Origin of the sequence: Streptococcus sp. HMSC065C01, assembly GCF_001813525.1 — a bacterium.
Taxonomy (GTDB): domain Bacteria; phylum Bacillota; class Bacilli; order Lactobacillales; family Streptococcaceae; genus Streptococcus; species Streptococcus parasanguinis_V.
In genome coordinates this window covers 78931-174111 of sequence record NZ_KV812856.1, presented here as the reverse complement: position 1 = coordinate 174111, position 95181 = coordinate 78931, and the positions used below count along the sequence as shown (strand labels likewise).

The following is a 95181-nucleotide window of genomic DNA, read 5'->3' as shown; positions in this document are numbered from 1 at the left end:
TGAGAGGCTAGGACTTTTGTCCCAGCCTCTTGGTTTTTTGCTTATAAGGGAACTCCAAACACCTCTAGGGACTTGAGTTCAGAAGGTTGGAGTCTCCGCCATTCTCCCAATTGAAGAGTGGGATCTAGTGTTAGAGGACCCATAGAGATCCGCTCTAAATCCACTACTTCCTTGCCACAGGCAGCGACCATGCGCTTGACCTGATGGAATTTTCCTTCTGCAATTTCAATTTCGACATAGGAACTGGCGCTTGCCTCATCCACCTCTAAGATCTGCAATCTCGCAGGCAAAGTCGTGAAGTCTTTGAGGGCAATGCCTGATTCAAAACGGGCCACATCTGCCTCAGCCATGATCCCAGCCACCTGGGCACGGTAGACCTTCGACACATGCTTCTTCGGTGAAAGCATAGCATGAGCCAACTTCCCATTGTTGGTCAAAAGTAGCAAGCCACGGGTATCGATATCTAGCCGTCCGACAGGAAAGACTTCCTTATGACGAGCTGTCTCATCCAATAGATCCAGCACAGTTAGGTGATGGTCATCCTCTGTAGCGGAGATGACCCCAGCTGGTTTATTGAGCAGATAATACACAAAGGTTTCATGGACCAGATTTTCCCCCATAAAGGTCACCTGATCCTTGTCTGGATCAATCTGTAGCTTCCCTGCTGTCTCTTTTTTCCCATTCACTGTGATTTTCTTTTGCTTGAGAAGCTGCTTGGCCTCGGTCCTACTCCCCACGCCACAATCCACTAAAAATTTATCTAGCCGCATGATTACTTCCCGCTCTTTCGCACAATCCAAAGGCCAAAAAAGGAAATCAGGATCATGAGGATACCAGAAAATCCAAAAATGAAGGCTGGAGTAGATGAGATCGTCCCTAATAGACTAAGGACAAAGGTCGTTGCGATCGAACCTGTACTACATCCCAAAACCGCCATGGACGTTGCCTGGCTCAAGACCCCTGCTGGCATCTTATCTGACAAGACATTGTAAACTGTTGTAAGAGCTACACTGTAGGCAAAACCTGCAAGGATGGTCACAATGGCGAGCATCCAGAGATTGGTAGAAACCCCGATCAACAGTTGGGTCAAACCATAGGCCACTCCCGAAACTACCAACAAGCGATCGCGAAACAGCTGGGTCAAGGGCGAGAAGGCCAAACCTGCCAAGATCCCAACAAATTGCATGGCTGCTAAAATAATCCCAGCAGTTTGGGCAGTACCATGCCCTACTTGCTCGACCACACTTGGAATCCGAACGGTGATCATGACATTGGACAAGACGATCGACGCCGCAACGACTGCTAAGCCGAGCGCTGTCCGCCATTGTTCCCCCGTCATCTTGACATCCCGGTGTTTTTCCTCCACTGCTTCCGTCATAGATCCATATGGCACAAATAAGAGATATAAAAGTAAGATTGGAATACTGATACCGTAGACGAGAAAGGCAGCCTGCCAGCCAAAGCGAATCAAGAGACTCACTCCAAAGGTCAAAACAGCTGTCCCAACAACCTCTGCAGAACCCCGAATGCCAAGGGTTTGGACACGTTCTTTTCCTTTATAGCGCTCACTGATAATGGCAATGGCAGAAACATTGAGCAAGCCAACCGCCATCCCGAAAATAATCCGAGACAAAAAGACAACTGGATAGGCTGGACTGATTAAGGGAATAAAGCCACATAGAGCGTAAGCGACTAGGCCTGTCACAATCATCTGACGCTCTGAAAATAGTCGCCCAATCCATTTATTGAAGATGAGTGAAACCATGATCCCTGCAGAAGGAAGCGAGACCAAGAGCTCAATCATGCTGTGAGGAATTCCCTTGTAATAGGCAAACATGGCCGACTGCGCACTCGAAATCGAAAACGAAGTCGTCAATATAAATGAAAGCGCGAGAATACTCACTTTCTCCATGATTCTTTTCATTATTTTTTCCTTTAAACTAATCTTTTTTTCACACTCCTCCTATAATAACACGAGCTAGTGACAGGACGCAATAGATTGAATTAAAAAAACGAAATGATTTCTCAATCATTTCGTTCGTGCTAGTAATTGTGAGGCGAAGACTCCTGTTCCAACCATCAAAACACCAATCAAGACAAAGAGCAGATGATTGGAAGGAGCTAGTGGCGTCACCAACTGGATGAAGAAAGAAGAGACGGCTGATCCAAGATTGCAGCCAATCAAGACAAGCGAGGTCGCAAGGTTCAGGAGATTGGTCGGGATTTTTTCAGATAAGTGATAAAAGATACTGGTGACCCCCGTACTGTAGGTAAATCCTGCCAAGAGGGTTCCTAGAACCAGGCTCCACAGCTGTCCGGACAAGCCAATCAAGGCTAACGCTAGACCGAAACCAAAGCACATGATCATGAGCAAGTTCTTTTTGAAAACATGTGTCAAACTAGCAAATCCCACTCCCGCTACAATCCCTGTCAATTGCATCAGACTTAGGACTGTTCCAGCTGTTGTCGCCGTTCCCATACGAGCATCAACAATGATATCCGGCACGCGCAGGCTAATGATGGAATTGAAACAAATGATGATACCAGCAATCACGGCTAGCATCAGACTAAAACGCCATTGAGGGGAGCGAAGGCGTGCGGAACCTTTCTTTTTCTCCTTCAAGCTAGCCTGTTTTTTCCCCTTAGGATAGGGGACAAAAAGGATATAGAGGAGTAAAATCAAGTAACCACCTCCATATACGGCAAAGATCGCTGGCCAGCCTAGGGGTAAGAGTTGTCCAACAATAAAAGTCAAGATGGCAGAGCCCACCACTTCAGCAGACCCCCGATAGCCCAGCATCCGAGTCTTGTCATTGCCTGAGTAGCGCTCACTGATAATCGAAATAGCCTTGGCATTGATCATTCCTGTCCCCAAACCAAAGAGAATACGACTCAGAAAGATGAGAGGATAGTCCTGCACGACCAAAGGCACAAGGCCGCTAGTTGAAAAGAGCAAAAGCCCTGCGACAATCATCTGGCGCTCACTCATCCACCGCTCGATCAGGCTATTTAAAAAGAGCATGGCCACAACCGCAAAGGCCGGCAGGGAAACCAAGAGTTCCACCTGGCCTGCTGAATATCCAAATTGGCTAAAATAGGCCTTCATAGCCGGCAAACCGGCTGTAATTGAAAATGATGAGATCAGCATGAGCGACAAGCTCAAGAGACTGATTCTTTCCATTATTTTTTTCATTTTTTTATTTCCTACACTTTACTGGTAACATTTGACTTTACTAATTTATTTAGAAAAGATTCAAACTGGTATTTTCAATAGAATCCTAGTATAATCAATTTAGAAAGAGAAAAACAGGACATTTGTCCTATTTTAGGAGATTAAGATGAAAAAAATTTCCCCATCTACGAAACTCATGGAGATCATCACTGACTACCAATTGGATCAGATCTTTCCAGGTGACTGTCTTAGTCAGCTGGACCTTGTTCTCTATCAGGCTGGAGAGTATATCTGCCGCCAGGGTTCTGACCAAGATGTCATTCCTTATTTTCTCAAAGGCCGGCTCAAGATCGTCCACAGTCTTGAAAATGGTAGCGACACCATCCTTGAAATCCAAGAAAAACCTGGACTGTTAGGAGAGATTGAGCTCCTGCTCGATCGGGTCTGTATCACATCGGTCATTGCAGACCAAGACTCACTAGTCGTCCAGCTCTCTGCTCGGCATTTCAAGGACCGCCTACTGCTGGACCCGACCTTTTTGCGTTCTACGGCCAAGACCTTGGCTGAGAAATTGCACCAGATCAACTATTTGGCTCCTGCCAACTTTCATTATTCGGTCAAGGAACGCCTCGCTACTCATTTTATGGAACATTGCGATGAAAATGGGACCCTCAAGCCCAAGATGAATCAGCTGGCCCTGCATTTTGGGATCAGCTACCGCCACCTTAGCCGCGTCATCAAGCAGATGATCGAAGAGGGCTTAGTCCAAAGAGAAGGGAGAGTCTATACGATTTTAGATGCAAAAAGGATGAATGATTTGTCCATCAAACATGCGGAAACCGTCGACAGATAACTTTAATTTTAGGCTCTTTTGTGTTATCATGGAGGGTAGAAAGAAAGTGAGAGTAAAACGATGAAAGCAATTGAAAAAGTTACAAGAGCGTCCCATTTGATCGATATGGATGACATTATCCGCGAAGGAAATCCCACACTTCGAGCTGTTGCAGAAGATGTGACCTTCCCTTTGTCTGATCAGGAAATTATCCTGGGTGAAAAAATGATGCAATTCTTGCACCATTCTCAAGACCCTGTTATGGCTGAAAAACTTGGCCTCCGTGGAGGAGTGGGACTCGCTGCCCCTCAGCTGGATATCTCAAAACGGATTATCGCTGTTTTGGTGCCCAATCCAGAAGATGCCGATGGCAACCCACCAAAAGAAGCCTATAGTCTTCAAGAAGTCATGTACAATCCAAAGGTTGTCGCCCATTCCGTTCAAGATGCGGCGCTTGGAGACGGGGAAGGCTGTCTCTCTGTAGACCGCAATGTCCCAGGCTATGTGGTCCGCCACGCGCGCGTGACGGTGGAGTATTTCACAAAAGACGGTGAAAAGAAACGCATCAAACTCAAAGGCTACAACTCCATCGTCGTCCAACACGAAATCGACCACACCAACGGCATCATGTTCTATGACCGCATCAATCCAAACAACCCATTTGAAATCAAAGAAGGACTCTTGATTTTAGAATAGCGTAAATGACAAAAATACCTAACTGAGAAAGCTCTCGGTTAGGTATTTTTCTTGTCTAAAACATTCTTTTAAGGCAAAAAAGCAGATTGATGTTACTCCTACTTCTGAGTATCACTCGACTGGATCTACTTGACTTTAGCTTTAAAAGAGTAGATTGGGGAATAAAAAATTAAATTCCCAGATGATAAAAACAGAAATGATGAGATTAATAGACCAAAATGTATTATAAAATTGGGCTCAAAGTTTATTAAAATTGCATAACATGCTGCAATGAACATTACCATAGGAATAGTTGCATATGTTAGTGGTAATATTATGTTCTTTGTGTCTGCTGGGAAACAATACACTTTTCGAGGTGTTTTATCTGCCACAATTTCATGCATCCCTTCCCCTCTACCCATCCAAATCCAAAGTCCCACTACAAAAATTAAAATCAACATCATCAAGGATAGATTAAGCAAGTGAGAGGTAAAATTTAGGTATTTTTCTATTGGAAACGCCCTTGCTAATAGCATGGAGGTTACACCTAGACCAAGCGAGGTCTTCCCAATTTTGTTATTCACTAAACTCTGATGCTTCTTGTCTCTTTCAAATACTTTTGGAGCTATGGCTCCTACTTCATCCTCTGTTAGCTGATAGGCTTTATGAGGAATAAAAAAAACAAACCATGGCAGAAAATAGGTGATAATAATCGGACGATCGACCTCCATCAAATACCACTCTCCATCGACTTTTAACAAATGATAGCGAAAGTTCATTTTCGGCAACCGTTCGATTTTTGCTGGTTTAAACATACACGTCTCTTACTTTCTATACTGTTTCATTCCTAGACGGAGAATCTGAACTAACTTTTCACCAGTCTACCACAGCCATAATTATCTTATTTATTCATAACAAAACATACCTTCCATGATACCTGATTTTACTTTGATGATCAAGTTTTGACTAAAAAAGAGGTTGGAAGATTTCCAACCACTCTATCTGTTTTAGCAAGTTAAACCTAGCTTCCTCTTTCCCAGAAGATGGCTAATAAAATCATGGCACCAAGAATCGATGGGATAATGGCTGTACCGTTTAGGCTTGGTCCCCAAGCACCAAAGAGTAATTGTCCTAAAAAGGCACCAATCCAGCCCAGAAACATTTTCCCAAAACATCCCATGCGTTCGCCACGATTGGTGATAGCTCCAGCTAGAAGTCCGATCAAAAGACCGACAAACATACTTCCAATCATAGTTTCTCCTTAAATTGCCCAATCCCCGTTGCGGAAAACTGGGACGCGGGTGCCGTCTTCTCGGATGCCGTCGATATTCATTTGGTTTGAGCCGATCATGAAGTCGACGTGGACGTCTGAGCGGTTGAGGCCGGCTGCTTCGAGTTCTTCTTCTGTGAACTCTGCGCCACCTTCTACGCTGGTTGCATAGGCTGCCCCGATGGCCAAGTGGTTAGAGGCATTTTCATCAAAGAGAGTGTTAAAGAAGGTAATGCCTGATTGGGAAATTGGGCTTGGATCTGGTACGAGGGCACATTCACCCAAGGCACGCGCTCCCTTGTTTTTGAAGACCAAATCTTTCATGACTTGATCGCCTTTTTCAGCTGTGATATCCACAATTTCTCCATTTTCAAAAGTCACTTTGATCCCTTCGATGATGTTTCCGTTGTAGCTAAGCGGTTTTGTAGAGGTGACATAACCTTCTGCGCGACGGAAGTCAGGAGCTGTGAAGACCTCTTCTGTCGGCATGTTTGGCAAGAAGCTTTCACCTTGGGCATTGATGGCTCCGGCAGATTCCCAGACGTGATTTTTCGGCAAGCCAAGAGTCAAATCGGTGCCAGGCGCTGTGTAGTGAAGGGCTGAGAATTGTTCCTTATTTAGTGTATCTGCCTTGCTCTTGAGAATAGCTGCATGCTCTTCCCAAGCCTTGACTGGATCTTCCTCATAGACCCGGCAGGTCTTGAAGATTTGATCCCACAGGAGATCCACTGCTTCTTCATCGCTCGCCGCATTTGGGAAGACCTTTTTCGCCCATTCCAGTCCTGCTGCAGCAGCAACGGTCCAGCTGACCTTGTTGGATTGAGTAGCGATGCGCATTGGTTTCATGGCCATGCCCAAAGCCTTAGCTGAGGCAGAAAGCTTCTCTGCATCAACACCATTTAAGGCACCTGGATCAGACGAGCGCACACCCAAGCGACTAGCCTTGTGGTCTAAGAGGTAGTTCATCTCCGCGATCTTATAGTCTGGCACATTGTCCAAACGATCCATCGGTGCATGGAGGAATTTTTCCCGGGTAGTGAAGTCATCGGCCCATTGGACAATCACTTCGTGCGCACCCAAAGCATAGGCTTCCTTCACAATCAAGTGGGCCAATTCTCTTTGTTCCACATCAATGTTCAAGACCAAGGTATGGCCAGGTTGCACGTTGATTCCGTTCGCCACTAACAATTTAGCGTATTTTTCGAGGTTTTCTTTAAAATTTGGTAAAACCATTGTTTTCTCCTTCATAAGTGAATAATCTCCTCCTAGTATACCATAAGTCCATATAGAATTCTTTTAGAACATAAACAACCTTTTTTAATATAAGATAGGTTAAGTGATTCTGAAAAGAAATAAAAATGAGTTCTTTTTAGAACAAATCAAGAAATACCGAAACTTTCCGCTGTGAGAAAAGTGCCTGAAACTATTCAGTTTCAGGCACTCGGAATTATTGAGACCTTAGGCTCAATAATTAGTCATGGAACTTCGTAGAAGTTCGCTGACGTCCGTACTCACCTAAGGAAAGTTTCTAAGAAGACTTTGTCTTCAACTGAAGGGATATCCTTTTTCTTGTCCCTTCTAGCTTAAGGAAGAACATAACCTTGATCATCCACGGTATGGGGTTGTTCAGAACTGCTATTCTCTCTCAAAGCTTCCAAATCTTGATCCAAAATGGAATTGTAGTCTGTACTACCTTCACGGGTTACCCGAGTTGATACTTGACGCAAGAGTTTTTCATTAAGATTGCGAACCCAGCGACCATTACTATGGTCATTAGCACGCATATAATTCCCTTTCACAATCTCTCCGTAAAGGGCTTCATTGACTTGGTAGCCTTGCTTACGCAATCCTAACAGACCGATCTCAACGATCTCATCTGGGCTGTAGTCTTCAAAATCAAATGTAGTCGGGATCCGGCTTTGTAGACCTGAATTGACCTGCAAGAAGTCGTGCATCTCTTTTGTGTAACCAGCAAAGATAATGACGATATCGCGACGGTGATCCTCCATAAATTTGAGGACTTCGTCCAAGGCTTCCTTCCCAAAATCGTCATTTAAACCGGTATAGAGCGTATAGGCCTCATCGATAAAGAGGACTCCACCCAGTGCACTTTCCAAAACTTCACGCGTCTTCAAGGCTGTTTGACCTTGGTAGCCTCCAACCAGATTGCTCCGCGAAACTTCAATGAATTTCTTCTGCTTGATAACCCCTTTTTGGAAGAGGATATTGCCCAAAATACGGGCCACGGTGGTCTTCCCTGTACCAGGATTTCCAAGAAAGAGAGAGTGCAAGGTCGTATCTTCGACGATGCCACCTTGTTCAGCCCGTTTTTGATTGAACTCAGCCATGGCTACGAATTGTTCGACTTGCTCTTTCACCTTAGCAATTCCAACCAAACGGTTGAGGGCAGCCATCCCATCTTCTTCCTTGTCGGCTCCTGCTTGATACTTACCTTGGTTAAGGACAGCATCGATATCGCTATTGAGGATGGTCTCAATATCGTCGGAACCTTGGGCCACCACCCGATCTGCCATGGTCTTGGTCAATTGCTCATCCAGGTTCCGGATCCAGCGACCATTGCTCTTATCTAGCGAGCCATCATAAGCCCGCTTAACGTGCCGCGCATAGTAATCTCGGTCTTCGAGTTTGTAGTCCCCTTTGCTTAGGATCATTTCACCTAGTTGGACAATCTCATCTCCTGTGAAATCTTCAAAGATGAAATTATTTGGCACCCGAGAACGAAGGCCTGGATTGGTTTTTAAGAACTCCTCCATTTCCTTGGTATAGCCGGCAAAGATAATCATGATGTCGTCACGATTGTCCTCCATAAATTTGAGGATGGTATTGATCGCCTCGATCCCAAAGTCCGCACCGCTGTCCTTTTTATCCAAGCTATAGGCTTCATCAATAAAGAGGATGCCTCCTCGCGCTTTTTCAAGCAGGGCTTGGGTCTGTTCAGCTGTTCCTCCAATATTCGAAGAGATCAGATCGGACTCCGTTGCTTCCACGAAACGGAATTCTTCCCCTGAGAGGACACCTGCATCAAAGAGCACTTGTCCCAATAGACGGGCCACAGTGGTTTTCCCTGTACCAGGATTTCCCATAAAGGCAGCATGAAGGGTTTGTTTTTCAGGAGCCTTGCCACTGGCGATTCGTTTCTTGTTAAATTCCACCATGTTGATCATTTTCTTGATCTCATGTTTGACTTTTTCAAGACCAATCAGGCTATTGAGTTCTTGAAGAGCATCTTGTTTCTTCTCTGGTCCAGAGTCTCTTGCGGTAGTTGGAGCCACCGTTGCATCCGTCGCTTGTCCCGTAGGAACGACTTGCGCATTGCCCTTGGCCACTTCTCTACCAACAAGATAATCACAGTCATCCTCAATTTCCTTGGTCAGATCACGCGCATCCCCTTGCTTATAGGTCATGGTGCCCACCTTCGCAAAGGCTCCACCTTGAAGCCGTATATTGGGATCCGCAATCTTATGACAAATCATATGCTCAGCCATCAGCACACCATCATCAAAAACTCCAAATGAAATGGTTTCGGCATTCTCATTCAAGAAGGTTGTTTCTCCAGTCAGGGAAGCAAAGGATTCTTCATAGACGCATAAAAATTCTGAAAATGTAGCTTGATGAGCTCGGATCATACTATTGTATGAATTGATGGAGGTCATATGATCCGAATCCGAATTGAATTGAACATTATTATCAAGACAGACCCCAGTACCAGTAGGCAACTCAATTTTACAGTTTTCAGACTCCCAGATGACATTCCTCAACCAAACTGGTGGAAAGTCCTTTTCCAGATCCCCGCCTGTAATCGTTGAATTTTTTGCGATCACTTCTGAGTCCTTGGCATGGATCGTATTATTCCCAAATATTTCAATATGGACATTTTCTAAGGCCAATTTAGATCCTTCTGACAGATCAATCTTAGAAAAGATCGTTGAATTGCGAATAGTCAATTCCGAAGCGGACATACCGATGGCACTTTGGTGTTTTTCCGGAACCTTCATCCCGACTCCTTCCAGTGTCAACTTCGAATGCGTATCCATATAGATAAAAAATTCATTATTTGTTGGAGTGGTTGCTTCAAAATAGACCTGTTTACAGGTGATATCTGAGCTATTCCATAAGAGCAAGGTAGTGTAATTCCCACCAACTTTAAACCACAGATCTTCAAATGTCACCTGAGCTCCCTCTACAAATCGGAAGGAAGCCTCAATCGTGTTGTTAAACATGCGCCCATTGCCATTTGGATTTGGGACCACATGCCCCACAAAATGAAGGTTCTTGTCGATCTCGATCACTTTATTTGTCGGCCATTGAAAGACATACCCATTTTCAAACTCGATGGTATCACCATCCTGCGCTTTTTCAAGCGCATCCATAAAGTTCCAACTATTATTGTAAGGCCCTACTAAATATCTTGCCACGCGCTTTTCCTCTGTTTCATCTTTTCTGTTTCCTTGTTATAAACACTTGTTACTAAAAATTGTAACACAATCCAGTGCCAAAGAAAACACTTATCAGATCTGAAAGGACTGAAAAACCTCTATTTTCAAAAGGAAAATAGAGGCTGTCAGTTAATCTTTCAAGGCTGAAAATAAGCTGGCTAGAGCAATCGCTCCTGAGAGCATGGCAGTGGAAAGGAGCAGCACATTGTCTGCCACTTCTAGCTTGTACTCAAAGACTTTTTCAGCTGGTTTGTCTTCTGCAAAAATTTCTACCTTCATGTTCTCCTCCTTTGTTTCTAGAACAAATCATCAAAGAGGCTCAACTGGTTGTCTTCTGGCATATTACCAAGAATGCCCATCTCATCCATCTTTTCAACCAGGGTGGACGAAACACCGCCTCGTTTCCGGAGCTCGGTCTTAGAAAGGAATTCTCCTTCTTCACGCGCCCGCACGATTTGCTTGGCAACGTTCTCTCCCAGACCATCCATAGCAACAAATGGTGGAATCAGGGTATCCCCATCGATCAAGAATTCTGTCGCCTGACTGCGATAGAGGTCTAGCTTGCCAAACTTGAAGCCCCGCTCCCACATCTCATTGACAATCTCAAGGGTGGTGTAGAGATCGATCTCTACGTTAGAAGCTTCATTGTTCTTGCGTTTCTCAGCGATTTCCTTCATCCGCGCTTTCACGGCCTCAAGGCCTGCGCCCATAGTCTTGATGTCAAAGGCCTTGGCCCGAATCGAGAAGTAAGCACAGTAGTAATAAAGTGGATGATGTACCTTAAAGTAGGCTACACGAAGGGCCATCATAACATAGGCCGCCGCATGGGCTTTGGGGAACATGTACTTGATCTTCCCACAGGACTCGATGTACCATTCAGGGACATTGTTTTCCTTCATGGCTTGGATGTAGCCATTGCGCTCTTCTTCAGAGATCTTGAGCCACATGCCTTTCCGCACGCGCTCCATGATGGTAAAGGCCATCTTAGGCTTGAGACCCGCGTGCATGAGGTACACCATGATGTCGTCCCGACACCCGATAACGGTCGATAGATCGGCAATGCCCGCCTTGATCAAGTCTTGGGCATTTCCCAACCACACGTCGGTACCGTGAGACAGACCAGAGAGCTGAAGTAACTCTGCGAAGGTCGTCGGATGGGTCTCTTCGACCATGCCCCGAACAAAGTTGGTCCCAAACTCTGGAATCCCCAACATTCCCGTCGGCGTTCCGATCTGCTCGGCTGTCACCCCTAGTACTTCCGTCCCAGAAAAGAGGGCCATGACCCCTGGATCATCCATAGGGATATCATTTGGATCAATGCCTGACAAGTCTTGAAGCTTGCGAATCATGGTCGGATCATCATGTCCCAGGACATCGAGCTTGAGGACGTTCTCATCAATATCGTGGAAGTTAAAGTGAGTGGTCTGCCATTCAGCTGTCACATCATCTGCCGGATACTGGACTGGAGTAAAGTCATAGACATCCATATAGTTTGGAATAACAACGATTCCCCCCGGGTGCTGACCGGTCGTCCGTTTGACCCCAGCTGCACCGAGAGCCAAGCGCTCGACCTCGGCATCTCGGTAGTACTTGCCAAAATCACGCTCATAGCCCTTGACAAAACCATAGGCGGTCTTAGCTGCGACCGTACCTACCGTTCCTGCCCGGAAGGCATATTCTTCCCCAAAGATATCGCGGACATCCAAGTGGGCACTTGGCTGATCTTCCCCAGAGAAGTTCAAATCGATATCGGGTACCTTGTCCCCATCGAAACCAAGGAAGGTTTCAAAGGGAATATCCTGCCCGTTTTTGCTGAGCTTGTGGCCACAGTTTGGACAATCCTTGTCCGGCATATCAAAACCAGATCCATAAGAACCATCTGTGATGAACTCACTGTACTGGCACTGGCTGCAAACATAGTGAGGCGAAAGCGGATTGACCTCAGTGATCCCGATCATGGTCGCGACAAAGCTAGATCCAACAGATCCACGCGATCCAACCAGGTAGCCCCGCTCATTAGAACGGTGCACCAGCATTTGCGATGCCAGATAAATCACGGCAAAACCATTCCCCAAGATAGAGGTCAATTCCTTTTCAATCCGCAAATCGACAATATCAGGAAGTGGATTACCATAGATCTCAAAGGCTCGCTTATAGGTCAATTCTGCAACCGTTTCTTCGGCCTTGTCGATAAATGGCGTATAGAGGTCACCCTTGACCACTTCGACCGGCTCAAAGGTCTCTGCGAGCGCATTGGTGTTTTCAATAACAATCTTGCGCGCCAGGTCTTCTCCCAAAAAGGCAAATTCATCCAACATTTCATTGGTAGTTCTGAAATGCGCTTTAGGAAGTGGCGCTGGCTGGGCATCTTCTCCGTGGCCAATGGTCCGGTTGATCATGGCCCCTTGACCGAGACTACGGACAATGATCTCCCGATAGATCTCATCTTCTGGCTCCAGATAGTGGACATTTCCTGTCGCAAGAACAGGCTTGCCGAGGCGATCTCCTACTTCAATCAAGCTCTTGATAATGGTCTGAAGCTCCTCCATGTCCTTGACTTGCTCCTTGGCAATGAGGGGCGCATAAATAGCCGGTGGCATAACCTCGATAAAGTCGTAGTACTTAGCCACTTCGACCGCCGCATCCACACCTTGCGACATGACCGCATCAAAGACTTCCCCTTCTGAGCAGGCCGATCCGAGGATCAAGCCCTCGCGGTGGGCGTCCAGCACGGTCTTGGGAATCCGTGGAACTCCTTCGAAATACTTGGTCCCAGAAAGAGAGACCAGCTTAAACATGTTCTTAAGGCCGATCTGATTCTTGACATAGAGAGTCGCATGCTTGACCCGCGCCTTCTTATAAGAATTCTCATCGATCAAATCGATATTCAAGTCCTTAAGATTGGTCACCCCATGCTTTTCAGCGACATCTTTGATGAAGATAAAGAGCAGGCGCCCCGTCGCTTCCGCATCGTAGTTGGCCATGTGGTGGTGCTCCAAGCCTACCCCAAAGCGCTTGGTCAATGGCCCCAAGCCATGCCGTTTAAAATCCGGATAGAGATTACGGGCAAATTCCAGGGTATCGATGACCGGTTGAGTGATCTTAGGAAGGCCATGGCGCTCATAGTTGGCATTCATGAAGCCCACGTCAAAGGTAGCATTGTGGGCGACAAGAACCGTTCCCTCACAGAAGGCCTGAAATTCCTTCAAAACCTGCACCAATGGCTTGGCACCCCGGACATGCTCGTTGGTGATCCCTGTCAATTGGGTCGTAAAGGCGGACAAAGGATGGCCCGGATCGATAAACTCATCAAACTCCTCAATGACATTGCCCTTGTACATCTTAGAAGCAGCGACCTGGATCAAGTCATTGTAAATGGCTGATAGTCCCGTCGTTTCCACGTCAAAGACCACATAGGTCGCTTCATTGAGGTCCAGATCCACCTCGTTATAGGTGATCGGCACCTTGTCCTCTACGATATTGGCTTCCATCCCATAGATCAGCTGGATCCCAGCTTTCTTGGCTGCTTTAAATCCATGTGGGAAACTCTGCACATTGCCATGGTCGGTGATGGCCACCGCCTTATGGCCCCACTCAGCTGCCTTGGCAACCAGCTCTTCGACTTCCGGCAGGGCATCCATAGTCGACATATTGGTATGGGCGTGGAATTCCACCCGGCGCTCACCCTCTGGCATCAGGTCCTTGCGGGCATAATGCACGACTTCCTGGATGTCTTGGACATTCATGGTCAAGTCGCGCGTGAAATTGTTCATTTCGATATTTCCCCGCACCCGGAGCCAGCTGTTCTTCTTGATCATGTCAAACTTCTGGGCTTCTTCCTCATTTTTGACCCATTTCTGAAGGGAAAAACTCGAGGTATAGTCGGTCATCTTAAAGCTGATCAAGACCCGACCGGTCCGCGTCACCTTGTGCTCCACGTCAAAGACCACACCCTCAAAGACAATCCGGTTTTCTTCTGTTGTGATCTCGATCATCGGAGTGATCTCGGCCTTGTCTAGCTTAGGTTTAGCTGCCGCCTTCTTAGATTTGAAATCAAAGGCTGGCTTTTCTTCAACCGCTGGTGGCGGAGCCATCTGGGCCAAGGATTCCATAGCCCGCAAGGTCTCTTCATTGGCCGCTTGGAAGATCTTTTCATTTTCCTGCTCAAAGCGCGCCACTTCTTGCTCTGTCAACTCTTCATCAGACTCCACTCGACAGGTGAAATGCGGAAAACCAAAGGCTTCCAACTGCTTGGCAAGATTTGGTAAATGATTCTTACGAAAATGCTCCGTATCGACCGAAGACGGCCCTGAGATGACCAATTCCTGCCCTTCCGCGCGCACCTGCAAGTCTTGGTAAAGTCCCTTAAAGCCTTGACTAGCGCAAGGGCCATCCTCAAAGACCTCACGATAGTAGGCCTGCAATAAATCAGCAGAAAAATCCGGATTGGCTACTTGGATGGTAAAGGTCGCTTGGTTTCCTGTCTTTGAAAATTCGTCCTTCAAGCGCTGGCGCAATTCCTTAAACAAAGTAATTGGCAAGACTTCCGCAAAGGCAAAGCGGAACTCCCAAACCCGGCTGACCTTGTGCACCACGACTTCTTGAATCTCCGCATGCAAAAAGGCACTGGAAGATCGCATCTCCAGCGGCATATCTAGCTGATCCATTAAAATTTCAAAGGTGTTGGACATTGTTTCTCCCTTGATCTTGATTCTTTTGCTCGCTTTTGAGTGGCCCAACTCTAAGCAAAAACAGACCATTCAAAAACATTCGTAACCCTTATTTTATCACAATTTAAGGATTAATTCGAGGGAGAAGTGAAGACAAAAAAATCACCGATAGGACGGTGATTCCTCAATGATTGGTCAACAGCAGGCAATCCTGATCATTCCCCACTTGTTGCCTCTGTTTCTGAGCTGGAACTCGGTGTCCGAAGCAGGTCCTTCATCTGTGACTGGACCGCTTCTCGTAAGCTTTATTCTTGCTTTTGGATATTCTCCATAGCAGGTTGCAACTTCTGCCGGATTTCCACTTTTTCCTCTTGCTCTTTTTGCGCTTGGAGGGTCGGACGGTACATGGCAAAGAAAGCCCCGATGAACACTAAAAAAGAGAACCAGGTGGTTCTCTCTATGTTGTAACTTTTCATCGACCTACTAAAGTTGATAAAGAGCCGATAGTTTTTCAGTATATCCTGTAAACTCATTGATTTACCGAATAGTATTTTATGAGTTCTAGTTTCTATACTTTTGATCCTTCTGCGACTAAATCGTATGGGAAGTAAGGAACCCCTTCTAGCTGTTTATAATCCAATCCCTTAATTTTACAAATAGCACCTGATTCAAAGGACCAGTATCCTACATGATTTTTTATATTCTGCTTATGTAAATCATACCACCCTGCATCTCTGCTCCCTTGATACCATTTCTTATTTAAATATTCTTTGAGCAGGTTTAGAGCTTGTTCAGAATTTTCCTCTTCAATTATTTTCCGAGTAAAACCATAGGGCCTTGGGAAATTATAGTTTATTCGAATCTTCCAATTAGGATGACGATATTGAATCAAATAGTCAATTAAATAATCTTCCGGATCATCATTTCTAATCAAATCCACTAGCTGGTCGAAAACCTCATCTTCAATTTCTAACAAAATACCAATAGATAATGCCCATAACATTTGTTCATAGCCCCACTCCTTATGCCATATTGGAATTAAAGAAGTCACAAATGAGATATATTCCTCTTTAAAATCTGACAAAGGGGCTCCAATAGAATAAGTAGATAGCAAAATATCTTTCTGATAAGACAAGATGGTAGCTAAAGTTGAATTATATACTTCTATTGTTGGTTTTTTATAGTTTTCAATTCCATTATCTAAATCAATTTGAAGTTTTATTAATTTCTCTTGAAAATATAACAGTGCCTCTTTATTGGACTTCAGTCCTTCTTTATAATTCTCCTCTGTATTTAATACATCACGTAAATCCATTTTATATCTCCTTAATTAAGGCCAAGCAGTCCCTGGCTTCACTTTAACGATCCTACCTGTAGAATCTGTAATTTCTTCAGCATAATAAGTTGAAACATTTCCACTCGTATCAACCTTACTGATGACAAACTCTACATCTCCATCATCCAACGCCTCTTTCAATTTGAATTTCTCAGCTCCATCTAGTGCATTAATTCTATCTCGAACCCACTGCTCTGACATCTGGGGACCTGATTTCGTATGTTGATTAATTTCTGAACTCCCCCACTTAGTTTCGTTAATAACATAAGATGGTGGTGGTGTTTGGTTTCTGTAGATTCCATCAATCCCCTTAACAATGGGATCATCAATCCCACCTGGTGCTGGTCTCCCAATACTCTCAAGTGTGTATGTGTTTCCGTTAGCACCTACATTTTCTCTCACTATCCGCATGTTATCATCAGCCAGTATTTCTCCAGCATTTGATTTTTGAAGAGTACTAGCCACTTCTGGGTCGAAATCTTTGATTCTAGGGTTCAGTTGTTCGAAGTGTTGTGTTACTTTTGGATTAGGAACACCTCCCCCTTGAAGAACACCATCTACATAAACTTTTTCAACACCAAGGCTATCTTTATATTTCCAAACTTGAGTCCCGTCCGACATATGCTCAATTGTAAATTCATGATTAGGTTTATTCAACCACTCCCGCGGGTGAGAAGCACCGTCTGGTTTATTAGCCTGAACAAAATCAGTAACGGTCCGATAATGTTCCGCTTTCATTTGATCCCATGTAGTATAATGTTCAACATCTTCTACATGAACTTCTTTTTGTTTGCTTCCTTTCTTCATTTCAGATTTTGTTGGGCTTATTTCAGCTTCATGTACTTTTAGTACATCACCTGCTTCAGGAACATCCAAATCAACCTTCGGCTTAGCTGTTCCAATATGATCAACAGCTTCACCTTTTATAGTAGATAAATCTTTCGGTTTTGTCAACACATCAATATCTGGTTTCTTGGATTTTGGAACTGCAGTTGCTGCTCCAGCTACTGCTTCAACTGGTTTAATTTTTGATGTTTCCACATCCACATGAGGTTTAGGAGTCGATGACAAATCTGCTTTAACAGTTGGTTCTATTTTCAGATCTAATTTAGAATTTTTCTTCTGATGAACAACTGTTGGATCAATTTTAAGCTTCTTAGAATTCAATCCCGAGCTATCAACTTCAATATGCTGTTTCGTAGAATTTGTTGGTATGTCAGGTACGTCAGGAGCATTCGTCTTACCAAATTTCCCGTTTAAGAGGCCTCCAGCTTTCTTTGCAGCGAAACCTTGTGCTTGTCCCATCACCAAATTTCCGATAGCTGCTTTGGGATCTTTATCAGTAGCAAATGCATAAACCACTTTAGATGCATCATTTACATCATCTGCATGCGAGGCAAGTTTTAATAGAGTAGATCCAGCTTTCCCAGCTTTTCTCAATTTTGTTAAATAGGATCCAGCACCTGCTGACAAAACGACTGATGCTGCATCAATTCCGGCCCATACTCTCTCTTCAGTAGACAGCCGATCTCCTGTGATCATTGTATGACCTGTTACCGCTGAGTAGCCACTATCTATAGTAAGATAGGCCGTCGAGGCATAAGTAAGAGCCAAAGAGCTTCCACCAGTAAAAGGAGAGAGCACAACTCCTCCTACAGCTCCTACCCAGGCAAGTATCTTGATACCTGTATCAACTTTTTGCAGAGTTTCTCTATGCTCCTCATAATAACGACTTGCTTTTAGTTTTTGGTAGTCCGGAATTTCTTTCGGATACATTAACTCAAGAACTTCCTCTGCACTCTTTCCTTTAATTTGCTTGAGTTGCTCATCTGTCATTTTATCCTTATGCTTCAGAGATTCTTTTACAGCTTCTAGACGTTTACTATAGACATCTTTTGCAGCCTTAATGGGAGAGGCTTTCCCATCAAGGATTTCTGATAAATTATATGGAACTTCTTTCTTATAATCATGGTACGTAGTAGGAGAGTACGCATTTACATAAACAGGCCTGTAATCATGTTCAGTCCTTGTTAAATTCTTTGTTTTATATTTTGAGTCTGATCCATTTATTTTGTTCAAACCTTCAAGTACTTTATCAATACCAAGTGTAAACTTACTATCAATATTCTGCATAATGTTTTGATGAATTTTCTGAGCACTTTTTAGTATCTTAGAGACCCGGGTCGTAGCTTTATCAAACTCATCACTATTTTTAGTAACATTTAACGCCGCCTCCCCAGTTTGTACATAAAGATCTGCCACGCCCTCACTGGTAACAGTTTTAGCAACTTCCTCGATATCGTTGATGAGCTGACTCATTGATTTGCTAGATCCACCACTAGGATAGCCACCACTGACATAATTGCTATATGCGTTAACACTGCTAGTAGATCCTCCACCACTAGATTGTAAATTCGAACCAGCTTCAGAAAAGTCGCTTTTATTTGAGTAATACTTGCTCATCTAATTCCCCTTTTCGCTTCCTTCTTTTTCCTGCTCTTTAATATTTTCTTGAATTTGTTGAACGGCTTCTTTCGGATTGCTATATATATAATCCCTATCTTCTGAAGAGGTATCTGGTGATTCTAACAGTAAGCCAGCTACATAAGTAGCCATAACCTTATCTACATCAACCATTCCATCATAGGTATTCTGAGCATGTTGCCACAACACTTCTGCTAATGTTCCAAACTCCTGTGCCTTTAAAACATAGTTTGCAAAACCATTATTTGCTGAGCGGTTTGCGACTAAATCATGAAACGCCCCTTGAGAAGATAACGATGAGATAGTTGAGCTAATATGACTCAATTTTGCAGTAATTTGACTTGAGTACTCCACTATTGTCATACAGTGATAAATTAATTGTTCCTGATCAGACAAGACTAACTTAATATCTACTCCCATAATTCTCCCTTCACTTTTAATTTCTGAATCAATTGTTTCTTAAACTGCTCACCACTAATAGATCTGCGAGTCTGGTTCTCCATATCATATTCATATAAATATTGGTCACTCCTGTAGTACAGTCTGTCTTGAACATTATGTGACGAATCATTAATTTGAATACGAAGTGCATCATCATTTGGATGATGAAGAACTAGTTTTAAATAAGCTTCTGCTTCCCATTCTGAATGCAGATAATCTTTTTTATTAGCGTCTACATTTTGTAGGATCGGATAAAGTGATATTAAAGAGGCTAAGAATATAGCTGTACCCACGCGATCAATTAAAAACTCATTTTCATCATTTTGAATGATAATAATTGCCATCCTATCATACTCATCTACATTAGGAGAATAATAAAACAATTGATTGACATTGCAATGATAATTAGCTTGTGCATACTCATCTAGATAAGCACCGTATTGTATGCATTCTTCCGTAGGTGTACCATCTACAATCAACTCCATATTCGATAGGTCTTCAAAACCCTTTTCTACTATTCTCAATAAAGCTTCTTTTCTAGTTTCACCTTCTTTGGCAGGCAAAGGAAGAAAAGCAATATCATTTGAATGATCATTAAACATATGTAGCGCATATAAAGCTTCTAACGTAAACATCATGCTCCGTCAATCTCCTTTATTACTGTTGATGAAGGAATTGAAGAGAGAAGCCCCTCAAGACCGTAAATTGTTGTTTTAAAATCTTGGATATTGTTAAAAAAATCAGTACGGTAAGTTTCAAGAAATGTTCGCAATTCTACGTACTGGTCTTTTGCTTTTCCCTTCCACTCTTTTTCAAGTCCTTTTAATGAAGTAATCTCAGCATCTATCGAATTAAATAGGTTAGCAATCTCTATCAATTCATTTTCAATTGCTGCTATATTACTATCATCATACTCAACAGTAGAACTTTCATAGGTAGTGTCTATAGAGTTAATATTGGTATCCATCTTTTCTTCCTTTCATCACCAAATCCGTTCCCAAAAAGGTTTTCCCTTATTATATTTTGATTTATTACTACTGATTGAACTATCTAATGCAGCGATTTTAGCAGTCAAAGTACTATACAAATTTTTATATGAGGTATTTGCATCTCTCACAAAATCCGTGAATTCTTTGATCTTATCTTTATCATTTTGTAGTTTTGTTTTCATAGTTGAAAGATAATGATATCCTTCATTTCCATCAATCTTTTTAATTGCATCCTTACATTCATCAATATATTTCGTAAAGTGTTTTAGTGAAATATCCTGATCTAGCCCATGGTTACTAATCGCATTTTTTACTCTTATATATTTTTTTCTTTCCGCTATATCACTATCAATTTGTGCTTTCAAACTTGCGTCACTCATTACTTACTCCTTCACTTTCAACCAATTTTGCTGTTTTGCTTTTTCTGCAATATCATGTGCTTTATTAATATCTAAGGATGATTTATCAGAGGTTGAATTTGACTCAATACTTTCTTTAATTTCTTGACCAGTTTTAAATTCTTCTTCATCTATAACTGAAGAAGGTGTTGTCGATTTCTCCTTAGGTTCCTCTACGCTCTCATCTGTTACAGATTCTACATCCCTATTATTACTTATAACCTCTGAACCTATATCTGTTTTTGGGACGGGCCTATAAAACATGAAGAAGCCTACAATGACTGTTAAAAGAGCAACAGCAGATATTATAATCCCCTTCTGCATATCTTCCACAGGTATTTCAACACCCTTAATAGATAATTCCTTCCACTCCGGATGTTCTTCCTCAGCTTCTTTCTTTGCTTTAAAAGCAGGCGTAATCAACACCTGGTTCATTAAAGTAAGTGCTCCAAGCGTCATCAGTAAAAAAGGAATATGGCGTGATTTACTGATAATAACTAGGATCCCCCCTAAAATAGAAATCAAGGCAATAATGATATTAATTGTAGTCCAAATTTGCAGTTGTTTTTTTATTTGTAAATAAATTTCTTTTGACATTTCTTTTTCCTCATTTCGTAATCTTCAACTTCGTCTGAGAAGCTGGATAGTATAGATATACTTGATCTACTGGTAGAATTAACTCACGATCAATACTTGTCCGATTATAGATAGTCTGACCCGATAGATTCAAAGGCATCAAAGCTGAATCTATTTGGGACTTCAAATACTTGGCTGTACCATTAAGCTGAAATAATGTTCTTTTGTATACTAACTCCAAAATGCAAACCTACATTTAAGTACTCCTTTCATTAACAGAGCAGTATTATTTGTCTCTGCTCCTCATTCAGCTACAAACCAATCTATCTCATGATAAAAGATACATTGTTCAAATTCACTACCATTTTGTCATGCACACTTCATTTGTTAAATATACTTTAGAAGCGAAATTCCACACGAGATAGCTATTCATGACATATCCTTCAGAAAAATGACAATAGATCAATTAAGTACTACTATTATACCGAAAATTAGTTTGATGGTCAAAATAATCACTAAATGGAGAGAGCTTAGAGATTTAAAAAGAGAGAAATCGTCGTTCTCTCTTAGTGTTAGTTTTTTACAATTTCCTATTGATTATGAAAAGGCGCTTTTCATCACCTCTAATTACTCTGGCAATTCCACCTTCAAACTCATATCTGTATCCTGCAATGCCTTCTGAACAGCGACTAGGAAAGCTAGCCCATTATCAGATGGAGAATATTGGAAAGTGATATGAATGACCTTTTTGTCAAAATTATCTCCATATCGTTCCAAATACTGTTTGCTTTCCAAAAAATAGATATAGTTGTTGAGTTTTTCTTGGAGCATCTCCAGGTGAACTCCTTCTATTTCCTCCTGCCAGTTAAGAGGATCTACAAGAAGAAGTTCTAAATGATTGTCTACCGTTCCAATTGCATCAAGTTCTGTTGGTTTCAACTCCAAAGAGAAAGCTTGTTTTACCAATGTACGAAATTCATCTACAGAGAATAATCGCTTACTGTGCTCAGGGTTTTTTAAAATTACAGATGGATTATTTTCAATGAAGAGCTTAGTAGATTCATCTCTTGTATATTGATTTTTAGATTTCCAGAAACCATAATGAGCATAATTCATCAACTCTTGACCTGTATGCTCACCTGCCAAATAACTGTCCACTGCTTCTTTCGGAATTTCTTTAACAACTTCTGGCATGGTAATATTAAACGTTGGATAGCGCAAGAAATATTTATCTCCATCTTGACAAATTTCTAACACATCCTTCTCACTTACGTGAATTGTTTCCATTCTTATCTCCTTTATCGTTTTCCCAAATTTCAATTAGGTCTAACTTATCTATTGGAACTTTATCAATAACTGCCTCAGGAACTCCTCCTGGATATGTTTTCCCTCCTGGACGCCACTGTGGGTTTACGCGTGAACCTTCTTCATTTCCGTCGGGAATTCTATAATTATGAACTTCTTGTGGCACTACCATTTTAGGAGAATCTCCTAGGCTACCAGGGTCTAATCCTAACAAAGCTTCTAACTTTCTAGCATCACCATTAGCTTCTTTGATCATAGCATCCGCTACATGTCTAGGAAAAACAAATGCTCCATCATCTCTGCCAAACTGATTGTATCTTATAATATTTTCATTATCCTTGACAAAGGCCGCTACTCCATCATCAAACAGTCGTTTATGTTGTTCTAAATACTCTTTTGAAAGATAAACTTCTGGATTAGGTCGTAAGATTCCATTTTCCGGATCTGGTTTAATAGCAGTGATAGATTTTATTTGAGCGCTACTCAAATCCGCCTTCGGAAATTCGCTTAATTTGGTCTGCCATTCAGGTGAGAACTGGGAACTACCATTGATTACATCAATTCTGGTTCCTTTTGGAATTTCAGTCCCTCCAGCAAATTTTCCTTTACCTGCACCAACAACTTCTCCACCATATTTCGATAAATTGTCAAGAATTTCTTGGCGTTCCTTCGATATACCATTTTTGGCAGTCGTATAATCTTGAATTCGAATATTTCCTTCCTCATCAACTCCAATAGCTTTCAATCGAATCTTTTGATCTTTACCATCCACGCTATGTGTTTTAACTGTAATATTCGTTTCAACATCGTTAAAGTTTAATTTAAATTCTTCAATTCTATTACCTGAAAAGGCCTCATAGGTAGAAAAATTTTGTTTGGATATGTTATGTTTTTTGAGCCACTCAGACATGGACAATGGTTCGCTGCCGCTCTTTAACTTTCTATCAACATAATTTTGATATTCCAATTCAGTATTTTTGGTGTTTAATAGATTTATTTGGTTTTGTTTGTTCAACGGGATATCATTAACTGTCGGAGAATTCACAGTTGGTATGTTGAGTTTTCCAAACCATTTTAAAATACTACCACCTTTCATTAACGAAAATTTACCTATTTCTGTTGCTGCATCCTCTTCACTCTTTGTTTGCATATCATAAAAAAGATGTGCTGTATCAACAGCATCTCCAGAGTATTCTGATGCTTCAGTAACTGTCTTTAATTTTGCACTATTTCTAATTTTAGCTAAAGGAGCCAAGAATTTACTTGTACCAAAAGTTACTAATGTCGCAGCAGTATCAGCAATTGCCCACGCACGTTCTTCAGTTGTCAGTTGTGTCCCCGAAATCAATGAATTGCCTGTTAGCCCTGAATAAGCTGTACTTGTTGCTAAATATGTAGCTGCTACTGTCCCAGCAACTGCTAAAGATGTCCCTCCACTAGGTATCGTAAGAGCTACTGCTCCGGCGACCATTGCCACACTAGTAACGACTGTTTCAATAGGCCCTAGGACTTTTTTGTTTTTCTCATGAAAATTATCAACCTTTAATCGTTGATAATCGTCAATTTTTGTCGGGAAAAATAATTCTACTAGCTCTTTCTCACTTTTTTCCTCAATATTCTTAATTTCTTCATCGGTAAAACCATCTTTATTTTTAATTCGTTCTTTCACAACAGCAAGGTGTCTATCGTAGACATCCTTTGTCGCCTGAATGGGGCTTTTCTCTGGATCTAGAAGATCGGATAGGGTATACTTAACAGGCAATGAGGCGGAAATTGTTCGATCCGACCCCCTACCATAATTTCCCTTTTGCATATAATTCAGTTTTTGAGTAGAGTATTGCTTTTTTTGACCATTTACATTATTTAAAGACTCAAAAGCTTCATCTAACCCTTTTGTAAACTTACTATCAATCGTCTCCATAATATCAGCATGTGTTTTCAAAGCATACTGAAGCATATCAGAACTACGATTGAACGCTTTCTTAAAAACATCGTAAGGCTTTTCTGCCTCACATGTGTTATTAGAATACATATGATAAAGCATTTCATTCTTCAGATCCGTTTTGACGTTTTCAATACAAATCAGAAATTCACTCATTTCAATATCATACTCTGGAATCGAAATAGGTAGCGAAAAATGATCTTGTTGAGAAAAATACTCTGTCATTCCTCTTCACCTCCTTCCATAGGTGCGTTCTCCCCTTTAATTTGTTTGATGAATTCGGCTATAGTCTCTTCAGGATGATCTCGAATTGTTTGTTTATCTTCCTCACTAGTTTCTGGATCATTTAACATCATATTCGCTATATAAATTGCCAGAATACGATCTGCATCTACCATCTCCTTATATGTATTTTGAATATGCTGAGTAAAAACTTCTGACAAGTTTAAAAATTCTCTTGCCTTCATTGAAAATAGTTCCAATCCGCCATTGCTTGAACTAGTTACAATCAACTCACAAAAAGAACCCTTAGATGATAGATTAGGAATTTTATCTATAACATTTTTAATCTTATTTACTACTTGTCCTAATAAATCAGTAACTTTAATTGATTGAAGAATCATATTTTCTAAGTCAGAAGTTTCAACTTTTATTGTTTCTGCTGCCATACTATACCTTCACTCTCATTTTTCTTACAATTGAGTGTCGAATCTTCTCTCCATCTATCGAACGTAGAAGTTGCTTACTCATATCATATTCGTATAAACTATTATGGTTTAAAAAATAAATATTATCTTGGGTTACACGATCAAACTCTTCAACGATTATTCGTAATGCTTCAGCATTTTTGTGATAAGAAAATAAATGAAACAAAGATTCCTTTTCATAGTTTGAGTGTAGATAATCCTTAACCCTGTCATCTATATGATGCAAAACCAAATGGTCTCTCATAACTATACCCAGAATTAAGACACTCGGAAGACGTTCAATTAAATATAGGCCCTCCTCATCTCGACTCAAAACCACTGTCATTCTTTTAAAATCATCAACTGCTGGGGCACAAAAATATTCTTGATCTATCTGATAATGATAAGTCGATATTTGATACTCTTTTAAATAATAACCATATTCCATACATTTTTCGGTAGGCTTCCCATCTATAATCAAGCTCATAGATTTTAAATCTTCATAACCTTTCTCTATGGTACGCTGTAAAGCTGTTTTTCTATTTTCCCCATCTAATATTGGTAAAGGTATAAAAGCTAAATCGTCTGATGAATCATTGAATAGTTGCAACATATATATAGCTTCCAAAGTAAACTTCATGCTCCATCAATCTCCTTTATAACATGTGATTCAGAAATAGAATTAAGGAGTGACTGTAGATTGGATACCGCAGATTGTAAAGTTTGGACACTTTTTTTAAAATCTGACTTATATCTCCTCATAAACACTTTTAGTTCTAGATACTGCTCTTTACTTTCTCCTTCCCATTTATAATCATTGTATTCAATATGATTAATTTCCAATGATACATCACCAAGTAGGCATATGATTTCATCCAAATCATCAAGAATGGTTTGAAGTTGACTATCGTCATATCGTATAGTTTCAGCAGTATAACTACCTTCCTTTGAATTGATATCTGCATTCATATGATTTCCTCCTGATCAATAATACTACTACAACTAGTATTGCTTATGCCAAGGTTTCCCCTTGTTATATTCTAATTTTTTATTAGAAATCTGTGTATTAGTAATACTGATATTTGTTTCTAATGTGGTGTATAGCTCAATAAATTTATTATTTGAATCTTTTGCGTAATCTCTATACTCTTTTAATGTATTCAGATCTTCTTCTAACTTAGTTCTAAAATTCGATAAATAATGATATCCTGAGTCACTATCTATATTAGTAATAGTTTTTTCACAATGAGATATATAAGTATCCAAATTTTGTAAACTTTTTGTTGTGCTAAGACCATTAAAATATATGCTATCTCTAACTTTCTCATACCTTGCTTTTTTAGCTTCGAGATTATTAATTTCATTGATTAATTCTGCATCAGTCATTTTTAGAAACCTCTTTCTCATTTTTTCGAAAAGGAGGATGAAGTTTTAATTGAACCCAAAACAAGCTCTATATCACCAATCCTTGGAACATAAACTTCGCTCTTACTCTTCTTCTCTATTTTTGTCATCCAACCGGTAATGAATATAGCATTGAGGTCGGTAGGTTACTATCCGAAGGATTATCTCTAATCATTCGTAAATTTTGATCAAATCATTAGTTTTCTAGGTGGTAAGCGAACTGTAAAAGTACATATCACAAAATTAACTTTATAAAAAATAATAATATTTTTTATAAAATAGAATGACTATACTTTTATTCTCTTTGTTGTATGATTTATTGATTTTGGATCTTGTATTTCAAAGTCTCTTTTTCCACCCAATAAGGTCTAATAAAAAACAACTACTAAACATGGTACTTTCAAAAATTTGCTATCGAGAACCAGAATAGTATATTACAAAAGATAAACTAGCTGTAGGTATTACTATAATAAGTAAAATATTAAGTTATAATAACCTTGCTTATAGATAGCCTATGCAATTGGAAAAATAATTACATCTGTCATTAATTGATTTCTGTTTATTTCGTAATCTTCAACTTCGTTTGAGACGCTTGGTAGTGTAAGTATACTTGATCTTCTGGTAGAGCTTCCTCACGCCCAATGCTTGTTCGAGTAAAGATAGTCTGATCCGACATCTTCATGGCAATCAATGCTGTATCTAGTTGGGACTTCAAATATTTAGCAGTGTCATTATAAGCGGAAATAAAGTTCTTATGCATGCTGAATACAAAGTGTAACCCTACTTTAAGTCCTTCTTCCATTAATAGACCAATATCATTTGTTTCTACTCCGCTTTCAGATACAAATTGTCCCATATCGGTGATAAAAATATAATGTTCAAAGTCGCCACCATTTTGTCGTGCATAATGAACTTGTTCTTTTAATTGTTCAATAACAGATTTAAAATCAGATGTTGACGGAACATAGTTATTAACACTCGCAACGAATGTTTTATATTCATCCGTTGGATCTAATATTGTGACCTTATGACCTGAAACAGTTTCAACAACTGTTCGAATCATATGTTTCGTAACAAGTGACAATGAACTATCTTTATCAGAGAGCAACATCAAGTGTTTCAGTTTCTTCATTGGAAGCCCAATTGTTTCAACTTCTTCTAACTCAAGACCAACTGGTAATTGATGATCCTCGATCACTTTTCTAGTAGTTGGCATACTCATAAAGTTCTGAATTGTCAACTCATCTGGCACCATTGGGATACCTGCTGGTGTTTGGCCTGTCCACATCTCTTTGAGGCTTTGGACTTGGTCGCGGAGGTTGTTGATGATTTGGATATCATTGTCTCCTGCGACTGGTAGGGCGAACTGGACGACATCGACTTCGTCACGTTTCATGAGTGCCCGTCCCTTGATATCTTCCATCGTAGCTGCTAGTGGGGTTGCTCCCACGATACCGCGGACTTCAGAGATATCATTTTGTGGCAAGGTCAGCTGGTGCTTGAAGTTTGAATAGAGCTGAGCCCGTAGGTTGTTCTGACGGCTAGCTGTGATGATCAGGTGCACACCGATGCTAAGACCTTCACGGGAGATCCGCATGAAGAGCTTGAAGAGGTCTGTCTCATAGGGCTCGTCCTTCATGGACTCATAGCTATCCATGAGGATGACCATGGTTGGCTCTTGCTTGCCGGTCACTTCACGGTAGAGGGCGATAGTGCCGACTCCATGCTCCGAGAGGAGCTTCTTGCGACGATCTAACTCGCGGTTGATGATCCGGATGAATTTCTGGATTTTCTCCGTCTGATCGAGCAGCAGGCTATCAGCCACATGTGGCAATTGCGTCAAAGGTGCCAGACCATTGGTTCCGAAATCCAGCAGGTACATGGTCAGATTTTCTGGGCTCTGCTTGCGGGCCAAATCCATTGCGGCTGTCTGTAGGAAAGTGGTCTTTCCTGTACCTGGACTTCCGTAAAGGAGGATATTCCCATCTTTTGACAGATCGATGGCGACAGCTTCTTGCTTTTGCGCTTGCGGGATATCGGCGACCCCGATCAGGACGCTTGGGGCTGTCCGTTTTTGCCAAGCCTCGATCGGCACAACCTTGTCCAACTCACCCAGCGTAATCCGCTCTTTGAGGGGTGGCAACCATGGTTGGGCCACGGCTGTGATGCCTTCTTGTTGGTGCAAGTGATTGATTTCTTTCACGATGACGTCCAGCTCTGTTGGCACTTCCTTGATTTCTTCTGCCATATCCAGACCGGAGAGGTCTTGGTTGAGGACTTCGTATTGGCCCAGTTCATTGATCAAGTAGATGGTATGGTCTTCGATCCCTAGCTGGTCCTTCTCAGGCTGGTAGTCTGCTCCTGACCAGGCGGTTTGGAAGAGTTCATAGACTTCGTTATTTCCGACTTGGAGATAAGCCCGACCGGTCTGGGTGATCTCAGCCGCATCTGCTGTCCGCAGCATCTCCATGGAGTCGCCACGGTCTGCTACCTTGAGGGCTAGCTTGAAGCGAGAGTTGGACCAAATCTGGTCATCCACGACCCCAGAAGGTTTCTGCGTCGCAAGGATCAAGTGCACCCCAAGGGAACGCCCGACACGCGCAATAGAGACCAACTCCTTGATGAAGTCTGGTTGGTTGACCTTGAGTTCGGCGAACTCATCACTGATCAAGAAGAGGTGAGGAAGCGGTTCGGTCGCTTCACCGAGTTTAAATTTCTTTTGGTATTGGTTGATATGGTTGACCCCATATTGGCCAAAGAGCCGCTCCCGACGATGGATCTCCGCATTGATAGAGGCTAGGGCCCGCATGGACTGGGCACCATCCAAGTTGGTAATGGTCCCAAGCAAGTGAGGCAGATCCTTGAAGAGGTTGGCCATTCCCCCACCCTTGTAGTCGATGAGGAGGAAAGCCACATCATGTGGGTGGAAGTTGACAGCAAGGCTCAGAATATAAGACTGAATGGTTTCAGACTTACCAGAACCAGTTGTCCCTGCGATCAAACCGTGTGGTCCATGGGCTTTTTCATGGAGATTGAGGTAGACCAAATCGTCCTTCCCGCGCAGACCGATCGGAACAGCCAAACTTTGGTAAGGGGCATGGCTCTCCCAACGGCTCAAGACCTTGAGGTCATTGAAAGTTTCCGCCTGGTACATTTCAAGGAAGGTCACCGAGTCCGGAATCGAGCTCTTGAGCTGTTGGATATGCTTAAGTGGAGCAAGACCACGCGAGATAGCTTCCTTATCATAGCCTTCAGGGAAGTGATCCAATTGGAAGTCAAGCTCACGAAGAACCCCTTCTTGCAAGAGCAATTGCCCTTGGTTACGGTCCTTGATGGAAATAACGGTTTGGATATTTTCAGAAAGAGATGAGAGCACGTCTGCCACGTAGATGATGGAGCATCCAAGCTCTGTCGGATCCTCACGGAAGAACTCCATGATGACATGGTCCAAAATCAAGGTTTCATCGGTGATGAGCACCACATAGTGAGGATGGAAGATCTTGGTATCATTGGCTTTTTCTTCCTCTTTTTGCGCCTTGCGGAGCTTGAGGATTTGGTTGAGACTGTTCAAGACCTGATCGCGTGTCCGCTGATTGTAGACAAAGCTACGGACATTCATGTCTTGCAGGGTCGCATGAGGCAACCAGCGCATCCAATCCCAGCTTTCTTTTTCCTCCTCTGGAATGATCGGAATAATGGTCAGATCATGGTAAGAGTGAAAGACAGCTAATTGAGCAACGAGGAGTTGCAACTGCTCTAGCACGATAGGACGAGGGCCGACATACCCTACAGGTCCACGATTGAGGCTGGCTACAATCGGAAGATTATCGATCTTTTGATGAGCTTGGAAAAGAGCATAGCCTTCTTCTTCCAAGGCATCTTTCTTCCCACTGCGCTCTTCCTGACCATATTTGAGCTCATAGCTGGTTGGAACCTTGCCCAAGCCCAAACGATAGGCCAAAAAGTCAAAATGAAGCGGTGTTTTTTCGTAGATTCGTGAGTCATAGCGTTTGACCATCTTGGTCAAATCTTCGATCGCTGGGAAATGGTAAAACATGCCTTCTCGTTGCTTCCGAGATAGCTGTTCCAAGTCCTTGGCCTTGTCCTTGAGATAGAGATGGTAGAGCTCCACGCGCTCTTTCTTGTCTTCTTTGTATTTCTTACGATTCTTGAAGAATCCTTGAACAGAAAAGATCACACTAACCACAGACATGGATACCGTCGCGATGATATAGAGTCCCCGCGGTTGGAAAATGGTGATCAAGAGGGTCACCCCAACCATGATGAGGGGTGGCATGATCAACTTCAAGAGTTCATCTGATGGCTTTTGAGGCTCCGCTCCCGGAGGATTGATCAAGATCTTGTCTTCCGAACTCCGGTAGATGATCCGCGGAGACCGGTGGTACTCTGGATAGTCCTTGTAGAAGTCATAGCGTGAATGCAAGCGTGGCACCAGATAAGGACTCACTTCGACAGCCCCTTCCACGCCAAATTCTTCTGGATAGAGCTTAAAGGTCACATCTCCAATGGCCAGTTCATCCCCAAAGGCCAGTGGAAAAGTCGCTTCACTGACGAGTTTGTGGTTATGGTAGAGTTTTCCGGATAAGAGCTGGCAAGTCCAGGTCTGCTCTTTTTTCACAAGGAGAAAGCGTACTGGATAGTGCAAGCGCACATCCGCACCCTCTTCATCTGCTACCAGGATCTCTTCCTTGTCGAGTAGCTCATAGGTATGGACTTCTCCTGTCGCCAAGTAGCAGACCACATCTCCAAGAATCTTGCTATTTTCAAGCACACCCTTGTCTTCACCATACTGGTAGAAGATTTCTCCTTGACTCCATTGGAAATGAAGGGGGTTTTCTTGCGAAGCCAGGGTCAACTGAGCTGTTTCTTGATTCGATACGGTCGCTGTTTTTCCCTCTTCTAGCGCTAGCTCATAGCGAAAACCTTTTTTATAGAGTATGATACGTTTTTTCATAGACTACTCCTTGTGGTCGCTAGACTCAGTCGAGCTTGCAGTTGTAGAAGACGAACTTTCTGTTGAGGAGCCTTCTGTAGATGAAGCTGTTGTTGAGCTGCTAGTGGAAGATTTGGTTTCATCTGTCTCTGCTTCCAAGAGTTTAGAGCGGGCATCCCAGTATTTCTTGTATTCACCCTCAAGCTCAGAGAGTTTCTTCTCGCGCTGTTCACCAGAGAGTTTTTCGCTATCACGTGTCGCCTTGATTTCTTTACGAAGGGCATAGATAATCAAGTCTGAATCGTCGATCCGCTTGGCTGTATCCAGCGCTTGGGTAAAGTCATGACGACCGATATAGATCCAGTAGTGGAGATAGAGGCTGTCTGACTTGAGCGTGACGTTATTGAGGATGACCTTCTTTTGGTCCTCTGAGAAATTCAAGCCTTGCAAGTAAGACGTCGCCAACTCATATTTCTGTGTCGTTGGAAGACTGCTTGGAGCCACTCCTTCCAACTCATCGATCACACCGGTGTAGTCTACCTTGAGATAGGCTGTATCCGCTTGAAGCAACTTTTCTTTAAAGGGTGCTTGGAAAAAGACTAAATAGATCAAAGGCAAGAGTAAAAGGGCCACTACAGCTGAAAGCCACACTGTTGCCAACTTAAAGATTCGGTGTTGACGACTTGAAACCAAGGTCAAGGTCTTTTCTTCCTCTTCCTTGCGTTCTTGGTAGGCTTTCTCTAAGAGAGCTTTCATCTCTTCTAAGCTAGCGGCATCACGGATTTCCACCAAGAAATCTGGTAGATCTTCTAATTCGAGCGTGCCTTGATAGAGCTCCATGAAATCCCAGTCCCCAAAAAGAGTGACCGCATAGCACTTGGCCTGACGCAAGAATTCAACCTGATCCCATTTGCGTGGCACCATCATTCCCGGAACCCCGCGGTAAGCGATCTTGACCTGCGCATCCTTGGTCACAAACAAATTGATGGGATGCAACATAAAGGTCACCGGAAGCTCCAAGGCTGGCGCCAAATCTAAGACATTGATAGCTAGACGCAGACGGTCTGAAACCGGTAATTCTTGAATTTCTTCAGCACTCAATCCTAGCGCATCTGTCTGATAGGTCAGATGAATCTGGTCTTGATCCGCTGTCATGCTTTGCTCTAAAAACAAGGGATGATGGAGATCCAAAATCCATAAATTGCGTAAATCCTGGCTATCCACTTCTGAACGCTTAAGGTCCAGCCGCCAGCTCGTTTCTTCTTTTTCAAAACGGAAGACTTGTTCTTCCAGTGTAAATTGTTCTTCTTTCACCTTACCACTCCTCAATCTCGATCAGATCACCACTCGTGATCGGATACTCCTGTACCACCTTGCCTTCATCCAGCAAGATGCCTTTATTTACCACGCGCAACTGATACTTGCTTCTAGGCTCCATGGCAGACCCAAAGATCTGATCCAATTCCCGAATCAAGCGTCGCACCTCCATCCGCGTTGGGATTCGGAGGTCATGGCTTGCACCATTCATACGGAAGGTGACATTGATATGTTGGTCCATTTAGGCCTCTTTTCTATAGATTCGATAGGAAATATAGCCAGCAATCCCAAAGAGAAGAGCACTCCAAGCCAGCATTTGCAAGGCTGGAATAAAATCCGACAAGCTGGCCGAATTGTCCTCCACATTGGACTCGAATTTAGATAATTTTTGATTTTCAGGCTGGAACAGGTCCGCTTCAGGCCCTGTTTTTTTCTTTCCCTTTATAGCAGAAAACAACTGGCCGTCAGAATCGGTCAATTGTTTCTCTTGCTTGCGTTTTTCATCTGCTAATTTTTTCTGATCCTTCTCATTGAAAAGAGACTCAGTCGCATCCAATTGGCCCCCAAGTGTCTTTTCCTGCTCTGTCTCAAGACGTGAGTTGTTGACCTGCAGACGATTATCAATAAAATCATCTGCAGAAACAACAGCTACTGGTAAGAGACTAAAGACAAAGAGAAGATACATCATTTTTTTCATAAGCTTGATTCAATTTCCTTTGTTTGAGTAAACTTCTTAGGAATGAAGATATTGGCAACTGTCAAAAGGCCGAAGAAGACCAACAATCCGAAGAAGACGCCGATACCGGCTGTTTGTCCATCAAAGTAACCCGCAAACTGTCCTTCTAAAATAGAAAGGAGGTTGACATTTTTCACCAGTGCTGGAAGGCCTGACAAGGTCGCGGTCGTTCCGATCGCACTTGATAGGTAGACATAGCTGATCAACATGAAGAAGGCCAGTCCCATTCCAATCACACGGAAGTGTTTCAAGAGAAGGTATTGCAGTTGTACCAAGACAAAGCTTGCTAGAACCGCTAAGAATACCCATGAAGGTACATATTCACGACCAACAGAGAGTTGAATACTTGAAATCATTCCGATCACCAGTCCAAGGATGAGAGAAAGTCCCACAAGAACACCGACAGACAAGAGATCTGATTCTTGCAAACGATCGAGTTTGAAACGATCCTTAACCTTGCGAATGATTGGTTGAGTCGCAAAGAGATAAGCTGTGAAGAGGCTCAAGACTTCCAACATAAAGATCCAGATAAATGGACGGTAGACGTTGATAGTCGCTTTCACAGAAGACGATTTCTCTGCAACTGGATTTGACAAAAAGTCGAGCAGGACTTCATTTGGTACTCCGTTTTCATAGGCATTGTTGAAGACTTTACGGAAGGCTTCGACGAAGTTCCCGTTTTCAGACAATTCCTTGTCGAATTCACCCATCAAGCTCTCTGCATTGCTAGACAATTTCTCTGTATTGCCTTGAGCTTTTTCCAATTCTTTATTCAATTGGCTAAAGATTTCATTGGTAGAGTTAGCAGCTTCTACATTGCTACGAGATGAGCTCTTAACGCCTTCTGTCGAGCTCAATAATGACGTGTATTCAGAACCAAGGGCTGACAAATCTGCATCGGTCTTGGTTTGAGCCTGTGTCACTGTTTCTTGTGCAGATGAGATAGCTTCTAAGCGTTTTTGAAGGTCTGCATACTGTGCCAATTGATCGTTGATATTTTGGGTTAGATCTTTGTTAGTATTTTCGATTGCTTGAAGATTGGCCTGCAATTGTGGTCCCAAGTCTTGCAACTGTTGGAGTGTACCATCTAACTGGGCTTTCACACTCTTCGTTGCATCCCCAGATTCATCCGTTTCAATACTCTTACGGTAGTCCTTCATGTTACTTGAAACGGCAGCCTTCACGACATCGACCAAAGCATTTGTCAAATCCATATCTTCGATCGGATCATAGAGCGAATGACGATCTCCCTTGTCATCTTTTGGATAGTAGGCATCGATCAATGCTCCCGCACGTTGATAATCCAGGGCGATTTCACTAGCTTTCGATGCATAGTTAGCTACAGCTGTTTTCAAATCATCTGCAGATACGGTCACACTGGTTGAAGAAACTCCATTCACAAGAACTTCAACATCAATCGCGCTTGGCATAGCTCCTCCATCTTCAACGAGGTGAATTTGAATTTGTTTGCCATCTTTCAGTTCGACTTCCTGCTCACCACCACCTGCATAAGTCTGTCCATCATAGGTCCAAGTATCAACCTTGACTCCTGCAGGGACATGAATACTAACTTTCTGTTTCCCAGATTTAGCATTAAGGACATCCGCAACTGCCGTTGATTTGGCATCCACTTCTGTAGCCAATCGTTTTAATTCATCGGCATTCCCTTTTGCCTGCCCCTTCGTACCAGCAAAAGCACTATCAAAATCAATCGCTGCGTTGAGATTCCCATACTTATTCAAATTCAGACTAGCAGGGTCTAAAGACGGAAGTTTTTCAATCGCTTGACGAATGTCATCATCCGCTTTATCTCGAGCCTTGCTGATAGTTTCGATTTTTGGCTTTCCAAGCAAGGTACGAAGAGTGACTTTGTCTCCTTCTTTTAGACCATAGTAGTCAAGGATCTTCGCTTTTACAGAAGACGCGATGTTATTTTCGTGCTCATCTAATTTGTCGCGTTCTGCCTTGATCCCTTTTTCGAGGTCTGCCACACGATCATTCACATCTTTTGTCAAGCCTGCATAAGTCTTGGTACCTGAAGCATCTCCTTCTGTTTCAGTTGATTGACTCAATTGTTTGGTAATTGCTTCTTGGTTTTGTTGTAGATTCTTATACAACTCTTGCGTCTTTTCACTGACAACAGACTGGTTCATAGACATCAGCTGGTTCATGAACTCTTCATGGCTAATTTTATCCTCAGAGCGTTGTTTGATCAATGTGTCGAAGTTTTGACCGTACTGATCCTGAGATTGGGTCAATTGATCAAAAGCCTGTGTATAAGACTCAAGGACTGTCTTCAAGGCATTGTTCGACTCAACAGATGACGTAGACAAGCTATAGAGACTTGGGAAGATATTCTTGGAATCCAAGGCTGAATCTAGCAAGTTGCTCCGGTAAGAACCAATGTTGGTCGATTGGATTTTGTTACTTGTCTCCACGTTCTTCTGAGCTGTATAAAGATTGCTCAAAATGCTGACCATATACATATCAACCAACTGGCTATTCAAGTCTGAAACGATATCTTTAGCGACTTTATTGGCCTCGTTTTCAACCTGAGAATTTCCAGCCGCATTGACCTTATACGTCACCGTGGTCTTCTCTGCATTGACCGCGTTCACTTCCAAGACCTTCTCTGAGAAGTCACTTGGAATGACAATCATCAACTGGTACTTGCCATCTGCAAGACCTGACTCAGCAGCTCCACGAGGGAGTACAGACCAGTTTTGCGAATTATCCCGCTCGATATTCTTTACATAGCTAGCCCCAAGGTTATATTCTTTATCATTCAGTTTGACCGCCTTGTCTTCATTGACAACCGCAATGTTGAGCTTAGTGTTTTCTGTCGTTTGCACGGTCTTTGCTTCGTTTTGCTTTTGGTTCTTTTGAACCGTCGTATAAAGACCCACTACAGATCCCATCAAAAGGAGCACAACCGCACTCTGACCGATGTATTTTAACCATTTTTTATTTTTAACTTCCATACCTTTTCCTTTTTCTAATTCATAGATACAAAATAGGGGTTAGGAATTAAGAATCTAACCCCTATTTTCTATATATCAAAAGACAAAAGGGTGATCTACCTACAAGAAGTAAGATCACCTCCAAGACTATCTTAGTGGATTTGTGCAGCGATATCTTGGTCAGTTTGTTCAACGATATCAGCGACTTTGATCAATTGAGCGTTGATGTCTTCCAACAATTGAGCGAATTGTTTGATTTTTGGAGACAATTCGTTGAATTGTGCTTCAAAGCTATCAAATGCAGATCCATCCCAGTTTGCGTCGATGACTTGTTGTTCATGAGTCAAAGTGTTAAGGATTTGATCGATTTCTTGAGAACCTTGTGCATAGCGTTGTGCTGATTGACGTAGTTCTTCTGGAGTTAATTTAATTTGAGCCATATGTTTCTCCTTTTGGGCTGATACCCTTATATTTTTTCCATAAACAATACATTTTAGTACGAATTAGTAAAATGCCAGATAACTGTATATTTTACCTTTTGCTCCCTTTTTGTATTATTTACTTAAAAATATCTTAATGAAATATTGCCAGAATGTCAAGTTTAGAGGGCTAACTGATAAAACATTGTAACTTTGTTACAATTGTGTAACACTTTGTCATAAACATGTAATATATTTTCTGAATTCCTTGCCCCAGTAGTCTCCAACTAGTATTATTTCCGGAAATAAAAGAAGACACTCTGTCCTTTCATATTAACTCGACACATAGATTAAAATTGTTGATTTTAGGTGTTTTTAAAAGCAAATTTTGAAGATTTTTGTATATTTTTTCATTTTTAAAACTTTTATGGTATAATGAAACCTGTTCAAAACTTGTTTCATACAAGATCGAACACCATTAACCTATAAGGAGTATTTATGAAAAAATTTCTACTTACCGCTGTCTGTCTACTTGCCCTTACTGCTTGTAGCCAAGGCCAACAAGGAAAAGGAACTACTAGCGCTTCTTCCAAGCAAGAGGCCACTCAAACCCAAAAGGAGCAAGTCCAAACCAAGACCTTTGTTAGCGACCTCGGTGATCACTACCAAAACAAAATTCAAATTGGCTACAAAAAAGATGAGATTGTTTCGATGACCATCATGGGCGTTGCACCAATACCGGAAGATATGCAAAAATCAGATGTCGCTGAATTGAAGGAAGTCTACCAAGAAGAAGCTGATAAAGCAAATTCCAAACGCGGTGTTAACGGACAAGCTGGGATCAACACAAGCATCAAAATCGATGATGATAAACAGACTTATACAAACGTTATGCATGTTGATTTTACTCAAATGAAAAAAGAAGATTTTGTGAAATTACTGGCTGATCAAGGGGAAGAAACCAACACTACCATGTTGAAATATCTTAAAGACAAACCACAAGATCTCTTTACCTATTTCAAAGATCAAGGTCTCAAAGAAGAAAAATAAAAAGAGCTTCCTGAGTTTCATCACCACACTGGTGAGGGCTCAGAAAGCTTTTTCTTATTTGTTCAAGATTGAAAGAGTTTCAAGGAGATTGTCCGCATGAACTTCAATGGTATCTCCTGTCGCTTTGATTTTCACTTCAACGATGCCTTCAGCTGCTTTTTTACCAACTGTTACGCGGATTGGAAGTCCAATCAAATCACTATCGCTGAATTTGACACCAGCGCGTTCATTTCGGTCATCCACCAAGACTTCGTAGCCTTTATTCACCAAAGCTTCTTCGATCCGATTAGTCAAAGCAAGGCTTGCTTCATCCTTAACATTGACTGGAATCAAATGCACATCAAATGGCGCCAATTCTTTAGGGAAGTTAATTCCCCAAGCGTAACGGTACTCCCCTTTTGGAGTCTTATTGACAAAGAGGCGAGCATGTTGCTCCATAACGGCTGAAAGAAGACGGCTGACACCGATTCCGTAGCATCCCATGATGATTGGAACCGCACGACCGTTTTCGTCCAAGACATCTGCTCCCATGCTAGCGGAGTAGCGTGTGCCGAGTTTGAAAATGTGACCGATTTCGATCCCTCGTGCAAAGTTCAAGACCCCTTTCCCATCTGGTGAGATTTCGCCTTCACGAACTTCACGGATATCGACGTATTCTGCAGTAAAGTCACGTCCTGGGTTGACACCAGTCAAGTGGTAGCCTGTTTCATTGGCACCGACTACTGCATTGCGGCTGTCTTGGACCTTGCGGTCTGCGATAATCTTAACATTTTCAGGAAGATCTACTGGACCGAGAGAGCCAAAATCAGCTCCTAATAATTCTTTCACTTCCACTTCGGTTGCAGGTTCAAAGAAGTCTGCGCCGAGGTGGTTTTTCAACTTCACTTCATTGAGCTGATCATTACCTACGAGAAGGGCAACAACAGGCTCACCATCTGCGATGTAAACCAAAGTCTTGATAGTAGCTTCTTCTGGAACATTCAAGAATGCAGCTACTTCATCAATCGATTTGACACCTGGTGTTTCCACGCGCTTCACTTCTTCTTCTGCTACGACACGGTTACTTGGCTTGTATTCGTTAGTAGCCATTTCCAAGTTCGCAGCATAGGTTGATTCACTTGAATAGGCAATGGTATCTTCACCAGAGACCATCCATTTGAGCAATTCTGCTTTGATTTCTTCTTGAACTTCTGCTGGGATCTCGTCAAATGATGCAACAGACTTGTCTAACACCACCCAACGGTCAAGGTCTGTACGCGAAGGTGTAATGGCCATAAACTCTTGGCTATCTTTTCCACCCATGGCACCACCATCACCGATGATGGCTTTGTAGTCGATGCCACTGCGTGTGAAGATCCGCTCATAAGCTGCCTTGTATTCATCATAAATAACGTCCAAGCTATCGTAGTTGGCATGGAAACTGTAACCATCTTTCATGATGAATTCACGGGTCCGAAGAAGACCGTTCCGTGGGCGTTTTTCATCGCGGTATTTTGGTTGAATTTGGTAGAGATTCAACGGCAATTGTTTGTAAGATTTTACGGAGTCGCGCACAATAGCGGTAAAGGTTTCTTCGTGAGTTGGACCTAAGATAAAGTCAGATCCTTCACGGTTTTTCAACTTATAGAGGTCTTCCCCGTAAGTTTCGTAACGACCAGATTCACGCCAGAGATCCGCACTCAAAAGGGCTGGAGCAAGCATTTCTACTGCTCCAATTTTTTCAAATTCTTGGCGCATGATGCCTTTTGCTTTTTCAATCACTCGATTTGCTAAGGGCAGATAAGAATAGACACCAGCTGATACTTGGCGAACATAACCTGCACGCAACATCAAAGCATGGCTAATGACTTGGGCATCGCTTGGCATTTCGCGAAGCGTTGGAATCAACATTTTACTTTGTTTCATGGACAATATCCTTTTCTATTTCAAAAATAATTTCATAATATCATTCCAGGTGACAGCAATCATCAAAATAACCATTACAGCTACACCTGCAAGCGTCATATAGGTTTCTACTTCTTGTTTCAGTGGCTTTCTCCGGACGACCTCGATCAAATTGATCAAGATTTTTCCTCCATCCAAAGCTGGAATCGGGATTAGATTGAAGATCCCAATATTAATAGAGAGCATGGCCATAAGAGATAAGACTGCCGGAATCCCTAATTGAGCAGCTTGTGAGCTGGCATTGTAAATGGCAACCGGACCACCCAATTTATTGAGACTAAAGTGGAAAATGATATCTTTCAAAGCTCCCAAAATCCGTGTCGCTGTATTCCAGGTATCTGTAAAACCAGACAAGAGTTTATCCACAAATCCTGTCTTGAGGCCGTTTGTCACACCCAGATAGTAACGATTCCCTGACTTGGTTGGCTTTACTTTAACTTCTTTTTCTTGGCCGTCTGTTTTGACTTTCAGGGTCAATTCAGGAGCCGTCTTGCTGTCCTTGGTTGCTTTCTCAACAGCGTCTGTCAACTCATCCCAGTTGCTAACGGTATCGTTGTTGACTTGAAGGATCTGAACATTGCTTTTGACACCGACCTTAGCCAGCGCCCCATCAGGTGCCACCTGAACATTGTTGCTGTAGTAGTCAATCGCACCACCACGCATAAAGGCTAAAAGTGAGTAGACGACAATACTGAGGATAAAGTTGTTCATAGGACCCGCAAAGTTGGTGATCAAGCGTCCCCAAATGCTGGCATTCTGATACTGAACATCTCTCGGCGCAATCCGCACTTCTGTCCCATCTTCCTCAACGATGGTCGCATCATGATCGACATCATAAGTCTTGGTCTCATCGAGAACCAAGCCCGTAATTTCCAGTTTGTCTTCAAAGTCAAACTGGGTCACATTCATGGGAAGGGCTGTCTGATCCAGATTCTTTCCTGAAAGATTGATCCGGACAACCTTGCCAACCTCATTTAGCGTCAAGCTGACAGGCGTTCCGGTTTTAATCTCAGTTGTATCCTCACCCCAGCCAGCCATACGAACATAGCCACCTAAAGGTAGAATGCGAATGGTATAAGCTGTTCCATCTTGACCAATATGGGCAAAGATCTTGGGACCCATCCCGATCGAGAATTCTCGCACCAGGATGCCCGATTTTTTTGCAAAATAGAAATGACCAAACTCGTGAACGAGAACGATCACTCCAAAAATAACAATAAAGGCAATAAATTGCATCGTTCTATACGTGGTTTCCTTTCTATCTCTTCTGTCTTAGAACAAGCCCAAGAAATGCATCAAGGGAAAGACAAAAATCAAACTATCAAAGCGGTCTAGAACACCACCATGTCCTGGAATAAATTTCCCAGAATCTTTCACACCGAAATGGCGTTTAATCGCGCTCTCTACCAGATCTCCAAACTGACCTGCAATACTAAAGAGGATGGTAAAGAAGATCATAGCAAGAAAACCATGTCCACCTGCCACAGAGCGATCCACGATCATATAGATCACAGTTACCGCAACTGCAGACAAGATCCCCCCAAGACTGCCTTCAATCGTTTTATTAGGAGAAACCGCAGGCATGAGCTTGCGTTTCCCAAATCGGCTTCCTACCAGATAAGCACCTGAATCTGTAGCCCAGACAATAAAGAGGGCCAATAAGACCTTATCAATACCAGCGATTCGCGCATCTACTAAGGAATGGAAACCAAGTCCAACATAAAAGCTGGACGCAATGGGGTAGACCACATCTTCATAATTGTAATTCTGAGCAAGAACAGTTGTCCCCATGAGAATCAAGACAACCAGACCATAGGCAATCATATTGCCATCTGCTGGAAGGTAAGGGAGGTAGTCCTCGATCGGCAAAGTCAGGACGAAGGCCGCTAACATGGCTAGCGCTCCTTCAAAAGTCGCTGTCTCAAGCCCCTTCATCTTGAGCAATTCATGAACCCCTAGCATGGCGATCAAGCCAATCACAATCTGGAAGAACACCCCTCCAACCATTACTGTTGGAATGAAAAAGAGCAGGGCAATTCCTCCAAAAATCACACGTTTTTGTAAATCTTTCGTCATCATCTTCTCCTAAACACCACCAAATCTCCGATGGCGATGGCTATATTCTACTATGGCACTTCGTAGTGCTTCCTCTCCAAAATCTGGCCACATCACATCTGTGAAATACAACTCACTATAGGCCGCCTGCCAAGGAAGGAAATTACTCAAACGGATCTCTCCGCTGGTACGAATAATCAAATCTGGATCCCTTAGGACGCGTGGCAAACTCTCGGTATAGAGAGAATCTGCGATCATCTCTTCTGTGATATCTTCTGGACTGAACTTCGCATCCAAGACTTCTTGGGCGATCTGCTTCACGGCCTGAGTGATCTCAGCACGTCCACCATAATTGAGTGCGAAATTCAGGATCAAGCCTGTATTGAGATGGGTCATCGCTTCTGCTCTTTCCAAAGCCTCCAGCGTTTCTTTTGGTAATTTCTTGGTATCACCGATCATTTGAATCTTGACATTGTTGCGATGCAATTCGGGGACGAAACGATCATAAAACTCGACCGGCAAGTGCATGATGAACTTGACTTCATCTTCAGGGCGTGTCCAGTTTTCGGTCGAAAAGGCATAGACAGTCAGGACCTGAACCCCCATATTTTTTGCTGCAATCGTCACTTCTTGGAGAGCTTCCATCCCCGCCTTATGACCGAAGACGCGCGGTTGCATCCGCTTTTTCGCCCAGCGACCATTGCCATCCATAATGATCCCAATGTGTTTCGGGACTTCTAAAGGTATCTCGATTTTTTCTTTTTTCTTAAAACGAAACATGTTTTTCTACCTATTTCAATATTTATCGCTTCATTATACCATAAATCCCCATAAAATAGGGACTCTGGCCTCTTTTTTGAACCAGCAAGGCTTTCCTTCATCACATCGTCCTATTTGCCCACCAAAAAAGAGGCCCTTGCCTCTTCTTTGATGATTATTCTTCGATGGCTGAATCGGCATCTGAGCTAGCACCTTCTGTAGCAGTGGCTGAGATTCCTTCTGATACAGGAAGAACTGTTTTGATCGCTCCCAATTCAAAGGTCAGGTAGACACCATCAACATCCAAGACAACGGTCTTGCGATCTGTATCGACTTCATCGATGGTTCCGTACAAGCCACCAATCGTGATGACTTCATTTCCTTTTTGAAGTTTATTCAAACTTTCCATCCGTTTTTGATACTGTTTCTTTTGGCTACGGCTCATGAAGTACATCAAACCGACCATAAGAACGAGCATAATTAGCAAACTTCCGCCTTGCATATGTTTCTCCTTTAATTTTCATATATGCTATACTATATCAAATTTCGCCCGTCTTTTCAAGTTTTCCCATCCTCTTCAAGTAAAATCAGACTCCAGTATTAGAGAGGAGGCAAGTTTTGATGAAAAAGAAAAAAACCACGAAAAGTGGGCTACTGACTAGTCAATCGTAATGCCATACTTTTCATGATTCTCATCATACCAATCAATCAAGGCCAAAGCCGTTTGATAGGTAATATTTTTGATTTTACTCGTTCCCTTCGTCAAAGTCGCTAAGCTCATTTTGCTGATGTTTGTTTCAGTTGCGACACGATAGCTCGTCAAGCGACCGTCAACCATCAGTTGAACAACGGCTTCCACTTTTCTGTATTCGGGAGTTGAGTAGATATCAATTGTATTGCTCATCTTACTTCCATTCCTCAAATTTTATTCTTGTATAGATTATATACTTATTTTCTTTATTTATTAATAATTTTGCTCAAATTGGATTAATTTCACTAATTATTGATGTTTTTTTAGCCCAAATAGGAGGATTTTGGCCTTATACGGCGAATAATTTCCCCCAGGTGGGAAGAAAAAATAAAGACTGCTATATGATAGCAGTCTCTATTTTTCACAAACTAATTCGCCTTAATCTGCTTGTTTATCAGCGTTTTCTTCCTTCTTTGTGTCTTTTTCTCTGATCACAAGGACACCATCTTCCATGTCTGCTTCGAGATGTTTGGCATCCAAGTTATCCAAGTGGAAGTCTGTGACTTTGTCACGGATTTGTTGTTCAACTACCCGACGGAGTGGACGAACACCCATCACTTCATCATAACCTTCTTCAGTCATGTATTCTTTAGCTGCATCGCTCACTGCCAAGTCGATTTCTTTCTTAGAAAGGGTCTTATTGACATCTACCAACATCAAATCAACAATCTTAGAAAGGTCTTCCTTGCTCAAGTGTGAGAATTCAATGACAGCGTTGAAACGGTTGAGGAATTCTGGACGGAAGTAAGGTTTCAAACGATCCATGAGTTCTGGTTTATCCGCATCTTCTGTCAAGTTAGCTTCGTAACCAAATCCAGCGTTTGAAGTGGCGATAATCACAGTATTTTTGAAGTTGACCGTGTTCCCTTGACCATCTGTCAAACGACCATCATCCAAAACTTGAAGGAGAAGGGTGATCACTTGAGGATCCGCCTTTTCAATTTCGTCAAGAAGGACGATAGAGTAAGGGTTACGGCGAACACGTTCTGTCAAGGTATTGCTGTTGTCATCGTAACCAACATAACCAGCTGTTGTACCAATCAATTTAGAAACGGCTGTGCGGTCGCTGTATTCTGACATATCCAAACGGATGATAGCATCTTTGGTTCCGAACATATCAAGCGCCAATTGTTTAGCCAATTCAGTCTTACCGACACCAGTAGGACCTACAAAGAGGAAGCTACCGATTGGACGGTTCCCTTCGTCAAATCCTGCACGGTTCCGACGGATAGCACGTGCCACTGCTTCAACGGCTTTATCTTGACCGATAACCTTAGTTTGCAAGCGGTGACCCATATCTTTCAAACGTTCAATATCAGTTGCACCCATTTGAGACACTGGAATACCCGTCATCCGTTCTACTGATTCAGCCACATCGTTGATTGTTGCTGTTACTTTATGGTCTTCCGTATGGTTTTCAATTTTCTTTTCAAGTTCTTCGATACGAACTTTTGCTTTCAAAGCTGCTTCGTAATCTTCTTTAGCCGCAGCTTCTTCTTGTTTGGTTTTTTCTTCTTCAATTTCATGTTCCACAGCATGAACATCTGTTACAGGATGTTGGGCTGCCAAGTGAGCAGCTGTCACATCGACCAAGTCAATGGCCTTATCAGGCAAGCTACGTTGTGGAATGTATTGGATCGAATAATCAACTGCTGCTTTCAAAACTTCATCTGGCAAGATGACATTGTGGTGTTTTTCATAAAGATCACGGATCCCTTGGAGAATCTTGAAAGTATCTTCAGCTGATGGAGCATTGACTTTCACTTCGTTGAAACGACGAGCAAGAGCCGCATTCTTCAAGATGGTGTTACGATATTCATCTTGAGTGGTTGCACCAATGACAGTCAATTCCCCACGTGAAAGAGCAGGTTTGATGATATCCGCAAGACCTTTAGATCCTTGACCATCACCTGTGCTGCCTGCACCAAGGATTTGATGGATTTCATCAAAGAAGAGAATGACATTTCCCATAGCCTTGACTTCTTGGATCAGATTTTGAATATTTTCTTCAAAGCTACCACGGTATTGCGTACCAGCTTCTAGACCAGAAATATCAATCGAGATGATTTCTTTGTTTTTGATAGCCGCTGGAACATCCCCGTTCACAATAGCTTGTGCCAAACCTTCTACAACTGCTGTTTTACCAACACCGGCATCCCCTACAAGGACAGGGTTGTTCTTGGTACGACGAGACAAGATTTCAGCAGTTTCTTGAATTTCTTTATTACGTCCGATGACCGGATCCAATTTTCCTTCACGAGCTTCTTCGGTCAAGTTACGACCAAGTTTTGCAAGGATCCCATCTTGTTTCATTCCTTTACCTTGATGGTGTTGCACTTGCTCACTTCCTTCATTTGGAAGTTGACCAGTTTGGCGGTAAATAGCGAATTCTTCTGGTGTCACTTCACGACCGTTGATCATGTAGCGACGGCTTTCAGAACGAAAACCACCCATGTTTCCCATTAGTTGATTGAAAAGATCATCCATATTGTTAAAGTTGTTATTCATATTGTATACCTCTAATTTACATAATTTTAATTCATTCTTGAAAATTAGCAGACCAATTGGCTGCTGCTTAATTGTTTACATAATTTTAATTCATTTATTTAATAATAGCCCTACAGGCTAACAGTTTCTATTTCCCCTTTTATCAATTAGTTGTCTTAATTTTGGAAATAGCATATCACCATCTCCTTTCCACTATTGATCTTGTAAACCAGTAGGTTTTTTCAACCTCTTTTTGTTTACATAAATTATTATAACGCAGACTGAATTATTTGTCAACACTTTTTTACATAATTTTTTAAATTTATTAAAAAAATCTGGAGTCACTCCAGATTCCATTTTAAATAGAAGTTCTTGGCTAGATAGATTTAAATTTCCCAGCTTTTTCTTGAATAACTGTCTGTACATTTTTAGCAAATTGCCCCACCATGGACTGATCCAGTTGTTTTCCAACTACCTGGACGTCTTCTTCGGCTACTGTTGCAATCGCAGTCAATTCCTCATTGTAACGCTTCTCAACTCCTGCCTTGCAGGTCAATAAAACAGGCGCATAGACAACACGGATTAAATCTTTTTCAAGTTTCTTTCGGCTTTCGATGATCCTCATTTTATCTTTCATATCTAAATCAAAGAAATCTTTGACTGGACTATCACCCATACTTCCTCCTCTTCTATACTATGAAACTTTATCTTGTGCAAACTCCTCTTCCAGTTGGCGTCTATCTTTCCGGTAGGATTGCCATAAATTCTCTTCCTCGATTTCGATCTGTTTTAAGGCTACTTGTGCAGCTTCTCTAGCTTCGAGATCATACTCTTCGATACAGCGATGGAGGGACTCCCATCCACAATTGACATCAACCTCCTGCTCTTGTAAGAAGGAAGCTGCCATCGCATACTCTTCTTCCAGCATCTGGGTGAAGAGCTGCTGTTTTCTTTCCACTAGGCAACGCTTTTCATCTAGCTCCAAACGCGCTTTTTGAAACTCTCTTTCCAAGTGATCTAGTTTCTTTTCCTTTTTCGAAAGAGTAGATGAAATTAATAAGCTAGTTGTTCCCACTGGTTCATTTCTCCTGCTATTTCTTGATCTTTTGTTTTTAAGAGCTCAATTCCTGCATTCACTTGCTTGTTTAAAGCATGGAATTCATTCGATAAGGACTGATATGCAGCCAAACGGTTGTCGAATCTTTCTCTTACTTGAGTGACAACTGTTTGCCTTGTTGCACCAGCCTGTGCATAGGCCTCTTCTACTTCGGCAAGATTGAGAATGAAGCCTTTCGGAACGGTCTGTAATACTTTCTCCAAAGCTTCTAAATCTGTATCCAGTCGTGCCTTAGATTTCTGAGCTTGCTCCAGCCCTTCATCCACTACTCGAATCAGCTCATCAGAAGCCAAGCGTGCCTGCAAGGCATCGAGATAGATTTGTTCACTTGAACTCAGTCCATCACCTGTTTTTTGTAATTTATCCTTTAGGCGATAGTAAACCTTCATCCGCTCTTCAATGATTTCCTTGCGAGTGATGGCTTCCGTTCCCTTTTCAAGAACCAAATTCCCATCCTTATCATAGATATAACCATGCATCATGTGCTGCAGGCCAGTATTTATCAAATTCTTAGTTTTGAGGTGCTTGACAATCCCACTGGATTCCTTGCTTCCAGAATCCTGATAGCCCAAGCTAACCAAATCTTTATGGTCAATGTGGTTGTAAATTTTGTACTTCAGCGAATCTATACGCGCTTTTTGCTCGGGTGTTAAGATGGAATAGGCATTAGGGCCATTGTATAGATGGACGGTCCCAATATGAGAAGCTTCCTCTTCCGTCAAACAGGCAAGCGCATACTGAATATTCATAGACCCCAGAGAGTGACCGTATAGATCGATCTTGGCATTAGGGTATTTTCGGATCACCTCTTTCAAATGAGCTGCAGCATCTTTAAACTGCGGAGGCGGGAAATTACCGTTTTCATCATTGTATTTTTTTAAAAAAGCAGCTCCCATTAAAGCAGGAAATTTAACCTGTTCTTCGGCTGTTCTTTCTGCAAAAAAGCCGACCGCATCTGATGCTTTTTCCTGTATGAAATTGCTGACAGGATTGTCCATCGCTTTTTGTATGAACCTACCTAAGGGAGTGGCCTCCGGTGGAAGATTAACAGATGTAGGAATAATTGCATCTTCAAAAGCTTCTACAGCATTGTTAAAACCATCTTTAGCCTTATCTCGCGCATAATTCTTCGCATATTCTGTTGCATACTCGCTTGCACCACCAGGGTTCAAAATATTGGAAGCTGCTGGCAAATCTGTCTTTACCCAATCCGTATATGTATCATGGAGTAATTTTTGTGTACTTATTTCAGTTTCAGATCCCTTCATCAAGACAGTCACGTCATGGATTTGGGCACGCGCTTCATCAGAAGCAGTATAGGGGACTGCATTTTGTTGCGCGCCTTGGCCATTATTAGTAAGAACGAAGACCTGCTCCTCATTGTCATTTACGTTATCATAAATATGGGCAACATTACCAATGTATTCGTCTTTCTTCGTCCCAATTTTAAACTTTCCATTTATTTTGACATCTTTTTCGTATTCAAGTAGAGCAGCTTTAACATTTTGTTGATCATTGAAATTTAAATTATTAGCCATTATCACTCCTTATCTAATAAATCACTTAACTCCTCTGTTTCCCCAAAATAGGTCTCTTCATATTTCCCTGTTGTAGCGTCCTCTTGTATAGTTGTGCTTAAAACTAATTTTTCATCATTATTTATAACTATTTTTACTAATAGCCCTCCCATCGGATTATAATCTAAATCATCTTTAGAGATTTTATATGATTTTATTTTTCCTTCTGGAGTAAGAGCTTTAGGATCTAATTTTTTCAACATATTTTCAATCGCCACTTTCATCTTCTTACTCTCTGCGATTTGAATCATTTCTTGTTTCTTGGCAGATTGTCCATTAAAAAAGCTACAACCTCCCAAACTTAAACCAAATAGTATCATAACTAATACAATAAATTTACTTTTTTTCATCTTCTTCCCATTCTTTCTTCAGGTTTCTTAGAATTTATTATACAAAATTCTATTCATACCTGAAATGTTACTTTTGTTAAAAAATGTTGCCAAATCGTTACAAGCACTAGCTATTAATGTAACATATTGGTTTTGATACAGAAATGTTTCTATTTACCTATATTAGGGGTATTTACCTAATTGAGTCTATTTTCCAGTCTCTTCTGCTTTACTTAACAGATCATCTAATTTTGCTGAAATACCGTAACTACCTGCTCCGAACTGTCCTGAATCTTCCATTTGAACAGTCGTATCGATCGTTAACTTTTTATCGCCATTGATCACAAGATAGACATTCATCCCTCCCATTGGATTGTATTCCAATTCACCTTTTATCAGGGTATAGGAGTGAATGACTCCTTCTGAAGTGAAAGCTTTAGGATCGATACTGATTAACAAGTGTTTTATCGCTCGCTCCATTTTCGTGCTTTCTGCAATCTGAATCATTTCCCTTCTCTCAGCAGCTTTATCCGTAAAAAGACTGCAACCTCCTAGAAACAAAGTCAGTAAGAATAGTAGTACAAATCGTTGTTTTTTATCAGTCATATTTCCCTCTCACTTATATTATTCGTAATGATTTTTAAAAAATGACCCAATTTTTAAAAATTTTTTCCAGATCCTAAAAAACACACCCTTACTGGGTGTGTCTCCTGTTAAATCATGTATTCAACGCTATAAGTGGCGTCGGATAAAATCCGTGAAAGGAATTGTTTGGTTCGCTCTTCTTTTGGACTGTTGAAGAATTCATGGGGTTCGTTTTCTTCGATGATGTGTCCGCCATCCATAAAGATGACGTGGTTGGCCACATCACGCGCAAAGCCCATCTCATGGGTTACGACAACCATGGTCACTCCTTCTTGGGCCAATTGCTTCATGACATCTAAGACGTCACCGACCAACTCTGGGTCTAGCGCTGAAGTCGGCTCGTCCAGCAAGATCACGTCTGGTTTCACTGCGATGGCACGCGCGATTCCGATCCGTTGCTGCTGGCCACCTGACAATTGAGAAGGATAGTAATCCTTATAAGCAAGAAGACCAACTTTTTCAAGGGCTGATTCTGCCCGTTGGATGGCTTCTTCTTTTGGAATCTTACGAGCTACAACCAGTCCTTCTAAGATATTTTCAAGCGCTGTTTTGTTGGCAAAGAGATTATAATGCTGGAAGACAAAGGCTGTCTTTTGGCGGATTTCTAGAATCTCTTTTTTGCTGAGTTTTGAGAGGTCGTACTCTTTTCCACCTAGGGTGAGGTGCCCTGTATCTGCCTTTTCCAAGTGGTTAAGGCAGCGAAGGAAGGTTGTTTTTCCTGATCCAGATGGACCCAAAATAACGACGACATCCCCTTGGTTGACCTTGAGATTGACATCTACCAGGACCTGGTGGTCCTTAAATTTTTTCGATACGTGTTCTACTTCTAACATCTTTTCATTTCTCCTTCTTCTATGCGAGTGTCAGGCGTTTTTCTAAGCGATTGAATCCCCATTGAATCACCCCACAAATGACAATATAAAGAATAAAAATCACTAGATAGGATTCAAAATATTGATAGCCATAAGAGGCTTCGACCTTGGCAATGGCGGTGATATCCTTGATGGTCATGACAAAGACAAGGGAGGTTCCTTTGACCAAGTTGATAACCAAGTTACACAAATTGGGAAGGGCTGAACGCAAGGCTTGTGGAAAAACAATGCGGATGTAGGCTTGGCGATTAGTCAAACCAATGGCTTGCGCTGCTTCTAGCTGGCCCTTATCCACAGTCAGAATGGCTGACCGTAGAATTTCAGCAAGACTCCCCGTTGTCATCAAGCTAAAGATGATAAAGGCATAGTAAATGGGATTGATCTCAAAGACATTAAAGTGACTACCAATACTCTTAAAAAAGCTATTTAAGAGACTGGGAAAGAGACTATAAAAGAAGAGAATCAAGAGAATCGGAGGTGTCGCGCGGATAAAAGCTAAGTAAATCACTGAGAAACTGCGAACACCTTTGACCTTATAAATCTGACCGAGTGCCAAAAAGAGGGCTGGAAAGAAACTCAAAAGAATTGATACGACCATGATCAGAAGGGTCACTGGAACACCACCCAAGGTGGCTAGAAATGCTTTACTAATAAAATTGAAATCCATAAGCTACCTTTCTGTTACACTGAGTCGTTTCTCAAGGAGTTGAGCGGAGAAGGAGATCACAAGGGCAATTCCCCAGTAGATCACTGCGACAGCTGTATATGTTTCGAGGGAATAATTCCCAAGATTGCGGCTGATCAAGTTGTTGCCTGCTCCCATGATATCGATAAAGCCAATGGTATAAGCCAAAGCGGCATCGCGCATGAGGTTCAAGATGGCAGTTGTCATATTTGGAAGAGCCACGCGAAAGGCTTGAGGAAGGACAATCCGCCAAATGGTTTGAGCCGGCGTCAAGCCAATACTCAAGCCCGCTTCCATCTGACCTTTTGGAATGGCCAAATAGGCTGCCTTGAAGACCTCAGAGATCATCGCAGCAAAGAGAAGAAACATGGCAACAAGGACAAAGACAAACTTGGACCAGTGGTCAATGTCAATGCCCAACCACCAGTTCAAAAATTGGGGCAGTCCATAAAAGACCAAAAAGAGCAAGACAATCGGAGGGGTACAACGCAAGGTAAAGACATAACCTTTTGCCAGACCTGCTCCTACCTTATCTTCTGATACTTGTGCCCAGGTCAAAACCAAGCCAAATGCAGAACCGAGAACCGTCGTTAAAACCATCAAAGCTAGGGTCGCTGGTAGAGCTTGGACCAAGGTTGGAAGAAATGACCAAACCTTGGAAATGTCGTATGAGACCATGTTTCTTTTCCTTTCTGTATCCGTATAGAAATAAGGAAGCTGGGGCTATGCGCACCCAGTTCCATCTTATTTCTCTTTATCTACATAACTGAAGACATCTTCACCGAAATATTTTTTCGACAATTTAGCAAGTGTCCCATCTTTTTCCAATTCTTTGATAGCCTTGCTGTATGCTTCCGCAAATTTTTCGTTTTTCTTATCCTTATGGATCAATGGGTAAGTTGGAATTCCTTTGTAGGCAAACCAGCTAAGTTTGTCCGCATATTGGTGGTAAGAACCATCTTTATCTGTGACAGCTTTTTCAAAGGAAAGTTTGATGTCAAAGAAGGCATCGTAACGTCCTTCAAGAACCCAAGCATAAGCATCTGCGACTTTGAAAGATTCCGCAGCTGTTAATTCGATTTGTTGGTCCTTATGCTTTTCATTGTATTCTTTAATAACATTCCATTGTGCATTTTGTGGTGAAATTGGAACCAATTTTCCTTTTTCTTTAGCGAAGTCATCGATGTTCTTGTATTTATTCGCATCTTCTTTCCGGACGGTAAATCCGATGATACTTGCACCGATTGGTTCTTTTGGAATGATAAATTTCTTGGCACGTTCTTCGGTATACCAAGCTCCTTTGGTTCCGATATCGTATTTACCAGATTCTAGACCGATCAAGAGATCGTCATCACTTGTTCCAGTGTACTCAAACTTGTAGTCTGGTAGTTTTTCGTCAATGGCTTTGAGAACGGCTACTTCATAGCCATCTGATTCTCCTTTTTCATCAACGAAATCATACGGTACATAGTTTTGAGTGTGGGCTACTTTCAAGGTTGTTACCTTGTTAGATCCTGTTGAGCCTTTGCTGTCGTTTGCATGGTTCAAGCTCCGTCCAAGAATGGTTGCACCTGCAATGGCAAGAACTGCCACCCCACCGATAATCCATGTTTTTTTACTCATACTTTGTTCTCCCTTTTTCTATTTTCCTTATTCTGCTGCAGCTTCACGAACCCATTCGATTCGTTCTTCATCAATGTCACTTGGAATCGTACAATCGGCACCAATGACCAAGCCTGTGGTTCCTGTTTCTGCGATGATGCGTTTGGTTTCTGCTTGGATCGCAGCCTTATCTCCTGTGTAAAGAAGACCATTTTTACCATTTTCAAAGCCACCAAGAACCGTGCGTCCACCGAAGATTTCGCATCCTTCTGCTAGGCTGATTCCTTCTGGTCCGACTGCCCAGTTAATGACTTGGGCTGGGTAGTCTGTGAAGAGATGGATATCATTGCGAGCTCCTTCGTAGCCACAGATATGAAGAATATTTACGCCACCGGCTTCATTGGCCGCCTCTAAGACATGGAGTTCACTCGGTGCAATAATGTTTTTATAGACTTCTTGTGTAACCCGCGCATCTTGGATACTTTGAACACTGAGGTAGATCCCGTCTGCTCCTGCTTCTTTAATAATTCGTTGGCTCAAACTTGCAATATCTTGGCCAATTGTATCCAATACTTTTTTAAGAGTTGCTGCATCTTGATCGATAAAGTTGGCGATCAAGTCATCTCCTCCTGAAACTTCTCCGACCAACCATTTGAAGTAGGTCACTGGAGCAAAGATATTGTAGATAGCCACAATGTCTTCTTCAAAACCGGCACGGATTTTTTTAACGAGCTCTACTTGCTCTGTGATCCATGGATGATCTGCTCCGAGTGGTTCAATCCCTGCTAAGTCAGAGATATTTTCAAGGCCTTTGTGAATGGCTGGATTTGGATAAGCAAAGTAACCATCACTCATGAGTTTGACAAAGTCTGGTTTGACCTTGTGAAGGAAGTTTTTATGGCCATTCAGGTTTTTTTCAATAATTTCCGGATTTGAAAATCCTTTCAACCATTCTTCTTCTGTTGTAAAATGATGCCAAAATCCAACTGGCACACGGTCAACTGCTTCTCCTTTGAAAGCTTTTAACACTAATTCTCTTTTTGATGACATGTTCTTACCTCGTTCTATCTTTTCTTGTTTGTTATCTTATCACTTCAATGATGCTTTGACTAATATATATTTTTTATCAAGCTCTTCATCTTTTTTTATCACTGATCTTCGAGAAGAAGAATTCCTGCTAGATCAGACGGGCGAAGGAGGGAGAGGCTATGGGCTGGAATTTTCTCCAGTCTTTCCATATCTGGATCTTTTTTTGCTTTCCCCTGACTGCTTGCTAGAGCAGCTTTACTAAGCCCTAAAAGCAAAAACAAAACGGTTACCAGGATACACCATACATTGATCTTTTTCATCTCCCTCTCCTTTCTTCTTACAATACAGCTGCTTGACGCACCCAATCTAAGCGTTCCAATTGGAAATCATCTGGCACGGTACAGTCTGCTCCAAGGATCAAACCACGACTTCCGGCTTCAGCCACCAAGCGGCGCGTTTCTTGCTCAATAGCTTCTCGTTCCCCTTGATAGAGCAAGCCTTTTTTGCCATTGACAAAGCCACCCAAAACGGCACGATCGCCGAAAAGTTTGCGACCTGCGGCTAGGCTAAGGCCTTCATGATGGGTTGCCCAGTTAATGACTTGAGCTGGATAATCCTTGAAGAGTTCCACTTCATTGCTGGCCCCTTCAAAACCACAGATATGAAGGATATTGATGCCTCCAGCTTCATTGGCTGCTTCTAGGACAGCGATGCTGCTAGGCTCAATGAACTTGCAGTATTCTTCATCTGTCACACGCTCGTCTTGAATTTGCTGGGTTGAAAAGTAAATCCCTTCAATACCTGCTTCTTGGATCAAGCGGCGACTTAAAGTAGCGATGTCTCCTGCAATCACGTCAAGGACATGAGCTAAAGTTTCTGGATCTTCCTTGATAAAGTCTGCAATCATTTGATCTCCACGGGATTGATCCGTACGGAACCAGCGTTTCAAATAAGAAATGGGCGAGAAGATATTGTAGAAAGAAGCAATCTCTTCATGGAAATGAGAACAAATTTCCTTGACCACTTCGATTTGTTTTTCAATCCATGGATGATGCTCTCCAATCGGTTGAATATCCTTCAATTCTCGGATCGATCTGATCTCTCTCGAATAAAGAGCACTCGGATAGCGGAAGAAGCCATCGCTCATGATCTTGACAAAATCAGGTGAAATTTCTTCAACATAGTGTTGGTGGCCCTTAATACTTTTTTCTACTACAGCCGGATTGTCTAGACCCAATTCTTTTTCTTCTTGGGTCACATAATGGAGCCAAAATCCTACAGGGATTCGCTCTACTGTTTCGCCTCGAATGGCACGAAGAACCAATTCTTTTTTACTCATACTGTACATCCTCCTCAATATTTCTCCAACAGAAAGACTGACTGCTTTCCTTCTGGAATTTGTAACCATGATATCACCTCAAAAAGTAGCTGACTAATATATTTTCCCTATCAAGGCCTTAAAATTTCTTTATTGAGAAAGGCATCAAAAAAACGCAAGTGCTTGAAAATAGGGACTTGCGAGTATCTTTCTTTATTGTTTCATTTTAGAAGAAAAGGGATGCTTTGATCTTTTCTTGATCCGGTTATAGCAGAAAACTATATCCCTTCTTTTAAAGGAAAAAATGGCGTATGTTAAAGCAAAGAAACCTTTCATAACAGCATTTTTCCTCTTTTGTTCTTTTCACCGATTCCTAGACACCTTCTCCTCTTTCTTGTCAGGCAAGATTGAAAGGAGTATAATTTTTATAGAATAATTTTAAGGAGTGTACGGTTTATGAAAACAACAAAAACCACCTTTACCATCGTTTCTGCTCTTGCTTCTGTCATTTTACTGACGAGTTGTGGAAGCAATACCACTAAAACGCAAGAGACAAAAGCAAGTAGCACTAAAAATCAGGTGACGATGACCTATGACCAGCAGCGCTCACAAGAAAATACCATGTCTGTTCTCTGGTACCAAAAGGCAGCTGAAACTAAGGCTTTGTATTTACAAGGCTACAATGTCGCTACTGACCGTTTGAAAGAGATCCTCCAAACTCCTTCTGATAAGCCTTATTCCATCGTCTTGGATTTGGACGAAACTGTTTTAGATAACAGCCCTTACCAAGTTCAAAACGTCAAAGACGGTACGGCCTTCAATCCTAAAGATTGGGATGTTTGGGTGAAAAAAGCAGCCGCAAAAGCGGTGCCAGGTGCTAAAGATTTCCTTCAATATGCGGATCAAAACGGGGTTCAAATCTACTACATTTCTGACCGTACAACCTCTCAAGTAGATGATACCATTAAGAACCTTGAAAAAGAAGGCATTCCTGTTCAAGGACGCGACCACCTCATGTTCTTAGAAGATGGCGTCAAATCAAAAGAAGGCCGTCGCCAAGCTGTACAAGAAAAGACCAATCTTGTCTTGCTATTCGGGGACAACCTGGTTGACTTTGCAGATTTTTCTAAGACCTCTGAAGCTGATCGCGATAAGAAATTGGACGAATTGCAAAAAGAATTTGGTGAAAAATTCATCATCTTCCCAAATCCAATGTACGGATCATGGGAATCTGCTGTTTACCAAGGTAAAAAACTAGATGCCAAGGGACAAACAGAGGAACGTCTTAAAGCCTTGCAAGGTTTTGATAAATAAAGCAAACATCCTCGCTAGGAAAAACCTAACGAGGATGTTTTTTCTATATTAACAAATTTATTCAACTGTTACAGACTTAGCAAGGTTCCGTGGTTTGTCGATATCGAGTCCACGATGAAGGGTTGCAAAGTAGGCAATCAATTGGGTCGGCACCACCATTGAGATTGGAGAGAGGTAAGGGTGAACCGCTGTCAAGACCAAATCATCTGTCTCTTTAGCGACATTTTCCTCTGCAATGGTTAAAACATGAGCCCCACGTGCTGCCACTTCTTGGATGTTTCCACGTGTGTGGCTGGCTAGGACTGGATCAGACAAGAGAGCGATGACCGGTGTACCCTCTTCGATCAGAGCGATGGTACCGTGTTTCAACTCACCCGCAGCGAAGCCTTCACATTGGATGTAAGAAATTTCTTTTAATTTCAGACTGGCTTCCATGGCAACATAGTAATCTTGGCCACGTCCGATATAGAAAGCATTGCGGGTTGTCTCCAACAAGCCACGAACTTTTTCGTCGATCACTTCTTTTTCTGAAAGGGTTGATTCGATCGATTGGGCAACGATAGACAATTCGTGCACCAAATCAAAGGCTTTGGCCTTCTCATTGCCATTGGCTTCCCCAACAGCTTTAGCAAGAAAGGCAAGGGCTGCGATTTGAGCCGTATAAGCCTTAGTAGAAGCTACCGCAATTTCAGGACCCGCATGGAGCAACATGGTCATGTCTGCTTCACGTGAAAGAGTTGAACCTGGAACATTGGTCACTGTCAAGCTTGGAATGCCCATTTCATTGGCCTTGACCAATACTTGGCGGCTATCAGCTGTTTCACCAGATTGGCTGATGAAGATGAAGAGTGGTTTCTTGCTGAGAAGTGGCATACCGTAGCCCCATTCAGAGGAAATACCGAGTTCTACTGGAGTATCTGTCAACTCTTCCAACATCTTCTTAGACGCAAATCCAGCATGGTAAGAGGTACCAGCCGCAAGGATATAGATGCGATCTGCTTCTTGAACAGCCTTGATAATAGCTGGGTCTACCACTACTTGACCAGATTCATCTGTATAGGCTTGGATCAACTTACGCATGACAGTTGGTTGCTCATCGATTTCTTTAAGCATGTAGTATGGGTAAGTCCCTTTTCCAATATCAGAAAGGTCAAGTTCAGCCGTGTAGCTATCCCGTTCTTTGACGTTTCCATCATAGTCTTGCACTTCAACACTATCAGCCTTGACAATGACCAACTCTTGGTCATGGATTTCCATGTATTGGTTGGTTTCACGAATCATGGCCATAGCATCAGAGCAAACCATATTGTAGCCATCGCCAAGACCGATCAAGAGTGGTGATTTATTTTTTGCCACATAGATGGTACTTGGATCTTCCGCATCCATCAAAGCAAAAGCATAGGCCCCACGGATGATGTGGAGGGCTTTTTTGAAGGCTTCAAGCGTAGACAACCCATCTTCCTCAGCGAATTTTCCGATCAAGTGGGCTGCGATTTCTGTATCTGTTTGCCCCTTGAAATGGTGACCTGCTAGGTATTCTTCCTTGATTTCAAGATAGTTTTCAATGACCCCATTGTGGACCAACACAAAGCGACCTGTTTCAGAACGGTGTGGGTGAGCATTATCCTCAGTTGGTTTTCCATGAGTGGCCCAGCGGGTATGTCCGATCCCAGCTGTCCCTTCGACACCTTCTGCCTTAGATGACAATTCTGCAATGCGGCCAACTGCCTTTACCAATTGGCTCTTGCCTTCACTAGCCAGAAAAACACCCGCAGAGTCATAGCCTCGGTATTCGAGTTTTTCAAGTCCTTGAATCAAAATATCAGTAGCATTTGTATTTCCTACAACACCAACGATTCCGCACATAGTTTTTACGATATAGCCTTGCTATACTTTCCCCTTTACTTAGTCAAATGACCTATGGTCGATTTCTCAGTTACTTTAAAATTGGTCTAGTCTAATTTGACCAAAAAGCAACCAGCGGAGTCAGTATACAATGCTTCTTCCAGTTTGTCAACTAGGAAATTCAAGAAAATTGGTCTAGTTAAGGGAGGGTTAAGAAAAACCTATCAACATCTTGGTTGATAGGTTGCTTTTTCTACTCTTCAAATCCATTCCGCTGACTCAACTTACGGAACCAATGACCAGATTTTTTGAGGGTTCGTTTTTGACTTTCGAGATCCAACTCAACTAAGCCATAGCGGTTCTTGTAGCCATTGAGCCATGACCAACAGTCAATAAAGGTCCAGATCAAATAACCTTTACAGTTAGCACCATCTTGAATAGCCCGGTGGAGCTCACGAAGATGGTCTTTGACAAAGTCAATCCGGTAGTCGTCTTGGATCACGCCATCCTTGCGGAATTTTTCCTCTCCTTCAACCCCCATCCCATTTTCGGTCAGGATCCACTCGATATTGCCATAGTTTTCCTTGATATTTTGGGCAATGTCATACAAGCCTTGCTCATAGATTTCCCAACCACGGTGGGGATTGATCTTGCGGCCTGGCATAACATAAGGTTCATAAAATTGTTCAAAGAGTAGGGGAGATGCTGGATTTGGAGCATAACGAGGAGCCGCCACACGGAGTGGTTGGTAATAGTTAACCCCTAGGTAATCCACCGTATTTTCCTCGATCAAGCGCAATTCAAAAGGATCATAATCCGGCAAGAGATCACGCTCCCGTAGGATCTCCACTAATTCTTCAGGATAATGACCAAGAACAGATGGATCTAAGAAGGATTTGGCTTGAAAGAGCTCGGCAATGCGCGCAGCTTTCACATCTTCTGGATGCTGGCTCCGAGGATAGGCCGGTGTTAGATTGAGCACAATCCCGATACGATAGTTAGGATCCACCTCGTGACAGGCCTTGACTGCTAGAGAGCTTGCCAACTGGGTGTGGTAGGCTACTTTAACTGCTGCTGCTGCGTCTACCTTATGAGGAAAATGGGCATCATAAAAATAACCAAACTCCACAGGCACAATGGGTTCATTAAAGGTGATCCACTGATCGACCAGATCCCCATAGGTCTTAAAACAAAAACGCGCATATTCCTGATAAGCATAGGCAGTTTCTTTATTTTCCCAACCATCCCCTTGCTCTTGAAGAGCCATCGGTAAATCAAAATGATAGAGGTTAACCAAGAGATGAATCCCTTTTTCTTTGATCTTTTCAAAGACACGACGGTAGAAATCAACGCCTGCTTGGTTGATCTCCCCTCGTCCTTCTGGGAAAATACGGGACCACTGGATAGAGGTCCGAAAGGCAGTATGGCCGGTTTCTAACAAGAGATCCAAATCTTCTTCCCAGTGTTCATAAAAAGTCGATGTTTTCTTTGGTCCTTGCCCTTGATAAAAGCGGTTGGGCTCGATCCTATACCAGTAATCCCAGAGATTGTCTCCCTTTCCATCCTGAGATAGACGTCCTTCCGTTTGAGGGCCCGAGGTCGAACTCCCCCATAAAAAATCCTTTGGAAATTGATACATGTCCTAATCCTCCTCATTCTACTAGCTCTATTGTAGCGCATCCTCCCCCAAAACCTAGGCACAATTTACAGTCTTTCTTACGCAGATTAAAGAAAAAGCCCCTTAGGAAAAATTCCTAAGGAAGCTGGTCCTCATTATAATTCATTCACGACATAATCAAAGAGCTTGCGATCTGCTGGACTCTTGTCAAAACGCAGTTCCGGATGCCACTGAACGCCGAGGAAACGGCTCTCATCTGTGGATTGAACGGCTTCTATGATGTCATCTTTAGGATCCCGCGCGATCACTTCTAAGCCATCTGCCAAGTCTTTAATACTTTGATGATGGAAAGAATTGATGCGACTGGTCTTACCATAGATCTCTTGCAGGACCGTCTGATCCTTGGTCACCAACTCTTGGCTAGTGTACTGACCTGGATTGTCCTGCCAATGGTGTTCAATATCTTGATGCAGAGTTCCCCCTAGAGCGACATTATAGAGCTGGGTTCCACGGCAGACGGTAAAGATCGCTTTTTTAGCCGCACGCGCTTCCTCAATCAAGGCCAACTCAAAAAGATCACGTTTTAAGAGGTAGTCATCGCTATCAATGGTGATTTCTTCTCCGTAAAACTTGGGCAAGACATTTTGTCCACCGGTGATGATGAGCTTATCAATCATCGATATGTAGTCTTTGGCCAAGGCCGCATCTCCAATTGGCAAGATCAATGGAATCCCTCCTGCCTCTTTGACCGCTTCGACAAAACCAGTCGCCGCATAACTCATGTTCGCGTCTGGATCATCCGGGAAGGGTCTTTCATTTCCTGTAATTCCAATCACTGGTTGTTTTTTCATACTTTTTCCATATACTTTCATTCATTTTCAAGGCTTATTGTAACACAATTTTAAGCCAGACTCAATGGAGATTTTTTGAAGAGAAGGTCTATCCCTCTACCCCAAAAGCTTGCTGAAAGGATATAAAATTGCTTTCTATTAAAAAATTCTCAAGTGCAAAGACTTGAGAATGGTTTGTTAATTTTTTATCAACCCTTCTTTTACCAAAAAGTCACGCGCTACTTTAGCAGCAGGCTTGCCTTCTACTCCGACTTGGTAGTTCATCTGGCTCATCTGGGCTTCCGTAATTTTACCCGCCAACTTATTGAGAACAGCTTCTAATTCGGGATGTTTCTTAAGAAGAGCTTCTTTCATGAGGGGCGCCCCTTGATAAGGTGGGAAGAGTTGCTTGTCATCTTCAAGGACCACCAGGTCATAACGAGCCAGCTCGGCATCTGTTGAGTAGGCATCCGTTATTTGAATATCCCCAGACTGGATCGCCTGGTAGCGAAGGGCTGGCTCCATGGTGGAGACTTGTAAGTTGAGACCATAGATCTTCTGCAAGCCTTTGTTTCCGTCCTCTCGGTCGTTAAACTCAAGCGTAAAGCCTGCCCTGAGTTGTCCTTCCACCTTTTTCAAATCTGAAATAGTCTTGAGTCCATACTCTTGGGCAATCTTTTTAGGGACTGCAACAGCATAGGTATTTTGATAAGCCATAGGTTTGAGCAAGGCCAGGTCGTCTTGTCGTTTGATCCCATCTCGGGCAGCTTTGTAGACTGTTTCTGGATCATGACTGACTTGTGGTGCTGGCTTGAGGAGACTTTCGGTCACCGTACCTGTAAACTCTGGATAGATAGTGATATCCCCTTTTTTCAGGGCTTCATAGAGGAAGGTGGTCTTGCCAAAATTCGGTTTGACGGTCACTGTCATATCTGTATTTTTCTCGATCAAGATCTTATACATATTGGCGAGAATTTCAGGTTCTGGTCCTAACTTTCCAGCGATGACCAGATTTTCTTTCTTCGGTTTTGGAAGAAGACTTGGTGTATAAGAAGCTCCTAATCCAATAACCATCACAGCAAAAGCCGCAAAGATGGTCCGCAATTTGGCCTTTTCCATCCATTTGAGAAGAAGGTTAAATGCGATAGCTAAGAAGGCAGAAGATAGGGCACCGATCAAAATCAGACTGGCATTATTGCGGTCAATCCCTAGGAGGATAAAGGAACCAAGTCCCCCTGCTCCAATCAAGGCAGCTAGGGTAGCTGTCCCAATAATCATCACGGCTGCCGTGCGAATCCCAGACATAATGACGGGCATGGCCAAGGGAATCTCGAACTTCTTGAGTCGCTCCCACTTGGTCATCCCAAAGGCGATTCCTGCTTCTTCAAGGCTTGGATCAATCCCTTGTAAACCGGTAATGGTATTTTGAAGGATGGGGAAAATGGCATAGATGACAAGAGCTGTTATGGCCGGAAGCGTCCCGATTCCCATAATAGGAATGAAGAGGCCCAAAAGAGCCATGGAAGGAATGGTCTGGAAGATCCCAGCTATCTGTAAAACCCAGTTGCTTGTTCTTTTGTGGATACTCAAATAAATAGCTAGAGGAACAGCTAGAAAAATCGCAAGGAGCAAGGTCAGTAATGACAGTTGCAAATGTTGCCCCAGTGCAGCGAGCCAGTCCCCAAAGCGTTCTTGAAAGGTTGCAAGTAGTTTAGACATGGTGAGCACCTCCAAATAGATCTGCGACAAAGTCGTTGGCTGGCTGGGCAAGAATGGTCTCAGAATCCGCTACCTGTACAATCTCTCCTTCTTGCAGCACTGCAATCCGATCCCCTAATTTTAAGGCCTCGTCCGTATCATGGGTTACGAAGATGGTCGTCATGCCGAATTCTTTGTGCAATTCTTTGGTAAGAGCCTGCAACTGCTTACGGGAGATGGCATCCAAGGCTGAAAAAGGTTCGTCCATCAATAAAATCTTTGGTTCCCCAATGATAGCTCGCACAATGCCAATCCGTTGTTGCTCTCCACCAGATAGCTCGCTTGGTAAACGATGGGCATAATCTGCAGGGGGCAGGCCTACCTTGTTCAAGAGTTCTTCTGTTTTCGAAGCGATTTGCTCCTTGCTCCAGCCCTTCATCTCAGGAATAAGAGCTATATTTTCCGAAACCGTCAAGTTTGGAAATAGGGCAATGGCTTGAAGGACATAGCCGGTACTGAGACGTAACTCCCGTTCATCATAGTCCTTGATACGTTTTCCATCCATATAGATATTGCCATCAGTCGGCTCCAAGAGACGATTGACCATCTTGAGCATGGTGGTCTTTCCAGATCCTGAAGGACCCACTAGCACCATAAATTCTCCATTTTCAATGCGGAGATTGACATCTTTTAAAATATCCTTTTCTGTATAGCGCAAGGCTACATGTTTGTATTCAATCATATTTTTCCTCAATAAGTTTTCTGTCTCTTAGAATATCCAATAGGCTGCTTGCTGGATGCCCTAGGACTTTTTCGACATCTGTAGAAACCCCAGCTTGTTCTCCAGCTTTAATCGCTGTATAGGTGCTGACCCAGGCATCGTACTCCCATGTTTGTGCTGGCCATTTTTTCCGTGACTCATAAGCTTCTTCTACCGATTCATCTACATACGTGATGGCGACACCCGTCTCTTTTGAGAGAAGCGCTACGATTTCTTCCATGGAAAGATCCTCTGGCCCTGTCAGATTCAAGGTTTGATTTTCCCACTCCTTAGGATTTAAAAGAATCTCTGCTGCAACCCTAGATGTGTCCTTACGGGCAACAGCTGATACCAGGCCACTACCGGCCGGACCACGAATCTCTCCATTTTCAAGTGCAATATCAATCAAGAAGTCCAAGTAAAAATTATCTCTCAAAAAAGTGTAGGTGAACCCTAACTCCTTGATATAGGCTTCCGTCTGGGCATGATCTCGAGACAAGGTAAAAGTTGCCTTCTCATCTGCCCCATAAAAGGAGGTATAAACAATATGTTGCACCCCTGCTAGTTTTGCAGCATCCAAAAACTCCTTGTGCTCCTTGACACGCTCTGGATTTTCCCGAGCAGAAATCATCAACAAGATATCAATACCCTTTAAGGCCTCAACCACCTCTGGTGTATTGGCATACACTATCTTACGAATTTCCGCTGACGCGTAGACTGTTGCCCGCTCTGGACTTCTTGCCAGATGGATAGAAGCAATTCCTTTTTTATCGACAAGATCAGACACATAGGAACCTAATTTCCCTGTTACACCTGTAATTCCAATCATAACTGTTGCCTCCTTTCCCTAGATGTCATTTTCTTTAGCTTTTAGATTTGTGATAATCCGCTCTTGATAGGCTTCAAATTCTTGAATTTCTTGATCCGAAAATCCTTGGTAGAAAATCTCACCCAACTCTTTACTAACGCGGTCACCGATTTCTTTTTGCGCCCAACCGAGGTCTGTCAAAGAAATATATTTTTTCCTTTTATCCTGCGTACAAGGTTGAATCGTAACCAAGCCTTGTTCTTCCAATTTCTTAACCATGCTGGTCAAGGTATTATTAGCTAGACCCGTCGCAAGAGCGATATCGGTCGCAGTAGCGCACCCCAACTCTTGCTTCCACAAAATCGTTAAAATTTTCCCCTGTTCACTTCGGTATTGGGCATCTGGTTCCTTGCTCAAGAGTTTTTGAAAGATACGCCCATTTAACAAGCGTATTTGTAAAGCTTGGTAGCCCCCTTGCATCTTGTCCATTTTGTCTCCTTTTTATTTCTATATCGAAATATCACAGTCATTGTATCACTGTTCGTTACATCTGTCAACTATTTCGATATGGAACCAATAATTTTATCTAAATTCACCTTAAAAAGCCTTTCTAGCCCTTCAAACTAGTTTTTTCTCCCTCTTTCTAGCAAGTGTAACAAATGTTGGACTCGTTTTGCAACGACACCTGATTTTATAATGTGGTAATCTGTTAACGAAATTAAATCATACTAATGGAGAATTTGTTATGCATATACCAGATAATTACCTTAGTCCTGCAAGTTGTGCAGTTTTAGCGGTTGCTGCTGCGCCTGTTATTGTCTTGTCCATCAAAAAAGTCAAGGTCCAATTAAAAGAAAATAAAGAGCTAGCGCCGATGCTTGGGATTGCTGCTTCTTTGTCCTTCTTATTGATGATGTTTAATGTTCCTGTTCCTGGTGGAACGACCGCTCACGCTGTCGGAGGGACCCTTCTTGCCATTCTCATAGGTCCCTATGCGGCCTCTCTAGCGCTGACAGTTGCCTTACTCCTACAGGCCTTCTTATTTGGTGACGGAGGGATTCTCGCTCTTGGGGCCAATATTTTCAACATGGCCATTGTGATGCCTTTTGTTGGCTATGCTATTTATAACTTGTTCCGCAAGCACCATCAGGAAACGCTTGGCGTTATTATCGGTTCTTTTCTTTCGATCAATGCTGCTGCCTTCTTAGCTGGTGTTGAATTGGGCTTGCAACCCCTCATCGCGTCAGAAGCTGGTCAGCCACTCTATAATCCTTATGGATTGAGTATCACGGTGCCTGCTATGTTGGGTGCTCACCTCCTTGTCGCAGGTTGGGTCGAAGCCTTCTTCACCGTTGTGATTTACCGTTTTGTAAAACAAGTTGCTCCTGCAGAGTTGTACACACCAAGTACAGTCAATACAACTTCATTTGTTAAAAAAATTCGCTGGGTACTCCTTGCTTTGATCGTCCTCAGCCCACTTGGACTCCTCGCAGATGGGACAGCTTTTGGTGAATGGTCTACTGAAGAATTGGGTAGCCTGCTTCATGGCAAAGTCCCAACAGGGATCAAAAATGGATTCTCTTTTGAAGCCTTGTTCAGTGATTACACCATTCCTGGAACAAAAATTGCGATTGGCTATATCCTATCAGCCATTACAGCTGTTCTCATTTTCTATATCATCAGTAAAATCATTCGATCAATGAACGGAGAAAAGACTTCTCATGCGTAAACTCCCTGACTGGCTTCATCAAGAGCAAGCGACTCTAGAAGCTTCAAAAAGCCATCACTATTTACAAATGAATCTTCAAACATTGCGCCACTTTCTTGGCAAAATGAAACAAACGACGCCCGCATTCAAGGCCAAAACTTCGTCTTGGATGCGGCTCGTTTCCTTTTTAATTTTAGCCATTCTCATTACGACTGCCCACCATCCCATCCAACTGTGGTTGATCGGCATCCTTTTGTTAATGCACATTGCCATGCTTCCTGGAGAGGTCCTACTCCACCTCTTTAAGGTCCTGTTCAAGGTGCTGTTGATTTCCACAATTGTGATATTGCCTAGCATCTTATTTCAAGGATTTCAAAATGGAGGACTCTTTTTGCTACGTGCAGGGATGATTGTCCTCAATATTTCTCTCTTTTTAGCCACTACCACAAGCATCCAACTGGTTGAGGCCCTAAGGCAGCTACATGTCCCCAAGACCTTTGTCCAGACCATTGATATTACGCTGAAATATAGTTATATTTTGGGAAAACACCTTCACCAACAAATTGAGTGCGTCCAACTCCGGACCGTTGGTCAAAAAGTGAACCTCCATCTCTTTGGCTCTCTTCTGGGTCTCCTGTATCTATCAACGAAGAACCATACCAAAGAGGTCTACGAGGCCATGTTGCTGAGAGGCTACGGTATGGATACAAAGCGCAAAGAAGCCTTCCACTGGAAGAAGGAAGACGTCTTTTTCCTATTGGAATTGGCGGTTCTCACGACCTTCACGACCTTACTTGGCTAGAAAGGAAGCCCTATGATTACCATTCAGGATGGAAATTACCACTACACAGATGAGATTGGAATCCACGATATTCAACTACAGATCAAGCAAGGGGAAACCGTGGGCTTGATGGGCCCAAACGGAGCTGGAAAATCGACCCTCTTTAAAATTCTGGTTGGGCTCTTGCCCCTGTCTTCTGGTCAGTACCACTTCAAGGATTGGACCATTGACAAAGACTTCTTGAAAGATCCCCATCGTGCTGGGCAACTCTTCCAGCAGGTTGGACTCATTTTTCAAAACAGCGATACCCAATTGTTCAATACAAGCGTCTATGATGAACTGGCTTTTGGCCCACGTCAACTCGGCTTATCGGCAGTTGAAATCGAACAACGCGTCAATGATACACTCACTCTTTTAGAGATTGAGCACCTGAGAGATCGTATTCCCTACCATCTTTCCGGAGGGGAAAAGAAGCTAGTCGCTATCGCTAGTGTCCTCACCATGAATCCTAGTCTCTTGCTATTTGACGAGCCCTTTAACGGTCTCTCACCAAAATACCAGAAGCTGATTGTCGCCTTGCTCCAAGAACTCAAAACAGCAGGAAAAACGATTGTGATTTCCTCCCACCATTTCGAGCAAATCGCTCCGATTGTGGAACGGGTTCTGCTCTTTTCTGAAGAGCACACCATTACAGGAAGCTACAATCGAGCTGATTGGGAAAATCATCCAGATATTCAACAATCGTTTTCAACATGTTAAAAAGCCTCGGTAGGGTTCTTCCTACCGAGGCTTTTTTGATGAAAGAGATAAGGGTTAATATCCTTTATGCTTCTCTCTTCGTTTTTGCTGTTTGCGTTCGAATTTCTCTTGTTTGAGCAATTGTTTTTGGACACTAGATTGATGTTTTGAAATCTTTTTCCTTTCCTCATACTGCAACTGCAATAGTTCTTTCGACTTGGAAGAAACTTTCTGATTTACTTGTTTCTTCACCATTCGCTGTAATCGTTTAGGATTCTTGATTTTTACATGTTGCTTAACTATAGCTTCTGGACTAAAAGATAATTGAGTAAACTGAGTCTGTAAGATCTCTAGAATTTCATCATCTTTTGGCTCCTGACCAAATGTCACACGACAAACTTGATAAGTTTCTCGATACACTTGTTCGAACAAACCATGCCAAAATCCATCTTCAAAATAAACTGCAATCCAATTGAAATTGTTTCCACGACAGCACCTCCTTAAATCTATCCCTAAGAATGGACAACCAAGGAGGAAGGTTACTGATAGGCTTGCCTACGTCTGGACTACCAACCAGAACTGTGTTTTTATCTTAGTTGGAACTATTATAGCATATTTATAATCTATTTTATTACTTCTTCAAATGCCTATCAAAAAAATGAATCGTAGCCAACCAAGAATCCTTACTCTCTTTCATCAATAAACGCCAATCTTTTCGATAACGATGATTTGGTTGATAAGCCACTGTCAACATGTGACCTGTTTCATGATATTTTTTAAAGGTAATGTAGTGGCCTTTATAATGTGAGACAATATCATCAATCGCTGACGAGGCATCCCATATTTCATCAACAGTACTTCCGAGCAATAAGATTGGTGAATGCATTTGACCAATATCTATCCTAGCAGAGCAATCTTTGGGGAAGGTTTTTCTAAAAAATTTACTGAATAGATAATCTCCAAGTCGAAACTTTTGATAGGGAAGTTCCTTTTGCAAATGCGTCCAAGAAGAAGTATGAGAGTTCCATTTCCCTTTTATCCCTTCATATACCACATCAGAGGGTGAATTTAGTACCAAACATTGAACGTCATTAAAAAGGCTCTCCTCAGCTAAAACGAATTCTGCTCCCTTAGACCGTCCATAGATTCCAATTTTTTCACTATCTACTTGGGGATGCTGACGTAGATAATCCTTTGCTTCCACAAGGCACTCTAAAGGAATACGTTCCAAATGTTTTGGTAACCCCTCTAAACCAAAGTAGGCAACTGCTAGGCAAATATAACCTCTAGAAGATAAAAGCTGAGCTATATTCTGTGCCTTTTCAATCCGTCCTTCACTACCGCTCACAATAATCAATGCTGGTGTTTTTATTGCCTTTTTATCATAGAAGAGTCTCCCTTGAAAATATTTCCCGTAAATATCTTGATGACTAATTTGCGAACTCATGTAATGTCTTGTGAAAGTTCTCTCTGCAATGATAGTATTTTCTTGCATAATTTTGATATCCACAAAAAAATGATCTAATAAGGGAATTTCAGAAAGAGAGTTTGGAAGTTTCTTTCTCTCATTGGTCAAGGGCTTAGCATTAAAAAATAGTCCCATTGTTGAAATGCCTTCATAAGAGCCAGAACAAGATGGAGTTTGTGAAATATCAATAATACCATACTTATCTGATACAAAAGTCCCTATTGATCTCCATAAAACATCATGAGCTAAAAGCATGGGAGCATTGATACAATAATAATCAGTTAGGTACATCTCGACTCGATATGTTTCTCTTGGTTTTAAGCCATTGATGACAATATTAAAAGATTCGTCTGCTAACTCAGACTCTGAGATAAGTTCAATTTGTATATTCATATCTTCCTCTTTTTTTGTTAATGTGATTAACAATGTAGTTTTAAAATTACCGTGATTTTTACCACGGTAATTCTCGCCATACCTGTTCAACATCATCCATCAGTTTCATAACCATTTGAAGGTCCTCATCACTATAGTTTCTTAAAACTGAAAAAATGGCTTTTTCAATATGTTCTTGCTGCTCTTTATGGATGTTAAAAACTTCAACCCCTTTTTTGGATAATATCAGATATTTATTTTTTTCATTATCCTGTGCAAATTCAAAAGCAACGAGGTCTTTCTTGGTTAAACGTCTAACACTCTGAGTAATAGCGCTCCTTGATACTTCAAGTAACTCAGATAATTTCACTAGATTCACAGGCTGATTCCGACCTATTAGATCAATCAAATGGACTTCATTAATAGTGATTGATTTATCAATACTATTCCTGTGCTGATCCTTTTTCAACCGTTCAAAGGCTAAAACAAAGCTGTTAAAACGATTATTAAACTTATGCAGTTCTTTCTTATTCATAGTTTCCTTCTTTTTGTTAATGATATTAACAAAATATCGTTTTCTTGTCAAGAAGAGTCAAAAATCCTCCAGAGCTGAACTCTGAAGGATTTATTTTTTATTTCACAACGATATTAACGAGTTTATTAGGGACACTAATCACTTTCACGATTTCTTTGCCATCAATCTCTGCCTTGACTTTTTCGTCAGAGAGAGCAACTTCTTGCAATTCTTCGCGTGATAGGTCTTTTGCGACCATGAGTTTAGCACGGACTTTTCCTTTGATTTGAACGACGATTTCGATTTCGTCTTCAATTAATTTGCTTTCGTCCCATGTTGGCCATGCTACGTAAGAGATTGACTCACCTGTTGCTGCGACTGTTTGCCAGAGTTCTTCTGCCAAGTGAGGGGCAAATGGGGCAATCAATTGGATAAAGCCTTTAGCGTGGTCCACATAGAGTTTATCTTCCTTATTCGCCGCGTTGACAAAGACCATGAGTTGGGCAATGGCTGTGTTGAATTTCATCGACTCGATTTGCTCAGTGACAGACTTAACAGTTTCGTTGTAAACCTTGTCTAGAGCGCCATTGTTTTCCGCAACGATTTCTTTACTTGTGATCAAACGGTAAACACGGTCTAGGAATTTACGGCTTCCTTCCAAGCCTTCTTCAGACCAAGCGATGGAAGCGTCAAGTGGTCCCATGAACATTTCATAGACACGAAGGGTATCCGCACCGTATTGTTCCACCACATCGTCTGGGTTAACCACGTTCTTGAGGGATTTCGACATCTTAGCTGGCGCTTGCTCCAATTCTTCCCCTGTTTCCACATGGAAGAAGGAACCGTCACGTTTTTCAACCTTGTCAGTTGCCACAAGAGCGCCACGGTGGTCACGGTAGCTGGTTCCCAAGATCATTCCTTGGTTAAAGAGTTTTTGGAATGGCTCCTTAGTTGGAACAACACCAAGGTCATAGAGGAATTTATGCCAGAAACGAGCGTAGAGCAAGTGAAGCACAGCGTGTTCTGCACCACCTACGTAGATATCGACTGGCAACCATTGTTTGAGGAGATCCTCGTCAGCCAATTTCTCAGTGTTGTGTGGATCGATATAGCGGAGGTAGTACCAGCTTGAACCGGCCCATTGTGGCATAGTATTCGTTTCACGACGACCTTTGACGCCATCTTCGCGGGTCACTTCCAGCCAGTCTGTCAAGTTGGCCAATGGGCTTTCACCAGTACCTGAAGGGCGGATGTCCTTAGTTACTGGTAAGACAAGTGGGAGTTCACTTTCTGGAACAGCTGTTGAAGTTCCATCTTCCCAATGGATGATTGGGATTGGCTCACCCCAGTAACGTTGACGGCTAAAGAGCCAGTCACGAAGACGGTAGGTAACTTTTTCTTGACCGAAGCCTTTTTCTTCCAACCAAGCCACGATTTTAGCAATCGCTTCTTCTTTGTTAAGACCGTTCAAGAAGTCTGAGTTGACGTGAAGGCCATCTTCTGTGTAAGCAGCTTCTGCTACATTTCCACCTTCCAACACTTCTACGATTGGAAGACCAAACTGGTTAGCAAATTCCCAGTCACGTTGGTCGTGGGCAGGTACGGCCATAACAGCACCTGTTCCATAGCTAGCAAGAACATAGTCGGCAATCCAGATTGGGATTTCTTTACCGTTAACAGGGTTGATGGCATAAGCACCAGTCCAAACTCCTGTTTTTTCCTTGGCAAGGTCTGTACGAGCCAAGTCTGATTTGAGGCTAGCTTGGTGTTTGTAATCTGCTACGGCTTCAGCTTGTTCAGCACTTACGATGGCATCTACTAGTTCATGCTCAGGCGCCAAAACAGTGAAGGTTGCCCCAAAAAGGGTATCTGGACGTGTCGTAAAGACAGTGAATTCCTTGTCTGTTCCTTTCACTTTGAAGGTCACATTGGCACCAGTTGATTTCCCGATCCAGTTGCGTTGCATGTCCTTGATAGACTCTGGCCAATCTAACTCATCCAAGTCATTGAGCAAGCGCTCTGCATAGGCGGTGATTTTAAGCATCCATTGGCGCATTGGTTTACGAACAACTGGATAGCCTCCACGCTCAGAAGTTCCGTCAGGAAGGACTTCTTCGTTGGCGATGGCTGTTCCCAATTCTTCAACCCAGTTTACTGGCACTTCCGCTTCATAAGCCAAACCTTTTTCATAAAGCTTGGTGAAAATCCATTGCGTCCATTTGTAGTAGTTTGGATCTGTCGTGTTGACTTCACGGTCCCAGTCGTAAGAGAATCCAAGCGCATTGATTTGGCGTTTGAAGTTAGCAATGTTTTCCGCTGTGAATTCCGCTGGGTCATTCCCTGTATCCATAGCGTATTGCTCTGCAGGCAAACCAAAGGCATCCCAGCCCATTGGGTGAAGGACGTTGTAGCCTTGTGCACGTTTGAAACGGCTGAGGATATCAGTCGCTGTGTATCCTTCTGGGTGTCCTACGTGCAGACCCGCTCCAGATGGGTAAGGGAACATGTCCAATGCATAAAACTTAGGTTTTGAAGCATCTGTTCCTGTCTTAAAAGTATGATGGTCAGCCCAGTATTTTTGCCACTTAGGCTCGATTTCTTTATGATCGTAAAAACTCATAGCGTCTCTCCAATTTTCGTGATGCTCCTATTATACCATTTTTAGGCGATTTTTAAAGGTTCAGACAAAGAAAAAGACAGGTCCCATACGGGACCTGTCCATCCTGTTTTCGCTAAGAAAAGTCTATTTCACATGCTTTTCAAGTTCTTTTTGCGCTTTTTTATTGGATTCTTCTTTTTCTTTCTTCCATTGTTCACGCGCTTTGTCATAGTCTTTCGCCGCTACGACCTTGTCTTGAACTTCTAAATACTTATAGTTAAAGGTTTGACCCTTGTGGCCTGTCCAAGCAAAGGCTGCAGAGTATGGTACAGTCTTACGAACGACTGGAGAAGCCCCATCCGAATGAATCGGAATCAAGAGGGCGCTATCGGTCAACCAAGCCTGAGCCGCAGCATATTTTTCATAACGCTTGTTCACATCAGTGTTTTCTTTTTGAGCGTCCTCAATTAATTGATTGTACTCATCAAAGCCAGCTGCTTTTGCCGCCGCATTATCCGTACCAGCATCGAATCCAAAGTAAGAATTGGCATTTTCACCAGATTTACCACTGGTGATGTCGATGTAAGAAGATGGGTCCGTATAGTCTGGTCCCCAGCCCAAGTTATTGTTTAGATCCCAGTCTTGTTGGGAAGCATTTTCAGCAAAGTAAGTCACTCGTTGAAGATCATCTTCAGAAATCATATTCAAATCGATGACAATATTTTCTGCTCCTAGTGTAGATTCAACTGACTGTTTAAAGGATTGAGCTTGTTTGATCCCATCTGTATAAGTTGAAGAAGTTGGAAGGTCCAAATGAATTGGGAATTCAACTCCTTGAGCCTGCAAGTCTGCCTTGGCTTTGGCAAACTCTTCTTTGGCCTTGTTTGGATTGTAGAGGGTGTCTTTTCCATCTGCGACAGAGACCCCTTTCCATTCATCCCCATAAGCTTCCAGGTCTTTTTCTACTGCATCCCCAAATTGTTTGCCATCGATTTGGACAAAGTTTGGTGGCGTAAAGGTATTACGGATGACCTTATTGGCACCCGCTTCCCCGTTAGTTTGCGCTACATAAGCCTTGCGGTTAAAGGCAAACATAATGGCTTGACGGAAGTCCTTATTTAAGATTGCTTTCTTGGTTGAAGTCTTTTGAGCATCAGTAGTCTTCTTTGTGATTTCATAAGCCTGACGGTCAATGTTGAAGGAAAGGTTGTAGGTAGAGGAACCTTGGTCAGTATAGACAATGTCGTCCTTATGCTTCTTCTCTACACTCTTATAGTTGGAACCATTTGGGAAAACACGGGCAACTGTATAGTCGCCGTTATCAAATCCACGAATCAAGGATTCTGAGTCTTGTCCATCATAATAGGTCAGCTTCACTTTACTGATCTTAACATTATCCGCATCCCAGTAGGTTGGGTTCTTTTCCAATATCGCAGAAGATTTAGAAGTGATAGATTTGATCAAATAAGGACCGCAGTATAGGATACTAGATGGAGAAGTTCCTTGACCATAGTCATCTCCTTTAGATTTCAGGAACTCTTCGTTAACCGGCATCAAGATCCCCATCGTAGTCTTAGAATTCCAGAAACTTTCTGGTTGGCTCAAGGTATATTGAACGGTATAATCATCAATAGCCTTTACTCCAACAGTTGAGAAATCAGATGTCTTCCCTGAAACATAATCATCCAAGCCTTTGACAGATTTTTGGACCAAGTAAATCGCTTGTGATTTCTTGTCTGCCGCGTGTTTGAGACCTGTGACAAAGTCTTTGGCCTTGACTTCTCCATATTCTTCCCCTTCAGAAGTCATCCACTTGACTCCTTTACGGAGTTTATAAGTATAGGTCAAGCCGTCCTTGGAAACAGTCCAGTCTTTAGCAAGCGATGGGATCAAGTTCCCGTACTTGTCCACTTCCAACAAGCCATCTATCGCATTTCCTGTAAACTCGGAAGTCGATTTTTTATTAGAAATCGAATAGTCGAGAGTATCCGGATCCTGGGTATAGACATAGCTAAAAGTCTGTCCGCCGGAACTTCCAGATTTTCCTCCTGAGCAGGCTGCCAGTACACCAGCTGATAAAAGCAGAGCGCTGGTCGCTAAGAGTACCTTCCCTTTGTTCATATAAATCACCTCATTGTAAAAAATGTTATACTCAATTTAAATTATAGCACTTTCTAGGGAAATGTAAACGCTTTTACTGCGAAATTATTCTATTTTTTCTTTATTTTTTCAATTTCTACTTTTTCTAGAATTTTTTCAAGTTGAATCTCTGGCCTGTATGATATAATGGAATCTATGAATTATGGGAAACATTTACACAAACGACTAAAACACAGCCTCTTGTCCCTCCTTGTAGGAGTCTTGACATTAGGCCCTATTTCCACTGCCTTTGCGGACGACATCTACCAGCAAGAAGATGTCATGAAAATCGCAGCTGATGCTGGACTGGTATTGGATGATTTTTACAAGCCTAAGGCTGACATCGTCATCGACGCCAATACTGGAGCTATATTGTACGGAGACAATATCGACACGGTCCGGGACTCAGGAAGCATGGCCAAACTCATGAGTGCCTATGTAGTCTTTCGGGCCCTCAAAGAAGGCAAGATCAAATATGATACCGTGGTTACAGCAACAGAGGCAGACCAAGCCATCTCGGAAAACAATCTGTTAAGTAACTCACCTATTGTAGCTGGTGTTGACTACAAAGTATCTGAATTGATCAAGATGCTCTTTGTTCCATCTTCCAGTGCGGCCGTGATTATGCTGGCCAACGCCGTTACTGACAATGATCCCGATAAGTTTTTGGACTTAATGAATCAGTACGCACAAGAAATGGGGATGAGCCATACCAAATGGCACAATCCAAATGGGGCGATGATTTCGGTCCTTCAGGGCTACTACAATCCTAAGCGCTACGACGTCAATGCCAATAACGAAATCACAGCGCGGGACATGTCTATTCTGGCTTATCACATCGTAAACGACCTGCCAGAAATGTTGGAATACACCAAGCAAGCTCATACTACGATCATGGAAGGAACCCCTTACGAGCAAAGCTACGATAATTACAACACTTCCCTCGAAGGTGGAAAATTCGCCCTTAAAGGAACAGATGGACTCAAAACTGGATCCAGCCCGACTGCTGACTACAACTACACCGCGACAACCAAGCGGGGTAAACAGCGGATTATCGAAGTGATTTTGGGGGTTGGGAACTACGATGTCGAGATCGCCGAAAGCTACCGCAATCAAATCGGGAATACCTTGGCTGAGAAAATGTTCGCAGACTACCAGTATAAAAAAATCCTCTCTGCAGGCGATCATACCATCGACGGGAAGACAATTCACTTGAAGCAAGACTTCTATGCGACCGTTAAGAAGGGGACGAAGCCAGCGCTAAAACTAGAAAATAACCGCCTAGTCGTCCAGAACGGCTTGCAACAGGTATCTCCAAGTATTAAAGCGGGAGTGGCCGTAAGTGAGTCTAAAACAACGACCTCTAGCAGTAAAAGCAAGGGACTCGATGTTATGTGGCTCTTCTGCTTCTTGCCTGCCGGAATTTTATACCTGATCTTTAAACAAACCGATCCAAAAAGAAGAAAATAGGAAAAGAACTCCCATTACCATAAGGTATGGGAGTTCTTGGTTTGTCGACAAAGCCATCTTAGAAACTTTCCTTAGGTGAGTACGGACGTCAGCGAACTTCGAAGAAGTTCCATGACTTAGTTTTGAGCCTAAGGTCTCAAAACTCCCGAGTGCCTGAAACAATTGTTTTCAGGCACTTTTCTCACGGCGGAAAGTTCCTAAGTATTTTTTAATGAGCCTTAAAAAGTATCTAATTTTAATTTTTTAGGCATCCATTAGTTTGTTTGATGTAAAAAATCAGTTTGTCTACATTATCTGTGAATGACAGATATTGATTTAGTCTAAACCTTGAACGTAGGCATCTACTGCTACGATGGCTTGGGCAATATCAGAAGCCTTCACTTCAAATGGCATTTGATGGATGGTTTCTCCTTCGATGGTGGCTTGTTGACCAACTTTGAGAAGATCTTCATAACTTGCAGTTTCAAGATGCATTTCTTTCAGAGTGGTTGGCATACCGATTTGTTGATAGAAACGAATGTATTTATTCAATTCTTCCTTCGGACGGTTTTCTAAGAACAATTGAACTAACGTTCCGTAGGCTACTTTTTCACCGTGAGTCAAATGGTGGATGTCCCCAGTAAGGGCTGTAAAGCCATTATGGATGGCATGGGCAGCTGCTAACCCACCACTTTCAAACCCAATACCACTAAGAAGGGTATTGGCTTCAATGATGTTTTCAAGAGCAGGGGTTACGACTTTGGCTTCACAAGCAGCCATGGCTTGGAGTCCATCAGCAAATAAGGTTTCTTCACAACGTTGTGCAATGGCGACACCCGCTAAGGTTTGTCGTTGACCCAACATGGTTTTTCCATTGGCTTGCATTACCGCACGCGCTTCGACCCAAGTCGCTAATCCATCTGCGATTCCAGAAGCGAGCAAACGTTTTGGTGCTTGAGAGATGACTTTGCTATCCACCAAGACCAATTCTGGGTTCTTAGAATAGAAGATATAGCGCTCAAAGGCACCCTCATCCGTATAGATAACCGACAAGGCGGAAACGGGAGCATCTGTAGAGGCGATGGTCGGAGCAATCACAACTGGTGATTTTAGAAGATCAGCAATAGCTTTTGCACTATCGATGGTCTTTCCTCCACCAAGTCCAATGACCAAATCACAGCCATTTTCTTCTGCCAGACTAACCACACGATTGATTTCGTTGTCAGAAGCTTCTCCATTAAAGAAGACTGGCAAAACCGTAAGCCCATTTTGACCAAGGTATTCTTCAAAACGTTTCCCTACGATATCATAAACCACTGAATCACATAGTAAAACAGGGTGAGTCCCTAATTCTGAAATAGATTGCGCATTTTCAAACAAGGCATTTTCCCCTTGAATGTAACGTGACGGACTTGCAAAATTTCTCATAGTCTGCTCCTTTAAAATTTATTTAGTTCACACCCATAGTAGCATTTATTTCTATGAAATTCAAAGAATTATACAAGGCTCCAATCAATTAAATTTATCTGTTCACGCAGTCATTGGAAGCGTTTCATTTTTATTTGATGTATCTTATTATCAAAAATCCCCAAAGCTAGTTTCAGTAGGTTGAAACTTAACTCTGGGGATTTTTATTTTTTTCACGAGCAATCAAGAAAATCAATCGCTTAACTGAAGTTGAGACTACTTCCTTTGATCAACAAAACTAGTATCGCGAAATTGAACTCGCCCTAAAAGCGTCGAGAAAAAGAGAGATTGCCTGGTGGGCATGGCCCACATGGTCAATCTCCTATTTTCTTCTCGCTTTTTTTACGGGCTTAGTATCTTGATTTACCAAATGATCACACGATCTTCTGGTGCGCGCCACATGCCGTCGCCTTCTTTGACATCAAAGGTTTCAAAGAATTCGTCAAAGTTTGGTAATTGGACATTGGTGCGGAGTTTTCCTGGTGCGTGGACATCGACACTTGCGAGGAGTTGCATGTACTCTGTCCGAGCTTTCATGCGCCAGATGCGAGCAAAGTTGGTGAAGAATTCTTCTGCTGAGAAATCTTCCTCTTTCTTAGCGGCTTCAAGGGCTGCAGCGATACCACCGAGGTCTGCTACGTTTTCAGAAACGGTCAATTTCCCGTTGATCTTGGCACCGTAAGAGTCTTGTCCTTCAAACTGATCGATGACTTTTTGAGTCCGAGCGGTAAAGGCTTCGTAATCTTCTGGCTTCCACCAGTCTTTCAAGCTACCGTGCTCATCAAAGGATGCTCCATTGGTGTCAAAGGCGTGGGAGATTTCATGGGCAATGACTGCACCGATTCCGCCGTAGTTGGCTGATGATGATTGGTGAAGGTCATAGAAAGGTGCTTGTAAAATCGCTGCTGGGAAGACGATTTGGTTTTGTTGCGGATCATAGTAGGCATTGACCATATTAGCTGGCATGTGCCATTCGCTCCGATCGACTGGTTGGTTCCACTTGCTCCAAGTATGGGCAATGGAAATTTGAGCCAATTTTTGGGCATTTTCTACCAAGTTTTTGCTCTCGTCGATGATCTTTTTGGCGTATGTTTCTGGTAATTTTTCAGGGTAGCCGATATGCGGTGTGATGACATTGAGTTTGACAATGGCTTTTTCGCGGGTTTCAGGAGCGAGCCAGTCTGCTTTTTCAAGACGATCCTTGTAGACCTCAATCATGGTCGCTACTTTGTGCTCTACATCTGCTTTTGCTTCTGGTGAGAACTTTTCGCCCGCATACCAGAGCCCAAGCGCTTGGCTATAAGGTCCTTCTGCCAAAGCCAAAGCTGCCTTTTCTTTCGGACGTGCTTCTGGTGTCCCTGTGATGGTCCGTCCATATTCACCAGACAGGACACGGATTTCTTCGGTCAAGAAGGAAGTCCAAGAAAGAGCTGCGCCGAGTTTCAATTTAGCATGAAGGGTTTCCCAGTTGGCTGCTGAGTAGAATGTTGGTGCGAATTCCTTCCAGAAACGCTCTTCTGGCACGATGATAGTATCTGGCGTTTGTCCGATCACTTCTGTAAAGAAAGTATCGAGTGGCAATTCTGGAACCAAGGCCTTGAAATCTGCCCATTCATAAGGATGGTAGAGTTTGTTGTACTCTGATTTTTCTTCGTTTGACAAGACATATTTGGCCAATTCTGCATCAGCCGCAATGACCTTATCTAGGATATCTTTGATTTCTTCCTCTGAGAAATCGAATTTTGCCAAGAGTTTTTCAACCATTTGACGCCAAACAGCTAATAACTCTGGTCCTTTTTCATTGTCTTCTTCATAGTAGGTTGTATCAGGCAAAATCAAACCGAGTGCTTCTCCCCACAAGACATTCATTTGGGCATTCATAAAGTCTGGTGACACGCTAAATGGCAAGAGATTTGGTTTGCCAGCTAGCTCATAGGTGCCCAACTTGCTGGTATAGTCTTCAAAGGAAGATAAGGCCTTGATTTCGTTGATCAAGGGCATAGCTGGAGCCACACCAGCTGCTTCCCGTGCATCAAAATCTGCCACCATTTTGTGGTATTTGACAAAGTTTTGCAGAATGCTATCTTCAGGCAATTCTTCTCCTCTTTGCCATTTTCCGGTAATATCCAACATCAAGTTTTCGATATCTTGGATCAAGTCCATAAAACCACCGGTTGACGGTTTGTCATCTGGAATCACAGCTGTCTCAGCCCATGCCCCATTGACGTAATCATAAAAATCATCTTGTAAACGTACCATGATCTTCTCGCTTTCATTCTTTTGTAATAACCTTATCAAAAATAGGAACTTTTTTCAATGATTTCAAGAGATTTAAGTTGAATTATTTTAAAAATTAACTTGACTTAACTTTTTATTCGTGTATAATTATTTCAAAAATTAACTTGACTTAATTTTTTTATTCATGTATATTAATGGTAAAGGAGCAAAATCATGATTCAAATTGAACATCTCAGTGTTGCTTACCAGCAAACACTGGCCTTGGAGGATCTTTCCCTCACCATCCAGGGTCCAACCATCCTAGGCATTCTTGGCCCCAATGGGGCTGGAAAATCAACCCTAATCAAGGCCATGCTAGGACTTCTCCCTCATGCGGGAAAGGTCCAGCTCGATCAAAAAGATCTCAGCCAAGTTCTTCAACGGGTGGCCTACGTCGAACAGAAATCCGCTATTGATTTCCACTTTCCCATCACGGTGAGAGAGTGCATCTCACTGGGTCTTTATCCCCACCTTTCTATCTTCAAGAGAAAAAGCAAAGAAGATCTCCAAAAAGTGGAAAATGCCTTGAAACTTGTCAATCTTCTTGATCTAGCGGATCGCCAGATCGGCCAGCTTTCAGGAGGGCAATTCCAACGGGTGCTGATCGCCCGCTGCTTGGTCCAAGAAGCGGATGTCATTTTTTTGGATGAGCCCTTCGCAGGGATTGACTCTGTCAGCGAAGACATCATCATGCAGACCCTCCAGACCTTGAAACAAGAAGGCAAGACCATTCTGATCGTCCATCACGACCTCAGCAAGGTCCCAGCTTATTTCGACCAGGTCCTCCTCCTTCATCGTAAACTGATTGCATTTGGGAAAACAGAGGAAACCTTTACCAAAGAAAATCTGCATGCAGCCTATGGGCATGAACTCTTTATAGGAGGTGGCGTCGGATGATTACAGAATTTATCGATGGATTACAGCAATTCCACTTCTTACAGAATGCCCTGATCACAGCCATCGCCATCGGGATTGTCGCTGGAGCCGTTGGATGCTTCATTATTTTAAGAGGCATGTCTCTCATGGGAGACGCTATCTCACACGCAGTTCTTCCTGGTGTGGCTCTCTCCTTTATCCTGGGCATCAATTTCTTTATTGGCGCTATTGTCTTTGGCCTCCTGGCGTCCGTCCTTATCACCTATATCAAGAGCAACTCCATCATCAAGAGCGACACTGCAATTGGGATTACCTTTTCTTCTTTCCTCGCCTTAGGAGTCATCCTGATTGGAGTCGCTAAAAGTTCCACCGACCTTTTCCACATCCTCTTTGGGAATATCTTGGCCGTCCAAGACCGGGATATGTGGATAACCATCGGTGTTGGTGCTGCGGTCTTGCTGGTGATTGTCCTACTCTTTCGACCCTTACTGCTCACATCTTTTGATCCTGTTCTGGCTCAATCCATGGGCGTCCGGGTCAAGGTCTATCACTACCTCCTTATGGTGCTCTTGACCTTGGTTTCTGTCACTGCTATGCAGAGTGTCGGAACCATTCTCATCGTCGCCATGCTCATTACACCCGCTGCGACGGCCTATCTCTATACCAATAGTCTCTGGTCCATGATGCTCCTTTCATCCGGATTAGGTGCTCTTGCATCCATCCTGGGACTCTTTATTGGCTATAGCTTAAACATCGCCGTCGGGTCTTGTATTGTCCTCACTTCTGCTGTCTTCTTTCTCATCAGCTTCTTTATCGCTCCTAAGCAGAGAAAGAATAAGCACGCTCTTTCATCTCATTAAAGGAGAAACACATGAAAAAAACCGCTTCTATCCTCGCCCTCTTTGTGGCGCTCTTATTTGGTCTGTTGGCCTGTAGCAAAGGCTCTTCTTCTGGAGCTTCTGGTAAATTGAAAGTGGTCACCACCAATTCAATCCTTGCAGATATAACTAAAAATATTGCTGAGGATAAGATCGATCTGCACAGTATCGTTCCTGTCGGCAAAGATCCTCACGAGTACGAACCGCTTCCAGAAGATGTCAAAAAGACTTCGCAAGCAGACCTCATCTTCTACAACGGGATCAACCTCGAAACCGGTGGCAATGCTTGGTTTACTAAATTGGTCAAAAATGCCAATAAAGTTGAAAACAAAGACTATTTCGCAGCTAGCGACGGAGTCGACGTCATCTACTTGGAAGGCCAAAACCAAGCTGGAAAAGAAGACCCTCACGCTTGGCTCAATCTCGAAAACGGGATCCTCTACGCTAAAAACATTGCCAAACAATTGATCGCAAAAGATCCCAAAAATAAGGACTTCTACGAAAAAAATCTAGCAGCCTATACTGAAAAACTTAGTAAGCTCGACCAAGAAGCCAAACAAAAATTCAACAATATCCCAGAAGAGAAGAAGATGATTGTAACCAGTGAAGGCTGCTTCAAGTACTTCTCCAAAGCCTACGGCGTCCCATCTGCCTATATCTGGGAAATCAATACGGAAGAAGAAGGGACACCTGACCAAATCAAAACGCTGGTAGAAAAGCTCCGGCAAACCAAAGTACCGGCCCTCTTTGTCGAATCCAGTGTCGATGAGCGTCCTATGAAAACTGTGTCTAAGGATACCAATATCCCGATCTATGCAAAGATCTTCACTGACTCGATTGCCAAAGGAGGAGAAAAGGGCGATAGCTACTACAGCATGATGAAGTGGAACTTAGACAAGATCGCAGAAGGATTGAGTCAGTAGACCATTCAGATTTCTAAACAAATCAGTGGTCCCTCCACCGGTATTGCGGTACAATAAAAACAAAAAAGGAGTCTTTTTATGGCAACATTTTTAGGAAACCCTGTGACCTTTACCGGATCTCAACTTCAAGTAGGGGAAATGGCCCATGATTTTTCATTGATCACTCCAGCTCTTGAGAAGAAATCTTTAGCTGATTTCGCTGGCAAGAAAAAAGTCCTCAGCATCATCCCATCTATTGACACTGGTATCTGTTCCACTCAAACACGTCACTTCAATCAAACCTTATCGGATATGGAAGACACTGTCGTCTTGACGGTCTCTGTCGACCTTCCTTTTGCTCAAGGTAAATGGTGCGCTGCTGAAGGGCTCGACAATGCCATCATGCTCTCAGACTACTACGACCATTCCTTCGGGAAAGCATACGGCCTCTTGATCAATGAATGGCACCTACTTGCGCGTGCTGTCTTGGTCTTAGATGCGGATAACAAGGTTACTTACGTTGAATACCTAGAAAATATCAACAGCGAACCAAATTACGACGCTGCAATCGAAGCCGTCAATGCGCTTGGATAAATGAAAAAAGAGGTCTGCGACCTCTTTTCCATTGCTATAAAATCCGATGAAGTCCATTCTGTAGGAGGACGCGCCAGCGTAAGCGAGGGATGCCTCTGAGGAAACTCCGCACGCGCTGTGCCACTTGTTGCTTGTAGCTCTTGCCTCCTTGTGCAAAGACCCCTTTTCGACTCCAGTAGCCTTCGACACTGCGATCATTTTTAGGGGCTAGATAGCGAACACCTTGACGATAAAGGACCTGCTTCCGAAAGGCTGGGTCCCAAGCTTTGACGGGGTCAATATCTAAGTCCTTATGGGTCCGTCCCCTAGCCAGCCCGTAGTTAAAACTAGCCCCATTGACAATGCCATTTTCAGAAACTTCTACTGGATCGACTTCATTGAGAAAACGCCCGGCTTGATCGAGAATATACTCCGTATGAAAATTTAACAAGACCTTGAAATTGACTTGTTGGGAGGCCCCTGATGGATAATGAAGGTGACCATCTGGCCCTAGGGAGACCTTATTGTGAAGGCGGGCAGCCGCATAAGCATCCACCGTGACCGCTCTAGCCTTTTGTATGTAAGCTTGTAAGGCCTCCTCGTCAGTCTGTCCAGCTCTGGCCTTATGCGTCCGAATCCATTGGGCTTGGTAACTTGAAAGTAGGTAGCGTAACTGGTGAACCTGGCGTTTCAAGAGCTGATCTCCCGACTGATCTGCTAAGGGATCCTTTTCAAAGGCGATTTGCACGACGTGTGAAAAAGCCTTCCAAAAGTCGGAACCTGGCGGACAATCTGGAGACATCCTACTCAGAAGAAAGGCTGTTTCTTCACAAGTTCCGGACAGGTCACTTGGCATAAGAAGAATTTTCATGACTCCCCTCAGCAAGTCTTGGGCAGCCGTTTCCGTTAGATCTTTGATCTCTTGAAACCACATGTTTTGAAACAGAGGACTGGCAAAGAAAAAGACAGACTGGTATTGTTCTTGGTAGGCTTGTGGATCTTTCAATCCCTGCAAGTGCTTCTCTAGATAGGCTAAACTACTCTCTCTCCAGCCTAATCTCACTAATTCCCGTCTGTTCATAGTGCCGTCCTTTCTATGCTACTATACTACCATCTTTTGGAGCTTGAGACAATTCTCATTACTCCACTAGCGTTTTTGAGGATATTTTTGATATACTAGAAGTGAGCGAAGAAAAGAGGAAAGCATGACACCAAACAAAGAAGATTACCTCAAGTGCATTTATGAAATTGGCACAGAAGTAGAAAAAATTAGCAACAAGGAAATCGCGAGTCGCATGCAGGTCTCTCCACCCGCTGTGACCGAGATGATTAAGCGCATGATCTCAGAGGGTCTCTTGGTGAAGGACAAGTCTCGTGGGTATTTGCTAACGGATCTAGGATCGCAGTTGGTCTCTGATCTCTACCGCAAGCACCGCTTGATCGAAGTATTTCTTCTGGAAAAACTTGACTATACAACTGAAGAAGTCCATGAAGAGGCAGAAGTTCTCGAGCATACCGTTTCTGAACATTTCATTGACCAGCTGGATCACATGCTTGGAACTCCTAAGACCTGCCCTCACGGTGGGACAATTCCAAAGAAAGGCGAAAGGCTTGTCGAAGCCTACCAAGACCGTCTCAGCGAAGCGATCCAACCTGGTCTCTATATTCTGCAAAGGGTCCATGACACCTATGAATTGTTAAAATTCTTAGACCAGATCCATCTCCAGATTGGGGATACTATCGCGTTTCAACGATATGATGACTACACAGGCCTCTATCACTTAGTCATCCATGGACAAGAAATTTCTATCAACCAAGTGATCGCCCAACAACTCTATATTGAAAAACATGCAGTCTAATCCGACTGCATGTTTTCTTACTTATGGATTTTTTGTATCTAACAAAATCGTCACTGGACCATCATTGATCAATTCAATCGCCATATCGGCCCCAAAGATCCCTCGTTTGACAGGGACTTCTTTTTCTAATTGATCATTAAAGGCATCATATAACTGACTGGCCATCTCTGGCTTGGCAGCCCCTGTAAAAGCAGGACGGTTGCCTTTTTTGGTATCCGCAAAGAGGGTAAATTGAGAGATCGATAAGATTTCCCCTTGGATATCTTTGACCGAAAGATTCATCTTATCTTCCTCATCTGAGAAAATCCGCATCTGCGATACCTTGCGGACCGCATAATCCAAATCCTTCTGGTCATCCTCAGGCCCCACTCCCACTAGGAGCAACAAGCCTTGCTGGATCGCATTGTAGACTTGACCATCAATGGAAACTGAGGCACTCTTAACCCGTTGAATCACTAATTTCATTTGATTATCCTATTTTATAAATCTATTTGGCATTCACTACTACCCTTGAAAGAACATCAACCACAGACGACGAGCTAACCAAGCAATAAAAGAGTTCTGAACATATCCTAGCTTCTTCAAAGAAAATCGACATCAAACAAGGTGGTGAGACGCAGGCATACTATCTGAAAAGTAAAGGCTGTTCAGTTGCTTTTAGTGCGAGGCAGCGAGACAGTACTTAAGTACGGCGAGACTAGCTAACCAAACAATAAAAGAGTTCTGAGCATGTCCTACCTTCTTCAAAGAAAATCGACATCAGACAAGGCAGTGAGACGCAGGCATAACTGTAGTTAGGCCAGTCGAAACTAACGCAGTATGAAGTCGATTTTCGTAGAAGACTAGCCGTTGGTACGCTTAACAGAGTACACCTCCGGCACACTCTTAATCTTATCCACAACCGTTGTCAACATCGATAGGTTCGGAATCCCAAAGGAAATGTGGATATTGGCAAATTTCATGTCTTTGGTTGGTTGGGCATTGACAGTTGAGATCATCTTAGCTGTATTGGAGAGGACTTGGAGTACATCGTTCAGAAGTCCGGCACGGTTGAGTCCATAAATATCGATATGGGCGATGTAGTCTTTAGTCGTGTTGTTATCTTCCCATTCTACATCAATCAAGCGTTGCTCGTAGTTGTCTTGAGCGCGAAGATTCATGCAGTCTCGGCGGTGAATCGCGACACCACGTCCTTTGGTGATGTAGCCGACAATTTCATCGCCTGGAACTGGGTTACAGCACTTAGCAATCCGAATCAAGAGTCCAGAAGCTCCTTGGATAACCACGCCACCTTCATGACGGACCTTCAAGGTGTCTTTTTTATTTTCAACCTTGACCTCGCCACCTTTGACTAGCTCTTCTGCTTCTGCGCGTGCCTTAGCCCGCTCTTCTTCTCGGCGTTCATCCTCCGTCAAGCGGTTAAAGATGGTAATAGCCCCAATCTCTCCAAAACCAATCGCCGCAAACAAGGCTTCTTCTGTCTTGTAACTTGATTTTTGTAGCACTTTGTCCATGTGCTTTTTGTCCATGAACTTATTGGCTACCAAGTCATGCTCGTGGAATTGGGCCATCAAGAGGTCACGGCCACGGTTAATAGACAATTCCTTGTCTTGATTTTTAAAGAATTGACGGATCTTGTTGCGCGCCTTGCTAGTTTTAACAAGGGTCAACCAGTCACGACTCGGACCAAAGGAATTGGCATTGGTGATAATCTCCACCTGATCTCCCGTCCGAAGTTTGGTATTGAGGGGCACCATCCGGCCATTGACCTTAGCACCAATCGCTTTTTCCCCAACTTTGGTGTGGATTTCATAGGCAAAATCGATCGGTCCGGAATCTTTGGGAAGCGAGCGCACAGTTCCATCTGGAGTGAAGACGTAAATCTCTTCTGCCAGGATGTCTTCTTTTACATTTTCCACGAATTCCTTGGCATCGCCTGACTGGTCTTGGAGTTCCATCATCTCCTTGATCCAGTTCATCCCAATAGCCGATTCCTTGCTGTTGACTTGACCTTTGATGCCTTTTTTGTAAGCCCAGTGAGCCGCAACCCCGTATTCGGCAACCTCGTGCATCTCCTTGGTTCGGATCTGGAATTCAATCGGTCCTTTAGGGCCATATACAGTCGTATGGATGGACTGGTAGCCATTGGCCTTCCGGTTGGCAATATAGTCCTTAAAACGCCCCGGCATTGGCTTCCAGAGCTCATGGATGTATCCCAGCATGGCATAGACATCGCTTGGAGTATCCAGGATACAGCGAATGGCAATCAAGTCGTAAATTTCATCAAAGCGTTTCTTTTTATCCTGCATCTTGCGATAGATCGAATAGATATGCTTTGGTCGACCATAAATTTTCCCATGCAGATGGCGTTCCCCAGCATAGGTCTCAATCTTGTGGACAACCTCTTCGACCAACTCTTCTCGCTCGCGACGTTTTTCCTTCATCATATGCGAAATCTTGTAGAATTCAACTTCATTCAGATAACGGAAGGACAAATCCTCAAGCTCCCACTTGACGCTGGAAATCCCGAGACGGTGGGCTAGCGGTGCATAGATCTCCATGGTCTCACGCGAAATGCGTTCTTGCTTATCCTTGCGCAAATGCTTGAGGGTACGCATATTATGCAAGCGGTCTGCCAATTTGACCAAAATGACACGGATATCTTGAGACATGGCCATGAGCATCTTGCGATGGTTTTCCGCCAACTGCTCTTCATGGGACTTGTACTTGACCTTCCCGAGCTTGGTCACCCCATCGACAATCACGCGCACATCATGACCAAATTCGCGCTCTAAATCATCTAAAGTCGCATCCGTATCTTCTACGACATCATGCAAAAAGCCGCAGGCGACTGTCACAGCATCCAGTTTCAGCTTGGCAAGGATTCCTGCCACTTGAATTGGGTGGATGATATAAGGCTCGCCAGACTGACGGAATTGCCCATTATGGCAATCAACCGCATAGACCAAAGCCTTTTGCACAAAAGCAACATCTTCAGGTGATAAATATTTTTTTGTAAGGGCAACGACTTGGTCCCCTGTTAAATTCTCTTCTTTCGGCATGTATTTTCTCCAGTTTCTTGGATACTATTTTAACACTTTTAGCAGCAGATGGGAACCAATGAAGCTACTTTAATATACGGATACTTCTCGAAGATCATTCTGGGATCCACCTTGCTTTTCATCATTCGTAAAAGTTTTTTGTAAAAAAATTAACGAAGCGATTCCTTCACTTCGTTAGTTCATTAATTCTGTAACAACACTCACTGCGCTAAGAGCGTAGAGTGGGGCTGTTTCTGCTCGCAGGATGCGAGGTCCAAGTCCTGCTAACACTGCTCCTTTAGCTGTAAAGCTTTCAATTTCTGCAGGGGAGAGGCCTCCCTCTGGCCCAAAGATAAAGAGCAATTTGCTTCCAGCTTCCAATCCGGTCAGAGACTGAAGTAAAGCTGCTGCCTCTCCTTCTTTAGCCGACTCTTCATAAGCCACCACGATCCGATCAAACTGTTCTAACTGATCCAAAAAGTCTGCCTTTTTCTCAAAAAGGGTAATGCTTGGGACCAAATTCCGCTTGCTTTGCTCGGCTGCTCCAAGGGCGATTTTTTCTAGTTTTTCGACCTTTTTACCCAATTTTTTGCCATCCCATTTGGCAACGGACCAGTCTGCAGGAAAGGCCCAGATTTGGCTAGCACCGAGTTCCGTTACTTTTTGAGTGATGAACTCAAGCTTGTCTCCCTTGGGAAAGCCTGATGCAATGGTCACTTGGACTGGCAGTTCCACATTATCAGCTAATTCTTCGATTAGCTCCAATTGACGGGCTTCCACATTGACCACGCGCGCCAAGCGCTTGATCCCATCATCAAAGACTAGAGTAACTTCGTCCCCTTCTTTTAAGCGCATGACCTGAAACATGTGCTTGCTGGTTTCCTTGTCCTCTATGGTGACAGGTGAGCTAGCCAAGCCTTTTACAAAATACTGCTGCATGCTAGCCTCCAATCACACCGGAGACATCCTTGGTCTTCTTGAAGACGCAGGCATTCCATTCCCCTTGGATCATGTGGGTTTCAAGGAAAAATCCAGCTGACTCAGCCGACTCACGCACCATGTCCCACTTGTCCTTGATAATGCCACTCATGATGAGATAACCTTCGTCCTTGACCAAGCGATAAGCATCCTCTGTCAGATGAATCAGAATGTCCGCCAAGATGTTGGCCACGATGACATCTGCCTCAATCTCCACACCTTTCAGCAAATCGCCTGGGGCAACATGGATATTTTCCATACCCGGATTGAGCTCAATATTTTCCTGAGCGACACGAACCGCTACATCATCCAAGTCATAGGCAAAGATTTCCTTGGCACCAAGAAGGGAGCTAGCAATGGAGAGGACACCTGAACCAGTTCCCACATCTAGCACCGTTTCGCCACCGCGAAGAACCTGCTCCAAGGCAAAGAGACTCATCTTGGTTGTTGGGTGAGTTCCAGTTCCAAATGCCATACCAGGATCCAACTTGATAATCTTTTCTCCCGCCGTTGCCTCATAGTCTGTCCATGACGGCACGATGGTCAAGTCATGAGTGATGCGAGCTGGTTCATAGTATTTCTTCCAGTTGTCGGCCCAGTCTTCCTCAGCCAAGGCAGTCGTGCCAATATTAATCTCTCCTAAGTCCATAAAGTCGGTCAATTCTGAGAGACGAGCCTGCAAGTCCGCTTCAACCGCTGCTACATCAACCGTTTCCGGGTAGTAGGCTGTCACCACGATTTCTTCTTGCTGCTCGACATCAGGAAATATCTCACCAAAGCGATTGACGTTGCCCACATAGTCCATGCTGTCTTCGATTGCGACCCCTTGGGCGCCTAATTCGATCAAGAGGTTGGAGACTAGTTCCTCACCCTCACGCTTCACTGTAACTTTTAGCTCTTGCCATGTTTCCATCATTAATATACCAAGCCCGTAAAACACAAAGCCAAAATAGGAAATTCTCTGAAGACGCTTGTGTCTAAGAGAAGTTTATCTTTTTGGCACAGTGTTTAGGGCGGGTTCAGTTTAGAAATTTAACCGAACCATCCTTTCTATTTCTCTATCAATTTTTTCATGTAGACCATATCCATGCCTTCTTTTTCAGGCTCGATATGGGTTTGACGATAGCCGTTTTTCTCGTAAAAAGTAACCATGCCTGCATCCTGTAACACCGTACACAAATCCCATTGTGAAACGGTTGAAAATTCCTCTTCTAGCAAGCGCAATCCTTCAGAACCATACCCTTTTCCTTGATACTGGGGCAAAATCGCTGCGGTCCCCAACCAAGCTTTCGTTAACTCTTCATTGGTCTGAACTCGTAAAAATCCGATGTTTTCTTCATCTTTTTTTACAAAGTAGTAATAGCTATTGGGACGCTCGACTAGTTTCCACTTAATTCGTTCACGGTCCTCCAGATAAGGATCGTATTCGTCTTGGTATTTCTCATAGACTGCCTTAAAACTGGCTCTTTGAATGGCAATAATGGTTTCTAAATCCTCTGCTCCTGCTTTCTCAAGTGTTATCATAAACTTTTCTCCACATAATCCCTCACTCGTTCTTGCAATTGGGGAACAACTCGATCTGAAGTTAAAAACTCTTCAAAGCTCACTAACTTATAGCCCTGTCCCTCATCTCCAAAGATGATACTTTCGAACTGTTCCTGCGTCAACTTCCCAACTAAAAAGACAGATTTCTTGTTCCCATCTAGCATACTGGGATAGATCCCAGACCAGATCACTTCCTCTTTCGACAGTTGGATGCTCAATTCCTCATAAACCTCACGCGCCACACACTCGAAAGGGGTCTCATTTCCTTCACGACCACCACCTGGCAAGTCCCACATATTGGGATAGGGAATGGTTGGTTTGTCATCGCGCAAAATGGTCAGAATTCGACCCTCACAAATCAAGACAATTTTACAACCCGTAAATTCGAACCGTGCTTCTAAGCAATCTTCAAGCATGAGCTTTGCCTCTTAATATCTCGGATAGGGATAAAAAGTACTTTCTTCTAAGCCAACTTTCCCTTCTTCAAAGGCTTCTTGGTTCCAGACGATCTCAAAGCTCTCTGCTTCTTCGTCTGCTAAGAAATCCATGAGTTCATCCAAGGCCAACTCAGCTGTATCCCGAAGAAAAGTCGCAAAATAGGCTAGAAATTCACGAGACAAGCCTTTTTTAGGCTCATAAGGAATCGCCGTTAAATAGGCATCTTCTTCCACATGAGACTTGGCTGGATTGTAGAAGAGCACGGCTTCTTCAAAGAAAATATCCTCATCAGATTCTTCGCCAGCTTCATCAACCAGTGCAACCCCTCCCGTATTCTGCGCTTCCAAGAGAAAAGCCACTTCTACCGCATGGTTTTTCTTATCCCAATTGATCTCAAAATCAAAAGGAAAAACCTTGTCCATCTCCTCTTCTAAAACATCCAAAAATCCGTATTTAGACATAGCGTCCTCTTTCTAATTTCCCACTCTTAGAGCGGAATATGATACAATAGTTACTACAATCTTACCATAAAAACCGCCTCTTTGAAAGGAGACAAAGATAGAAAGGAGAAGGAAATGCCCGACAATCTCGCACTCCGTATGCGACCACGAACGATCGATCAAGTCATCGGTCAAGAGCATCTCATCGGGGAGGGAAAAATCATCCGCCGCATGGTCGAGGCCAATCGTCTGTCCTCTATGATTCTCTATGGACCTCCGGGGATCGGAAAAACCAGTATTGCTTCTGCGATCGCAGGAACCACTAAGTATGCTTTTCGGACCTTTAATGCAACGGTTGACAGTAAAAAACGCCTACAAGAAATCGCAGAGGAGGCCAAATTTTCTGGTGGCTTGGTCCTTCTTTTGGACGAAATCCATCGCCTCGATAAAACCAAGCAAGATTTTCTCCTGCCTTTGCTCGAAAGCGGTCTGGTCATCATGATCGGTGCAACGACTGAAAATCCCTTTTTCTCTGTCACACCCGCTATTCGTAGCCGCGTACAAATCTTTGAGCTGGAACCGTTGACGACGGAGGAGGTCAAGCAAGCTCTAAAAACGGCGCTGGATGATCCCGACCGTGGCTTTGATTTTCCAGTCGTGCTCGATGAGGACGCTTTGGATTTCATCGCTACCTCAACCAATGGAGATCTTCGCTCTGCCTTTAATTCTCTCGATCTGGCGGTGCTGTCGACCTCTGAAAATGCAGAAGGAATTCGCCATATTACGCTAGAGATCATGGAAAACAGTCTCCAGCGCAGCTACATCACCATGGACAAAGATGGAGACGGCCACTACGACGTGCTCTCTGCTCTGCAAAAATCTATCCGTGGTTCGGATGTCGATGCTAGTCTCCACTATGCAGCTCGTTTGATCGAAGCCGGAGATCTACCCAGCCTAGCTCGTCGCTTGACTGTCATCGCTTATGAGGATATCGGTCTGGCCAATCCAGATGCGCAGATTCATACCGTGACAGCGTTACAAGCAGCTGAGCGCATCGGCTTTCCTGAGGCCCGCATTCTCATCGCCAACATCGTCATCGATCTAGCCCTTTCGCCGAAATCCAACTCAGCCTACGTTGCCATGGACAAGGCGCTGGCTGATCTTAGAAGTTCTGGCAACCTTCCTATTCCTCGCCACCTCCGCGATGGTCATTATGCTGGAAGCAAGGAACTGGGAAATGCGCAAAACTATAAATACCCTCACAACTACCCTGGCAACTGGGTCAATCAGGACTACTTGCCAGACAAGCTCAAACACGCTTCCTACTTTATTCCCAATGAAAATGGCAAGTACGAGCGTGCTCTCGGAGCCACCAAGGAGAAGATTGATCAATTTAAGAAAAAGTGACATCGGTTTCAAAAAATTGAGATTTTTCCTTGAAATATTTTCAAAATGTGGTATCATATACATATAGAAACGCTGTGGTGTACGACTTCACACTTAAGTGTTGACCGACTATTTTTTGTATTATTAGGGAAACAAAAGACTTCTGGCAGTATGCAGGCCGTTTCACGCGGAAGCAGCTAAGTCAGAGCGAGTTGCCCACCTGCTTAATTGCGCGGGTTCAATACAAATCGTGAAGTATCGGCACCAATACAGCTTTTTATATTTGCCTCCTTAGCTCAGTTGGTAGAGCAGTAGACTCTTAATCTATGGGTCACAGGTTCGAGCCCTGTAGGGGGCATCTACATACAACAGGAAAAAGCCTTGATTTACAAGGCTTTTTTGTTTGTCTATAACTGATTTGCCCCATCATTTGCCCCACATTTTTTTATGAGCAATCTTTCCAGACATCTCTGACTACGAAAAACAAAAAAGCTATCCTACCTTTGCAAATTTGGATAAGATAGCAGAATATTTTAATGCAACTCCAACTCAACTTTTTGGAACAAGTAAGGAGATTGAATTAGAAAAGAGTGTTCTTGAATCGAATGAATACTCTGATAAAGTAAGTGAGATCTTAAAGGCTGTCAAATACATCGAACATTTTCTAGAAACTGATGGACAGTACTTAGAGGATTTACTTTACCTAACAAGAGGCAACCAACTATACACAGAAGATGGAGATGAGTTGTATATTGATCCAACTTCTCAGAAAAGAACATTTCATAACCAATATGAACCTGGTTTTATTGTAGCAAGAGATAAATCCCCACTAGAACTCTTAATTGAAAATAAGGACCTATTAGATTAAAAAAGCGAGGATATGTACTGATCCCAAAAGTTAGACAGAAAAAAATCTAACTTTTGGGATCAGTACATTTTCAACTCTCTTATTTATTTTCTTATCTCACATAATTACTTCACATGTCCAGGCTCATCAAATTCATTTTTTTCAATAACATATGCCACATTTGCATCCTTATTGATCAAAGAACATATATCTATTATATTACAAAAAGCTCTCTGACCGCAAAATTCCGTTAATTTACTACCTTATTCCTACTTTCTATTTTCTATTTTACTTTTCTGATAAATAAGATTATAATAAGGGGTATTTATTTTCGGAGGTTTTTATGTCATTTCTATCAAAAAATTGGGCAGGACTGTTAGCCTGTCTGATCATTTCTATCATCTCTTGGGTTTTAGGAGGCTTTCTGCCTGTTGTGGGAGCACCTGTTTTCGCCATTTTTATCGGAATGATTCTCTACCCCTTTCTCACTCCCTATAAACAACTGGATGCTGGTTTGACTTATAGCTCCAAAAAATTGCTTCAGTATGCTGTTATCTTACTTGGTTTTGGACTCAATATCTCTCAAGTTTTCGCAGTTGGAAAATCTTCCCTTCCTGTCATCCTTTCGACTATTTCTATCGCTTTAATTATTGCTTTCTTTTTCCAACGATTTTTTAACATGGATACAAAGCTAGCTACCTTGATTGGGGTAGGCTCTTCTATCTGTGGCGGTTCTGCCATTGCAGCGACTGCTCCTGTTATTCACGCCAAGGAAAAAGAAGTAGCCCAAGCCATTTCTGTTATCTTTTTCTTCAATGTCTTGGCAGCTCTTATCTTTCCAACTCTAGGTTCTTGGCTCCATCTCTCCAACGAAGGTTTTGCTCTCTTTGCGGGTACTGCGGTCAACGATACTTCCTCTGTAACAGCCACAGCTAGCGCCTGGGATAGTCTGTATCATACCAATACTCTAGAATCTGCAACCATTGTCAAACTGACTCGTACCTTAGCTATTATCCCTATTACTCTCTTCCTCTCCTATTGGCAAAGCCGTCAACAAGACAACAACCAAGGAGTAAAGCTTAAAAAAATCTTCCCCGTTTTCATTCTCTACTTCATCCTAGCTTCTCTGCTAACTACCGTCCTTACTTCTTTTGGTGTTAGCAATAGCTTCTTTTCACCTCTCAAACAGCTCTCCAAATTCCTCATCATCATGGCTATGAGTGCTATTGGTCTCAAAACTAACCTCGTTGCTATGATCAAATCCAGTGGAAAATCCATTCTTCTTGGAGCCCTTTGCTGGATTGCTATCATCCTGACTAGTCTTGGCATGCAATTACTCATCGGTATTTTCTAAGAAAAAAGGGAGCCTAAAGGCTACCTCAGAACGTAGACAGACGTCATTTTTGGCGTTTGTCTTTTTGTATGTTCAAAGATATTTTGTCTTATCATCTACTATTCCATCCAAAAATCTGATTTAAAGCAAAATAAAAAGGGATATTCCCTATCCATTTCGATAATTTTTTCATTAATTTGTTTTTCCATTTTATCCTCCGATTAGTCTCGCACTGATATTTATTGATAACAACACTATATTTCTAGTATAGCATAATCATTAGATATTATAGGTTTTCAAACCAAATGAGAGTCATTCGTTTTTGCCCCATTTTTAAATCATGACATTGGAAATACCTAAAAGTACTTCCCTAAAATCACTTATATTTCAATATTTTTAATTACTCTCAATATGAAAATCCTTTCCAAATCCATGCAGGGGGCATCTAAATCAACAG

The 95181-nt window shown here is 42.7% G+C and carries 85 protein-coding genes, 1 tRNA gene, 1 other RNA gene and 1 pseudogene; 18 read left to right on the top strand and 70 right to left on the bottom strand.

Annotation, left to right across the window (positions count from 1 at the left end; genetic code table 11):
- Positions 1-41: 41 nt before the first annotated feature.
- The 3 genes from HMPREF2918_RS05375 to HMPREF2918_RS05365 all read right to left on the bottom strand — a co-directional run bounded on the left by HMPREF2918_RS05375 (position 42) and on the right by HMPREF2918_RS05365 (position 3193).
- Positions 42-770, bottom strand: a complete 729-nt coding sequence (locus HMPREF2918_RS05375) for a pseudouridine synthase (RefSeq protein WP_070594795.1) — start codon at positions 768-770, stop codon at positions 42-44.
- 2 nt (positions 771-772) lie between these two features.
- A complete protein-coding gene (locus HMPREF2918_RS05370) occupies positions 773-1924 on the bottom strand; it encodes an MFS transporter (RefSeq protein WP_070594794.1) in 1152 nt (383 codons plus the stop codon).
- A 105-nt stretch (positions 1925-2029) separates the two neighbouring features.
- Positions 2030-3193 (bottom strand): MFS transporter, encoded by a 1164-nt coding sequence (locus HMPREF2918_RS05365; protein ID WP_070594793.1) that lies wholly within the window; start codon positions 3191-3193, stop codon positions 2030-2032.
- Between the two features lie 145 nt (positions 3194-3338).
- Between HMPREF2918_RS05365 and HMPREF2918_RS05360 the strand changes: the two genes are divergently transcribed.
- On the top strand, positions 3339-4025 hold the full coding sequence (locus HMPREF2918_RS05360) for a cyclic nucleotide-binding domain-containing protein (RefSeq protein ID WP_070594792.1): 687 nt from the start codon (positions 3339-3341) through the stop codon (positions 4023-4025).
- A gap of 60 nt (positions 4026-4085) precedes the next feature.
- Entirely contained in the window at positions 4086-4700 is a 615-nt protein-coding gene (gene def, locus HMPREF2918_RS05355; RefSeq protein WP_003004253.1) for a peptide deformylase, read from the top strand.
- A 125-nt stretch (positions 4701-4825) separates the two neighbouring features.
- Here def and HMPREF2918_RS05350 read toward each other — a convergent pair whose 3' ends face one another.
- The 26 genes from HMPREF2918_RS05350 to HMPREF2918_RS05235 form a co-directional block, all read right to left on the bottom strand.
- Entirely contained in the window at positions 4826-5494 is a 669-nt protein-coding gene (locus HMPREF2918_RS05350) for a DUF443 family protein (RefSeq protein ID WP_070594791.1), read from the bottom strand.
- A gap of 206 nt (positions 5495-5700) precedes the next feature.
- Positions 5701-5931 carry a GlsB/YeaQ/YmgE family stress response membrane protein gene (locus HMPREF2918_RS05345; RefSeq protein WP_003010011.1) on the bottom strand — a complete coding sequence of 77 codons (231 nt, stop codon included), beginning with the start codon at positions 5929-5931 and terminating at the stop codon, positions 5701-5703.
- Positions 5932-5940: 9 nt separating this feature from the next.
- On the bottom strand, positions 5941-7182 hold the full coding sequence (locus HMPREF2918_RS05340) for an aminopeptidase (protein WP_070594811.1): 1242 nt from the start codon (positions 7180-7182) through the stop codon (positions 5941-5943).
- A gap of 350 nt (positions 7183-7532) precedes the next feature.
- On the bottom strand, positions 7533-10385 hold the full coding sequence (locus HMPREF2918_RS05335; RefSeq protein WP_070594790.1) for an AAA family ATPase: 2853 nt from the start codon (positions 10383-10385) through the stop codon (positions 7533-7535).
- 150 nt (positions 10386-10535) lie between these two features.
- The gene (locus HMPREF2918_RS11095) at positions 10536-10685 is read right to left on the bottom strand and encodes a hypothetical protein (RefSeq protein ID WP_049491002.1); all 150 of its coding nucleotides are present in this window, start codon (positions 10683-10685) and stop codon (positions 10536-10538) included.
- Positions 10686-10702: 17 nt separating this feature from the next.
- A complete protein-coding gene (locus HMPREF2918_RS05330) occupies positions 10703-15097 on the bottom strand; it encodes a PolC-type DNA polymerase III (protein ID WP_070594789.1) in 4395 nt (1464 codons plus the stop codon).
- Positions 15098-15381: 284 nt separating this feature from the next.
- Positions 15382-15552 carry a hypothetical protein gene (locus tag HMPREF2918_RS11350; RefSeq protein WP_155169333.1) on the bottom strand — a complete coding sequence of 57 codons (171 nt, stop codon included), beginning with the start codon at positions 15550-15552 and terminating at the stop codon, positions 15382-15384.
- Positions 15553-15644: 92 nt separating this feature from the next.
- Positions 15645-16391, bottom strand: a complete 747-nt coding sequence (locus HMPREF2918_RS05325; protein WP_070594788.1) for a PoNe immunity protein domain-containing protein — start codon at positions 16389-16391, stop codon at positions 15645-15647.
- A 15-nt stretch (positions 16392-16406) separates the two neighbouring features.
- The gene (locus tag HMPREF2918_RS05320; protein WP_070594787.1) at positions 16407-18875 is read right to left on the bottom strand and encodes a hypothetical protein; all 2469 of its coding nucleotides are present in this window, start codon (positions 18873-18875) and stop codon (positions 16407-16409) included.
- Entirely contained in the window at positions 18876-19316 is a 441-nt protein-coding gene (locus tag HMPREF2918_RS05315) for a hypothetical protein (protein ID WP_070594786.1), read from the bottom strand. It abuts the gene before it with no gap.
- Positions 19307-19975 (bottom strand): hypothetical protein, encoded by a 669-nt coding sequence (locus HMPREF2918_RS05310; RefSeq protein ID WP_070594785.1) that lies wholly within the window; start codon positions 19973-19975, stop codon positions 19307-19309. The genes HMPREF2918_RS05315 and HMPREF2918_RS05310 overlap by 10 nt, the downstream gene beginning before the upstream one ends.
- Positions 19972-20304: a hypothetical protein gene (locus HMPREF2918_RS05305; RefSeq protein WP_070594784.1), complete on the bottom strand. Its 333-nt coding sequence runs from the start codon at positions 20302-20304 to the stop codon at positions 19972-19974. Before HMPREF2918_RS05305 ends, HMPREF2918_RS05310 begins: the two co-directional genes overlap by 4 nt.
- A 15-nt stretch (positions 20305-20319) precedes the next feature.
- The gene (locus HMPREF2918_RS05300; RefSeq protein ID WP_070594783.1) at positions 20320-20706 is read right to left on the bottom strand and encodes a hypothetical protein; all 387 of its coding nucleotides are present in this window, start codon (positions 20704-20706) and stop codon (positions 20320-20322) included.
- 3 nt (positions 20707-20709) lie between these two features.
- Positions 20710-21321 (bottom strand): hypothetical protein, encoded by a 612-nt coding sequence (locus HMPREF2918_RS05295; RefSeq protein ID WP_070594782.1) that lies wholly within the window; start codon positions 21319-21321, stop codon positions 20710-20712.
- 606 nt (positions 21322-21927) lie between these two features.
- Entirely contained in the window at positions 21928-22587 is a 660-nt protein-coding gene (locus HMPREF2918_RS05290; protein ID WP_070594781.1) for a DUF6572 domain-containing protein, read from the bottom strand.
- Positions 22565-24772, bottom strand: coding sequence for a hypothetical protein (locus HMPREF2918_RS05285; RefSeq protein WP_070594780.1), 2208 nt, complete (start codon positions 24770-24772; stop codon positions 22565-22567). The genes HMPREF2918_RS05290 and HMPREF2918_RS05285 overlap by 23 nt, the downstream gene beginning before the upstream one ends.
- Positions 24769-25215 carry a hypothetical protein gene (locus HMPREF2918_RS05280; protein WP_070594779.1) on the bottom strand — a complete coding sequence of 149 codons (447 nt, stop codon included), beginning with the start codon at positions 25213-25215 and terminating at the stop codon, positions 24769-24771. Before HMPREF2918_RS05280 ends, HMPREF2918_RS05285 begins: the two co-directional genes overlap by 4 nt.
- Position 25216: 1 nt before the next feature.
- A complete protein-coding gene (locus HMPREF2918_RS05275) occupies positions 25217-25873 on the bottom strand; it encodes a hypothetical protein (RefSeq protein ID WP_070594778.1) in 657 nt (218 codons plus the stop codon).
- Positions 25870-26202 carry a hypothetical protein gene (locus HMPREF2918_RS05270; protein WP_070594777.1) on the bottom strand — a complete coding sequence of 111 codons (333 nt, stop codon included), beginning with the start codon at positions 26200-26202 and terminating at the stop codon, positions 25870-25872. Before HMPREF2918_RS05270 ends, HMPREF2918_RS05275 begins: the two co-directional genes overlap by 4 nt.
- A gap of 33 nt (positions 26203-26235) precedes the next feature.
- The gene (locus HMPREF2918_RS05265) at positions 26236-26619 is read right to left on the bottom strand and encodes a hypothetical protein (protein WP_070594776.1); all 384 of its coding nucleotides are present in this window, start codon (positions 26617-26619) and stop codon (positions 26236-26238) included.
- A 577-nt stretch (positions 26620-27196) separates the two neighbouring features.
- A complete protein-coding gene (essC, locus tag HMPREF2918_RS05260; protein ID WP_070594775.1) occupies positions 27197-31612 on the bottom strand; it encodes a type VII secretion protein EssC in 4416 nt (1471 codons plus the stop codon).
- Between the two features lie 3 nt (positions 31613-31615).
- Positions 31616-32905 carry a type VII secretion protein EssB gene (gene essB, locus HMPREF2918_RS05255; RefSeq protein ID WP_070594774.1) on the bottom strand — a complete coding sequence of 430 codons (1290 nt, stop codon included), beginning with the start codon at positions 32903-32905 and terminating at the stop codon, positions 31616-31618.
- A 1-nt stretch (position 32906) separates the two neighbouring features.
- Positions 32907-33149 (bottom strand): EsaB/YukD family protein, encoded by a 243-nt coding sequence (locus HMPREF2918_RS05250; RefSeq protein ID WP_003013697.1) that lies wholly within the window; start codon positions 33147-33149, stop codon positions 32907-32909.
- Entirely contained in the window at positions 33150-33605 is a 456-nt protein-coding gene (essA, locus tag HMPREF2918_RS05245) for a type VII secretion protein EssA (RefSeq protein WP_045759059.1), read from the bottom strand.
- Complete coding sequence (gene esaA, locus HMPREF2918_RS05240; RefSeq protein WP_070594773.1) at positions 33602-36625, bottom strand: type VII secretion protein EsaA; 3024 nt, start codon at positions 36623-36625, stop codon at positions 33602-33604. The genes essA and esaA overlap by 4 nt, the downstream gene beginning before the upstream one ends.
- A 131-nt stretch (positions 36626-36756) precedes the next feature.
- Positions 36757-37044: a WXG100 family type VII secretion target gene (locus tag HMPREF2918_RS05235; protein WP_031576577.1), complete on the bottom strand. Its 288-nt coding sequence runs from the start codon at positions 37042-37044 to the stop codon at positions 36757-36759.
- 477 nt (positions 37045-37521) lie between these two features.
- Here HMPREF2918_RS05235 and HMPREF2918_RS05230 point away from each other — a divergent pair, with 477 nt between their 5' ends.
- On the top strand, positions 37522-38073 hold the full coding sequence (locus HMPREF2918_RS05230; RefSeq protein WP_070594772.1) for a hypothetical protein: 552 nt from the start codon (positions 37522-37524) through the stop codon (positions 38071-38073).
- Positions 38074-38127: 54 nt separating this feature from the next.
- On the opposite strand, the gene HMPREF2918_RS05225 is transcribed toward HMPREF2918_RS05230, so the two are convergent.
- The 19 genes from HMPREF2918_RS05225 to HMPREF2918_RS05135 form a co-directional block, all read right to left on the bottom strand.
- Entirely contained in the window at positions 38128-39978 is a 1851-nt protein-coding gene (locus HMPREF2918_RS05225) for a proline--tRNA ligase (protein ID WP_070594771.1), read from the bottom strand.
- Positions 39979-39993: 15 nt separating this feature from the next.
- Positions 39994-41253, bottom strand: coding sequence for an RIP metalloprotease RseP (rseP, locus tag HMPREF2918_RS05220; protein ID WP_070594770.1), 1260 nt, complete (start codon positions 41251-41253; stop codon positions 39994-39996).
- A gap of 36 nt (positions 41254-41289) precedes the next feature.
- On the bottom strand, positions 41290-42093 hold the full coding sequence (locus HMPREF2918_RS05215; protein WP_023919527.1) for a phosphatidate cytidylyltransferase: 804 nt from the start codon (positions 42091-42093) through the stop codon (positions 41290-41292).
- Positions 42094-42102: 9 nt separating this feature from the next.
- Positions 42103-42852, bottom strand: coding sequence for an isoprenyl transferase (locus HMPREF2918_RS05210; RefSeq protein WP_003009971.1), 750 nt, complete (start codon positions 42850-42852; stop codon positions 42103-42105).
- A 154-nt stretch (positions 42853-43006) separates the two neighbouring features.
- Positions 43007-43333, bottom strand: coding sequence for a preprotein translocase subunit YajC (gene yajC, locus HMPREF2918_RS05205; protein WP_003004444.1), 327 nt, complete (start codon positions 43331-43333; stop codon positions 43007-43009).
- Positions 43334-43489: 156 nt separating this feature from the next.
- Entirely contained in the window at positions 43490-43735 is a 246-nt protein-coding gene (locus HMPREF2918_RS05200; protein WP_003009969.1) for a hypothetical protein, read from the bottom strand.
- Positions 43736-43960: 225 nt separating this feature from the next.
- A complete protein-coding gene (locus HMPREF2918_RS05195) occupies positions 43961-46090 on the bottom strand; it encodes an AAA family ATPase (RefSeq protein WP_021154368.1) in 2130 nt (709 codons plus the stop codon).
- A 355-nt stretch (positions 46091-46445) separates the two neighbouring features.
- On the bottom strand, positions 46446-46745 hold the full coding sequence (locus HMPREF2918_RS05190; protein WP_045759054.1) for a hypothetical protein: 300 nt from the start codon (positions 46743-46745) through the stop codon (positions 46446-46448).
- An 18-nt stretch (positions 46746-46763) separates the two neighbouring features.
- A complete protein-coding gene (locus tag HMPREF2918_RS05185) occupies positions 46764-47144 on the bottom strand; it encodes a hypothetical protein (protein WP_049491017.1) in 381 nt (126 codons plus the stop codon).
- Entirely contained in the window at positions 47123-48724 is a 1602-nt protein-coding gene (locus HMPREF2918_RS05180) for a lipase family protein (RefSeq protein ID WP_070594769.1), read from the bottom strand. Before HMPREF2918_RS05180 ends, HMPREF2918_RS05185 begins: the two co-directional genes overlap by 22 nt.
- A 2-nt stretch (positions 48725-48726) precedes the next feature.
- Positions 48727-49113 (bottom strand): DUF1310 family protein, encoded by a 387-nt coding sequence (locus HMPREF2918_RS05175; protein WP_070594768.1) that lies wholly within the window; start codon positions 49111-49113, stop codon positions 48727-48729.
- A 186-nt stretch (positions 49114-49299) separates the two neighbouring features.
- Complete coding sequence (locus HMPREF2918_RS05170) at positions 49300-49698, bottom strand: DUF1310 family protein (RefSeq protein ID WP_070594767.1); 399 nt, start codon at positions 49696-49698, stop codon at positions 49300-49302.
- A 107-nt stretch (positions 49699-49805) separates the two neighbouring features.
- Positions 49806-50570, bottom strand: a complete 765-nt coding sequence (locus tag HMPREF2918_RS05165) for an amino acid ABC transporter ATP-binding protein (protein ID WP_003016067.1) — start codon at positions 50568-50570, stop codon at positions 49806-49808.
- 19 nt (positions 50571-50589) lie between these two features.
- Entirely contained in the window at positions 50590-51276 is a 687-nt protein-coding gene (locus HMPREF2918_RS05160) for an amino acid ABC transporter permease (RefSeq protein WP_013904552.1), read from the bottom strand.
- A 3-nt stretch (positions 51277-51279) separates the two neighbouring features.
- Positions 51280-51972 carry an amino acid ABC transporter permease gene (locus tag HMPREF2918_RS05155; RefSeq protein ID WP_003004525.1) on the bottom strand — a complete coding sequence of 231 codons (693 nt, stop codon included), beginning with the start codon at positions 51970-51972 and terminating at the stop codon, positions 51280-51282.
- A 66-nt stretch (positions 51973-52038) separates the two neighbouring features.
- On the bottom strand, positions 52039-52917 hold the full coding sequence (locus HMPREF2918_RS05150) for a transporter substrate-binding domain-containing protein (protein ID WP_003004175.1): 879 nt from the start codon (positions 52915-52917) through the stop codon (positions 52039-52041).
- A 27-nt stretch (positions 52918-52944) separates the two neighbouring features.
- Positions 52945-53946, bottom strand: a complete 1002-nt coding sequence (locus HMPREF2918_RS05145) for a uroporphyrinogen decarboxylase family protein (RefSeq protein WP_070594766.1) — start codon at positions 53944-53946, stop codon at positions 52945-52947.
- 98 nt (positions 53947-54044) lie between these two features.
- On the bottom strand, positions 54045-54245 hold the full coding sequence (locus tag HMPREF2918_RS05140; RefSeq protein ID WP_070594765.1) for a hypothetical protein: 201 nt from the start codon (positions 54243-54245) through the stop codon (positions 54045-54047).
- A gap of 17 nt (positions 54246-54262) precedes the next feature.
- The gene (locus HMPREF2918_RS05135; RefSeq protein ID WP_070448944.1) at positions 54263-55264 is read right to left on the bottom strand and encodes a uroporphyrinogen decarboxylase family protein; all 1002 of its coding nucleotides are present in this window, start codon (positions 55262-55264) and stop codon (positions 54263-54265) included.
- A 435-nt stretch (positions 55265-55699) separates the two neighbouring features.
- Here HMPREF2918_RS05135 and HMPREF2918_RS05130 point away from each other — a divergent pair, with 435 nt between their 5' ends.
- Positions 55700-56557, top strand: coding sequence for a 5'-nucleotidase, lipoprotein e(P4) family (locus HMPREF2918_RS05130; protein WP_003004374.1), 858 nt, complete (start codon positions 55700-55702; stop codon positions 56555-56557).
- 57 nt (positions 56558-56614) lie between these two features.
- Here HMPREF2918_RS05130 and glmS read toward each other — a convergent pair whose 3' ends face one another.
- From glmS to HMPREF2918_RS05095, 7 genes are all read right to left on the bottom strand, one after another.
- Complete coding sequence (gene glmS / locus HMPREF2918_RS05125) at positions 56615-58423, bottom strand: glutamine--fructose-6-phosphate transaminase (isomerizing) (protein WP_070594764.1); 1809 nt, start codon at positions 58421-58423, stop codon at positions 56615-56617.
- A 232-nt stretch (positions 58424-58655) separates the two neighbouring features.
- Positions 58656-60041 (bottom strand): glycoside hydrolase family 1 protein, encoded by a 1386-nt coding sequence (locus HMPREF2918_RS05120; RefSeq protein WP_070594763.1) that lies wholly within the window; start codon positions 60039-60041, stop codon positions 58656-58658.
- Between the two features lie 134 nt (positions 60042-60175).
- A complete protein-coding gene (locus tag HMPREF2918_RS05115; RefSeq protein ID WP_176745985.1) occupies positions 60176-60871 on the bottom strand; it encodes a gamma-glutamyl-gamma-aminobutyrate hydrolase family protein in 696 nt (231 codons plus the stop codon).
- Between the two features lie 177 nt (positions 60872-61048).
- The gene (locus HMPREF2918_RS05110; RefSeq protein WP_070594761.1) at positions 61049-62569 is read right to left on the bottom strand and encodes an ABC transporter permease/substrate-binding protein; all 1521 of its coding nucleotides are present in this window, start codon (positions 62567-62569) and stop codon (positions 61049-61051) included.
- Positions 62562-63290, bottom strand: a complete 729-nt coding sequence (locus HMPREF2918_RS05105; RefSeq protein ID WP_070594760.1) for an ABC transporter ATP-binding protein — start codon at positions 63288-63290, stop codon at positions 62562-62564. Before HMPREF2918_RS05105 ends, HMPREF2918_RS05110 begins: the two co-directional genes overlap by 8 nt.
- Positions 63283-64137: an SDR family oxidoreductase gene (locus tag HMPREF2918_RS05100; RefSeq protein WP_070594759.1), complete on the bottom strand. Its 855-nt coding sequence runs from the start codon at positions 64135-64137 to the stop codon at positions 63283-63285. The genes HMPREF2918_RS05105 and HMPREF2918_RS05100 overlap by 8 nt, the downstream gene beginning before the upstream one ends.
- A gap of 18 nt (positions 64138-64155) precedes the next feature.
- Positions 64156-64605, bottom strand: a complete 450-nt coding sequence (locus HMPREF2918_RS05095) for a MarR family winged helix-turn-helix transcriptional regulator (protein ID WP_070594758.1) — start codon at positions 64603-64605, stop codon at positions 64156-64158.
- A gap of 256 nt (positions 64606-64861) precedes the next feature.
- Here HMPREF2918_RS05095 and cbiM point away from each other — a divergent pair, with 256 nt between their 5' ends.
- From cbiM to HMPREF2918_RS05080, 3 genes are read left to right on the top strand one after another with little or no spacing between them, the layout of a single operon-like run.
- Complete coding sequence (gene cbiM, locus HMPREF2918_RS05090) at positions 64862-65845, top strand: cobalt transporter CbiM (RefSeq protein WP_070505343.1); 984 nt, start codon at positions 64862-64864, stop codon at positions 65843-65845.
- The gene (locus HMPREF2918_RS05085; protein WP_049522963.1) at positions 65838-66626 is read left to right on the top strand and encodes an energy-coupling factor transporter transmembrane component T; all 789 of its coding nucleotides are present in this window, start codon (positions 65838-65840) and stop codon (positions 66624-66626) included. Before cbiM ends, HMPREF2918_RS05085 begins: the two co-directional genes overlap by 8 nt.
- A gap of 12 nt (positions 66627-66638) precedes the next feature.
- Complete coding sequence (locus HMPREF2918_RS05080) at positions 66639-67364, top strand: energy-coupling factor ABC transporter ATP-binding protein (RefSeq protein ID WP_070594757.1); 726 nt, start codon at positions 66639-66641, stop codon at positions 67362-67364.
- Positions 67365-67418: 54 nt separating this feature from the next.
- On the opposite strand, the pseudogene HMPREF2918_RS05075 reads toward HMPREF2918_RS05080, so the two are convergent.
- The 5 genes and pseudogenes from HMPREF2918_RS05075 to HMPREF2918_RS05055 all read right to left on the bottom strand — a co-directional run bounded on the left by HMPREF2918_RS05075 (position 67419) and on the right by HMPREF2918_RS05055 (position 74417).
- Positions 67419-67831 (bottom strand): annotated as a pseudogene (locus HMPREF2918_RS05075) (YjdF family protein).
- 143 nt (positions 67832-67974) lie between these two features.
- Positions 67975-69204, bottom strand: coding sequence for an acyl-CoA thioesterase/bile acid-CoA:amino acid N-acyltransferase family protein (locus HMPREF2918_RS11345; protein ID WP_049491037.1), 1230 nt, complete (start codon positions 69202-69204; stop codon positions 67975-67977).
- A 58-nt stretch (positions 69205-69262) separates the two neighbouring features.
- Entirely contained in the window at positions 69263-69718 is a 456-nt protein-coding gene (locus HMPREF2918_RS05065) for a MarR family winged helix-turn-helix transcriptional regulator (protein WP_070594755.1), read from the bottom strand.
- A 97-nt stretch (positions 69719-69815) separates the two neighbouring features.
- Positions 69816-72317 (bottom strand): leucine--tRNA ligase, encoded by a 2502-nt coding sequence (gene leuS, locus HMPREF2918_RS05060; RefSeq protein ID WP_070594754.1) that lies wholly within the window; start codon positions 72315-72317, stop codon positions 69816-69818.
- 123 nt (positions 72318-72440) lie between these two features.
- Positions 72441-74417 (bottom strand): peptide ABC transporter substrate-binding protein, encoded by a 1977-nt coding sequence (locus HMPREF2918_RS05055; RefSeq protein WP_070594753.1) that lies wholly within the window; start codon positions 74415-74417, stop codon positions 72441-72443.
- Between the two features lie 165 nt (positions 74418-74582).
- Here HMPREF2918_RS05055 and HMPREF2918_RS05050 point away from each other — a divergent pair, with 165 nt between their 5' ends.
- Complete coding sequence (locus tag HMPREF2918_RS05050) at positions 74583-75905, top strand: DUF1958 domain-containing protein (protein WP_070594752.1); 1323 nt, start codon at positions 74583-74585, stop codon at positions 75903-75905.
- A gap of 315 nt (positions 75906-76220) precedes the next feature.
- On the opposite strand, the gene HMPREF2918_RS05045 is transcribed toward HMPREF2918_RS05050, so the two are convergent.
- Together HMPREF2918_RS05045 and HMPREF2918_RS05040 are read right to left on the bottom strand one after the other, a co-directional pair.
- Positions 76221-77312 carry a glycerol dehydrogenase gene (locus tag HMPREF2918_RS05045; RefSeq protein ID WP_070594751.1) on the bottom strand — a complete coding sequence of 364 codons (1092 nt, stop codon included), beginning with the start codon at positions 77310-77312 and terminating at the stop codon, positions 76221-76223.
- 402 nt (positions 77313-77714) lie between these two features.
- Positions 77715-79610: a M13 family metallopeptidase gene (locus HMPREF2918_RS05040; protein WP_049482786.1), complete on the bottom strand. Its 1896-nt coding sequence runs from the start codon at positions 79608-79610 to the stop codon at positions 77715-77717.
- A gap of 192 nt (positions 79611-79802) precedes the next feature.
- On the opposite strand from HMPREF2918_RS05040, the gene HMPREF2918_RS05035 reads away from it, so the two are divergent.
- From HMPREF2918_RS05035 to tpx, 4 genes are all read left to right on the top strand, one after another.
- Entirely contained in the window at positions 79803-80525 is a 723-nt protein-coding gene (locus HMPREF2918_RS05035) for a metal ABC transporter ATP-binding protein (RefSeq protein ID WP_023919584.1), read from the top strand.
- Positions 80522-81364: a metal ABC transporter permease gene (locus HMPREF2918_RS05030; RefSeq protein ID WP_003004302.1), complete on the top strand. Its 843-nt coding sequence runs from the start codon at positions 80522-80524 to the stop codon at positions 81362-81364. Before HMPREF2918_RS05035 ends, HMPREF2918_RS05030 begins: the two co-directional genes overlap by 4 nt.
- Positions 81365-81375: 11 nt before the next feature.
- On the top strand, positions 81376-82305 hold the full coding sequence (fimA, locus tag HMPREF2918_RS05025; RefSeq protein WP_070594750.1) for a metal ABC transporter substrate-binding lipoprotein/fibrin-binding adhesin FimA: 930 nt from the start codon (positions 81376-81378) through the stop codon (positions 82303-82305).
- Between the two features lie 78 nt (positions 82306-82383).
- A complete protein-coding gene (gene tpx / locus HMPREF2918_RS05020) occupies positions 82384-82878 on the top strand; it encodes a thiol peroxidase (protein ID WP_049491046.1) in 495 nt (164 codons plus the stop codon).
- A 34-nt stretch (positions 82879-82912) separates the two neighbouring features.
- On the opposite strand, the gene HMPREF2918_RS05015 is transcribed toward tpx, so the two are convergent.
- Positions 82913-83938, bottom strand: coding sequence for a DUF3114 domain-containing protein (locus HMPREF2918_RS05015; protein WP_049491047.1), 1026 nt, complete (start codon positions 83936-83938; stop codon positions 82913-82915).
- A 124-nt stretch (positions 83939-84062) separates the two neighbouring features.
- Here HMPREF2918_RS05015 and HMPREF2918_RS05010 point away from each other — a divergent pair, with 124 nt between their 5' ends.
- Entirely contained in the window at positions 84063-84716 is a 654-nt protein-coding gene (locus tag HMPREF2918_RS05010; RefSeq protein ID WP_070594749.1) for a metal-dependent transcriptional regulator, read from the top strand.
- 21 nt (positions 84717-84737) lie between these two features.
- On the opposite strand, the gene dtd is transcribed toward HMPREF2918_RS05010, so the two are convergent.
- The 7 genes from dtd to HMPREF2918_RS04975 form a co-directional block, all read right to left on the bottom strand.
- Positions 84738-85181, bottom strand: a complete 444-nt coding sequence (gene dtd, locus HMPREF2918_RS05005; RefSeq protein WP_070594748.1) for a D-aminoacyl-tRNA deacylase — start codon at positions 85179-85181, stop codon at positions 84738-84740.
- Between the two features lie 377 nt (positions 85182-85558).
- Positions 85559-87778, bottom strand: a complete 2220-nt coding sequence (locus HMPREF2918_RS05000) for a RelA/SpoT family protein (protein ID WP_070465231.1) — start codon at positions 87776-87778, stop codon at positions 85559-85561.
- Between the two features lie 174 nt (positions 87779-87952).
- Complete coding sequence (locus HMPREF2918_RS04995; protein ID WP_070594747.1) at positions 87953-88696, bottom strand: 16S rRNA (uracil(1498)-N(3))-methyltransferase; 744 nt, start codon at positions 88694-88696, stop codon at positions 87953-87955.
- Between the two features lies 1 nt (position 88697).
- Complete coding sequence (gene prmA, locus HMPREF2918_RS04990) at positions 88698-89648, bottom strand: 50S ribosomal protein L11 methyltransferase (protein WP_141751587.1); 951 nt, start codon at positions 89646-89648, stop codon at positions 88698-88700.
- 137 nt (positions 89649-89785) lie between these two features.
- Positions 89786-90259 (bottom strand): GNAT family N-acetyltransferase, encoded by a 474-nt coding sequence (locus tag HMPREF2918_RS04985; protein WP_070594745.1) that lies wholly within the window; start codon positions 90257-90259, stop codon positions 89786-89788.
- On the bottom strand, positions 90256-90696 hold the full coding sequence (locus HMPREF2918_RS04980) for an NUDIX hydrolase (protein WP_070594744.1): 441 nt from the start codon (positions 90694-90696) through the stop codon (positions 90256-90258). Before HMPREF2918_RS04980 ends, HMPREF2918_RS04985 begins: the two co-directional genes overlap by 4 nt.
- A 12-nt stretch (positions 90697-90708) precedes the next feature.
- The gene (locus HMPREF2918_RS04975) at positions 90709-91179 is read right to left on the bottom strand and encodes a DUF3013 family protein (RefSeq protein WP_070594743.1); all 471 of its coding nucleotides are present in this window, start codon (positions 91177-91179) and stop codon (positions 90709-90711) included.
- 114 nt (positions 91180-91293) lie between these two features.
- Here HMPREF2918_RS04975 and HMPREF2918_RS04970 point away from each other — a divergent pair, with 114 nt between their 5' ends.
- The 5 genes from HMPREF2918_RS04970 (at position 91294) to HMPREF2918_RS04950 (ending at position 94745) form a co-directional block, all read left to right on the top strand.
- A complete protein-coding gene (locus tag HMPREF2918_RS04970) occupies positions 91294-92565 on the top strand; it encodes a replication-associated recombination protein A (RefSeq protein ID WP_070594742.1) in 1272 nt (423 codons plus the stop codon).
- A gap of 66 nt (positions 92566-92631) precedes the next feature.
- Positions 92632-92824: non-coding RNA, 6S RNA (ssrS, locus tag HMPREF2918_RS04965), on the top strand.
- 5 nt (positions 92825-92829) lie between these two features.
- A tRNA-Lys gene (locus HMPREF2918_RS04960) sits at positions 92830-92902 on the top strand.
- Positions 92903-92998: 96 nt separating this feature from the next.
- The gene (locus HMPREF2918_RS04955) at positions 92999-93412 is read left to right on the top strand and encodes a helix-turn-helix domain-containing protein (protein WP_081103087.1); all 414 of its coding nucleotides are present in this window, start codon (positions 92999-93001) and stop codon (positions 93410-93412) included.
- Positions 93413-93734: 322 nt separating this feature from the next.
- On the top strand, positions 93735-94745 hold the full coding sequence (locus HMPREF2918_RS04950) for a YeiH family protein (protein WP_031576934.1): 1011 nt from the start codon (positions 93735-93737) through the stop codon (positions 94743-94745).
- Positions 94746-95181 lie beyond the last annotated feature (436 nt).

Bases quoted from the DNA above. Each gene is read 5' to 3' on its own strand.
- HMPREF2918_RS05315 (WP_070594786.1), bottom strand. From the start codon at position 19,316: ATGGGAGTAGATATTAAGTTAGTCTTGTCTGATCAGGAACAATTAATT.
- HMPREF2918_RS05365 (WP_070594793.1), bottom strand. From the start codon at position 3,193: ATGAAAAAAATAATGGAAAGAATCAGTCTCTTGAGCTTGTCGCTCATG.
- HMPREF2918_RS05110 (WP_070594761.1), bottom strand. From the start codon at position 62,569: ATGTCTAAACTACTTGCAACCTTTCAAGAACGCTTTGGGGACTGGCTC.
- HMPREF2918_RS05010 (WP_070594749.1), top strand. From the start codon at position 84,063: ATGACACCAAACAAAGAAGATTACCTCAAGTGCATTTATGAAATTGGC.
- HMPREF2918_RS05285 (WP_070594780.1), bottom strand. From the start codon at position 24,772: ATGACAGAGTATTTTTCTCAACAAGATCATTTTTCGCTACCTATTTCG.
- HMPREF2918_RS05345 (WP_003010011.1), bottom strand. From the start codon at position 5,931: ATGATTGGAAGTATGTTTGTCGGTCTTTTGATCGGACTTCTAGCTGGA.
- HMPREF2918_RS05000 (WP_070465231.1), bottom strand. From the start codon at position 87,778: ATGCCGAAAGAAGAGAATTTAACAGGGGACCAAGTCGTTGCCCTTACA.
- HMPREF2918_RS05035 (WP_023919584.1), top strand. From the start codon at position 79,803: ATGATTCAAATTGAACATCTCAGTGTTGCTTACCAGCAAACACTGGCC.
- HMPREF2918_RS05310 (WP_070594785.1), bottom strand. From the start codon at position 19,975: ATGATGTTTACGTTAGAAGCTTTATATGCGCTACATATGTTTAATGAT.
- HMPREF2918_RS04995 (WP_070594747.1), bottom strand. From the start codon at position 88,696: ATGCAGCAGTATTTTGTAAAAGGCTTGGCTAGCTCACCTGTCACCATA.
- HMPREF2918_RS05150 (WP_003004175.1), bottom strand. From the start codon at position 52,917: ATGAGTAAAAAAACATGGATTATCGGTGGGGTGGCAGTTCTTGCCATT.
- HMPREF2918_RS05215 (WP_023919527.1), bottom strand. From the start codon at position 42,093: ATGACGAAAGATTTACAAAAACGTGTGATTTTTGGAGGAATTGCCCTG.
- HMPREF2918_RS05280 (WP_070594779.1), bottom strand. From the start codon at position 25,215: ATGGCAGCAGAAACAATAAAAGTTGAAACTTCTGACTTAGAAAATATG.
- HMPREF2918_RS05080 (WP_070594757.1), top strand. From the start codon at position 66,639: ATGATTACCATTCAGGATGGAAATTACCACTACACAGATGAGATTGGA.
- HMPREF2918_RS05065 (WP_070594755.1), bottom strand. From the start codon at position 69,718: ATGAATAAGAAAGAACTGCATAAGTTTAATAATCGTTTTAACAGCTTT.
- tpx (WP_049491046.1), top strand. From the start codon at position 82,384: ATGGCAACATTTTTAGGAAACCCTGTGACCTTTACCGGATCTCAACTT.
- HMPREF2918_RS05340 (WP_070594811.1), bottom strand. From the start codon at position 7,182: ATGGTTTTACCAAATTTTAAAGAAAACCTCGAAAAATACGCTAAATTG.
- HMPREF2918_RS05120 (WP_070594763.1), bottom strand. From the start codon at position 60,041: ATGTATCAATTTCCAAAGGATTTTTTATGGGGGAGTTCGACCTCGGGC.
- HMPREF2918_RS05100 (WP_070594759.1), bottom strand. From the start codon at position 64,137: ATGATTGGAATTACAGGTGTAACAGGGAAATTAGGTTCCTATGTGTCT.
- HMPREF2918_RS05140 (WP_070594765.1), bottom strand. From the start codon at position 54,245: ATGAAAAAGATCAATGTATGGTGTATCCTGGTAACCGTTTTGTTTTTG.
- prmA (WP_141751587.1), bottom strand. From the start codon at position 89,648: ATGGAAACATGGCAAGAGCTAAAAGTTACAGTGAAGCGTGAGGGTGAG.
- HMPREF2918_RS05085 (WP_049522963.1), top strand. From the start codon at position 65,838: ATGCGTAAACTCCCTGACTGGCTTCATCAAGAGCAAGCGACTCTAGAA.
- HMPREF2918_RS05055 (WP_070594753.1), bottom strand. From the start codon at position 74,417: ATGAACAAAGGGAAGGTACTCTTAGCGACCAGCGCTCTGCTTTTATCA.
- fimA (WP_070594750.1), top strand. From the start codon at position 81,376: ATGAAAAAAACCGCTTCTATCCTCGCCCTCTTTGTGGCGCTCTTATTT.
- HMPREF2918_RS05045 (WP_070594751.1), bottom strand. From the start codon at position 77,312: ATGAGAAATTTTGCAAGTCCGTCACGTTACATTCAAGGGGAAAATGCC.
- HMPREF2918_RS05370 (WP_070594794.1), bottom strand. From the start codon at position 1,924: ATGAAAAGAATCATGGAGAAAGTGAGTATTCTCGCGCTTTCATTTATA.
- dtd (WP_070594748.1), bottom strand. From the start codon at position 85,181: ATGAAATTAGTGATTCAACGGGTTAAGAGTGCCTCAGTTTCCATTGAT.
- HMPREF2918_RS05200 (WP_003009969.1), bottom strand. From the start codon at position 43,735: ATGAGCAATACAATTGATATCTACTCAACTCCCGAATACAGAAAAGTG.
- HMPREF2918_RS05155 (WP_003004525.1), bottom strand. From the start codon at position 51,972: ATGGTCTCATACGACATTTCCAAGGTTTGGTCATTTCTTCCAACCTTG.
- HMPREF2918_RS05295 (WP_070594782.1), bottom strand. From the start codon at position 21,321: ATGTCAAAAGAAATTTATTTACAAATAAAAAAACAACTGCAAATTTGG.
- HMPREF2918_RS11095 (WP_049491002.1), bottom strand. From the start codon at position 10,685: ATGAAGGTAGAAATTTTTGCAGAAGACAAACCAGCTGAAAAAGTCTTT.
- HMPREF2918_RS05095 (WP_070594758.1), bottom strand. From the start codon at position 64,605: ATGGACAAGATGCAAGGGGGCTACCAAGCTTTACAAATACGCTTGTTA.
- rseP (WP_070594770.1), bottom strand. From the start codon at position 41,253: ATGCAATTTATTGCCTTTATTGTTATTTTTGGAGTGATCGTTCTCGTT.
- HMPREF2918_RS05040 (WP_049482786.1), bottom strand. From the start codon at position 79,610: ATGGTACGTTTACAAGATGATTTTTATGATTACGTCAATGGGGCATGG.
- essA (WP_045759059.1), bottom strand. From the start codon at position 33,605: ATGAAAAAAATGATGTATCTTCTCTTTGTCTTTAGTCTCTTACCAGTA.
- HMPREF2918_RS05170 (WP_070594767.1), bottom strand. From the start codon at position 49,698: ATGACTGATAAAAAACAACGATTTGTACTACTATTCTTACTGACTTTG.
- HMPREF2918_RS05165 (WP_003016067.1), bottom strand. From the start codon at position 50,570: ATGTTAGAAGTAGAACACGTATCGAAAAAATTTAAGGACCACCAGGTC.
- HMPREF2918_RS05350 (WP_070594791.1), bottom strand. From the start codon at position 5,494: ATGTTTAAACCAGCAAAAATCGAACGGTTGCCGAAAATGAACTTTCGC.
- glmS (WP_070594764.1), bottom strand. From the start codon at position 58,423: ATGTGCGGAATCGTTGGTGTTGTAGGAAATACAAATGCTACTGATATT.
- HMPREF2918_RS04950 (WP_031576934.1), top strand. From the start codon at position 93,735: ATGTCATTTCTATCAAAAAATTGGGCAGGACTGTTAGCCTGTCTGATC.
- HMPREF2918_RS05175 (WP_070594768.1), bottom strand. From the start codon at position 49,113: ATGAAAAAAAGTAAATTTATTGTATTAGTTATGATACTATTTGGTTTA.
- HMPREF2918_RS04970 (WP_070594742.1), top strand. From the start codon at position 91,294: ATGCCCGACAATCTCGCACTCCGTATGCGACCACGAACGATCGATCAA.
- HMPREF2918_RS05115 (WP_176745985.1), bottom strand. From the start codon at position 60,871: ATGAAAAAACAACCAGTGATTGGAATTACAGGAAATGAAAGACCCTTC.
- HMPREF2918_RS11345 (WP_049491037.1), bottom strand. From the start codon at position 69,204: ATGAATATACAAATTGAACTTATCTCAGAGTCTGAGTTAGCAGACGAA.
- HMPREF2918_RS05270 (WP_070594777.1), bottom strand. From the start codon at position 26,202: ATGAATGCAGATATCAATTCAAAGGAAGGTAGTTATACTGCTGAAACT.
- HMPREF2918_RS05265 (WP_070594776.1), bottom strand. From the start codon at position 26,619: ATGACTGATGCAGAATTAATCAATGAAATTAATAATCTCGAAGCTAAA.
- HMPREF2918_RS05305 (WP_070594784.1), bottom strand. From the start codon at position 20,304: ATGGATACCAATATTAACTCTATAGACACTACCTATGAAAGTTCTACT.
- HMPREF2918_RS05300 (WP_070594783.1), bottom strand. From the start codon at position 20,706: ATGAGTGACGCAAGTTTGAAAGCACAAATTGATAGTGATATAGCGGAA.
- HMPREF2918_RS05050 (WP_070594752.1), top strand. From the start codon at position 74,583: ATGGAATCTATGAATTATGGGAAACATTTACACAAACGACTAAAACAC.
- cbiM (WP_070505343.1), top strand. From the start codon at position 64,862: ATGCATATACCAGATAATTACCTTAGTCCTGCAAGTTGTGCAGTTTTA.
- HMPREF2918_RS04980 (WP_070594744.1), bottom strand. From the start codon at position 90,696: ATGCTTGAAGATTGCTTAGAAGCACGGTTCGAATTTACGGGTTGTAAA.
- HMPREF2918_RS05235 (WP_031576577.1), bottom strand. From the start codon at position 37,044: ATGGCTCAAATTAAATTAACTCCAGAAGAACTACGTCAATCAGCACAA.
- HMPREF2918_RS05230 (WP_070594772.1), top strand. From the start codon at position 37,522: ATGAAAAAATTTCTACTTACCGCTGTCTGTCTACTTGCCCTTACTGCT.
- HMPREF2918_RS05135 (WP_070448944.1), bottom strand. From the start codon at position 55,264: ATGAGTAAAAAAGAATTGGTTCTTCGTGCCATTCGAGGCGAAACAGTA.
- HMPREF2918_RS05145 (WP_070594766.1), bottom strand. From the start codon at position 53,946: ATGTCATCAAAAAGAGAATTAGTGTTAAAAGCTTTCAAAGGAGAAGCA.
- HMPREF2918_RS05250 (WP_003013697.1), bottom strand. From the start codon at position 33,149: ATGGACCAACATATCAATGTCACCTTCCGTATGAATGGTGCAAGCCAT.
- HMPREF2918_RS05290 (WP_070594781.1), bottom strand. From the start codon at position 22,587: ATGGAAACAATTCACGTAAGTGAGAAGGATGTGTTAGAAATTTGTCAA.
- HMPREF2918_RS05180 (WP_070594769.1), bottom strand. From the start codon at position 48,724: ATGGCTAATAATTTAAATTTCAATGATCAACAAAATGTTAAAGCTGCT.
- HMPREF2918_RS05030 (WP_003004302.1), top strand. From the start codon at position 80,522: ATGATTACAGAATTTATCGATGGATTACAGCAATTCCACTTCTTACAG.
- HMPREF2918_RS05360 (WP_070594792.1), top strand. From the start codon at position 3,339: ATGAAAAAAATTTCCCCATCTACGAAACTCATGGAGATCATCACTGAC.
- HMPREF2918_RS05275 (WP_070594778.1), bottom strand. From the start codon at position 25,873: ATGAAGTTTACTTTGGAAGCTATATATATGTTGCAACTATTCAATGAT.
- HMPREF2918_RS04975 (WP_070594743.1), bottom strand. From the start codon at position 91,179: ATGTCTAAATACGGATTTTTGGATGTTTTAGAAGAGGAGATGGACAAG.
- HMPREF2918_RS11350 (WP_155169333.1), bottom strand. From the start codon at position 15,552: ATGAAAAGTTACAACATAGAGAGAACCACCTGGTTCTCTTTTTTAGTG.
- HMPREF2918_RS05130 (WP_003004374.1), top strand. From the start codon at position 55,700: ATGAAAACAACAAAAACCACCTTTACCATCGTTTCTGCTCTTGCTTCT.
- leuS (WP_070594754.1), bottom strand. From the start codon at position 72,317: ATGAGTTTTTACGATCATAAAGAAATCGAGCCTAAGTGGCAAAAATAC.
- HMPREF2918_RS05105 (WP_070594760.1), bottom strand. From the start codon at position 63,290: ATGATTGAATACAAACATGTAGCCTTGCGCTATACAGAAAAGGATATT.
- HMPREF2918_RS05320 (WP_070594787.1), bottom strand. From the start codon at position 18,875: ATGAGCAAGTATTACTCAAATAAAAGCGACTTTTCTGAAGCTGGTTCG.
- HMPREF2918_RS05375 (WP_070594795.1), bottom strand. From the start codon at position 770: ATGCGGCTAGATAAATTTTTAGTGGATTGTGGCGTGGGGAGTAGGACC.
- HMPREF2918_RS05210 (WP_003009971.1), bottom strand. From the start codon at position 42,852: ATGTTTCGTTTTAAGAAAAAAGAAAAAATCGAGATACCTTTAGAAGTC.
- HMPREF2918_RS05330 (WP_070594789.1), bottom strand. From the start codon at position 15,097: ATGTCCAACACCTTTGAAATTTTAATGGATCAGCTAGATATGCCGCTG.
- HMPREF2918_RS05015 (WP_049491047.1), bottom strand. From the start codon at position 83,938: ATGAACAGACGGGAATTAGTGAGATTAGGCTGGAGAGAGAGTAGTTTA.
- yajC (WP_003004444.1), bottom strand. From the start codon at position 43,333: ATGCAAGGCGGAAGTTTGCTAATTATGCTCGTTCTTATGGTCGGTTTG.
- essC (WP_070594775.1), bottom strand. From the start codon at position 31,612: ATGAAAAAACGTATCATACTCTATAAAAAAGGTTTTCGCTATGAGCTA.
- HMPREF2918_RS05160 (WP_013904552.1), bottom strand. From the start codon at position 51,276: ATGGATTTCAATTTTATTAGTAAAGCATTTCTAGCCACCTTGGGTGGT.
- def (WP_003004253.1), top strand. From the start codon at position 4,086: ATGAAAGCAATTGAAAAAGTTACAAGAGCGTCCCATTTGATCGATATG.
- HMPREF2918_RS05225 (WP_070594771.1), bottom strand. From the start codon at position 39,978: ATGAAACAAAGTAAAATGTTGATTCCAACGCTTCGCGAAATGCCAAGC.
- HMPREF2918_RS04985 (WP_070594745.1), bottom strand. From the start codon at position 90,259: ATGATAACACTTGAGAAAGCAGGAGCAGAGGATTTAGAAACCATTATT.
- esaA (WP_070594773.1), bottom strand. From the start codon at position 36,625: ATGGAAGTTAAAAATAAAAAATGGTTAAAATACATCGGTCAGAGTGCG.
- HMPREF2918_RS05195 (WP_021154368.1), bottom strand. From the start codon at position 46,090: ATGAATAACAACTTTAACAATATGGATGATCTTTTCAATCAACTAATG.
- HMPREF2918_RS05325 (WP_070594788.1), bottom strand. From the start codon at position 16,391: ATGGATTTACGTGATGTATTAAATACAGAGGAGAATTATAAAGAAGGA.
- HMPREF2918_RS05190 (WP_045759054.1), bottom strand. From the start codon at position 46,745: ATGGGTGATAGTCCAGTCAAAGATTTCTTTGATTTAGATATGAAAGAT.